This is a genomic window from Streptomyces lateritius, from assembly GCF_014649715.1.
GTDB lineage: Bacteria > Actinomycetota > Actinomycetes > Streptomycetales > Streptomycetaceae > Streptomyces > Streptomyces lateritius.
The window spans coordinates 92,536-207,878 of the sequence record NZ_BMTO01000007.1 but is presented as its reverse complement, the minus strand read 5'-3'; the positions used below and the strand labels follow the sequence as shown (position 1 = coordinate 207,878).

85 protein-coding genes, 1 tRNA gene and 10 pseudogenes (1 of these 96 running past the window's edge) are annotated in these 115,343 nt (G+C 70.2%); 53 read left to right on the top strand and 43 right to left on the bottom strand.

All coding sequences use genetic code 11. The features are described 5' to 3' along the window. On the bottom strand, window positions 1–8 hold the start of the coding sequence (locus IE136_RS16155; RefSeq protein ID WP_158993310.1) for a DinB family protein. 553 nt of this gene lie to the left of the window's left edge; 8 of the gene's 561 nt are visible here — the first part of the coding sequence; its start codon is at window positions 6–8; its stop codon lies off the left edge, out of view. A 175-nt stretch (window positions 9–183) separates the two neighbouring features. Then, window positions 184–591 carry a MerR family transcriptional regulator gene (locus IE136_RS16150; RefSeq protein ID WP_158993312.1) on the bottom strand — a complete coding sequence of 136 codons (408 nt, stop codon included), beginning with the start codon at window positions 589–591 and terminating at the stop codon, window positions 184–186. 48 nt (window positions 592–639) lie between these two features. Between IE136_RS16150 and IE136_RS16145 the strand changes: the two genes are divergently transcribed. The 3 genes from IE136_RS16145 (at window position 640) to IE136_RS16135 (ending at window position 3,663) form a co-directional block, all read left to right on the top strand. Beyond that, on the top strand, window positions 640–1,524 hold the full coding sequence (locus IE136_RS16145) for an NAD(P)-dependent oxidoreductase (RefSeq protein WP_158993314.1): 885 nt from the start codon (window positions 640–642) through the stop codon (window positions 1,522–1,524). 487 nt (window positions 1,525–2,011) lie between these two features. Then, a complete protein-coding gene (locus tag IE136_RS16140; protein WP_158995035.1) occupies window positions 2,012–2,602 on the top strand; it encodes an RNA polymerase sigma factor in 591 nt (196 codons plus the stop codon). 722 nt (window positions 2,603–3,324) lie between these two features. Further along, window positions 3,325–3,663 (top strand): helix-turn-helix domain-containing protein, encoded by a 339-nt coding sequence (locus IE136_RS16135; protein ID WP_158993316.1) that lies wholly within the window; start codon window positions 3,325–3,327, stop codon window positions 3,661–3,663. 253 nt (window positions 3,664–3,916) lie between these two features. Here IE136_RS16135 and IE136_RS16130 read toward each other — a convergent pair whose 3' ends face one another. Next, window positions 3,917–5,167, bottom strand: a complete 1,251-nt coding sequence (locus IE136_RS16130; protein ID WP_189600694.1) for a phospholipase D-like domain-containing protein — start codon at window positions 5,165–5,167, stop codon at window positions 3,917–3,919. Between the two features lie 290 nt (window positions 5,168–5,457). Here IE136_RS16130 and IE136_RS16125 point away from each other — a divergent pair, with 290 nt between their 5' ends. The 3 genes from IE136_RS16125 (at window position 5,458) to IE136_RS16115 (ending at window position 11,674) form a co-directional block, all read left to right on the top strand. Beyond that, window positions 5,458–6,435 carry a hypothetical protein gene (locus tag IE136_RS16125; protein WP_229818885.1) on the top strand — a complete coding sequence of 326 codons (978 nt, stop codon included), beginning with the start codon at window positions 5,458–5,460 and terminating at the stop codon, window positions 6,433–6,435. A 298-nt stretch (window positions 6,436–6,733) separates the two neighbouring features. Then, the gene (locus IE136_RS16120) at window positions 6,734–8,623 is read left to right on the top strand and encodes an HSP90 family protein (protein WP_158993320.1); all 1,890 of its coding nucleotides are present in this window, start codon (window positions 6,734–6,736) and stop codon (window positions 8,621–8,623) included. Further along, window positions 8,624–11,674 carry a tetratricopeptide repeat protein gene (locus tag IE136_RS16115; protein ID WP_189600693.1) on the top strand — a complete coding sequence of 1,017 codons (3,051 nt, stop codon included), beginning with the start codon at window positions 8,624–8,626 and terminating at the stop codon, window positions 11,672–11,674. 434 nt (window positions 11,675–12,108) lie between these two features. Here the strand turns inward: IE136_RS16115 and IE136_RS16110 are convergent, their stop codons facing one another. After that, on the bottom strand, window positions 12,109–12,861 hold the full coding sequence (locus IE136_RS16110) for an SDR family NAD(P)-dependent oxidoreductase (RefSeq protein WP_189600692.1): 753 nt from the start codon (window positions 12,859–12,861) through the stop codon (window positions 12,109–12,111). Between the two features lie 517 nt (window positions 12,862–13,378). On the opposite strand from IE136_RS16110, the gene IE136_RS16105 reads away from it, so the two are divergent. The 4 genes from IE136_RS16105 (at window position 13,379) to IE136_RS16090 (ending at window position 17,549) form a co-directional block, all read left to right on the top strand. Next, complete coding sequence (locus IE136_RS16105; protein WP_189600691.1) at window positions 13,379–14,887, top strand: glycoside hydrolase family 6 protein; 1,509 nt, start codon at window positions 13,379–13,381, stop codon at window positions 14,885–14,887. A 399-nt stretch (window positions 14,888–15,286) separates the two neighbouring features. Next, the gene (locus IE136_RS16100) at window positions 15,287–15,673 is read left to right on the top strand and encodes a VOC family protein (RefSeq protein WP_158993330.1); all 387 of its coding nucleotides are present in this window, start codon (window positions 15,287–15,289) and stop codon (window positions 15,671–15,673) included. 196 nt (window positions 15,674–15,869) lie between these two features. Next, entirely contained in the window at window positions 15,870–16,424 is a 555-nt protein-coding gene (locus tag IE136_RS16095) for a GNAT family N-acetyltransferase (RefSeq protein ID WP_189600690.1), read from the top strand. A gap of 588 nt (window positions 16,425–17,012) precedes the next feature. Further along, window positions 17,013–17,549 carry an HAD domain-containing protein gene (locus tag IE136_RS16090; RefSeq protein WP_189600689.1) on the top strand — a complete coding sequence of 179 codons (537 nt, stop codon included), beginning with the start codon at window positions 17,013–17,015 and terminating at the stop codon, window positions 17,547–17,549. 56 nt (window positions 17,550–17,605) lie between these two features. Here IE136_RS16090 and IE136_RS16085 read toward each other — a convergent pair. The 4 genes and pseudogenes from IE136_RS16085 to IE136_RS16075 form a co-directional block, all read right to left on the bottom strand. Next, window positions 17,606–17,758: pseudogene (locus IE136_RS16085) on the bottom strand (VOC family protein); the annotation flags it as partial. 8 nt (window positions 17,759–17,766) lie between these two features. Further along, a pseudogene (locus IE136_RS35660) lies at window positions 17,767–17,936 on the bottom strand (transcriptional regulator); the annotation flags it as partial. A gap of 256 nt (window positions 17,937–18,192) precedes the next feature. Beyond that, window positions 18,193–18,726 (bottom strand): hypothetical protein, encoded by a 534-nt coding sequence (locus tag IE136_RS16080; RefSeq protein ID WP_158993334.1) that lies wholly within the window; start codon window positions 18,724–18,726, stop codon window positions 18,193–18,195. Window positions 18,727–18,819: 93 nt separating this feature from the next. Next, window positions 18,820–19,074, bottom strand: coding sequence for an MBL fold metallo-hydrolase (locus IE136_RS16075; RefSeq protein WP_268247937.1), 255 nt, complete (start codon window positions 19,072–19,074; stop codon window positions 18,820–18,822). A gap of 186 nt (window positions 19,075–19,260) precedes the next feature. Here IE136_RS16075 and IE136_RS16070 point away from each other — a divergent pair, with 186 nt between their 5' ends. Beyond that, the gene (locus IE136_RS16070) at window positions 19,261–19,632 is read left to right on the top strand and encodes a DoxX family protein (protein WP_158993336.1); all 372 of its coding nucleotides are present in this window, start codon (window positions 19,261–19,263) and stop codon (window positions 19,630–19,632) included. 364 nt (window positions 19,633–19,996) lie between these two features. Here IE136_RS16070 and IE136_RS16065 read toward each other — a convergent pair whose 3' ends face one another. Continuing rightward, complete coding sequence (locus IE136_RS16065) at window positions 19,997–22,075, bottom strand: SpoIIE family protein phosphatase (RefSeq protein WP_158993338.1); 2,079 nt, start codon at window positions 22,073–22,075, stop codon at window positions 19,997–19,999. A 357-nt stretch (window positions 22,076–22,432) separates the two neighbouring features. Here IE136_RS16065 and IE136_RS16060 point away from each other — a divergent pair, with 357 nt between their 5' ends. The 3 genes from IE136_RS16060 to IE136_RS16050 are packed head-to-tail and all read left to right on the top strand — an operon-like array spanning window position 22,433 to window position 24,878. Then, window positions 22,433–23,236, top strand: a complete 804-nt coding sequence (locus tag IE136_RS16060; protein WP_189600688.1) for an alpha/beta fold hydrolase — start codon at window positions 22,433–22,435, stop codon at window positions 23,234–23,236. Then, complete coding sequence (locus IE136_RS16055; protein ID WP_189600687.1) at window positions 23,236–24,543, top strand: SpoIIE family protein phosphatase; 1,308 nt, start codon at window positions 23,236–23,238, stop codon at window positions 24,541–24,543. The genes IE136_RS16060 and IE136_RS16055 overlap by 1 nt, the downstream gene beginning before the upstream one ends. After that, entirely contained in the window at window positions 24,540–24,878 is a 339-nt protein-coding gene (locus tag IE136_RS16050) for an STAS domain-containing protein (protein WP_189600686.1), read from the top strand. Before IE136_RS16055 ends, IE136_RS16050 begins: the two co-directional genes overlap by 4 nt. Window positions 24,879–25,656: 778 nt before the next feature. On the opposite strand, the gene IE136_RS16045 is transcribed toward IE136_RS16050, so the two are convergent. Beyond that, window positions 25,657–27,729, bottom strand: a complete 2,073-nt coding sequence (locus IE136_RS16045; RefSeq protein WP_189600685.1) for a SpoIIE family protein phosphatase — start codon at window positions 27,727–27,729, stop codon at window positions 25,657–25,659. 508 nt (window positions 27,730–28,237) lie between these two features. Between IE136_RS16045 and IE136_RS16040 the strand changes: the two genes are divergently transcribed. Next, window positions 28,238–28,564: a hypothetical protein gene (locus tag IE136_RS16040; RefSeq protein WP_189600684.1), complete on the top strand. Its 327-nt coding sequence runs from the start codon at window positions 28,238–28,240 to the stop codon at window positions 28,562–28,564. Between the two features lie 297 nt (window positions 28,565–28,861). Here the strand turns inward: IE136_RS16040 and IE136_RS16035 are convergent, their stop codons facing one another. The 5 genes and pseudogenes from IE136_RS16035 to IE136_RS16015 all read right to left on the bottom strand — a co-directional run bounded on the left by IE136_RS16035 (window position 28,862) and on the right by IE136_RS16015 (window position 34,932). Further along, on the bottom strand, window positions 28,862–30,298 hold the full coding sequence (locus tag IE136_RS16035; protein WP_189600683.1) for a cellulose binding domain-containing protein: 1,437 nt from the start codon (window positions 30,296–30,298) through the stop codon (window positions 28,862–28,864). Window positions 30,299–30,398: 100 nt separating this feature from the next. Further along, a complete protein-coding gene (locus IE136_RS16030; RefSeq protein WP_189600682.1) occupies window positions 30,399–31,913 on the bottom strand; it encodes a beta-N-acetylhexosaminidase in 1,515 nt (504 codons plus the stop codon). Window positions 31,914–31,922: 9 nt separating this feature from the next. Next, a complete protein-coding gene (locus IE136_RS16025; protein WP_158993352.1) occupies window positions 31,923–32,756 on the bottom strand; it encodes a carbohydrate ABC transporter permease in 834 nt (277 codons plus the stop codon). Further along, a complete protein-coding gene (locus IE136_RS16020) occupies window positions 32,753–33,655 on the bottom strand; it encodes a carbohydrate ABC transporter permease (protein ID WP_229818883.1) in 903 nt (300 codons plus the stop codon). The genes IE136_RS16025 and IE136_RS16020 overlap by 4 nt, the downstream gene beginning before the upstream one ends. 17 nt (window positions 33,656–33,672) lie before the next feature. Beyond that, window positions 33,673–34,932: pseudogene (locus IE136_RS16015) on the bottom strand (extracellular solute-binding protein). Between the two features lie 173 nt (window positions 34,933–35,105). Here IE136_RS16015 and IE136_RS16010 point away from each other — a divergent pair. From IE136_RS16010 to IE136_RS16000, 3 genes are all read left to right on the top strand, one after another. Continuing rightward, a complete protein-coding gene (locus tag IE136_RS16010) occupies window positions 35,106–35,873 on the top strand; it encodes a GntR family transcriptional regulator (RefSeq protein WP_189600681.1) in 768 nt (255 codons plus the stop codon). Window positions 35,874–35,905: 32 nt separating this feature from the next. Continuing rightward, the gene (locus tag IE136_RS16005; RefSeq protein ID WP_189600680.1) at window positions 35,906–36,670 is read left to right on the top strand and encodes a GntR family transcriptional regulator; all 765 of its coding nucleotides are present in this window, start codon (window positions 35,906–35,908) and stop codon (window positions 36,668–36,670) included. 99 nt (window positions 36,671–36,769) lie between these two features. Next, on the top strand, window positions 36,770–38,137 hold the full coding sequence (locus IE136_RS16000; protein ID WP_189600679.1) for a pyridoxal phosphate-dependent decarboxylase family protein: 1,368 nt from the start codon (window positions 36,770–36,772) through the stop codon (window positions 38,135–38,137). 172 nt (window positions 38,138–38,309) lie between these two features. Here the strand turns inward: IE136_RS16000 and IE136_RS15995 are convergent, their stop codons facing one another. After that, window positions 38,310–39,266, bottom strand: coding sequence for a quinone oxidoreductase family protein (locus IE136_RS15995; protein WP_189600678.1), 957 nt, complete (start codon window positions 39,264–39,266; stop codon window positions 38,310–38,312). A gap of 456 nt (window positions 39,267–39,722) precedes the next feature. On the opposite strand from IE136_RS15995, the gene IE136_RS15990 reads away from it, so the two are divergent. The 3 genes from IE136_RS15990 (at window position 39,723) to IE136_RS15980 (ending at window position 43,346) form a co-directional block, all read left to right on the top strand. Further along, window positions 39,723–41,780 carry an RICIN domain-containing protein gene (locus tag IE136_RS15990; protein ID WP_229818882.1) on the top strand — a complete coding sequence of 686 codons (2,058 nt, stop codon included), beginning with the start codon at window positions 39,723–39,725 and terminating at the stop codon, window positions 41,778–41,780. A gap of 255 nt (window positions 41,781–42,035) precedes the next feature. Next, entirely contained in the window at window positions 42,036–42,500 is a 465-nt protein-coding gene (locus IE136_RS15985; protein WP_189600677.1) for a hypothetical protein, read from the top strand. Between the two features lie 501 nt (window positions 42,501–43,001). Next, a complete protein-coding gene (locus IE136_RS15980) occupies window positions 43,002–43,346 on the top strand; it encodes a hypothetical protein (RefSeq protein ID WP_189600676.1) in 345 nt (114 codons plus the stop codon). 60 nt (window positions 43,347–43,406) lie between these two features. Here the strand turns inward: IE136_RS15980 and IE136_RS15975 are convergent, their stop codons facing one another. The 3 genes from IE136_RS15975 to IE136_RS35655 form a co-directional block, all read right to left on the bottom strand. After that, window positions 43,407–43,682 carry an alpha-amylase inhibitor gene (locus tag IE136_RS15975; protein WP_189600779.1) on the bottom strand — a complete coding sequence of 92 codons (276 nt, stop codon included), beginning with the start codon at window positions 43,680–43,682 and terminating at the stop codon, window positions 43,407–43,409. 549 nt (window positions 43,683–44,231) lie between these two features. Beyond that, the gene (locus IE136_RS15970) at window positions 44,232–44,513 is read right to left on the bottom strand and encodes a CoA transferase (RefSeq protein WP_189600675.1); all 282 of its coding nucleotides are present in this window, start codon (window positions 44,511–44,513) and stop codon (window positions 44,232–44,234) included. A 36-nt stretch (window positions 44,514–44,549) separates the two neighbouring features. Beyond that, window positions 44,550–45,194 (bottom strand): acyl-CoA dehydrogenase family protein, encoded by a 645-nt coding sequence (locus tag IE136_RS35655; protein WP_229818881.1) that lies wholly within the window; start codon window positions 45,192–45,194, stop codon window positions 44,550–44,552. A 462-nt stretch (window positions 45,195–45,656) separates the two neighbouring features. On the opposite strand from IE136_RS35655, the pseudogene IE136_RS15960 reads away from it, so the two are divergent. Then, a pseudogene (locus tag IE136_RS15960) lies at window positions 45,657–45,829 on the top strand (dihydrofolate reductase family protein); the annotation flags it as partial. 103 nt (window positions 45,830–45,932) lie between these two features. Here IE136_RS15960 and IE136_RS15955 read toward each other — a convergent pair. From IE136_RS15955 to IE136_RS15935, 5 genes are all read right to left on the bottom strand, one after another. Then, the gene (locus IE136_RS15955; protein ID WP_189600674.1) at window positions 45,933–46,838 is read right to left on the bottom strand and encodes a nitroreductase/quinone reductase family protein; all 906 of its coding nucleotides are present in this window, start codon (window positions 46,836–46,838) and stop codon (window positions 45,933–45,935) included. Window positions 46,839–47,378: 540 nt separating this feature from the next. Continuing rightward, window positions 47,379–48,071, bottom strand: coding sequence for a DUF3618 domain-containing protein (locus IE136_RS15950; protein ID WP_158993372.1), 693 nt, complete (start codon window positions 48,069–48,071; stop codon window positions 47,379–47,381). Continuing rightward, window positions 48,047–48,589: a phage holin family protein gene (locus IE136_RS15945; protein WP_229818880.1), complete on the bottom strand. Its 543-nt coding sequence runs from the start codon at window positions 48,587–48,589 to the stop codon at window positions 48,047–48,049. Before IE136_RS15945 ends, IE136_RS15950 begins: the two co-directional genes overlap by 25 nt. Window positions 48,590–48,591: 2 nt before the next feature. After that, window positions 48,592–49,293, bottom strand: coding sequence for a hypothetical protein (locus IE136_RS15940; protein ID WP_189600673.1), 702 nt, complete (start codon window positions 49,291–49,293; stop codon window positions 48,592–48,594). An 817-nt stretch (window positions 49,294–50,110) separates the two neighbouring features. Continuing rightward, the gene (locus IE136_RS15935; RefSeq protein WP_158993378.1) at window positions 50,111–51,094 is read right to left on the bottom strand and encodes a LysR family transcriptional regulator; all 984 of its coding nucleotides are present in this window, start codon (window positions 51,092–51,094) and stop codon (window positions 50,111–50,113) included. Between the two features lie 190 nt (window positions 51,095–51,284). On the opposite strand from IE136_RS15935, the gene IE136_RS15930 reads away from it, so the two are divergent. From IE136_RS15930 to IE136_RS15910, 5 genes and pseudogenes are all read left to right on the top strand, one after another. After that, window positions 51,285–52,100, top strand: a complete 816-nt coding sequence (locus IE136_RS15930; RefSeq protein ID WP_158993380.1) for a trypsin-like serine protease — start codon at window positions 51,285–51,287, stop codon at window positions 52,098–52,100. A gap of 381 nt (window positions 52,101–52,481) precedes the next feature. After that, on the top strand, window positions 52,482–53,228 hold the full coding sequence (locus tag IE136_RS15925) for a hypothetical protein (RefSeq protein ID WP_189600672.1): 747 nt from the start codon (window positions 52,482–52,484) through the stop codon (window positions 53,226–53,228). Window positions 53,229–53,635: 407 nt separating this feature from the next. Further along, window positions 53,636–54,907: pseudogene (locus IE136_RS15920) on the top strand (DUF4331 domain-containing protein); the annotation flags it as partial. A 17-nt stretch (window positions 54,908–54,924) separates the two neighbouring features. Then, on the top strand, window positions 54,925–56,166 hold the full coding sequence (locus IE136_RS15915) for a tetratricopeptide repeat protein (RefSeq protein ID WP_229818878.1): 1,242 nt from the start codon (window positions 54,925–54,927) through the stop codon (window positions 56,164–56,166). Window positions 56,167–56,169: 3 nt separating this feature from the next. Beyond that, window positions 56,170–57,768: a sulfite exporter TauE/SafE family protein gene (locus tag IE136_RS15910; RefSeq protein WP_189600670.1), complete on the top strand. Its 1,599-nt coding sequence runs from the start codon at window positions 56,170–56,172 to the stop codon at window positions 57,766–57,768. A gap of 359 nt (window positions 57,769–58,127) precedes the next feature. Here the strand turns inward: IE136_RS15910 and IE136_RS15905 are convergent, their stop codons facing one another. The 4 genes from IE136_RS15905 to IE136_RS15890 form a co-directional block, all read right to left on the bottom strand. Beyond that, on the bottom strand, window positions 58,128–58,502 hold the full coding sequence (locus tag IE136_RS15905; RefSeq protein ID WP_158993390.1) for a hypothetical protein: 375 nt from the start codon (window positions 58,500–58,502) through the stop codon (window positions 58,128–58,130). 109 nt (window positions 58,503–58,611) lie between these two features. Further along, window positions 58,612–58,685 (bottom strand) — tRNA-Met (locus tag IE136_RS15900). A gap of 142 nt (window positions 58,686–58,827) precedes the next feature. After that, window positions 58,828–59,631 carry a MerR family transcriptional regulator gene (locus IE136_RS15895; RefSeq protein ID WP_189600669.1) on the bottom strand — a complete coding sequence of 268 codons (804 nt, stop codon included), beginning with the start codon at window positions 59,629–59,631 and terminating at the stop codon, window positions 58,828–58,830. Next, window positions 59,624–60,160 (bottom strand): VOC family protein, encoded by a 537-nt coding sequence (locus tag IE136_RS15890; RefSeq protein WP_189600668.1) that lies wholly within the window; start codon window positions 60,158–60,160, stop codon window positions 59,624–59,626. Before IE136_RS15890 ends, IE136_RS15895 begins: the two co-directional genes overlap by 8 nt. A 481-nt stretch (window positions 60,161–60,641) precedes the next feature. Here IE136_RS15890 and IE136_RS15885 point away from each other — a divergent pair, with 481 nt between their 5' ends. Further along, window positions 60,642–61,517, top strand: a complete 876-nt coding sequence (locus tag IE136_RS15885; protein WP_158995050.1) for an alpha/beta fold hydrolase — start codon at window positions 60,642–60,644, stop codon at window positions 61,515–61,517. A gap of 673 nt (window positions 61,518–62,190) precedes the next feature. Here IE136_RS15885 and IE136_RS15880 read toward each other — a convergent pair. After that, the gene (locus IE136_RS15880) at window positions 62,191–63,045 is read right to left on the bottom strand and encodes a helix-turn-helix domain-containing protein (protein WP_158993396.1); all 855 of its coding nucleotides are present in this window, start codon (window positions 63,043–63,045) and stop codon (window positions 62,191–62,193) included. A gap of 1,392 nt (window positions 63,046–64,437) precedes the next feature. On the opposite strand from IE136_RS15880, the gene IE136_RS15875 reads away from it, so the two are divergent. Next, the gene (locus IE136_RS15875; protein ID WP_158993400.1) at window positions 64,438–65,286 is read left to right on the top strand and encodes a phosphatase PAP2 family protein; all 849 of its coding nucleotides are present in this window, start codon (window positions 64,438–64,440) and stop codon (window positions 65,284–65,286) included. A gap of 107 nt (window positions 65,287–65,393) precedes the next feature. Here IE136_RS15875 and IE136_RS15870 read toward each other — a convergent pair whose 3' ends face one another. From IE136_RS15870 to IE136_RS15860, 3 genes and pseudogenes are all read right to left on the bottom strand, one after another. Then, window positions 65,394–66,398: a phosphotransferase family protein gene (locus IE136_RS15870; protein ID WP_189600667.1), complete on the bottom strand. Its 1,005-nt coding sequence runs from the start codon at window positions 66,396–66,398 to the stop codon at window positions 65,394–65,396. A 93-nt stretch (window positions 66,399–66,491) separates the two neighbouring features. Further along, window positions 66,492–68,774 (bottom strand): alpha-xylosidase, encoded by a 2,283-nt coding sequence (gene yicI, locus IE136_RS15865; protein WP_189600666.1) that lies wholly within the window; start codon window positions 68,772–68,774, stop codon window positions 66,492–66,494. A 19-nt stretch (window positions 68,775–68,793) separates the two neighbouring features. Then, window positions 68,794–70,164 (bottom strand): annotated as a pseudogene (locus tag IE136_RS15860) (GH1 family beta-glucosidase); the annotation flags it as partial. 616 nt (window positions 70,165–70,780) lie between these two features. Between IE136_RS15860 and IE136_RS15855 the strand changes: the two are divergent. Continuing rightward, entirely contained in the window at window positions 70,781–72,922 is a 2,142-nt protein-coding gene (locus IE136_RS15855) for a beta-galactosidase (protein WP_189600665.1), read from the top strand. 200 nt (window positions 72,923–73,122) lie between these two features. Here IE136_RS15855 and IE136_RS15850 read toward each other — a convergent pair whose 3' ends face one another. Then, window positions 73,123–75,918, bottom strand: coding sequence for a glycoside hydrolase family 3 protein (locus IE136_RS15850; protein WP_189600777.1), 2,796 nt, complete (start codon window positions 75,916–75,918; stop codon window positions 73,123–73,125). A 359-nt stretch (window positions 75,919–76,277) separates the two neighbouring features. Between IE136_RS15850 and IE136_RS15845 the strand changes: the two genes are divergently transcribed. The 7 genes and pseudogenes from IE136_RS15845 to IE136_RS15815 all read left to right on the top strand — a co-directional run bounded on the left by IE136_RS15845 (window position 76,278) and on the right by IE136_RS15815 (window position 84,334). Then, the gene (locus IE136_RS15845) at window positions 76,278–77,939 is read left to right on the top strand and encodes an extracellular solute-binding protein (RefSeq protein WP_189600664.1); all 1,662 of its coding nucleotides are present in this window, start codon (window positions 76,278–76,280) and stop codon (window positions 77,937–77,939) included. Further along, entirely contained in the window at window positions 77,939–78,991 is a 1,053-nt protein-coding gene (locus IE136_RS15840) for an ABC transporter permease (RefSeq protein WP_158993412.1), read from the top strand. Before IE136_RS15845 ends, IE136_RS15840 begins: the two co-directional genes overlap by 1 nt. Beyond that, window positions 78,988–79,914 (top strand): carbohydrate ABC transporter permease, encoded by a 927-nt coding sequence (locus tag IE136_RS15835; RefSeq protein ID WP_189600663.1) that lies wholly within the window; start codon window positions 78,988–78,990, stop codon window positions 79,912–79,914. Before IE136_RS15840 ends, IE136_RS15835 begins: the two co-directional genes overlap by 4 nt. 161 nt (window positions 79,915–80,075) lie before the next feature. Next, window positions 80,076–80,438 (top strand): annotated as a pseudogene (locus IE136_RS15830) (1,4-beta-glucanase); the annotation flags it as partial. A gap of 38 nt (window positions 80,439–80,476) precedes the next feature. Beyond that, a complete protein-coding gene (locus tag IE136_RS15825) occupies window positions 80,477–81,385 on the top strand; it encodes a beta-galactosidase (protein WP_189600661.1) in 909 nt (302 codons plus the stop codon). Next, window positions 81,382–83,580 carry a glycosyl hydrolase family 95 catalytic domain-containing protein gene (locus tag IE136_RS15820; protein WP_158993416.1) on the top strand — a complete coding sequence of 733 codons (2,199 nt, stop codon included), beginning with the start codon at window positions 81,382–81,384 and terminating at the stop codon, window positions 83,578–83,580. The genes IE136_RS15825 and IE136_RS15820 overlap by 4 nt, the downstream gene beginning before the upstream one ends. A gap of 37 nt (window positions 83,581–83,617) precedes the next feature. Then, entirely contained in the window at window positions 83,618–84,334 is a 717-nt protein-coding gene (locus IE136_RS15815; protein ID WP_158993418.1) for a glycoside hydrolase family 12 protein, read from the top strand. Between the two features lie 148 nt (window positions 84,335–84,482). Here IE136_RS15815 and IE136_RS15810 read toward each other — a convergent pair whose 3' ends face one another. The 4 genes from IE136_RS15810 to IE136_RS15795 all read right to left on the bottom strand — a co-directional run bounded on the left by IE136_RS15810 (window position 84,483) and on the right by IE136_RS15795 (window position 91,407). After that, a complete protein-coding gene (locus IE136_RS15810) occupies window positions 84,483–85,499 on the bottom strand; it encodes a LacI family DNA-binding transcriptional regulator (RefSeq protein WP_158993420.1) in 1,017 nt (338 codons plus the stop codon). Between the two features lie 200 nt (window positions 85,500–85,699). Then, window positions 85,700–87,454 carry a cellulase family glycosylhydrolase gene (locus tag IE136_RS15805; protein WP_189600660.1) on the bottom strand — a complete coding sequence of 585 codons (1,755 nt, stop codon included), beginning with the start codon at window positions 87,452–87,454 and terminating at the stop codon, window positions 85,700–85,702. A 52-nt stretch (window positions 87,455–87,506) separates the two neighbouring features. Next, entirely contained in the window at window positions 87,507–89,018 is a 1,512-nt protein-coding gene (locus IE136_RS15800; protein ID WP_229818876.1) for a glycoside hydrolase family 43 protein, read from the bottom strand. A 403-nt stretch (window positions 89,019–89,421) separates the two neighbouring features. After that, entirely contained in the window at window positions 89,422–91,407 is a 1,986-nt protein-coding gene (locus tag IE136_RS15795) for a beta-galactosidase (RefSeq protein WP_189600659.1), read from the bottom strand. Window positions 91,408–92,231: 824 nt separating this feature from the next. On the opposite strand from IE136_RS15795, the gene IE136_RS15790 reads away from it, so the two are divergent. The 4 genes and pseudogenes from IE136_RS15790 to IE136_RS15780 form a co-directional block, all read left to right on the top strand. Further along, window positions 92,232–92,735, top strand: a complete 504-nt coding sequence (locus IE136_RS15790) for a GNAT family N-acetyltransferase (RefSeq protein ID WP_189600658.1) — start codon at window positions 92,232–92,234, stop codon at window positions 92,733–92,735. Between the two features lie 161 nt (window positions 92,736–92,896). Beyond that, complete coding sequence (locus tag IE136_RS36595) at window positions 92,897–93,238, top strand: transposase (protein ID WP_308432419.1); 342 nt, start codon at window positions 92,897–92,899, stop codon at window positions 93,236–93,238. Next, the gene (locus IE136_RS15785; protein WP_308432418.1) at window positions 93,187–93,795 is read left to right on the top strand and encodes a transposase; all 609 of its coding nucleotides are present in this window, start codon (window positions 93,187–93,189) and stop codon (window positions 93,793–93,795) included. Before IE136_RS36595 ends, IE136_RS15785 begins: the two co-directional genes overlap by 52 nt. Continuing rightward, a pseudogene (locus IE136_RS15780) lies at window positions 93,765–94,244 on the top strand (phytanoyl-CoA dioxygenase family protein); the annotation flags it as partial. The gene IE136_RS15785 and the pseudogene IE136_RS15780, both read left to right, overlap by 31 nt. A gap of 90 nt (window positions 94,245–94,334) precedes the next feature. Here IE136_RS15780 and IE136_RS15775 read toward each other — a convergent pair. Together IE136_RS15775 and IE136_RS15770 are read right to left on the bottom strand one after the other, a co-directional pair. After that, window positions 94,335–96,143 carry a sensor histidine kinase gene (locus IE136_RS15775; protein WP_229818875.1) on the bottom strand — a complete coding sequence of 603 codons (1,809 nt, stop codon included), beginning with the start codon at window positions 96,141–96,143 and terminating at the stop codon, window positions 94,335–94,337. A 14-nt stretch (window positions 96,144–96,157) separates the two neighbouring features. Beyond that, on the bottom strand, window positions 96,158–96,847 hold the full coding sequence (locus IE136_RS15770; protein WP_229818874.1) for a response regulator: 690 nt from the start codon (window positions 96,845–96,847) through the stop codon (window positions 96,158–96,160). Between the two features lie 319 nt (window positions 96,848–97,166). On the opposite strand from IE136_RS15770, the gene IE136_RS15765 reads away from it, so the two are divergent. Beyond that, on the top strand, window positions 97,167–98,045 hold the full coding sequence (locus tag IE136_RS15765) for a hypothetical protein (RefSeq protein WP_229818873.1): 879 nt from the start codon (window positions 97,167–97,169) through the stop codon (window positions 98,043–98,045). A 498-nt stretch (window positions 98,046–98,543) separates the two neighbouring features. Here the strand turns inward: IE136_RS15765 and IE136_RS15760 are convergent, their stop codons facing one another. After that, complete coding sequence (locus IE136_RS15760) at window positions 98,544–99,245, bottom strand: FadR/GntR family transcriptional regulator (RefSeq protein WP_189600656.1); 702 nt, start codon at window positions 99,243–99,245, stop codon at window positions 98,544–98,546. 677 nt (window positions 99,246–99,922) lie between these two features. Between IE136_RS15760 and IE136_RS15755 the strand changes: the two genes are divergently transcribed. From IE136_RS15755 to IE136_RS15725, 7 genes are all read left to right on the top strand, one after another. Beyond that, complete coding sequence (locus IE136_RS15755; RefSeq protein WP_189600655.1) at window positions 99,923–100,774, top strand: fumarylacetoacetate hydrolase family protein; 852 nt, start codon at window positions 99,923–99,925, stop codon at window positions 100,772–100,774. Between the two features lie 14 nt (window positions 100,775–100,788). Continuing rightward, window positions 100,789–102,126 (top strand): L-fuconate dehydratase, encoded by a 1,338-nt coding sequence (locus tag IE136_RS15750; RefSeq protein ID WP_158993433.1) that lies wholly within the window; start codon window positions 100,789–100,791, stop codon window positions 102,124–102,126. Then, on the top strand, window positions 102,123–102,881 hold the full coding sequence (locus tag IE136_RS15745; protein ID WP_189600654.1) for an SDR family NAD(P)-dependent oxidoreductase: 759 nt from the start codon (window positions 102,123–102,125) through the stop codon (window positions 102,879–102,881). Before IE136_RS15750 ends, IE136_RS15745 begins: the two co-directional genes overlap by 4 nt. Further along, window positions 102,878–103,906 carry an aldo/keto reductase gene (locus tag IE136_RS15740; RefSeq protein WP_189600653.1) on the top strand — a complete coding sequence of 343 codons (1,029 nt, stop codon included), beginning with the start codon at window positions 102,878–102,880 and terminating at the stop codon, window positions 103,904–103,906. The genes IE136_RS15745 and IE136_RS15740 overlap by 4 nt, the downstream gene beginning before the upstream one ends. Continuing rightward, the gene (locus tag IE136_RS15735; protein WP_189600652.1) at window positions 103,903–104,214 is read left to right on the top strand and encodes an L-rhamnose mutarotase; all 312 of its coding nucleotides are present in this window, start codon (window positions 103,903–103,905) and stop codon (window positions 104,212–104,214) included. Before IE136_RS15740 ends, IE136_RS15735 begins: the two co-directional genes overlap by 4 nt. Then, on the top strand, window positions 104,211–105,119 hold the full coding sequence (locus IE136_RS15730; RefSeq protein WP_158993439.1) for an amidohydrolase family protein: 909 nt from the start codon (window positions 104,211–104,213) through the stop codon (window positions 105,117–105,119). Before IE136_RS15735 ends, IE136_RS15730 begins: the two co-directional genes overlap by 4 nt. Window positions 105,120–105,872: 753 nt before the next feature. Further along, complete coding sequence (locus IE136_RS15725; RefSeq protein WP_189600651.1) at window positions 105,873–106,856, top strand: acetylxylan esterase; 984 nt, start codon at window positions 105,873–105,875, stop codon at window positions 106,854–106,856. A 241-nt stretch (window positions 106,857–107,097) separates the two neighbouring features. On the opposite strand, the gene IE136_RS15720 is transcribed toward IE136_RS15725, so the two are convergent. From IE136_RS15720 to IE136_RS15710, 3 genes are all read right to left on the bottom strand, one after another. Further along, window positions 107,098–108,438, bottom strand: a complete 1,341-nt coding sequence (locus IE136_RS15720; protein ID WP_189600650.1) for a jacalin-like lectin — start codon at window positions 108,436–108,438, stop codon at window positions 107,098–107,100. 93 nt (window positions 108,439–108,531) lie between these two features. Then, the gene (locus tag IE136_RS15715; protein ID WP_189600773.1) at window positions 108,532–110,691 is read right to left on the bottom strand and encodes a glycoside hydrolase family 9 protein; all 2,160 of its coding nucleotides are present in this window, start codon (window positions 110,689–110,691) and stop codon (window positions 108,532–108,534) included. A 26-nt stretch (window positions 110,692–110,717) separates the two neighbouring features. Beyond that, complete coding sequence (locus IE136_RS15710) at window positions 110,718–112,250, bottom strand: non-reducing end alpha-L-arabinofuranosidase family hydrolase (protein ID WP_189600649.1); 1,533 nt, start codon at window positions 112,248–112,250, stop codon at window positions 110,718–110,720. Window positions 112,251–112,424: 174 nt separating this feature from the next. Between IE136_RS15710 and IE136_RS15705 the strand changes: the two are divergent. The 4 genes and pseudogenes from IE136_RS15705 to IE136_RS15690 form a co-directional block, all read left to right on the top strand. Continuing rightward, a pseudogene (locus tag IE136_RS15705) lies at window positions 112,425–112,726 on the top strand (universal stress protein); the annotation flags it as partial. A gap of 75 nt (window positions 112,727–112,801) precedes the next feature. Then, a pseudogene (locus tag IE136_RS15700) lies at window positions 112,802–113,053 on the top strand (substrate-binding domain-containing protein); the annotation flags it as partial. Window positions 113,054–113,738: 685 nt separating this feature from the next. Beyond that, window positions 113,739–114,032, top strand: coding sequence for a hypothetical protein (locus IE136_RS15695; RefSeq protein WP_189600648.1), 294 nt, complete (start codon window positions 113,739–113,741; stop codon window positions 114,030–114,032). Window positions 114,033–114,345: 313 nt separating this feature from the next. After that, window positions 114,346–114,909 (top strand): dihydrofolate reductase family protein, encoded by a 564-nt coding sequence (locus tag IE136_RS15690; RefSeq protein ID WP_158993449.1) that lies wholly within the window; start codon window positions 114,346–114,348, stop codon window positions 114,907–114,909. Window positions 114,910–115,343 lie beyond the last annotated feature (434 nt).

Here is a 115,343-nt window from a genome sequence, read left to right as displayed (position 1 = left end):
TCATTCATCCGCCCATGATCGACTGTGACGACCCAGGCTCGCCACTGAGTTCTTCCATCGAGGTGACGTCCTGCCGGCGCCGGTACGAGGTGTCACACCGGCCGCCTCCGGTCTCGGCCGAGGCGCCTGCTCGTCGTGCGATCGGTCCGGGGCCGGCCCACGCAGCGCCTTGCGGGCCCCCGCTCAGGCGGGGACGGGCTCCCGGTCGGCCCCGTCGAACGGGCCATAGTTCTCCTTGCCCATTCGCTCGGCCGCGTCGATGTAGTCGGCGAGAGCGTCGCGGGACTGGGCCAGCCTGTCCATCTGTTCGTTCAGCCGCCGCATCCGTGACCGCATCGCGGCCAGCAACTCGGGGCACCCGAGGAGCTCCGGGGCCTCTCCGCTCGCACAGGGCAGCAGATACGCGATGTCCTCGGAGGACAGCCCGGCACCGAGCAGATGCCGGATCTGCCTCACCCGAAGCACGGCGTTCTCGTCGTACTCGCGGTACCCGTTCGCGCCGCGGTCCGCCTCCAGCAGGCCCTGGGCCTCGTAATAGCGCAACTGGTGGGCGTTGACGCCCGCCCGGCGACTCAGTTCCCCGATCCGCATCGAACCTCACTTGACCTTCACACCGGTATCAACGTTGACGATGCTGCCATGAACATCGAACACAGAACACCTGTGACCGTGATCGGACTCGGACTGATGGGCCAGGCCCTCGCCGGTGCGTTCCTGAAAGCCGGGCATCCCACAACCGTGTGGAACCGTACGGCCTCCAAGGCCGACCAGTTGGTGGGGCAGGGGGCGACGCCGGCCCCGACGATCGGCGACGCGTTCAAGGCGAGCTCCCTGGCGATCATCTGCCTCACCGACTACCAGGCCATGTACGAAGCGTTCGGCGCGAGCGATGTCGAGCTGGACGGTACGACGTTGATCAACCTGACCTCGGGCGACTCGGCCCAGGCCCGGGAGGCCGCTCGATGGGCCGAGCAGCGAGGCGCCCGCTACCTGGACGGCGCCATCATGGCCATCCCGCCGACGATCGGGACGGCCGAGGCGATGATCCTGCACAGTGGCCCGCAGTCGGACTTCGAGGCACACAGGTCAACACTCGACACGCTCGGCACCGTCGCCTACCTCGGTGCGGACCATGGGCTGGCGGCACTGTACGACGTGGCCGGCCTGGCCATGATGTGGAGCGTCCTGAACGCCTGGCTCCAGGGCACCGCCCTGCTCAGGACCGCGGGAGTCGATGCGGCGACCTACGCGCCGTTCGCACAGCAGATCGCTGCCGGTGTGGCCGAATGGCTGCCCGGGTACGCCGAGCAGATCGACAGGGGGTCCTTCCCGGCCGAGGTGTCGGCCCTGGAGACCGACGCGCGGTCGATGGCGCACTTGATCGAGGAGAGCGAGGCGGTGGGCGTCAACGCCGAACTGCCCAAGCTGTTCAAGGCGATGGCCGACCGCGCGATCGCCGCCGGACACGGGGGAGAGCAGTACCCGGTGCTGATCGAGGAGTTCGGCAAACCCCGCGCCGACTGACCGATCGGGACGACGTCGGAACCCCGGCGCCCTCCACGGAGGCGCCGCCGAGGGTTCGGCGCAACTCCCTGAAGAGACGACCAAGCGGACCGGTCCGCCCCTTGAGGTCGCGATGCCGAGCCTGGGCCCCACAGGATTCCGAAGCGGCCCAGGTGCAGGAGCGGGTGGACGCGACCCGTATCGCGTACCCGCGGGCCTGTGCGAGCAGGCCGGTCACGGCCGGCCGGACCAGGGGACCAGGATGCTCGATCCGATGTGATCGGTGCGGGAAGACCCGGAAGGCCAACGCCGGCTGACTCGGCCTCGGACGACGGGTGCGGGGAATCCCTCGAATCCTTTCGGCGGCCCCGCGCCTCTTATGTGCGTGCCGGCCGGACGCCGGCACACGAACTGGAGGTTGCCGTGATCGTTGGAATCGCCGTCGCCTGTGGAGTGGTGCTGCTCTGCACGTGCGGTTTCGTCGTACTGCGCAAACGGGGGCGAGCACGTGGCTGAGCGGTCGTGGCCCGGTGAACAGCTGATCGGCGCCGCACAGCGAGGTGATGCCGAGGCGATCAGCGCGTTGGTGTCGGGCTCGCATCCGAACGTCGTGCGGTTCGCCCGGTCTCTCTGCGCCACTCCCGAGGACGCCGAGGACGCGGCACAGGAAGCGTTGATCATCCTGTACCGAAAGATCGGGATGCTGCGGGCGTCCGGCGCCCTGGCGTCGTGGATGTTCCGCATCGTGCGGAACGAGTGTCTGCGGCGCGCCCGTACGACCCTGCCGTCCAGTACGACGCCGGGATCCCGTACCCCGCTGCGAGAGGTCCCCGTGCCTTCGGCCGAGGACGAGGCCCTGCACCAGCTGGAAGCGGGCAGAGTGGCGGCAGCCGTCGCCTCTCTGCCCGCCGATCAGCGACGCGTGCTGATCATGCGAGACGTCCAGGGCTACAGCGGGCGGATGGTTGCCGATGCGCTGGGGCTCAGTACGGCCGCGATGAAGTCGCGTCTGCACAGGGCCCGCGCTGCCGTTCGGCACAGGGTGCGTCTCACGGCGGATTCGGCTTCTGGAGGGGATGCTGGTGGTAACGAAGGCTGAGAATCCCGATTTCGCGAGTTCGTCCCTGCCCCGTCACCTCGTCCGAGGTGCGGTGGGATTCGCGGCGCTGATCGGCTCCTTCGCGCTGATTCCCGTCCTCGGATGGCCCAGCCTGCTGTTGCTGCCGGCCGGCGCGGTGGCACTACGCGGGTGCCCGATGTGCTGGGCGATCGGACTCGTGCAGACCGCTTCGAGAGGGCGCCTGCAACGCTCGTGCGCGGAGGGGAGATGCACGCTGACAGCTGCCGGTCACGTTACTTCTGACACCGGCGAACGAAAATCTACTCTGACGAGAGTAGACATTGGACTGTGATGTGGTTATGGTTTCTCTCGTAGTCGAGATCGATCGAGCCCGGCAGAGATGAACTGCCGGGCAGTATCACACGCAGTTCGCAGAACGGTGCGGTGGTGGAGTTTCGAAGCCAGGATTGGTGCTGGACGGCGACGGGACTGACGACCGGGCCGGGGGGCCCGCAGTGATCAGGGGCCGCCACGAGCAGTCAGCAGTGCGGTGACAGGTGGTACCTCGGTAAAGGCGTCGGGCTGCGGGCGCGCGTGCCGGGAAGCTCGGCAGTGGGGTTCCAAGCCGGTTCGGACGCAGGACGGGCGACGGGGTCGGCTGCCGAGGAGTGGTTCGCAGTATTGCAAGTGGTGTTGCAGGTCCTTGGGGGCCCTGGTGTCGTACGGCACCAGGGCCCCCCGGCCGTTCCCAGAGAGGTGAGATGACAGCGGACGATTCGTTCGGCCGTCTCGAAGACGATGACTACCCCGCCTACACGATGGGCCGGGCGGCGGAGATGCTCGGCACCACGCCCGGCTTCCTCCGCGCCATCGGCGAAGCGCGGCTGATCACGCCGCTCCGCTCGGAAGGGGGACATCGTCGCTACTCGCGGTATCAGCTGCGGATCGCGGCCCGCGCCCGGGAACTCGTCGACCAGGGCACGCCCGTCGAGGCAGCCTGTCGCATCGTCATCCTCGAGGACCAGCTCGAGGAGGCTCGCCGCATCAACGCCGAACACCGCCGCGCGGGTGCCGAACCGCATCCGCCGACCGCAGCCTGATGGGCGTGCGCCGGCTGGGGGAGCCGAGGGCGCGACGCCGGACTCCGATCACGCCGGCCATGCCGGAGCCGGGAGTCACTGCTTCCGCGGTCCAGGGGTGAACGGGCCGGTCGCCTGGCCACGCAGCCATCCACGACGGCTCTCTCGCCGGCCACCGAGCCGTTCACGCAGAACCGCCCGTCCTTGTCGGCCAACAGTTCCCGGGCCGCTGGCCGGGGGCCCGCGGCGGGAACGCGTGCCCCCGGCCGCTGCCTCAGCGGCAGGCGGCTGTGTCGTCCGCCGTGCCGGGGAATGCGGCGGTCCGTGTCTGACCGAAGTTGGCCACGAACGCGTCGTACACCGAAGGCGTCGTGATCCGCAGCATCGCCTCGTCGTTGTCGCGCAGCGCCGGTCCGCTCCAGTTGTGGCTGCCGGTGAAGACCAGCTTTTCCCTCGCCCCCGCGTACATCCCGTCGATCATCAGATTCTTCGAGTGCACGATGCGGTTCGGGGTGCCGGCATCGCCGTCATGGTTGTGCTGGTAGCAGCGGGTGGTGAGCCGTGTCTGGCCGTGCAGGGCGGCCCAGGTTCCACTGTCGGTCTCGCTGTAGACGACGTCGACCGTGCATCCGGCCGCCGCGAGCGCCCGCAGCTTGTCGGCGACCGCTTGGCGGGTGATCTTCAGCATCGCCACGCGGATCGCGGTGCGGTGGGTCCCGGCGGAGTCGCTCCACGTACAGCCCACGTTGTCGAGGGCGTTGACGACGGTGTCGGTGTCGTCCGTGGTCCCGGCCCGCGGGAAGAAGTACACCTTGTAGTCGCCCGCGCCGGCATACGTGTAGTCCCAGTTGGCCCGGTCCTGTCGCGCCAGCTTGGCGAAGTAGGAGGTGTAGGCGGAGTACAGCGTGGAGTTGCCGGCGAAGCCGACGGAACTGTTCCAGAAGCGGGAGTAGTTCGACGGCGTCAGATTGGACGTCATCTGCAGCACCGCCTGCGTCACCGCACCGCCGCCGAGGCTGCTGAACAGCAGGAACTTGTTGTGGTTGATCCCGCTCGTGCTCGAGGCCAGGCACGACCGGCCCTTGGCGCACAGAGTGACGTACGAACTCTTGGTGATGTCCGTCCCGAGCGCTGCCTTGAGCGTGTTGTACGAGTCAGGGCTCCCGGCGGGGTCACTGACGCTCGTCTCGTCGAGGACGACCTGAACGTTGACCCCGCGGGCGTTTCGGGCGTTCGCCAGGTCCTGGGCGACGGCGTTGTCCCACAGGTGGTAAATCGCCATCTGGATGGTCGAACCGGTGTCAGCGGCCGCGATGAACTCGCGCACGCGGTCCTTGATGGCGTTCTGCCGTGCCGGGTCGGCGGAGGTCGGGTCGTTGAACAACGGCCCCATCGCGGGCACAGCGGCGACCTCGGCCGGCAGCACCTCCTCGGCGGTCGCACTCTGCGCGGAACCGAGCACGCCCGCCGCCAATATCAGTGCTGTCCCGGCCGCGTACACGCGTCTGCGGATGCTGGAAAGCATGAATTCCCCTCGCCGATCACTGGTTGAGCCCATGACCCTATGCCAGCAGTCGCCGCAACCACCCAACGGCCGTGGCCGGCCCCGGAGCGCGAGGCGTCGATGTGAGTCCTCCGCCGCCCCGGGCAGGGCGGTCGGCCGCCCGTCGACCCGAGGCCGGAAGTGGTCCCCTTGCGCCCGTGGACGCCTGAGGGAAACGGGTGTGCGATTGTCAGTCGCGCGTGATAGTCACTACACCCACGGGGTGAGCTGATCATCTGCTTCCCCGTTCGAACATGGCAAGGGGTGGGGACATGGCGTTGCTCCGTGACTGGGGGCTCACGCTGGGGAGGCTGGCGGGCAGACCCGCCGCTCAGGTGCAGAAGGATTCCGGTGATCCCGACGTGGGGCGCGTGCGGGCGGCCGCCGCGGCGGCGGACTGGAGCACGGTGCGGGCGGTGCTCGAAGGGCGCCCCGAGGGCGAGGACCGGACGGAACTGCTGTGGGCCGTCGGCGACACCGCCGGTGTGGAGCGATGGATCGCCGGGGTTCTCGAAGCGGAACCCGAGGCAGCGCTGCCCCGGCTCGTGGCGGGGATCCGCCACATCAGCTGGGGATGGGAGGCTCGCACGGGCGCCCGGGCGAAGGACGTCTCACGCGATCAGTTCGAGGTCTTCCACGCGCGGTTGCGCCAGGCCGAGCAGTGGCTGTACGAGGTGGCGGAGCGCGAGCCGCAGTGGACCTCGCCCTGGTACGCCCTCCAGATCACCGGCCGCGGCCTCCAGGTCGGTCAGACCGTCGCGCGACGCCGGTTCGACGCGACGGTGCGGCGCGACCGGCATCACCTGGGCGCGCACCAGCAGCAGCTGCAACAGGTCTGCGACAAATGGGGCGGGTCTCATGAGGAGATGCACGCCTTCGCCCGCGAGTCCGCCTTCGGCGCTCCGGGTGGCACGCTCCTGGGTCAACTCGTCGCGATCGCCCACATCGAGGAGTGGCTCTCCCTCGACGACGGACCGGACGCCGTCCACATGCGCCGGGCCGACGTGAAGACGTCGCTACGGGAGGCTGCCGAGCACTCGATCCGACACCCCGACTTCGTCCGCCGGGGAGCCTGGAACCAGGTCTTCAACACCTTCGCCATGGCCTTCTCACTGGCCGGGGACCGCGCGGCCGCGCGGGAGTGCTTCCAGGCCACCGATGGCCGCGTCACCGACTTCCCCTGGTACTACCTCAACGGTTCCGACCCCGCCGCGGCCTATCGGCAGCAGCGTTCGTCAACCGGGCGCTGAGCCGGGGCGTCACGAAGACCGATGCGTGGGGCTGCTGTCCCACCGTCACCTCGTCGCACTGTAGGTGTCGTCGGGCTCCGGTCCATCGCGAGCCGGGGCTTGTCTCCGCGCGAGTGTCCTGACGGAGGATCCGGCCCGACAGGAGACGCGCCCGGGCGCAGCCTCCGCCCGCCCCGCCCCGCCTCGCCTCGCCTCGCCTCGACCTCACGTCGTCGGCCCCCTTGCTCGTACTCCTTCCGTCCACTCTCCCGCCCGCGCCGCTCACGCCTCGGGCGCGCACACCGAAAGACTCCGCCAGGTGCCTCACTCCGAGACCGCTCACACCTTCCAGGTCGACTTGCGCGGTCTGGTCGACCTGCTCTCCCACCACCTCTACTCCAGCCCCCGCGTCTACCTGCGCGAGCTGCTGCAGAACGCCGCCGACGCCATCACCGCACGCCAGGCGGTCGCGCCGGGCGCCCCGGGCGTCCCGGGCGTCCCTGCCACGCCCGGCACCATCACCGTGCGCACCGGTGACACCCTCACCGTCACGGACACCGGCATCGGTCTGACCGAGGCCGACGTCCACCGGTTCCTCGCCACCATCGGCCGCAGCTCCAAGCGGACCGCCGAAGGCGCCCTCGACGGCGCGGGGTTCGAAGCAGACCGCGGTGACTTCATCGGCCAGTTCGGCATCGGTCTGCTCGCCTGCTTCGTCGTGGCCGACGAGATCACGTTGCTCAGCCGCTCCGCCGCCGACCCGTCGGCGCCCGCCGTCGAGTGGCGCGGCCACTCCGACGGCCGCTACACCATCCGTACCCTGCCCGCCTCGGCCGTGCCCGAGCCCGGTACCACCGTCCGGCTCGTCCCGCGCGCCGACAACGCCGAGTGGACGAGCCCGGAGCAGGTCGTCTCCCTGGCCCGCCACTACGGCGGCCTCCTTCGGCACGAGGTCACCGTCGTCGGACCGCGAGGCGAGCTGCACCGGGTCAACGAGACACCCCCGTGGGAGCAGCACCATCGCTCCCCACTGGCCCGCCGAGAGGCGATGACCGCGTACTGCCGCGGCCTCTTCGACTTCACTCCTCTCGACGCCATCGAGCTCGACCTCCCGGCGGCCGGTCTGCGCGGCGTCGCCTACGTCCTCCCCACAGCCGTGAGTCCCGCCCAGCGCGCCGGGCACCGGGTCCACCTCAAGGGCATGCTGCTCACCGACCAGGCCCCCGAACTGCTGCCGGACTGGGCCTTCTTCGTACGCTGCGTGGTCGACACCACCAGCCTGCGGCCCACGGCGTCGCGGGAGTCGCTGTACGAAGACGGCACCCTGTCCGCCGTACGGGACGCGCTGGGCGACCGGATACGCGACTGGCTCACTGGCCTCGCCGCAAGCGACCCGTCCCTGCTGCACCGCTTCATCGACACGCACCACCTCGCGGTCAAGGCGCTCGCCCGCTACGACGACGAGCTGCTGCGCATCGTCCTCCCGTGGCTGCCGTTCGAGACCACCGACGGCAATGTCACCCTTGAGGAGTTCGCGCGGACGCACCCGACCCTCCTGGTCACGCGCAGTGTCGAGGAGTTCCGCCAGGTCGCCCCCATCGCGGCGGCCGCCGGCCTGGGCGTCGTCAACGGCGGTTACACCTACGACCGCGACCTCGTGCTCCGGCTCCCCGAGATCCGGCCCGGCACGTCCGTCACCGACCTCGACCCCGCCACCGTCACCGCCCATCTCGACGCCGTCGACCCGACCGCCGAACTGCGCGCGGCGGCCTTCCTCGCCGTCGCACGGGAGACCATCGGCGTCCACGACTGTGACGTCGTCCTCCGCGACTTCCAGCCCGTCACCGCCCCCGCGCTCCTCCTCGACAACCGGGACGCCCGCCACGAACGGACCAGGTCGAGTCTGGCCGCCGACAGCGACGGGCTGTGGGCCGACATCCTCGGCTCCCTGCGTCACGAGACACCGCGTGCCCAGCTCGTCCTGAACCACCTCAACCCGCTGGTACGCCAGGCGATCACGATCACCGAGCGCGGCCTGGCCGTCACGACCGCAGAGGCCCTCTACGGCCAGGCCCTGCTGCTCAGCCGCCGCCCCCTCCGGGCAAGCGAGAGCGCCCTGCTCAACCGGGCCTTCATCGGCCTGCTCACCCACGCCATGCACCAACCCGGCACGGCGGCACCCGGCTCAGAGCCCCGGAAGGAAATGTAGATGCTGGACACCCCCGAGGCCGTGGTCGAGGCGCTGCGCGAGAACAACGAACGCCCCCACGGCCTGCAGCGCACCATCACCGCCGAGGAACTCGTCGAGGCCGCCGAACCCTTCGACAAGCCGGACGTCCTCGTCACGGCCCTGCTCGAGCTGATGTCGGCGTACGAGTTCACCGGCGAGCACCGCAAGTCCCCCGTCACCTTCGCCCGCCTCCTCAAGCTGTGGGACACCGCCCCCGAATCCTTCAGCCAGTGGGAGGCCCACCAGATCTTCTGGCGCTTCAAGTGGGTGACGACGTCCCTGTTGCAGGTGCCCGAGGTGCCCCTGGCCACCGTCCAGGGCTGGATCGACCAGATGCGCACCCGCTACGAGAAGGCGGACCACGGCATGCAGCCGGTGGCGGCGATGCGCTACCACGTCGCCTCCCACACCGGTGACGGCGTCGCCGACGCCTACGACCTGTGGGCCACCCGGCCCCGTACCGAACTGAGTGACTGCGAAGCATGCGAAACCCGGCACTTCGCCTGGCACCAGGTGACGTCGGGCGACGACGCCGCGGCTCTCGAGAGCTGGCGACCGGTCCTCGACGGGACCATCGGTTGCAGCGAGGAGCCGCAGATGAGCCAGGCGCGCGCCCTGCTGCCGCTGCTGCGCGCCGGTCGTGCGGACGAGGCCCGCTCCCACCACCTCACCGGCTACCGGCGGGTCCGTGGCAACACGGGCATGCAGGACGAGGTCGGTCTGCACCTGGAATTCTGCGCCCTGTCCCGCAACGAGGGGCGAGGACTGGAGATCCTGGCGGAGAACCGCCCGCTGTTCGAGGCGACCGGCGCTCCGCTGGCCCGCCTCGGCTTCCTCACCGGCGCCGAGGTGCTGCTCCACCGTCTCGTCGACGACGGACACGCCGACACCGCCGTCGCCGGCCCGCCCGGGCGGAACTGGACCGCAACCGAACTCCTCGGCCATGTCCGTTCGGAGGCGGACCGGCTCTCCACCGCCTTCGACGCGCGCAACGGCACGTCGGCCGTCGGAGACCGCCGACGGCTGCGCCTCGCCCAGCCCCCGCTGCTCGACGAGCCGCTGCCGCTCGGCCTGCGGACCTCCGTCACACACTCTTCCGTGGCCGGGAGGCGGACGGCGGTCGTCCCCACGGCCGCCGGTGCGGCCGCCGCCGTGCCGGACGTTCCCGAGGATTTCGTCTCCCTGGTACGCCAGGCACGGCGCCTGGCCGCCCAGGGGCATCCCGGCAGCAACAGGCTGTGGGCCCGTGTCGCCGAACGGTTGGCGGACGCGAACACCACCCACGACCCCCGGCTCGGCCCCGAGGACCTGCTGCACGCGGAGCTCGCCGAACACCGCGCGTACCTGCTCTCGCAGGAGGACTTCAACGCGGAGAGCATCACCGAGCTGCGGCGGGCCGAGGTGCTGTTCGAGCGGCTCGGGATGCCCTGGCACGCCCTCTCCGCCCGGACGCGCGTCTTCGCCTGGACGACCGCCCCCGACGAGAGCACGGACGGCGGTACGGACGATGGCCGGTCCCCGCAGGCGGACGAGGCACCGGACTCCCGTACCGACCGGCCCGACACGGAGGCGGTCCAGGCCGGCCTCGACGAGGCCCGGCGCGAAGTGGAGCGCCTCAAGACCGAGGCCCCTCTGACCGGCGAGGCCCCGGGGGAGGGGGAGCCCGAGTCCGAAGCCGAGAGGAAGGCGGAGCGCGTACTGGAGTACCTCGGTGTGCTCTACTCCTGCACCTTCGCCGCCTATCAGGAGGTGCTGCGGCAGCTGCCGGAGCCCACCGCCCCCGCCGTCGAGCTGTTCGAGGAACACGCCCGGACACTGCACATGGAGGCGGAGCGCCTGGCCGTCCCCCACCAGGTCGCCAACGCGCGGCAGTTCGTGGCCGACATGGCCGGCCGCCGGGGTGACATCGTGCGCGCGGAGGCGGAGCTGCGCGCGGCGCTGAAGAACGTCGAGGACTCCGGCCGGCCCTGGCGCGGATCGCGCCCGCGCGCCCTGCTGGCCCAGATCCTGCTGGCCAAGGAGGAGCCGGCGGAGGCGGTGGAACTGCTGCACCAGGCCATCGCCGACGCGGTCCGCTACGACGACACGGATTTCCAGCTGGCACCGACGTACGGGCTGCTCGGCCACGCCGCCTCGCGTCTCGGGGACCACGGCGGCGCCGTGCGGCACCTCTCGGAGGCCGCCGCGCGGTTCGACCAGGACGGTGCGTACAACGAGGCCACCGACATGCGGCTCCAGCTCGCCGATGTCCTCGCGCGCACCGGGCAGCGGGCCGATGCCGTCGCCGTACTGGAATCCGTCCTCTCCGACGAGGCCGCCTCCGCCCTCGACGAACGTCTGCTCGCCCAGGCGCGGCTGACGCTGGCGCGGGGACTGCGGGAGTTGGAGGAGTACCTGCCCGCGGCTGAGGAGTTCCTCCGGCTGGCCGACACCGTCGCCGGGTGGGAGGAGGACGACCGCGCGGTGCACACCCTGGTGGCGGCGGAAGCGGCCACCGCGCTGGCGATGGCCGACCGCTGGGACGCGGCGGGCACGGCGTACGCGCGCGCCGTCGCGTCCCACGCCGAGGCACCGAACCCGTCCTTGATCATCAACATGATGTGCGAGTTCGCGCGCCTCACCATGCTGTCCCAGGGAAGCGAAGGCCTGGACACGGCACTGGGCCACTTGGCGCAGGCCGACGAGGTCCGGGCCGCTGTGCCGGAAGGCACCGAGAACTTCGTTCCCTGGTACGAGAGCGGCACCGTGCACTACCGCCGCGCCCGCGTCCTGGCGGAGGCCGAACGCTTCCCGGAGGCACTGAGGGAGGCGGAAACCGCCATCGCCGCCCACGAACAGGGGGATGAGCACGGCGAGGTGCCGCGTGCGGAAGCCGTCCGGATCGCGGCCCTGATCGAGGGCAACGGCCTCGGCCTGTTCAAGGAGGCCGTCGTCCGTCTGACGGCGGCAGCGGCGCGCTGCAGAAAGGCGGAACTCCCCGAGGCCGCCGAAATCCTCAACGCCCTGCGGCAGGACTACCTGGCGCGGTAGCGGCGCTGTCGGCCCTCGGCCCCTGCGGGACAGCCCGTAGGCCGTGTCCGTGAAGTCCCGCCTGGCCCGCGACGCCTGGTCCGCACGCTCGCCGCGTTGCCGGGATCACCCGAGTACGCCCCGTACGAAGGGCGACCCTCCGCCTTGCGATCGCACGCACCAGACGCCGCGGGCCCTGCCCTGCGGGCAGACGGCGCTACCTTCCGGACACGGCCCAGGGGCCGGGACGCCCTGACACAACGACGCCTCTGCGGCCCGCCCGGTCGACGTGCGAAGGGCTCCCGGGCGGGCTCCACGCTCAGGATGGGCCCGCTCGCGGGTTCGCGCGCGCCGAGCCGCTGAGGGGCACCGTGCGGCGGCGTGCCGGGCCCGCCTTCTGCCGTTTGCCGTGCGGAGGGAGGACGAAGGACTGGAAGCGGGACGGTCAGGTCAGGTCATCGGGTCAGGTTCAGGCCTCCGTCGAGCACGACGACCTCGCCGGTGAGGTAGTCACTGGAGACCATCGAAGCCACCAGGTCGGCGACGTCGGCCGGCTGAGCCGGACGCCGCATGGGCGCGCTCTCGCGCCACAACTCCTGTGCCTGGCTCCAGCTTTTGGTCATGGGTGTGTCCACCAGCCCGGGAGCGACCGCGTTGACCCGCACCTCCGGCCCGAGCGCGGCCGCGAGCAGCCGCGTCACATGGTTCAGCGCGGCCTTGCTCGCCGCGTACGGCACGGAGGAGCCCTTGGGACGCACCCCGGCGTGACTGGTGATGTTCACGATGCTGCCGCCCGCGGGGGACCGGCGCAGCGCCGGAAGTGCCTCCGTGCACAGCACCCACGGCGCGATCAGATTGACTTCCAGCAGCTGCCGCCAGTCCACGGGCGTCGCCGCGGCCAAGTCGTCGTGAGGGATCGGCCAACTGATGCCGGCGTTGTTCACCAGCACGTCCAGCCGCCCGAACCGGTCGAGTGCCGCCTCGACCAGCCCGCGAGTCTCGTCCTCCACCGCCAGATCCGCCCGCAGGTACGCCCCGTCGAGCTCCGCTGCCAGAGCCTCCCCGGCCTCCGCACTGCGCCGCGAGTGCACGACGACCCGCATCCCGTCCTTCGCCAGCCTGCGCGCGACGGCCTCCCCGATCCCCGACGTGGAACCGGTGACCAGGGCGACGGGCCGATCCGCCGGTTCAGTTCGTTCAGTCCTCATGCCGGTGGATCTTGTCACGGCCCCGAGGAGAGGCATCAGCAGTGCCTCAGAGTCAGTGGGCCGCATGCACCACGTCGTGCCCCTATCCGCGTACGGGCACGCTTACCGCGCCCGGTCGGCTCGCGCACGCCCGCTCGGTGGAAGAGAGGGGAAACGGACTCGTTCGCAGCCCGCGCCTGTCACACTGAGAGCGCCCCGCCGTCTCCCCCGTCGGCGGGGCGCCCTTGTCCTCGGTGTCGCTCCGCCGGCCCGCAAACGGGCCGCGAGCCGAGGAGGAGCACCCCCGCCGAAGATGGACACGTGTTCACCTCTCCTCTTGAATGAGCCGACCTGACCAAGAGGACCGCATGTTCGAACAACGGGGACGGGCAGCTGGGTTGGAACACACACGAAGACTTTCTCTCGGCGGTGCGTCACACCGGTTGAAGAAGGACCCCCTCGCTCAGGGAACGCTTCCGCCCGCCGGGACGCAGGCAGTGCCATCCAAGAAGACCAAGAAGTTCATAGAAGGCCGAGCATGAGAAACACCTCCATAGCACTCACCACCGTCAGCGCATGCGCGCTCGCCGCAGCCCTGCTCACCGTCCCCGCCGCGGCGGCCGAGGCGGCACCGGAGCAGGCTGTCTACGGCGAACTGGCGCGCAACGGCACCTTCACCACGGACACCGCGTACTGGTGGGGGAGTTCGGGCGTCACGGTGAACTCCGTGGACGGCGCGCTGCGGGCCACGGTGGAACCGGCTCCCGCGAACCAGGTCGGTCAGTGGTATCGCGCGGTCGTGGGGCAGAACGACATCAAGCTGCGTCCAGGCGTCACGTACACCCTGTCATTCGACGCCAAGGCCTCCAGGACCACGAAGATCAAGTCGACGGTCCAGCTGGGGACCGCGCCGTACCCCACGTCCCTGGAGAACGAACTCGGCCTGACCACCACGGCCAAGCGGTTCAGCTGGACCTTCACGTCCACGCTGGATTCGAACGACGGGCACATCGACTTCCAGGTCGGCGGCCAGAACGTCAGGACGGACATCGTCCTGGACAACGTCTCGCTGACCACGTCGACGGCGCGCGAAGGCTTCCACACCGACCCCGACAGCACCGCGATGAGGTGGGTGCGGGGCACGACGGACCCCCGCGCCTCGAAGATCAAGGCGGCCATCGCCGACCACAACACCGTGAAGTGGTTCGGCAATTGGGATGCCGACGGCAACGCCGCCACCGGCATCCGGGCCGAGGTGAGCAACTATGTGGGCGCGGCGGCCGCCAAGGGGAAGCTCCCCGTGCTCGTCGCCTACAACATCCCCGGCCGTGACTGCGGCGGCGCGTCCTCGGGCGGCTCCGCCGACGCCGACCGCTACAAGGAGTGGATCGACGCCTTCGCCCAGGGCATCGAAGGCCGCCCGGCCGTCGTGATCCTGGAGCCGGACGCGGTCGCCCAGTCCTCCGACCCGGGGTGCATCTCGGGAGCGGCCCTCGAAGCGCGCTTCGACATGCTCTGGTACGCCAACCAGCACCTCAGGGCGCAGGGCGGCTTCGTCCAGACATACCTCGACGGAGGCAACGCCACCTGGACCCTCGGGCACGACCTCAGCGGCAACGGAGGCATCGGCCTGAAGCGGATGGCCTATCTGCTCAACCGCTCCGGCGTCTCGATGGCCCGCGGGGTCTCCATCGGCGTCTCGAACTTCGACTCCACGGAGATCTCCAACCAGTACGGCAGCAAACTGGCGACCCAGCTCAAGGCCGACTTCGGCGTCGACGCCCGGTGGGTCGTGGACACCGCCCGCAACGGCAACGGCGCCTACGTGACGCCCGGCGTCCCGAGCAGCGGGCACGTCGGCTTCTGCAACCCGGCAGGGCGCAAGCTGGGTGTGACCTCTCGGGCCGGCACGGGCGGCGCCGAGTACCTCCTGTGGATCAAGAACCCGGGTGACTCGGACGGCGACTCCGCCGAATGCCCGGCGGGCTCCCCGCCGGCCGGCTCCTTCTCCCCGGACCTCGCCGACGCACTCATCGACGGCCGCTGAGCACGTTCCCCGGGACCAGGGTCCTCCTCCCCTCGGAGAGGAGGGCCCCCATCCGCCGCTTCTCGCACCGCCCCCTGCACGAGCAGGTCCTGTTGCCGGGCTGCGCCCCGCACCGCCGCCCACTTCACGAGTCTCCACGGGAGAGCGTTCATGGGCAGCGGACCGATGCTGGAGTCAGCGGGTGACCGATGTTCACTGCCGACCTCACGCGTCGCGAGCGTCCGTTGCGCGAGCAGCACGGGCTTGCTTGCGAGGGCGAAGCCGACGTGGCCGTCCCTGCTGCCCGGCACGACAAGGTAAAACGTTTCCTGGCTGCGACGGATCCACCGCAGGGCCCGTCGTCGCCGACCCCGATCTCGCCGAGCTGACGAGAAATCAAGAAGACTTGGAGACCTCACCATGCGAGTCAAAGCCTTCGACCACCTGGTGCTCAACGTGACCGACGTCGACAAGGCGCTGGAGTTCTACACCGGCCCTCTCGGCCTCGCGCCCGAGCGGGTCGAGGAGTGGCGGGCCGGCAAGGTGCCCTTCCCGTCCGTGCGTATCGACGAGAGCACCGTCATCGACCTCTTCTCCCGTCCGCGAGGTGAGTCCAATGTCGACCACATCTGTCTGGTCGTCGACCCGCTCGACTGGCAGGAGGTCATCGACGGCGGGACGTTCGACGTCATCGAGGGCCCCGTCCCGCGCTGGGGCGCGCGCGGCTCGGCACAGTCGGTCTACGTCAAGGACCCGGACGGCAACACGGTCGAACTGCGCTGGTACCCGCAGGACGCCGACAGCTGAGCAGCTTGAGCAGGGTCGTGCGGGCGGACCGGCTCGAGGCTGCCGCCGCCCGCCCAGGCGCCACGGGCGCCGAGCCCAGCACGTCCTCACGTTCGTCGGCAATCGCCGGCGTCCTCATCCCCTACCAGCCTGCGCCAAAACGAGACGACCGCATATCGGTTTGCCGCCGGCCGGCCCGGTCGGATAGGAAGCTTGCATGCTCAGAGGTGACAAGGTCGGGCTCAGGGCCCGGCACGAGGACGACATACCGATCCTGCGGGCCGAGCTCTACGACGACGTGGTCAACGCGTCGCGGGCCGAAGGCGGGCCGTGGCGGCCGATCACGCCCGGATCGAAGGATCCGCGGCTCGTGGTGGACGACAAGGAGCAGGGGAGCGTCCAGTTCTCCGTGGTGGAGCTGGGCGGCGGCACCCTGGTCGGGACCGCGGTGCTGTGGGGGATCGACAACCACAATCGGTCCGCGCACATCGGCCTTGGACTGTTGCCGTCCTCCCGCGGCAAGGGCTACGGCACGGACGTGGTCGCGGTGCTGTGCCACTACGGGTTCGTCGTGCGGGGCCTGCAGCGGCTGCAGATCGAGACGCTGTCGGACAACTTCGCGATGCTTCGCTCCGCCGAGCGCAACGGCTTCGTCCGCGAGGGCGTGCTGCGCTCCTCGGCCTGGGTCATGGGCGCGTTCCTGGACGAGGTGCTCCTCGGGCTCCTTGTCAAGGACTGGAAGCCGGAATCGAAGGGCTGGTCCGCGGCCTGACGGTTCCGTGGGCAGGATGGTGATCACGTGGATGACCTCCACGGGCAGGCCGGCCCGGCGGGCCGCTGGGCGAATCGCCTCCAGGACGTGACGTCCGCCCGTTCCAGCAGGTCCATGGTCCCGGCGTTGCCACAGGACACCAGGGGCGGCGCATCGGCAGATCCCGATGCGCGCCGGCGTCCGTCACCGGCCTCGCCTTCGCCGCACAGTCTCCGCTTCGACCGCAACTTCAACCTCAGCATGGTCATGGGCATGAGCCCCGGACTCGGCTTCGGCACCGGCCCCGGACCGGGATCCGGCCTCGGTCCTGGCCGGGCGTTGCCGCGGAGGTGCCGGGCCGACCTTGCGGCCGTACCCCGAGGTGCTCTCGCGGGCGAGGGTATGGATGAGGCGGATCAGGGCGAGAGGCGCGGCGTGGCAGCTTCCCCGTTCGATGACCTCGAAGGGCACTCCGTACGCCCCGCTCGTCACGTAGAGCATCTCGGTCGCGAACTTCCAGGCGCAGTGAAGGGCAGGCGGCCGACCCCGCGCATGGTCATCGTCGAGCCACGCCCCGTGGCCACCGGAACCAGCCGCTATCGTGCTGCTGTGACCAGTTCTGTGCGACATCCGCTGCTCTTCCTGGATGTCGACGGACCACTCATCCCGTTCGGCGCGTCGCCGGAGCGGTATCGGACGTATCCGCCCGGCCCCGAAGCGCGGGAGGGCGGCTCGAATCCGCTGCTGGCGAGGATCGACCCTGAGCACGGGCCCCGGCTGGCAGCATTGCCGTGCGATCTGGTGTGGGCCACGAGCTGGATGGATGACGCGAACGAGTGTGTCGCTCCTCGAATCGGCCTGTCGCCGTTGCCCGTGGTGACGTGGCCGGAGCCGTCCGACGTCGATGAGCGGGACGAGCGGAACGGGCTGCACTGGAAGACCCGCGCTCTTGTCGGCTGGGCGGCAGGGCGTTCATTCGCCTGGGTCGACGACGAGATCACCGGCATCGATCGAACCTGGGTCTCCGCGCACCATCGAGGACATGCCCTGCTCCACCGTGTCGATCCGCGCCGGGGTCTCATGGGTCGTGACTTCGCAGCTCTCCGGGCATGGCTGCAACGGGCGGCCGGGCTCATCGGCGCCTGATCCGGATCCTGGCCCCGGTCCCGATCGGCGGTCGTCGGGCGCCTGACGCCCGTTTCCTACTCGCTGTGCACGATCTGGATCAGGTTGCCGCAGGTGTCGTCCAGCACCGCAGTGGTGATCGGGCTCATCTCCAGCGGATCCTGAGTGAAGCGCACTCCGAGTTCGCGCAGCCGGCTGTACTCCGCGTGTACGTCGTCCACGGCGATGGATCCTCATGGGATGTCTCCGATGTACGGGGCCTGAGCCATCGGGTGACGATGAACTCAAGGGCTCGGTGGGAAGCGGGTCATGGAACTTCCAGCGTCCCTGGCGCCGGGAAACGACCAGACCCGCCGATGCCACTACGGCCGGATGCGGGCTGGCCGCGTGGCGGGACAGCCCCAGCCCCGCTTGGTCACCAGCCGTGTGCCGGGCAGGATGAACGGATGACGCACGAACTGACGGGGCCGGCGCTGGACTGGCCGGACCCGGCTACAACCGGTCGGTCGCGGACGGGATTCTGATCAGGCTGCTCGCTGTCGCACCCCGTTTCCTGTGGCGGAAGGATCTGTCCTCGGCCGTGCTCGAGGTGGCAGCCGACCATCCGGCGGCGACCGGATCGGCGGCCGGCCGCGGGGGCGGAGCTCCGCGTGCCGCGTCGTGATCAGAGCTTCCCCGCGACCGTACGGATCCGGTGGCCGAGGACCCGGCCGAACTCGGCCACGAACTCCGGGCGGGGCCGGGCCGCGTTCCATATCTCGAAGCCGAGGTGGGCGAATGCGAAACGGTCGCCCTCCCACGTCCACTCGGGCAGGGGGACCATACGGTCGCACACCGGGCACGGCAGCTCGGCGGTGCCGGTCCTGTGCCAGATTTCTGCGGCCTCCGGCCAGGGCGCGGCGGTGGCCCGCGCCGAGCAGTGCGGGCAGACGGCGGAGCCGTCGGAGCCGAGGGATCCCCGGAAGACGGTGGGGTCGGTGATGACGGCCAGCCCGTCGCAGCCGCCCTCGTTCGTCCACTCTGTGACGTCGTCCCACCGCGGCCCCGGCGAGTACACCGGCCTGCCCAGCATCTCGTACCTCCGCTCGGCTCGCACGATGCCCTCGGTCACCAGCCACGTCACCACGCGCGCCCCGAGCGCCCCGGCCTCCTCGGCGGTCGCGTCGATGTCGGCGATCGTCTGGAAGCAGTCGCCCATCGGCCCTCATCCCGCCGGCGGCTACGCGCCTTCGTCGTCCCGGCCGCCACCGCGTCCGACCGCGCCTGATGGTCATTCATGGGGCGGACCCTGTCAGACGGCACTGACAGCGGCCGCGCGAGACCACGGCGGGGGCGTGGACGAACCGACGGCGTGGCGCACTTCCTCGGTGCCGGGCGCAAAACCATGGGAGCCGAAGTGGTCGCCGTGCGAGTGGGTGTGGATCAGGCCCGTGACCGGCCGGTCACCCCGGTGCTCGCGGGAGAGGGCGAGTGCGGCTGCCGCTGTCCGGGCGGAGATGAGGGGGTCGATGACGATCACACCGCGCTCACCCTCTCGCCGATCCAGGGGTGCGGAAGTCGCCGTTGCTCGTGAGGTGCCGCCTCGGCGTACGCGTCGATCACCGCTCCCGATCGGCTTGCGGGCACGAGCAGACAGGACGGCCGCGATCACGGCGTACTTACTGCCTGGTAACTCCTCCTGGCCTGGACTCTTCTTGACGTCAGGCTGCCCTCCTCGCCCGCAAGGAAGCCGATGTCCCGGTCCGCACGTTCCGCACTCCTGCTCGCCGGGCTTCTCGCTTCCGCGGGCGTCGCCCATTTCGCCGCACCGAAGCAGTTCGACGCCATCGTGCCGCGCGCCCTGCCGGGCAGCCCCCGGGCTTGGACCGCCGCCAGCGGCGCGGTCGAACTCGCCCTCGCCGCAGGTCTCGCGCTCCCGGCCACCCGCCGGGTGAGCGCCCGCGCCACGGCCCTGTTCTTCGCGGGGGTCTTCCCGGCCAACGTGAAGATGGCCTACGACTGGCGGAACCGTCCGACGGCCGCCAAGACCGTCGCCTACGCAAGGCTCCCACTCCAGATCCCGCTGATCCTCTGGGCTCGTCACGTCGGTCGCGACGAGCCGTAGAACCGGACAGCGCCGCGCCCCTGCCGGCACTCCAGGAGAACCGGAACCGTAACAGGCCCGCCACGTTCGCGTGGCGTCGACGTCGGCGCCACGCGGGAGAGAAGTATCAGCAGCACGAAGCGGCGGAAACGGCGCCTGTACGGGCGTAGTTGCGCGCCTCCCACCGGCCCAGGATCTCCGCGTGATCGACGGGTGGATGGGCGGCCGCCCACTGCTTGTCACGGCCGTTGACTGGGTCGTTGCCGAGCGGATGATCAGGAAGGACGCGACAGCGAGAAGCCCGGCCCCTGCTGCCGGCCACCGCCGGGTGCCGCGCGTCATGGCGGCGAGCGGGGAGAGCCGCGCAGTTCGGTGTCGGGCGAGGTCAGCGTCGGACGCGGGCGATCAGCAGGGCCACGTCGTCGTGGTCGCCGGGATGGCGCAGAGCGGCCAGCAGGTGGTCACAGGTGTATTCGAGGCTGCGATGCGGGCCGTCGAGGAGCGTGAGGAGTACCTGAAGGCGGGTGTCGATGTCCTCGTCGCGGGTCTCGACCAGGCCGTCGGTGTAGAGGAGCAGCTGGTCGCCCGGGTCCAGGTCGACGGCGGTGGTGCGGAAGGGGACGCCGCCGACGCCCAGCGGGGCGCCCGTAGGCAGGTCGAGGAGTTCGGGCGGGTGCCCCGGCCGCATGTGGACGGGAGGCAAATGTCCGGCGGTGGAGATACGGCACTGGGCGCTGTGGGGGTCGTAGAGGACGTAGGTGCAGGTGGCGATGGAGGGGTCCAGGCCGGCGATGATCCTGTCCAGGTTGCGCAGCACCTCCGCTGGTGCCAGGTCCAGCCCGGCCAGGGTCTGGGTGGCGGTGCGCAGCCGTCCCATGGTGGTTGCGGCGTTGATACCGCTGCCCATGACGTCGCCGACGACGAGCGCGGTCCGGTCGGCGGTCAGGGGGAGGATGTCGTACCAGTCGCCTCCCACCTCGATGGCGGCGCTGGCCGGCTGGTAGCGAGAGGCGACCTCGAGGCCGTACAGGCGGCGCGGAGGGTCGGGCAGAAGACTGCGCTGGAGGGTGAGCGCGGTGTCGCGCTGCCGTTGGTACCAGCGTGCGTTGTCGATGCACACGGCGGCCCGGGCAGCCAGCTCGCCGGCCAGGGTGGCGTCGTCGTGGGTGAACGGCAACGGGTTGCGGGCGCGTACGAGGTCGAGCGCGCCGAGGACTTCACCGCGCGCGATCAGCGGGACGGCCAGGTAGGAGTGGACGCCTGCCCGGGCCAGCAGGGCGGCGGCCCGGGGGTCGCGGGCGATGAGAGAAAGATCCGCCTCCTCCACGTGGGGGACCATGACGGGCCGACTGGTGTTCACGCACCGCGTGACCAGGCGATCGGCGTCGTAGTGGGCCAGCCGGCCGGGCGGGTCGGCGGCCCCGGCCGCTTCGGTGGGGTAGGCGGCCGCGACCGCCAGGGCCCTGAAAACCGCTGGTCCCTCGTGAGAGGCCGGAGTGCGGTGGCCGGACAGCGCGGAGTCGAGGACGTCCACGGCTGCCATGTCGGCGAGGGCGGGCACGGCGACGTCGGCCAGCTCGCGGGCGGTCTGTTCCAGGTCCAGGGTGGTGCCGATGCGCACCGAGGCGTCGGCGACGAGGGCGAGCCGGTGGCGGGCCCGGTCCGCGTCCGTGGCCGCGCGGTGCCGGTCGGTGACATCCACGACCGACGTGGCCACCCCCAGCACTTTTCCGCCAGGGGCTTCGAGGCGGTAGAAGGACACCGACCAGGCGTGCTCGGTGTCGGGGTCGGCGCGCGTGTGGCCGAGGGTGTACTGGTCCAGCAGCGGGGCGCCGGTGGTGAGGACCCGGCGCATCGCCGACTCGACACTGTCGGTGTCCAGGAACGGCAGCACGTCCCCCACGCGGCGGCCGAGATGATCCTCGGCGGGCAGGCCGTTGATCCGCTCGAGCGCCGGGTTGACCATCACGTACCGCAGATCGGTGTCCAGCACGGCCAGCCCGATCGGGGACTGGTCCACCAGCCGCACCGACAGCGCCAGGTCCCGCTCCACCCGCCGCAAAAGAGCCTGGTCGGTGGCCAGTCCCAGAGCGTAGAGATCGCCGAGGTCGTCCTCCAGCCGCATGTTGCGGAACTCGAGCAGCCGTGTCCGGCCGTCCTTGTGCCGGACGGGGAAGGTGCCCGCCCAGCTCCCCTCGCCCGCCATCACCTCGGCGAACAACCGGAGCACGAGATCGACGTGCTCGTCCGCCACCAGCAGCTGGGCGGCGTGCCGCCCGAGCGCCTCCCCGGCGCTGTAGCCGATCAGAGCCTCGGCCTGGGGACTCCAGAAAACGATCCGCCCCTCCGCATCCAGGACGATCGCCGCCACACCCAGGACGTCCAGCAACCCGCCCCGTGGCGCCCCGCTCAGCTCCGCCCGCCCCGCGTCACCCAGATCGGCCTGAAACCCGTCCGTGTCCATGGCCAGCCGCTCCTCCCACCCACCCCCACAGGGTCACGATCAGCACTCCGCGAGCAGACGAGACCGTGACATCATCGTCTCCCCCAACCATGGCTCCCGCAGCCGCTGCGCAAGCGGCAGGCCGGCTACGCCTGCGACCAGGCGGGGGAGTACGCGGCAGCAGCACGGTTCCTGCGACCCGGTCGTCATCCCCGCTCCCGTCTCGCGGAGCCCGCCTGTGGGCGCGACGTGGACAGGGAGCCGCCCTGTTCGCCGTACGCGGTGCCAGAGGGAGCCGCGCATCTCGACACCGGGTCGCTGGAGGCGCCCGAGCCCGCAGCGTTCGTGAACCACGCCGAACTTGCGATACTGACGGGTATGGATATCGAACGCAGGAACAACATCACCGTCACCGGCAATCCCGAGGGACCGACGGTGGTGCTGGCTCACGGGTTCGGTTGCGATCAGAACATGTGGCGCCTGACCGTCCCCGCCCTGGTCGAGGACTACAGGGTGGTGCTGTTCGACTACGTGGGTTCGGGCCGCTCGGACCTTTCCGCGTTCACCCGGGACCGTTATGCCTCGCTGGACGGCTACGCCCAGGACGTGGTGGAGGTGTGCGAGGCGCTCGACCTGAAAGACGCGGCGTTCGTGGGCCACTCGGTCAGCGCGATGATCGGGGTACTGGCCGCCCAGGCGGCACCGGCGCGTATCGGGGCGCTGGTCATGGTCGCTCCCTCGCCGCGGTACATCGACGACGTCGACTACCGAGGCGGTTTCAGCGCCGAGGACATCGACGAGCTGCTGCTGTCACTGGAGTCGAACTACCTCGGATGGTCCTCCGCGATGGCACCGTTGATCATGGGGAATCCGGACCGGCCCGAACTGGGCGAGGAGCTGACCAACAGCTTCTGCGCCACGGACCCGGAGATGGCCCGGGTCTTCGCCCGTACGACGTTCCTCTCGGACTCCCGCGACGACCTGAAGGCGGTCGGCGTGCCGACGCTGGTGCTGGACTGCGCCCAGGACGTCATCGCGCCCCGGGAGGTCGGCGCCTTCGTCCAGCGGGCGGTCCCCGGCTCGAAGCTGATCACGCTGGACGCCACCGGGCACTGCCCCCACCTGTCCGCGCCGGAGGCCACCAACGAGGCCCTGACCACCTTCCTTTCGGGCCTGCGGTGATGTGCCGCACCGGGCAGCAGCCCGGCCCGCCCGGCGCAGGCGGCGAAAAGACGTCGAAGGCGGCGTTCGCCGCACTGCTGGAGGACAGCGCCGAGGAACTGTACGAGAGCGCGCCGTGCGGATATCTGTCCACGCTTATGGACGGCACCATCGCGAAGATCAACGCCACTCTGCTGGGCTGGCTCGGTCTGGAGCCGGAGGCGGTGGTGGGCCGCATGCGGTTCACGGACCTGCTGACCGTGGGCGGAAAGCTGTATCACGAGACACACTTCGCGCCCCTGCTGCGGATGCAGGGCGAGGTCGGCGGCATAGCCCTGGAGATCAAACAGGCCGACGGCGGGCGGATTCCGGTGCTGGTCTCCTCCGTGATCAAGTACGCCGGTACCGGCGAGCCGCTGCTGATCCGCACCACCGTCTTCGATGCCAGGGACCGTCGCGCCTACGAGGAAGAACTCCTGCGAGGCCGCGAAGCGGCGGAGGCGGCGCGCAAGCAGGCGGAGGCGGCGCGCAAGCAGGCGGAGGCCGACCGGGCCCGGCTGCAGGACGCACTCACAGTGCTGCAGAAGTCCCTCCTCCCGGACTCCCTGCCGACGATGCCCGGAATGGAAGCCGCCGCGTACTACCACACCGCGTCCGTCGACCGGCTCGGCGGCGACTTCTACGACGTTTTCGCCATCGACGGCAAACGCTGGGCGTTCTTCCTGGGCGACGTGTGCGGCAAAGGCCCCCAGGCCGCCGCGGTCACCTCCCTGACCCGGTACACCCTGCGCGCCGCCGCCCTGCACGACCCCGACCCCGTGACCGCCCTGAACACCCTCAACAAGGTGCTCCACGAGCGTTACAGCGGCGGCGACCCGCGCTACTGCACTGCCGTCTTCGGCATCCTCGAACCCGATTCCGCGACCGGACAAGTCACCGTCCGCCTCGCCTCGGGCGGCCACCCGCCGGTCCTCGTCCTGCGTGCCGACGGCACGGCCGACTTCCTGCCCACCCCCGGCGGCATCCTCGTCGGCATCCTGCCCGACCCGTGCTTCGCCGCCGCCACGACCGTCCTCACCCCCGGCGACACCCTCCTGCTCTACACCGACGGCATCACCGAGGCCCGCACCGGCGAGGACCGCACCACGCTGTACGGGGACGACGCCCTGCGAGCCTTCGCCACCCACTACGCCGGCAAGCCCCCGCAAGCCGTCATCAAGGCCCTGACCGAGCTGCTGGACGACTTCGGCGACGGCCTTGACGACGACACCGCACTGCTCGCCCTCGGCGTCCCCGCCGAAGACCCACCGACGAAGAACACACGATGACCCCACTGAAGATCACCACCAGAGACACCACCACCGGCCCCGTCCTGGAGATCATCGGCGCCCTCGACTACCCCAGCGCCCCAGAGCTGCGCGACCTGCTCACCACGCTCACCCTCCAGCCTGGCCAACGCCTCATCCTGGACCTTGCCAGCATGGAATTCTGCGACTCCAGCGGCATCACCGCCCTGATCGCCGCCCGCAACCATGCCCAAGCCGCCAAGGCCGACATCGCGCTGGCCGCAGTCCCCGCCAACACCCTGCGCATCCTGACCATCGTCGGCCTCGACCGGGTATTCGCCCTTTACCCCGACAGCGACACCGCCGCCCGGGCCTGACATACGACGCGGGGCGCCTTGCCCTGGTGCACGATCGCCGTAGCCGTAGCGGTCTGTAACGCCCCGGCGGGGTGACGACCGCGACGTGCCAGGCCTTGACCTCGCGCCCGGCGCCGACAGGGCGCAGGACGGTGAGCGCCGGACGTCGGCGTGGCGTCCGGCCACAGGCCCGTCGGCTGCGGGCTGCCTGCATCCGGTACGGCGGGTGTGATGCGCATGCTCGCCGCCCTCGACCCGGCCGGCGGCGATATCCACCACGGCTCCGCGATCGCGAGCGGTGGCGTCGCGAGTTCCTCAGCCTGCTCACGGCACTGCGAGAGCGCCGGCCTGGGAGAAGCTGTCCGCAGACCGGCTTCGCACTACTGTCGCGAGCACGCTCCAGGCGGCGACTTGCGGCGAGGGCTCCCCCGCTCGAGTTTCCTTACGCATCGCCGTCATCGCCGTCATCGCCGCCTCGTCCGTCGGCGAACCCGCGCCGACCCGCGGCCCGGGCCTTCCGCGTTCGTTCCACCTCAGCGCACCGTGCTTTCGCGCACTGCGGATGTCGAACGCCGGGGTGAGCCTCAGCTCTTCGCCGTCCTGGCCGGCCGCGGTTGCGTAGGGGGCGACGTCCACGGTGCCCCGTCCATGCTCCGGTTGGCGATCCTGGACCGTGAAGAAGTCGTCCGAGCGAGGCTGGCCGCCATGGCCTCCCGCGATGGCTCCCGCGCGGGGTCCAAAAGCGGCAAGGTGCCGGGGTGGCCGAAGACCGTCATGCCGCCACGTCCCACATGGCGTCCTACTGGGGTCCTTTCGGCGGGCTGACCTGGGCGAGGACGAGCACGGTGTCGTCAGTAGGGGCGGCCGACAGCAAATGCGCGAGGATGTCGTCCGCAGTCTCCTCCAAAGTGCCCGTAGCCACGGCCAGTTGGGTGCGGAGGGCCCCGATGCCCTCCTCGATGTCCTTGCCACGTGCCTCGATGAGGCCGTCGGTGTAGAGGGCCAGGGTGTCGCCCTCCTGGAGCTCGATCTCGAGTGTGTCGAAGGGAAGGCCGCCGACACCGAGAGGAACCCCCAACACGTTGTCGATGACCCTCACCGTGCCGTTCGGCTCACGTACGAGAGGCGGGGGGTGGCCGGCGTTCGCGATGCGGGCTCTGCCCGTCCCGGGGTTGTAGTGGACGTAGAGGCAGGTCGCCAGCTCGATGCCTGCCTCCTGTACGCAGGCGTCGAGCTCCATGAGGAGGTCGTCGGGTTCCAGGTTCTGGCGGGCCAGCGCCTTGGTGGTGATCCGCAGCCTGCCCATCGCCGCGGCCGCCGGGACGCCGTGTCCCATGACGTCGCCGACAACGAGGGCCACCCGGCCGCCCTGCAGGTCGATCACGTCGTACCAGTCACCCCCGACCTCCGTGAGGTGGCTGCCGGGGAGGTAGCGGTGGGCGATGCGCAGAGACGGGCTGGTCGCCAGGGCGGTGGGCAGCAGCGCGCGCTGGAAGGTGAGGGCGATCTCCTGGACCTGGCTGTAGAGGCGGGCGTTGTCCAGGCACAGAGCGGCGCGTGAGGCGAGTTCGCCGGCCAGGCTGAGGTCCTGCTCGGTGAAGACCGGGCGGGCGGCGGAGCGGCCGAACATGGTGATTCCCTGGACCGTGCCCCGGGCGATGAGGGGAGCGATGAGGAGGCTGGTCAGGCCGCTGTCGATCAGCAACTGGCTGCGGGCCTGGTGGATCACGGTCCGTGTCATGAACTCCTCGTTCACCGGGACGCAGACGGGCAGGCCCGTCGACACCATGTCGTGGATCGTGGAGCCCGGCGGGTACGTCACGCGCTCCAGTCCGCCGACGAGTTCGGGAGCCGGAGGCGGCAGGCTGGTGCCGGACGCGATCCGGCGCGTGACCAGGGGCATGTCCGGGTCGAACAGCCCGGGCTCGTCCATCCACTCCACGATCTCCACGACGGAGGCGTCGGCGAACTCCGGAACAGCCGCTTCGACCAGCTCACGGGCGGTGACGTCCACGTCCAGTGTGGTGCCGATGCGGGCTGCGGCCCGGTCCAGCAGAGCCAGCCGTTGCCGCCCGGCCGCCGCTTCCACGATGGCCTGCTCGCGGTCGGTGACGTCCACGAGGAGACCACCCAATCCCGGCCGCGTATCGCCTGCCTGGCTCAAGGGGAAGAAACTCACCGAGCGCACCTGGTCCCGGTCGGGACGCCCCGGCGTGCGAAGAACGATCAGCGCGCTCACGACGGGCCGTCCCTCGGCGGCGACGGTGCGCAGCATGCGCTGATACTCGCCCCCGTCGGACGTGATCATGAAGTCTTCCATGCGGCGCCCGATGTGGTCCTCGATCGGGATCCCGTCCATGTCGGCGAGGGCCTGGTTGAGGTGCACGTAGCGCAGGTTTTCGTCGAGCATGACGAGGCCGATCGGGCACGTCTCGAAAAGCGCGTCGAGGAACGTGAGGTTGGTCTTCACGCGGTCGAGTTCGTCACCCCTGCTGGCCAGGCCGACGATGACGGAGCGGCCCTTGTGGTCCGTCACCGGGAAGACCCGGAATCCGCAGTCGAAGATCGTGCCGTCCTGGTGGAGGGCCGGCATTCTTACTCGCCAGTAGCCAAGGGTCCGACCTCGTTCCGCGAGTCGCTCTGCCGCACTGGTCCCGTCCACGGGGGCGGCGGGGAAGAGGGTCGCGGCGGGCCTGGACAGAACGTCCCCGGCCTCGTATCCGAAAAGCCGCCGCGCACCGGGCCCCCAGTAGCAGATCCGGTCCTCGTCATCCATTCCCAGCACGGCAACGGCCACGTGCTCCAGCAGGGTTCCCGGCTCCGACCAGAGCGGCCCGGGACCCTGCTCTTCCCCCGGTGGTTTCGACGACACCAGGTGCCCTTTCCGCGCGCGCACGACAGCCGAGTGCGCCACCTGCGGCGGACAGGGCTCTCACGTCCATTCTGCTCGCCGAGGTGCTTCACGGCCATGCGGCCGGCTGAGTCGGACCAGTTCGGAAGCGGCCACTGCTGTCGAGGCAGGTCCTTCACGGCCGGATGAAGGGAGGGGGCTCAGGTCTTGCCGCCGGTCGTCCGGCACCCGGTCTTGCCGCCCCCTCCATCGCTGTTCGAGGTCGATTACCTCCCTGCCGAGGGTGGCTCGCGGTGATCAGGGGCCGCCGTGAGCAGGACCGTGATTGACGCGGTGGCAGTACCCAGCAGTGTGCGTAATCAGTGGTTCCTCGGTAAAGGTGTCGGCTGCGGGCGCGCGTACCGGGAAGTTCGGCAGTGGGGTTCCAAGTCAGAGCAGACGCAGGACGGGCGACGGGGCCGGCTGCCGAAGGGTGGAGCTGTCACAGGCCACTGAGCAGTTCGTATCACCGGCAGTACGCAGCCCCCCTTTGGGTAAGCAGTTGTACGGTCGTCTCGACGACGACTACCCCGCCTACACCATGGGCGGGCTTGTACCCACCTGGGTTCCCAAGTGGGGAGGCAGACGCATCCCGCCCTTCGCGGCGACCCTCCCCGCGACGATCGCCGGCCTCTTCTTCACCGCCCTGATGGTCCACTGGGCGTTCGGGGCCTTCCGCCTCGGCGGTGCTGACGGCTTCCCGTACACCGAGGGCTGGGACGTGCTGGCGATGACGGTCAGCGGTCTGTTCACCCTGTGGGGCCCCCTGCTGCTGGCCCTGACGTTCGCGTATCACCGCCGCCGTCGCCCCCGCTGATCTGGTCCCAACGAGAAACCCGCTCGGTCAGAAACTGGAAGACGAGTGCCGCGCCGCAGCGGTCGAGTTCCATGCGCGCCCGCACGGGAGGAAGAGACCAGCGTGGCGATCGCCTCGGACGAGTCGTTCTCCGGCTCAGCCGCCCGTTCGCGGGGGCAGGGGAATTCCGGCGCCCGCGACGCGGGCACGGGCCGACAGCCCCCGGTTCCTCGCGGCCACGCGGAGATCCGGACCCCGGGCGGGGGATGCCGTGCCCGGGATCCGGATCTCCCGCCGTGGGAGGCGGAAACGAGCGGGCTACCGCGCGGCCGGTACGGAGTCCTCGAAGGTCGTGCCCGCCGACCGGTACGCCCCGACCTTGGCGGCCACCTGCGCCGGCGTCAGGACCTGGTCCTTGACGTGCAGGACGTAGTCGACCTTCTGGTCGTACGCGCGCGGCGTCGTCGAGGTCTGGCCGGCGAGGTCGATCAGCCACTGGTTGAAGTTGATGGACATGGGGCGTTCGGGGAGGTAGCGCGCGTCGTGCCGGCCGAACTCCTGGCCGTCGACGTAGTAGACGATCGCGTGGTCGTCGACGGTCAGCACCAGGTCGTGCCAGCCGGCGTAGCTCGCCCGGACCTCGGAGTGCTGGTTGACGGCCTCCCACGGGTCGGGCCGATAGGTCTCCCACGACGTGGTGTAAAGGATGTTGCCGGGCTCACCCCAGCCCCCGTTGGGGAGGTACTCGAAGTCGTACTCGGCGTAGTCGTCGGCCATCGGCGCCTTGAGGTCGTTGATGGTGAAGAACGTCTGGACGATGCGGTCGCCGTCCGGGCCGGACAGCGGTGCGTCGGAGAACCGCACGCGCGCCGCGTAGGTGCCGTTCTTGAACTTCGTCGCGCGCGTGAGGATCTCGGTGTGCCGGGTGGACTCGCCGGTTCCGGCGGTCGAGGTCCGCAGGTTCATGATCGAGTTCGTACCCTCCTTCGCGAAGGTGACGTTCTCGGGAGCCCATGTGGCTCCGGGCACCCCTGGGCCGCCGGAGTTGGAGCGAACGCTCCAGCCGTGGTTGGCGATCGCGGGGTCCGTGTGGCCGGTGTAGTCGAAGTCGTCGAAGAGCGCGGCCCCGGTGGCCGGCGGGGTGGTCGGGTCGGTCGGAGTCGGTGTCGGTTCGTTGCCCGCGGGGGCGGTGCCCCAGACCGCCACGCCGCCCACGGTCGCCGTGACCTTGGACCAGTTGGCGTACGTCGTCTGGCTCGGACCGAAGGAGTAGTCGTCGTTCTGGTTGAGCGGCTGCCAGTTGGAGCGGTGGAAGCGAAGCTGCATGTCACCGGTGTTCGCGCCGGGCGCGAGGGAACCCGCGCCGGCGGTGAAGCCGATCTCGAGATAGCGGTCGGCGGTCGCGGTGGGCGCGGCCAGGGTGCCGAAGGCGCCGGTGAGGTTCGCGCAGCCCTTCACGGCCCACGAGCAGGCGTAGGTGTAAGACGCTCCCGCCTCGGCCTTGAAGTAGTAGCGGACCTTGACCTGGTTCAACGGGACGCTCGACGTGCCGGTGTTGACCACCTTGAGCCAGGGCTCGGCCTGGTCGCTGCCGCCGGCGCTCTGCCGGTACTGGACGGCGACGGCCTCACCGGCCGCCGCCGCGGGGAGCGCGGTGAGCGCAGTGGCTCCCAGCCCGGTCACCGCGGCGACGGCGAGCGCGGCACGGAGCCGCAGGTTCCTGTTGATGTTCCTGTTCCTGGTCGGGTCACTCATGGGGATTCCTCTCCTTGATCGGGGTGGTGCGGGGGGTCAGGGATGGCACAGGGAGGCCGGGGTCGGGACCGGCCACGCGTCGGGACCGGCATGGGCGGGCTTACGGGGGCGCGGAGGAGACGGGCGCCAGGGACGAGGACGTCGCGGAAAGACGGCGCGGCACCCCCAGGGCGTCGAGCCGGGTCCTGTGGTGGCGGAGGCGTTCTTGGAAGCCGGCCCAGTCGTGCCGGCCGGTCCAGACGACCTCCGCGAGGGCGCAGAGCCGGGGGAAGGCGAGGTACTCGGCGTGTGCGGCGGTGGGCACGTACTCGGTCCACAACTGCGCCTGTGCGCCGAGGACCTGGGCGGACTCCTCCGCGCTCCACTCCGTCGGCGCCGGGTCGGTTTTGTGGACGGCGCGCAGGTCGACGATTCCGCCTCTCTGGCCGGGCGGCTCCCCGGGGTCCGCGGACTGTGGGTAGTCGAGGTAGGTGGTGCGGTGAGGTGTCATGACGACCTGCTGTCCGCGGCGGGCGGCCGTGCGGCCGTGGCCGGCGTCGCGCCACGGCATGACGGTGAAGTACGGCGGAAGATCGGCGCCGTTCTCGGTCCAGCCGAGCGGCCGGCGGCCGGCGTCGAGAAGGTGGCGTCCGATCCGTTCCATGAACCAGCCGTGCAGGGCCTGGGGACCGGCCAGCCCCTCGTCGGCGGCCCGTCGGCGCGCACTGGGGGAGGCGTGCCACTCGGTGGTGGGGCACTCCTCGCCGCCGACGTGGACGTACGAGGAGGGAAAGACGTCCGCCACCTCGTCCAGGACGGTACGGCAGAAGTCGAGGGCTTCGTCATGGACGCCGAGGACGGTGTCGCACACGCCCCATCGATCCCAGACGTCGTACGTGCGGCCCGGCTGATTGCCCAGCTCGGGATAGGCGGCGAGGGCGGCGCGGACATGGCCGGGCATCTCGATCTCGGGCACGACGGTGACACCGCGCTCCGCCGCGTACGTGACCAGTCCGGTGAGCTCGGCGCGTGTGTAGGCGCCGCCGTGCGGCAGCCCGCCCACCTCGGTGAGCCGGGGGAGTGCGGCGACCGGCATGCGCCAGCCCTGGTCGTCGGTGAGGTGGAGGTGGAGAACGTTGAGTTTGTGGAAGGCGAGGAGGTCGACGTAGCGCCGCAGGAAGGACACGGGGCGGAAGTGGCGGGCGACGTCGAGCATGGAGCCGCGCCAGGGGAAGCGGGGCGTGTCGGTGATCTGCGCGCAGGGGACCGACCACTCGATGCCGGCCGCGGGTTCCGCGCGGAGCGCTTCGACGGGCAGGAGTTGGCGGAGTGTCTGAACTCCGGCGAGGAGGCCCCGGGCGCGGGCCGCTCGCAGCAGCACCCCTTCGGTGCCGATGGTGAGACCGTAGCCCTCCTCGCCGAGGCCGGTGAGGGCGCGGTCGAGGGCCAGGACGACGGAGCCGTCCGGACGCGCGGGGAGCGGCAGGCCGGCGGCCGGGCCGAGCAGGGTGCGCAGCAGTCCGGCGGCGGCCTCGGCGCCGGGCGAGACCCTGAGCGCGGTCGTGTCGTCGAAGGTGAACCTGCCGGGCAGGAGCGCGAGATGAGTGGGTTCGGGAACGAGTCGGGGCTGGGGCATCGCGATGCGTTATCCCTTCACGGCTCCGCCGGTCATGCCGGCGGCGACCCGGCCCTGCAGGACCAGGAAGAGGAGGAGGACGGGCAGGGCGAAGAGGGTGGAGGCGGCCATGGTGGCGCCCCAGTCGGTGCCGAAGACGTTGGAGAAGGACGAGAGCCATACGGGGAGCGTGCGGTCGTCCTGGTTCTTGATGATCAGCATGTTGGCGAAGGCGAACTCGTTCCAGGCGGTGATGAACCCGAACAGCGAGGTGGCCAGCAGCCCGGGGGCGAGCAGGGGGAGGGTCACCCGGCGGAAGGCGGCCGCCCGAGTGCAGCCGTCCACCTGCGCGGCCTCTTCGAGCTCGGCCGGGACGGCCGCCAGGAAGGAGCGGAGGGTGACGATGGTGAAGGGAAGGGTGACCATGAAGTAGATGAGGCTGAGGGTCACCAGCCGGTCGAGCAGGTCGGCGTCCCGGACGATGACGTACATCGGGATCAGCAGCGCTTCCCAGGGCGCCATCTGGGCGATGAAGACCATGAGGATGAAGCCGCGCCGGCCGCGCCATCGCATGCGGGCGACGGCGAACGCGGCGGCGAGCGCCACCACCAGCGCGAGCAGGACGGACCCGGCGGTCACGAGGAGACTGTTGCGCCAGAAGATCCAGAAGCCGTCGGCCGCGACGGCGTTGCGGAAGTGCTCCAAGGTGACGGAGACGGGCAGGAAGTGGGGCGTCTCGGACTGGATGCCGCGGGTGGGCCGGAAGGCGGTGAGGACCATCCAGTACACCGGGAAGACGGCCAGGACGAAGACGAGTGCCGCCGCGGTGTTCAGGGGGAGTCGGCGCAGGGCGCGCGGTTTCACCGGTCGGCCTCCTGTCGGAGCATCTGGCGGAAGTAGGCGATCAGCGCGGTCACGAGGATGAGGACGGTGAGGGTGGAGACGGCCGCTCCGAGGTCGTACCGGTGCAGGGACTGCGCGACCCGGTAGGCGTAGACGGGCAGCGTGGTCGTCGCCTCGCCCGGTCCGCCCTTGGTGACCGCCCAGATCTGGGCGAAGCAGCGGAAGACCCAGATGACTTCGAGGCAGAGGACGAGTCCGAAGAGCGGCCGCAGGAGCGGCAGCGTGACCGAGCGGAAGATCCGCCAACCCCCGGCTCCGTCCAGCCGGGCGGACTCGTACAGTTCGGAGGGGACGGTCAGCAGCGCGGAGTGGAGCGTGATGGCGGCGAAGGGTACGGACTGCCAGACCACGAGCAGGACGAGGACGGTGAACGCGGCCGGGCCGTCGGCGAGCCAGGAGTAGCCCGCGAAGGACTCGAACCCGAGCCGTACGAGTACCCAGTTGACCACTCCCAGGCGGGAGGCGAAGAGCCACTGGAAGACCGTCGTGGTGGCGATCACCGGGCTGGCCCACGCGAGGACGAGCCCGCTCGTCACCACGATCCGCATACGCCGGCCGAGTCGCCGCATCATCAGCGCGACCAGCGTGCCGATCACCATGATCAGTACGACGTTGACCAGGGTCCACCAGAAGGTGCGCCGGACGACCTCCCAGAACGCGGGGTCGGCCAGGACGGTCCGGTAGTTGCGGAACCCCACGAAGTCGGCGTCGCCGCGGATGAGTTCGCCCATGCCGTACTGCTGGAACGAGATCAGCAGGTTGCGGACGAAGGGGTATCCGAGGAGGAGCACCCCGCCGAGGACGGTTGGGGCGACCAGGAGACAGGGCCAGATGGCCGGCCCGTTCGGCTGCCGCGTCACGGGTCGTGCGTCCCGTCTCACGAGCCGAGGGTCTTGGTGATGCTCCGGGACGCGTTCGCGGCCGCCCGCGCGGGGTCGGTGCCGGTGAGCACGGCCGTCATGTACTGCTTGATCGGGTTGGTGGCTTCGACGGCCGCCCACTGCGGGGAGTTCGGTGTGGCCCGGCCCCGCGCCGCGCCCGCCGCCATGGCGGCGGTGCCCTCGTCGTCCTGGATGACGCCCGCGAGTGTGGTGCGGTTGGGGACGTAACTCATGGTTCTGGCCATGTCCGTCTGCCACTTGTCGCCGGCCAGCGCCTTGACGACCTCGTAGGCGGCCTCGGGATGGGCCGAGGCCGCCGGCACGATGAGGTCGGAGCCGCCGGTGAAGACGGCGCCGGGCTTCTCCGCCGTCCTGCCCGGGACAGGGAAGAAGCCGAGCTTTCCCTTCAATGCGGGGTTGATCTCCTCGACGATTTTCGCGCCGCCGGGTACGGCGATGATCTGGGCGACGTCGCCCCTGGCGAAGACCTCGGCCTGCGGGGGCTTGGCCTCGTCGGAGTCCTTGGGCCCCTTGCCCAGGGCCTGCAGCTGTCGGTAGAAGTCCATGCCGGCGAGGGCCTGTGGCGTGTCGAGCGTCCCCTTCCAGGCCGTGCCGTCCTTGACCGCGAGGTCCCCGCCCTCCTCCCAGATGAAGCCGGACAGGGTGTACCAGTTCTGGCCGGGAAGGTAGATGCCCTGCGTCTTGCCCCGGTTCAGCTTCGTGGTGACGGCGAGCCACTCGGCCTAAGTCTTCGGCGGCGCGGTGACGCCCGCGCGGGAGAAAAGGTCCTTGTGGTAGATCACGACGCGGTTGGCCGCGTACCAGGGGATGCCGTACTGCTTGCCGTCGACCTTCCCGGGTTCTGCGAGTCCGGGAAGCCAGTCGGCGCCGTTCAGCTCAGCCGTTCTGTCGGTGAGGTCCCGAACGCCACCGCTCGCCGCGTACTGCGCGACCTGGGTGTTGCCGACCTCGATGACGTCCGGGGCGTCCTTGCTGGCGAGGGCGGCTGTGACCTTCTCGCCGATGCCGTCCCATTCCTGGATCTGGACGTCGAGCTCGATGTCCTTGTGCTCCGCCTGGAAGCCGGCGCGGAAGCGGCTGAGGAAGGCGTCGGTGACGCTGTCCTTCATGATCCATACGGTGACCTTCTCGGGCCCGCCGGAGGCCGCGGGATCGCCCGATCCGCTACAGGCCGTGGCGGCGGTCGCGACGGCCGCCGCGAGGGCGACGGGGGCGACGAGGGGACGAGTGTTCACGGGCACCTCGATGCATGGTTGACCAATTGGTCAGGTTGTCAGCTGTGTGACCAGAAGGTGGCATGGTGCGCTTCGGTCGTCAATCCCTTGAAAAAGATGGGCTGTTCACTCAGTGACACGTCAACCGAGGACGCTAGTATCCGACTTACCAGTTGACCAGTCAGGAGAGCGGCATGAAGGACGGCTCCTTTAGCGGAGTGCTGAAGCGGGAGCGGGTACGAGAACACCTGCTGGGCCTCATCGAAGGAGGCGGCCCGGGGGACCCGATCCCGTCCGAGCGCACCCTGTGCGCCGCCCTCGGGGTCTCCCGCCCGACCCTGCGTGCCGCCGTCGACGAGCTCGTCGCCACGGGCGCGCTGGTACGGGAGCACGGCCGCGGCATGTTCGTCGCGCCCGCCAAGATCACCCAGCAACTCGCCCCGGACGACGTGCCTTTCGCCGTGCCCCGCGCATCGGGCAGTTGGTCCAGCACCGTCCTGGAGTCCGCCACGATCCGGGCGGGCGCCCGCATCGGCCGCCGGCTCCGCCTCTCACCCGCGGCCGAACTGCTCTACGTCGCACGCCTCCGCCTCGTCGACGGCTCTCCCATGGCCATCGAGCACCTGCACATCCCGGCCGACCTGGTCGGCACCGTCCTCACCCCGGAGGAACTCGAGGCGGGCGACCTCTACGACCACCTGCGCGAGCACCACCGGGTCCACGTCCGGGAAGCCACCCAGTCGATCGAACCCACCGTCGTCAGCGAGAACGAGGCCGCACTCCTGGACGTCCCCGTCCTCTCGCCCGCCCTGCTCATCGAACGCCTCACCCTCGACACCGCCGGCCGTCCCGTCGAGTACGTCCACTCCGTCTACCGCGGTGACCGTTACCGCATCGTCTCCCGCCTCGACTTCACCCGCGACGGCCACGTGACGTCCTCGACCGAGGGAGATGCATACTGACCCCAGCCGACGGCGCACCGGGGAGGGGCAGGATGGAGCTCAAGCGGGAGCGCGTCCGTGAGCATCTGCTGACCATGATCGACAGTCGCCGTCCGGGTGACGCCATCCCGTCCGAGCGCACCCTCTGCGCCGCCCTCGGGGTCTCCCGCCCGACCCTGCGTGCCGCCGTCGACGAACTCGTCGCCACGGGCCTGCTGGTACGGGAGCACGGCCGCGGCATGTTCGTCGCGCCCGACAAGATCACCCAGGAGCTGGTCGCCGAGAACCACGTGGCCGACGCCCCCCGGAGCCGGGGCAGTTGGACGAGCACGGTGCTCGACCTGCGCACCGTACACGCCGGCGCCCGGATCGGCCGCCGACTCGCGATCTCCCCGGCGTCGGAGCTGGTGCACGTGACCCGTCTCCGACATGTCGACGGCGCCCCGATCGCCCTGGAACACCTCCACGTCCCGGCCGACCTCGTCCCCGGACTCACCGCCGCCGACCTGGAAGGCGGCTTCTACGCCCACTTGCGCAGGCGACGCGGCATCCGACCGGCCCACGCGGTCCAGTCGATCGAGCCGACCGTGCTGAACGAGGAGGAGGCCGCCCTCCTGGAGGTGCCGGTCCTGTCACCCGCACTGCTCTTCGACCGGACCACTTCGGACACGGGCGGCAGGCCGGTCGAGTACGTCCGCTCCCTCTACCGGGGCGACCGTTACCGCATCGTCTCCCGCCTCACCCTCGGCGAGGGCCGGGCCGACCTCGCAGCGGCGGACGTGGGGCGGGGCGGGGCGTGGTGGGGGACGGTCGAGTGACGGCTGCGTCTCTCCGCCCCTCCGCCCGGTGAGCAGCGCAAGGGCAAGGGCGCGGGCCACGGCTTGCGCGTCGGTGGCCACCGTCGCATAGTCCCAAGTATGGACGCGCGCGAGGCGGCGCTCCGACGGGCGCATGACCATGCCGTCCGGTGGCTGGCGAGTCTGTCCGACCGCCGGGTTCCCGCACGCGCCTCGGTCGACGAGATCGTCCGCGCGCTCGGTGCCGAACTGCCCGACGACCCCAGCACCCCCGCCGACGTCGTCGACCTGCTGGCCACGGCCTGCGAGCCGGGCCTCACGGCGTTCCCCAGCGGCCGCTTCTACGGGTTCGTGGTCGGCGGCACCGAACCGGCCGCCCTGGCCGCTGACTGGCTGGTCAGCGCCTGGGACCAGAACTGCGTGATGCGCGCGGTCTCGCCCGCGTACTCGGCGGCGGAGGACGTCGCCGGAGCGTGGCTGCTCGATCTGCTCGGCCTGCCGAGCACCGGCTCCGTCGGCTTCACCACAGGCGCGACGATGGCGAACTTCACATGCCTCGCCGCGGGCCGCGACACGGTGCTGCGGCGCACGGGCTGGAACGTCGGCCGCGACGGCCTCACCGGTGGCCCCGCCGTACACGTCATCGCCGGAGAGTCCCGGCACATGGCCATCGGCATGGCGCTGCGCTACCTCGGGCTCGGCAAGCCCGACCTGGTGGAGGCGGACGATCAAGGACGCATCGAGCCAGACGCCCTGCGACACGCGCTGACGGCCGGAGGGCAGAGCCCCACGATCGTGATCCTCCAGGCCGGCGACGTCCACTCCGGCGCCTTCGATCCCTTCGTCGAGAGCATCCGGGCCGCGCGCGAGGCGGACGCGTGGGTGCATGTCGACGGCGCCTTCGGACTGTGGGCGGCTGTCTCGCCGCGGTACGCCCGTCTGACGGCGGGCTGCGCGGACGCGGACTCCTGGGCGACGGACGCCCACAAGACCCTGAACGTCCCCTACGACTGCGGACTCGCGATCGTGCGTGACCCCTCCGCGGTCCGGGCGGCGATGGGCGAACGCGGCGACTACCTCATCCAGCACGAACAGGGGGACCCCATCGACAAGGTTCCCGAACTCTCACGGCGTGGCAGGGCCTTCACCGCGTGGGCCGCCCTCAGGTCCCTGGGCCGCTCAGGTGTGACCGACCTCGTCGAGCGGCTGTGCGCCCACGCCCGTACGTTCGCGACCGGCATCGCGGAGATCGACGGTGCGACAGTGCTCAACGACGTCGTGTTCACCCAGGTCTGCGCCGAGTTCGGCAGCGACGAACGTACGGACCGCGTACTCGCCAGGCTGCTCGAGGACGGCACGGCGTGGATCAGCGGCTCCACCTGGCACGGCCGGCGCGTCATGCGTATCTCGGTGAGCAACTGGTCCACCACGGACGACGACGTGAGGCGCACGCTCGACGCCATCCGGCGCGCGGCCGTGAACGCCTGACACGGAGTCCGCCGTTCGGCGCCCGTCCGCGCCATGGACGCGCTCCGTCGGGCAGAGAGGCATCCGCCGGGTGTCCGAACCGTCCGGCGGGTTGCCGATGTGCCGCCGGACGGAACCCGCTTTCCGCGCCCAACGAGTCGCGCGCTCCCGGACGGGCCCGCGAAGCCCAGGATCAGCGGGACGTGTCGAGGATCAGCTTGCCGACGGTCCTGCGGGCTCGGAGGTCCTCGTGCGCGCGTGCCGCCTCGGTCAGGGGATAGACGCAGCCGACCTGTGGCTTCAGGCGCCCGTCACCGACCATCTCGAGCAGTTCCGACATCGGTTCGCGGTACATGCCGGGACGCCCGACCGCGTGCATCAGCCAGAAGCCGACGACCGCCCGGGAGCGGCCCATCAGTTGCGCCGCGTGGACGGGACGCGGGGTCTGCCGGCTCGCCATGCCGTACGTGACCAGTCGGCCGAAGGGCGCGAGGGCGGCGAGGGACTCGTCGAAGACCGGCCCACCTGTCATCTCGAGGACGACGTCGACCTTCTTGCCCTCGTTGGCCTCTGTCAGCCGGTCCTTGAGGCCCTCCGCGTCGGCGTCGACGGCGACGTCGGCACCGAGGGAGAGGGCGAGATCGCGCTTCTGGGGGGTGGAGGCGGTGGCGATGACGCGTCCGGCCCCGAACATCCTGGCGAGCTGCACGGCGAGGGATCCGGTGCCACCCGCAGCGGCGTGCACCACGAGCGACTCGCCCGGGGCCACGCGCCCCACGGTGCGCAGCAGGTGCCAGGCGGTGAGGCCCTGGACGATCAAGGCCAGGGCCTCGCCGTCGCTCACCGAATCAGGGACGTCGATTGCCAAGTCCTCCTGCACGGAAGTCATTTCGGCGTAACCGCCGTAGCGGTCCGCGAGGGCGACGACCCGGCGCCCGTCCTCCGTGCGGCCGACCACCTCACCGCCCGGGACCATCGGCAGGGCGGAACGGGACAGATACGAATCCTCCACCGCGTGCGTGTCGGCGTAATTGACGCCGGCTGCCGAGACGTCGATCAGCAGGCGGCCGGGTTCTGGCCGGGGATCGGGCACCTCCACCAGCCGCAACACCTCGGGCCCGCCGAATTCGGTGACGTGTATGGCACGCACAGTCGCTCCTCACACCCTGCCATGTCCTGCGGAACCCTCCAGCGGAGTCCGCCGACATCACGTTCCCATCAGGCGCGAGGCATTACCAACTGCTCAGTATGTGAGCTGCGCCACGCCCTCGACCTCGGGACCCCTTATGGATTCCCCAAGCAATTGTTTCGGACTTGCACCATGCGTGATGGCGGAAATTGTTTGGAGTGAGGCATTCCGTTGACGGCGAGTCAAATAGCGATCCAGATTATCTCAATCGGATAACGAGAAGATCGTCAAGGGCTAAACCATTCCTGCGGTTTCAGGTCAACTCGCATGCCTCATAAGGGATTTGATGAATCGTCATTTCGTACCACCAGGTAACGGAACGCACATATTCGTTCGGCCCCTCTATGTCTGAATTTTCCGTCCCGACGTTCTGGCAGGCTTCCGCGCACTGTTCCCCGATCAAGGAAGAGGTGCCACTTGTCAGGACGTCGAAGACTGAAGCCGCGCCGCCGTAGGGCGCCCGGTCTCATACTCGCCGCGGCCGTCGCCGCCATGGCGGTCGTCGCAGGCGTGACATACGAGGCCGCCGACCCGGCAGCCGGGACCGACCGCCCCCTGCAGCTCGCCCAGCCCGCCGGCACACCCACGACGGCGCCCGTGCCGGCCGCCGGGCCCGCGCGGGACGAGAAGCCGGAACCCCTGGTCAAGAAGCCGAAGAGCGAGCCGGAACGCGGTCTCGTCTACGAGGGTCTGACGCCTGCGCCCGCGGGGGATCCGTGCGCCGGCGTCTACCGCACGACGGTCGGCCACTGCACGCATGGCCCGGACGCCCCTCCGAAGGGCGTCGACATCAAGAAGGACACGCCTCCGGCCGTCGCGGCGGTCGTCCCCGCAGAGGACCCTGCCAAGCAGGTGCCCGACCGGTCCGACGACAAGGCGTCAGGTGCCGAACTGCCCAGGACCTCCACTCCCGCGCTCGACGCCGCCGCACCGGAAAAGGGCGACCCGCCGACGGGGGCGGCCGCCGGCACCCGCAAGGCCCCGGTGACCGCCCCGACCGGGCAGACCGTGCAGTGCGACGGTGACGGCACGACTGGCAACCGCGTCCAGGTGGTCTACGTCCACTCCCCGGGAACGGACCGGTACGCCACGTACCTGGCGTCCTTCCGCAAGTGGGCGGCGGACGCCGACCTGATCTTCTCCGCGAGCGCCGAGGACACCGGCGGCGTGCGGCACATCCGCTACGTCACGGGCTCCGACTGCGTGCCGACGGTGCTCAACATCGAGCTCCCCGCCGCGGCGCTCGCCGAGTTCAGCGCCATGAACCGGGCGCTCGCCGCCCGGGGTCTGGACCGCCGTGACCGCAAGTACATGATCTTCGCCGATGCCCAGGTGTACTGCGGCATAGGCACCTTCGCCGGTGACGAGCGGCCCGCCCAGAACAACCTCAGCAACTTCGGCCCCTCCTACGGCCGTACGGACACAGGCTGCTGGGGCGGCCACACCGCCGCCCACGAGCTGGGCCACAATCTCGGCGCGGTGAACAACAGCGCACCCAATACCAGCCGGGGCGCCCACTGCACCGACGAGTGGGACGTGATGTGCTACTCGGACAGCCCGTACTACCCGCGGATGCGTTCGATCTGTCAGGACGGCGCCTACGAGAACCGGCTGGACTGCAACCACGACGACTACTTCCACACCAACCCCCGGCCCGGCAGCTATCTGGCCACGCACTGGAACATGGCCGACAGTCAGTTCCTCATGCGTACCAGGGGAACCACCCAGCCCGATCCGACACCCACCCCCACGCGCACACCCACCCCGACACCGACAGGCGGTCCGTCCACGGCACCCACGGTCACCATCGGGCAGATCGCGCCGGACTCCGTCGTGGCCACCTGGCCGGCCGTCGGCAACGCCGCCTGGTACCAGCTCATCCTTGACGGCCAGGCCATCGGCTGGGTGAAGGGGAACAGCGCGCGCGTCTACAACCTGAAGCCCAGCAGCGACCACACCCTCGCCGTCTCCGTGCGGGACCTGTCCGGGAAGGACAGCGGTCCGGGCAAGGCCACGTCCTTCCGCACCGCCGACGCCGGCGGCGGCACGACACCGAACACGCGCCACGTTCTCACCAACGGCGCCACCGGCACGGCCGCGGAAGTGTGGGGCGGCAGGACCGCGGACGGAACCGTCCTGGTCGGGTCGCCACGCAATGGCTACGCCCATCAGCAGTGGTACATCGACGACGCGGGCAACGGTCACAGCCGTATCCGCTCTGCCGCGTCGGGCAAGTGTCTCCAGACAGGCGGTACGGCCGGCCCGGGCATGTGGGTGTCCCAGCAGCCCTGTGGCAACGCCGCCGCGCAGCTGTGGAAGCTTGCTCCCACCGGCAACGGCGTGATGATCACCGCGGGTGCGGGCCGTTTCGCGCTGGGCGTCAGCAACCGGCCGTACTACGGATCCTGGCTGATCGAACTCCAGCACGCGGGCGGGGCACCGGCTCAGATCTGGACGATGCAGAAGTCGGCCTGACCCCCCATGACCGGCTTCGGCCGGCGCCCGCCCCGATGACGGCCGGCGGACGGTGCCTGACCGTCCGCCGGCCGTCCACCCCTTCGGCCCTTCGGCCCTTCGGCCTCTCCGCCCTTCGGCTCCGTACACCGCCCCGTCCTTTTGGAGGACCCTGTGCACTCCCTGCGTTCAGCGATCGCGGCCACCGCCTCGGCAGCGGCCGTCGTGACCCTCCTCGTGGCCGCCCCAGGGACCGCCCGAGCCCACGGAGGCACCTTGGCGGTCGACATCACCGGTCACGACCACGGACGGGTGACGACACGGGTCACCTGGGAGAACGACAAGGACTTCGTCGACGAACGGGTCGCCGCCACCGTGAACGCCGTCAGCGCGGACGGCAGGCGCACGGAGGGGCCGTGGATGCTGGTGCGAGACCCCTCCGACAAGAAGCGCTTCACCACCGCGGAGGCGCTGCCTCCCGGCCGCTGGAAGGTCTCGGTCGAGGTGGGCCATCCCGCCCTCGGTCGCGACGAGGAGGACATCACCGTGGCCGCCACCGAACGGACGAAGACGCCGCCCCCTCCACCCGCGCCCGCGTCCCACCCGCCCACGGCCACGACAGCGGCTGCCGAGGCTCCTCCACGGCTCCCCGGCACCGCGGTGGCGGCCGGGGGAGTCCTCCTGGCCGGCGGCGCGGCTGCCGTGCTCATCGTGCGGAACAAGCGCCGAGGCAGAACGTGACACCGACGCCGTCTCGCGGCCTGTGGTGCCGCTCGCCCGGCCCGGGGTCACGTCTCGGCCCCCTTGTCACCACCATTGGACGTCGGTGTCACCGGTAGTCGACGTGGCCGGGCTTGTGGGGGCGTTCCTCCTCTTCGAAGGCGCTGCTCACGGGCGGCCCTTCCTCTTCGCACGGAGCTTCTTCGCGCGCAGCTTCTGCTCCTGACCACCAGCCCTGGGTCATCTCGGCGAACCACCACGTACCCGCTATGACACACGACCACAACAGCCCGCTCCGGGCTGCTGCGGACCAAGGCGCGTGCTCCGCCCACCGCTCCATGGCCGTCAGCGCCGCCCACCCGATGAGCAGTACGCACGCAAGCCGTACACGTCGATGCTTGAACATGGGCACCCGGCTACCCGAGGCAGGAGGGATCACACACTCGGCGCGCGCTTCGATGCCCTTCCGGTGCGGACGTCCTGGCCCTCCCCGAACCCGACGCGGTTTGAGAAACTACTTCCGTGGCATACGAACCACCTGATGACGCAGCGGTCGCGACCATGGCCGTCCTCTTCGATCCCGAGCCGGCCAGGTGGGGTCTGCGCGGCGACCCCCACGTGTGGCGGGCCTTGCGCGACCACCTGTCCGGCACGGCCGTCCCGCCCTCGGCGAATGGCGTCACCGCCCTGCTGCGGGCGGCGTTCAGTGAGGTCGTGGGTCTCGACCTCGCCGAAGCCGAAGCTTCGGCCGTCTACCGGGAGCAGTACGCCCACGGCGGGATGTCCAGCGGCATGGTCCACCTCGAAACATGGCGTGAAAACCTGATGCCCCTGCTTGCGGAGCGTGCCGGGGCCCTGCGGGGCTGACCCCCGGGCTGCGCCGCGGACCTGCGAGTCAGCGTCACGGCCCACGGTGAGGGGTCACGCCTACGCGGACGGAGTGGCGCAGAGGATCACCGCACGGACGCGGTTGTCCCCGGTGCCGTCGCCGGGGAATGTCACCGTGTCGCCCGGCGCGGCCGTCCGGCAAGGGACGGTGCTGCCGTCCCGGTATTCGACCGTGACGTGCTGGGAGGCTGCGCACGTGTTGGTGACGAAGGTGTAGCGCCAACTCGTCGAGTATTGAACACAAGAGGGCGCAGGGTCACCCCATGCGGCCGCCTCTGCTCCAGAGGTCTGAGTGAGAAGAGCTGCGGCGGCCATAAACGCTCCTGCGGTGACGCGGAAAGTTGAACGCATGAGCCCCTGCATCTGTGATCATCCCTTCACTTCTCGAACGTTACGGGAGCAAGGATAGGGAAGGGAGTCGCTCGACTGAAAGAAATTGCGCCAACTTGCGCAAGCTCTCTGCCGCGCCCGTGAGCGCCGTGCGTGAGGGGGTGGTGTGCAGGGCTGAAGCGCAGCTCGGCGACGTCATGGCCTCCTCGGCTCCCCGCCGCGCGGTGGGGCGGCGACCGGCGGGCGCGCGACGGCCTGCGGGTGGTGCCCGGAGAAGAAGGGCCTGGCCCCAGCGCATCACCCGGGGGCGCCGGGGGCGAGAATGCGGGGAAATCGCTGTCGCGCCGCCGGGGACCCACGCGGCCGCTGTACGGTGAACGCCCTCGGGCATGACGTTCCGGCCACCCCGAGCTGCCCTCGAGCCCTCGCCCGAACAGCCGTGGCCCGGCTCAGCGTTCGCCCTGATCTGCTGTGAGTGCGTCGAGTACTTCCCTGTCGTGCTCACCCAGGGCGGGTGGGGGCTGCGGAAGGTCTTCAGACCTGGCTCCGAAGATGACGCAGAAAGGTCTCCCGGTCGTGCTTCTCGCGCAGGTCGAGGGTGCCGGAGCGCTTGTTGCGGTTGAGGGCGGCGAACAAGCCGGGGGTGAAGCGTACGAGGTCGCCCCCGGCCGGGTCCTCGATCTTGATCACATCGGCGCCGCGGTCGGCGAGCATGGAGGTGGCGTAGGGGCCGGGCTGGAGCCGGGACAGGTCGAGGACGCGCTTGCCGGTCAGTGCGGACCAGGACGGAGCGGTGGGCGGCTGGTGGGGGTGCATCGGGTCTCCCTCTGGGGCGATGGCGGAAGGCAGGACTCAGGCCGGGAAGGCGAGGCCCCGGGCCATGCCGTTGCGCTGGATCTCGGAGGTGCCGGTCAGGATGCGGAACATGCGGATCTTCCGGAAGAGGAACTCGATCTCGTTGCCTTGGGTGAGTCCTTCCTTGCCGTGGATCTGGACGGCCTGGTCGAGGATGCGGAAGGCGGATTCGGCGACGAGGAGCTTGCCCATGAACGCCTCGGTGCGCACATCGGCTCCCTGGTCGAGCGCGGCGAGCGCCGCGTACGTCATGGAGCGGGCGGCGTAGAGCTCGGTGGCCCCGTCGGCGACCTTGTGCTGGATGGCCTGGAGCATGAGGAGGGGCTGTCCGCCGGCGACCTTGCGGTGCCGTGTGCGTTCCAGGGTCAGGCCGAGGGCCCGGCGGGTGGCGCCGATGACCGTGGGCCAGTGCAGGAGACGGTTGGTGGTGACCCGCCCCAGGGCGATCCGCATGCCCTTGCCCTCCTCGCCGAGGAGGGCAAGGGCCGGGACGAAGCAGTCCTCCAGGATGATGTCGCTCTCGATGTGTTCGCCCGACATCGGTGTGGCGCCTGCCTCGACACGGCAGCCAGGGCTGTCCAGGTCGACGAGGAACGCTGAGTAGGTGGGCTTGTCGCCCTCGCTCTCGCCGGTGCCGGCCATGCTGGCGACGACGATGGCGAAGTCGGCGAGGGACCGGCGGAGCTGAAGGCCTTGTGGCCGGTGAGCCGGTATCCCTCGCGCTCGGCGGTGGTACGCATGGCGCGGACGTCGGAGCCGGCGTCCGTCTCGGTGAGGGAGAAGCAGCAGACGCGCTCGCCGCGGATGAGCGGCAGCAGGTTCTCCTCCAACTGGTGTTCGGTGGCGTACCGGAGGATGTCGCCGGCACGCCGGGGGGCCGCCCATGTCGCCGAGGAGACTGCGTCCCAGCACGCGTCCGCTGGCGCCGGCCTCCTCCTTCAGCGCCGCGAGTGCGGTGATACGAGAGGTTCCGGCCGCCGTACTCCCCGGGCAGGTGGATGCCGCAGCGGCGAGGAGAGTCCCACCACCATGACCGCCTCATCACAGGAGGAACGCGTGGCTCAGCTGCTGCGAGTCCAGTACTTCAGTGTCTCCAGTGACGGAATCGGCGCCGGTGAGGACCAGACCCTCGAGAGGCCGTTCGGTCATGTCGAGCCCGAGGGTTGTTCGCATGGGCCGGCGCCACGGCGAGCTGGCCCATGCGAACCGACCCCGGGGGGAGTCGGGGCCTGGACGACTACCTCACGCGGGACCACGCACGGAACATCGGCGCCGAGAACCAGGCGTGAGCGAGGTGAGGCCGCAGACCCTCCTGAATGCGGTACGAACTCTCCGTCCGGCCGGGAGGAGAGCTCGTTCCGTCTTCAGGAGGGCGGCCTGTCAGGAGGGCGGTCCGGGAGGGAAGGGGATCTCCGCGAGCAAGGGAATCAGCTGCTCCTCCTCATAGTCGAGGTGTGCTGACAGTTCCTTGGTCATCCGCTCCAGTTCTGACCGGAACTTCTCGGGATCCGCCTGCGCTAGGCCGTTGAGCAGCGTGGCAAGGTCCTGCTGGAGCTGCGCGACGATCTGGTGCTCGGAACGCAGCCTCTCGAACGCATCGCGCAGGTGAGGGTGCGCAGCTTCCATCGCGGGGAACATGTGTGCGTCCTCGCTCACGTGGTGGAATTCCAGCGTCTGGCAGAAAGCCAGGCAGTGCTGCCGGATCTGCAGCCCGAGCCCGGGTGCCTCCTCGGCAGTGCTCCCCTCGGAAGCTCGTGCCGCGAAGTATGCGTCCACCTCGGCGCTGACATGCCGTAGCTGCCCACGAAGCCAGACATGCACTTCCACCAGCTTGTCGGCGAGATTCCTGACCTGGCCGGGCCCCTCGCCCGGCGCAGGGTCGCTGCGTTCCAGCACCACCACGGGCAGGAGCCGGTCAGTGTTCTCCTGATACTCGCCGTAACCGGGTTCACTCTCTACGACATGTGCGAACAACTGGTCGCGATCATTCCGCTCAGCGGGCACCGCGACGGCTTCGTACTCCTCTGTTCCGGTCTCCACCTGCACCAGAGGATTGGCCAAGAGGTTGTGGTACCAGTCCGGGTGGCGGGGCCCACCGAGGTTGGATCCGACGACGAGCAGCCCACGCTCGTGTCGGACGTAACCCAGCGGGGTGGTTCGCTCTTCACCGGACTTGGCGCCGGTTGTAGTGAGCAGCAGCAGATCGCTGCCCTCGAAGGGGCCGCCGACCTTTCCTTCGTTGGTTCGAAACTCCTCGATGACCCATTGATTGAAGGATGTGGACATGCGTAGGTGGATCTCCTTGGAACGTGGGGCGCGCATTGCGCATGCGTGATGACGTGGAGAGGTGACGATGCGTCAGCCTGCTCGAAGCGCGCCGAGCCTCAGCCTCGGGCTGGAAGGGCACCGCGTCGCCGCCCGGGCCATGAGCACAGCAACCGGGCGCTACAAGGACGCGGGGTACGCGAGAACGCAGAGGTGACGCAAAGGCGTCAGATCAGGTTTCGCCTGTGATGAGTGAACACATGGGAATCATTCCCTGGTAACAGGTGGTCACCCGATCGTCGACCGGCCCACTTCTCTTTGGCCGACGCCACGCGCCACGCGCCAATTGAAACCAATACCGCGCGGCGTTGTCAACGCGCCCAGGCGGCAGGGAGGATAACGTGAGTCATCGTCATGGCGCGCCCGCGCCGGGAGCGCCCCCCGAACCGGTCGGCTGCTGACGGCCTGGGTAAGCCGGAGGCACCGGACAGCGACAGGGGCGCCCGCGCCTTCACGCGGGCGCCCCTGTCGCGTAGGGGAGAGGACGCAGACGCTCCTGCCTCAGGTGGCCGGCGGGCCGGGACGGCCGGTCTGGCCCTGGACCTCATCGGTGGCGTCCTTGCCCACCTGGCGCAGGCCCTCGGCCGTCTCCTGTCCGGCCGTTCGGGTCTCTTCCATGGTGGTCCGAGCCGCGCCCTGCGCCGTGGACTTCACAGCGTCCACCGCTTCGGCGGCCGGCTCGCGCAGCTCCTCCTTGATCTCCTGCGCTGCCTGGACAGCCTGTTGCTTCACGGGCTCCAGCAGCTCCTCGGAGTGCTCCCGCAGTTGCCGCCCGGCACGCTCCTCCGCCTCGGTCGTCGGCAGCAAAGCGGCCGTCAGCATGCCCGCGCCGAAGGCGATGAGACCGGCGGCGAGAGGGCTGCCCTGGGTCTGCTGCCTGATCTGGTCGGGCGCCTGAGAGACGACGTCGCCGAGCCGATCGGTCGTTTCCTTTGCCGTCTCGGCGATGCTCGCCGAGGTCTGCCCGGCGGAGTCTGCGACGCCCTGCGTGGTCTCGGCCATCCTTCCGGTGGTCTCGCGGGCGGTGCCCATCACACGCTCCCTCACTCCGCTCAGCCGGCCCCGGGCCGCGCCGACCTTGCGGCGCGCCACCTTGCGAGGGGTGACCTTGTCGGTCAGCAGGTCGACGTTGCGGGCCAGATGGGCGCGCCGGTGCTCCACGTCCGTCCTCAGCTCGTCGGGTGTCGGACCCATCGGGCATCCTCCTTCACTGTTTCCATGGTCTGCTCCGGCTTGAGATTGACGGTACGCAGGCGCTTACGTCCGGTGGTGTAGAGCACCGCGCCGACGACGGCCCACAGGGCGGTGACGATCAGTGCGGCCCAGGCCGGGTCCATGACGTTGGCGAGGGCGAAGATCACGGTCAGGCTGCCGAGCAACAGGACGAGGTGGCCGGCGTAGCCGGCTCCGCCGAGCATGCCGACGGCCTTGCCCGCCTTGGTCGACTCCTGCTTGATCTCTGCTTTGGCCAGTTCGATCTCGTCGCGTACCAGCTGCGACAGGTCCGCACCGATCGCGCCGATCAGGTCCCCGATCGACTGCTCGTCCTCCCGGCCTTCTAGAGACGAGGACGTTCGCGGTGGAGTGCCGTACGGGCTCCGGGGGGCCGTTCCCGGGGAGGTTCCGGGATACGTCCCGGTCGGTGCTCCCGGGGGACTCGCCGGACGGCCCGTGTTCGTCGCCGTGGTGCGTTGCTTGTACGGGGTAACCACGCTCAGCTCCCTTGTGTCGGTCGCTGGGGGCCTGCCGGGGGCGGCGGAGCAGGAGGTGCCGCTGCGGTCGGCCGTGTCTGAGCCGTGGACGGCTGCCCGTAGGACGGCGTGACGTGAGGCGGCTGGGACTGCCCGTAGGTGTCCAGCGGATCTTCATAGCTCGTCTGCGGAACGCCCGGGCCGCTGCTCGGTGCCTGGTGGCGGGGCGGGTTCGTCGGGCGCGGTGGCACGCCACCTTGACCCGTACCGCCTTGCCGGGTCCCGGTGCTTGGGGAGGCGGACCCGCTGATGCCCTTGCCGACCCGTGCGACAGCGAATCCCGCCAGGGCCGCTCCCGCCAGGAACACACCCGGCCTGCGCCTCGCGAAATCCTGCAGATCGCCGACCAGGCCGTCAGGCCCTCGCTGTTCCAGGCGGGAGGCCACCTGATGTCCTCCGTCCGCCAGTTGCCGCACCACTCCAGCCGCGCTGGACTCCGGCTTGCCGCTCTCACTCATCTCCCGCAACTCGTCCGCCAGTCGACGCACGTTCTGCGCAAGGTTCTGGGTCTGGGAGTGAGCCTGCCCCTGAAGCTGATCCCGCAGCTCCCCGACCAGGTCGCGGGCCTGGCTCGTGGCCTCGCCGACGACATTGGCGCCCTGTTCCTTGGCGGTGCCTGTGACGTCGGTGGCCTTGGCGCCGACCAACCCGGCGCCCTCGCTCACCTTCTCCTGAGCCGTTTTCGCCACCGCCTCCGACCTGCTCCGGTCCGGACGGCTCCTGTCCTGGAAGTCGCTCAAGGCTCCTCCTGGTCCATCGAAACGATCAGCTTTCTGGTTGCTTTCGCACGCCTCGCGTACCCCTTTTTCGTAGATGTACGTCTATGTCCGGAAATAATCCTCAATGAACCTCGCCTTCTGCTCGTGTGCTCGTCCGCTCACGTACAGTGCCGAGCGGCGATGCCTCCGCCCGAAGCGCTGTCCTCGCCACGGCATGGTCGTTCGACTGACCGGCCGCCGTGAAGTACGGCACGGCACGCGTCAAGCAGTGCGCCGTCGCCGCTTTCGGGCAGTGGGCGGGCGAGGAGGAAGGCAGGCGTCGGCTGCCCGCCGTACCGCCCCGGGCCATCCACCTCGCCGGGGGAGAGGTGTGCGCCTGGAAGCCGGGCATGCCCCAGATCTGTGCGGCCTGTCCTTCAGCCGCTGCCAGCCCGCACGCTTCCCCCGCATCGCCTGGGCGGACACCTTCCCGGTGCCCGGCGGCGTCGCGGCGGAGGGCGTCCGGCTGCCATGTCCGCGCTGCGTCTCCGCCGCCGGGCGTCGAGGCGGCGATGCCCGCCCTCGGCGGCACACCGCACCGACGCCCGGCTTCGACGTGCTTCCTCCCGCATAGGTACGGGGCGGCAGGAACGCGTACCGGCTGTACGCGGACCGCCTCGCCACCACATCGACCGCCTGGGGAGGGAAGAGCCGCGCCGTGCGAAGGGAGCACCCCTTGCGTCCCCGGCCGGGGCCACACCCTTGGAGGGGTCCGCTCGCGTTCCTACGCCGAGTGCGGCGACGAGTCGGGAACCGGGGGACCGGCCGGGGGGCCGGGGCGCACGGTGGGCAGCGCCATCGCGCGGTAGGCCGGCACCTGCTCGACTGCCTCCCGGTAGGCGGCGACCAAGTCGTCGTAAACTGCTTCCAGTTCGGCTTCGGTACGCGCCGCCAGCAGCCAGCGCCACCCGATCGGATCGCCTTCCAGGCGGCGCGGCACCACGCCGTCCCAACCCGTCGAGGTGGCCTGGCACACCGTGACGGCCTCACCGGTGGCGACCAGCAGGGCGGTGGCGGAGTAGTCGCCGTGCAGCAGCCGCGGTGTCAGACCGACCGCGAGGAACGCGCGGTACAGGCTCTCCCACTCCCCGTCGGCTGTCCGGTCCATCATCCACCGCTCGTCCGCCAGGTCCTCCAGGCGTACCACCTGGCGGCCGGCGGCCGGGTGGTGCTCGGCGACGGCCAAGAACCCCGGCTCACGTTCCAGCACGACGCGCTGCCGCAGCCCGGGCGGGAAGCGTAGACGGGTGCCTTCCATCTCGTGCACGAAAGCGACATCGAGCTGGCCGGCGGCCACCATCCGCAGCAGTGCGTTCGAGGACACGTCGGTCTGGAGGGCCGGTACGGATTCTGGATATCGGCCACGTAGTCGGCGCGCCCAGCCGGGCAGGGTTCGGCTGGGTGTGGAGCCGATGCGCAGCTGTGGCGCCTGAGCGGCGCGGGCCGCCGCGGCCCGCATCTCGGCCGTCAGACCCTTCATCTCGGCCAGCAGGGGGCGGGCCCGGGTGAGGAGCTGGTGTCCGAACGCGGTGGGGCGGCAGCCGTCCGACTGCCGGGTGAACAACTGCCCGCCGAGCGCCCGCTCGATTCGGCGCAACTGCGCGGTCAACGACGGCTGCGCCATCCCGAGCACGCGTGCCGCCTTGTGCACGCTGCCGGCATCGGCGATGGCGCACACCACCCGCAGATGCCGCACCTCGAGTTCCATGGCGGGAGCGTAAAGCCGCGGGGTGCGTGGGCCAAGCCGCTGCGGACGGGCAACCCAGGCCCCAGATAGGGCAGTTGGCACCGATAGCACCGGGCTATCAGGCGATAACAGTCTTCACGCTGCCGCCACGGTCAGCTCACACTCATCCCCTACCGCGCCGCTTCCTGCGACCGAACAGCGAGGAGCCCCCATGAAGGTCCCCAGCGTGTCCCTGCGCACGACCGCCTGCGTCCTCGGCCTTGCCACCGCCGCAGCCCTCGGCGCCGTGGGTCAGGCCAGTGCTGACCCGGCACCGGCCGACACCCCCACGCGCAGCACCATCGCGTCCCCGAAGGCCGTCGGCGACGCCGACACCGGCACGGCGGCCTTCTCGCCGAAGACGAGCAAGGCCAGGCCCGTCATCGGCGGAGGTGAGGTCCAGGCACAGCCGTACCACGCCCGCGTGTTCCAGAACGGGCGGGGGATGTGCACCTCCACGCTGGTCACCTCCCGCCACATCCTGACCGCCCGGCACTGCGTCGATCAGCCCGGTCAGTACGCATTCCGTATCGGCAGCCCCTACGCGGAGAGCGGTGGGACCACGGCCGCGGCCTCCCGGATCACCCTGCATCCGTCGGCGGACCTCGCGATGGTCCGGCTCGACCGGAGCGTCGCCCACACGCCCGCCCCCATCGCCACCCACTACCCGCAGATCGGCTCCTACGTGTCCGTCTACGGGTGGGGCGCCACGTGCGGTCCCGTCCAGAACGAGGCCTACTGCCAGTCGCCCGTCCTGAAGACCGCCACCATGCGCATGACCGGCCTGGCCACCGACCTCCACGGTGGGACCGCACTCCACCTGGAAGCGGTCGACGGTGTCGGAGCCGGTGGCGACTCCGGTGGTCCCGCCATGACCGGCGGCACCGTGGTCGGGGTGGCCTCCACCAGCGACCGGCAGACCTTCACCCGGTACACGGCCACCGCCCCGTACATCAACTGGATCAAGTCGGTAGCGGCCGGCGGCTGACCCACTCGCGGGGGCATGGGAGCTCTGCCGGCCGGGGGCGGGCCGAACGGTTCGACGCCGACCGGCTCGCGGTCACGCCGCTGTGTGGCCCTGCCGGGTCGGCCCCCGGCCCGGCGGCGGCGAGGTCGTGAACCGAGGGTTCGGGGGAGCGGGCGGGTGATTCCGTGCGCAGGCACCCCGACTGCCTGGGCCGGCCCGCACCGGCAGTCACGAAGGCTGGCGCCGGGCCGATCGGCGGGACCGGTAGGGTCGCTTCTGGCCCGTGCCGGAGTGCAGGCGCGGGTGAGGTCCGGCGCCCGGTTCCGGGGGGGGCAGTACCGCCGGGCTGCCCGAACCTCGTAAGCACCGCTTCCGAATCCGCACCTCACATGCGAGGCCCTGATGACCGTGCCCCGGCGCGCCGCCCGCCCTTCCCTCGCCGCCCGCGCGTCCGCGTTCCGTGAGCGGGTCGACCCCGCTCGCATCGGCCGGCGCTCGGTGCGCCGCCGTGCGAGGGGAATGGCGGCGGCCGACGTCGCGGCGGCCCTCGAGGATGCCCGGTGCTTCGCCCGGCAGGAGGACTCGGCCGAGGACGAGCGTGGCCGGGCGGAGCTCGTGGAGTGGGAGCGCATCGACCGGCTGCTCGCGGCCGCGGCCTCGGGCACCGTCTACGACCCGGACAGCGACGTCGTCGTCCAGGCTGAACTCGCTGCCGAAGCCGAGGCCGCCGCCCAGGAAGCCGAGCTGCGTGAAACCGCTCGGATCGCGGCCCGCGCCGATGAACTCCAAGTGCTGCGCGACCTCGGCACGTTGGAGCAGACCGACCCGGCAGAGGGCGACGAAGCAGTCCGGGACGAACTCACCCGCCGCGCCGATTCGTACGTACAGGCCGACATCGACGCGTGGCTCGCCTACGCCTTGGCCGCGCACCTGGGGCACTACGCGGATCCGGCCGCACGCGAGGCCGCCGCCGGCCTCCTGCCGCCGCCGGTCCTCACTCATGCGGCGCTGCTCGCCGAACTCGCCCGCCTTGTTCCGGGTACGGGCATCGACCAGCTGGCCTTCGCGGCCCGGATCGCCACGAGTGACCCCGAAGCCGCCGGCGCCCTCGCCGCGTTCCTCTCCCGTGCCCGATCCGGCACCAGCTGACCTCCCCGCCCTACTGACCGCGAGCGCTCCGAAGGCGTGTCGCAGTCCGCGCCCCTGCTCCACCGACATGTCGAGACGCCGGCTTGTGCGGCCTGGGCGGATTGAGGTGGGGGTGGTCAGGCCGAGGCGGCTGCAGCGCGAGGCGACCTGTTCACGTGGCGCCTCCCGAAGACTGACCACCTCAGCCTCGTCGTCGGCCCACCGGCCGGCCGGACCCGACGGATGACGGGCTACAGCTGAGGTACGGCGAGGTTGTCGATCAGGGGCCCTCGACGCTGAGCCTCTTGCGCCCCGCCGAGCGACTCGGCGGGGCGAAAGTCTCACGGCCCGGAACAACCGGGAGCCGGGGCACGTCACCTGGCGGCGGCTTGACCTTCCGCTGACGCGCGGCCGTTACGGACAACGCGGACATGGTCACGCTCATCGCGAACGTCCGCCCCTTCCAGGTGCCCGGCACCGCGGCCAACGCGCTGGTGGACTTCCCGTTCGCCACCGGTGCGCGCTACGAGATCCACGCGGACGCCGATGGTGACGGGGCGCCCGACACCACCTACCGCTGGACCTTCCGGGACGAGGACCGCAGGCCCTTCGGGACAGGGCCGAAAGTCGGGCCCCTGCCGGTGAACTCGCTCGACGACCGGTCGCTCGGGGTACGCCAGAAGTACACCCTGGAGAAGGTCAAGGCGGGCGGCGCCGTCCAGACGCTGCTGAAGGACGCCATCGCCTCCCCCACCCACACCGGCCGGGCCCTGATGCCCGACTACGGCAAGTTGCGGAGGGAGGCGATCCGTCAACTGCCCGGCGGCGGCCAGACCGTGGCCACGCAGGCGGCGGAATCGTTCAAGGCCGACACCCAGGTCTTCGGCCTGTACACGGTCGGCACCCGCGGCCCCGTACCGGGATGGCTGCCCGATGCCCAGCCGCTGTCGGCGCTGAACGTGAACAGTCTGGTCCTGCAAGTACCCAAGAGCGAGGTCGCCCTGAAGGGAGATCCGAAGCGCAACCCGGTTATCGGCGTGTGGGCGTCCGTCTCCCGGCAGGGCGCGAACCTGGAGCGCGGTCTCTCGGAGCAGGCCCCCACCTTCCGGCAGGTCTCCCGGCACGGCACCCCGCACGTCGCGTTCGCACTGTTCGGCTCCACCATCGGGCTGGCCAGGCCCGGCGGCCCCGAGGACCGGCTCCAGGCCCGCATGCCACAGGACGACCACCTGGAGAGCGACTTCCTGGCCGCCACCCTCGACCCCGTACCGCCGCACCGGATCGAGAGGGCACAGGGCCGCAAAGCACCGGCGACCCCGCGCCACGACATCCAGGCCCTGTTCATGAAGGGCATCGGCAAGGACAACGGATCCACGTTCGGCTTCGACCTCAACACCCACACGATGAACGCCGACGCCGACCCGAAGCGCATCGTGCTCTCCGAGCAACTGCGCCTGAACCTCACAACCCCTGTCACCGCCAGCCCGAAGGCGCACGGTGTCCTCGACGGGGATCTCCAGGGCTTCCCGAACGGGCGGCGGCTCAACGACAACATCGACGGGCCGCTGATCCGGATGCTGGAGGGCGAACCCGCCGGGCCGTCCGCCGCGGGGCTGCTCCCGCAGCCGGTCGTCAGCCTGGAGCCCGCTGACGCCCAGACCGTCTTCCCGTACCTCAACCTCCCGCACGCGGGCCCGTGAGGCGTCTGATCACCGCTGTGGGCGCGGCGGTGGCCGTGGCCGGGTGTGTGGCGGGACTTCTGCATCTCGGTCCTGACACCTCCCGGCCGCAGGCCCCCGCGGCGCCTGCGGGCGCCCACGGCGCCGGCATCAGCCCGGTCGACGCCGCCCGCAAGACGGTAGAGGCATACCCCGACGACCCGGCCGCATGGGCCGGCCTGGCACGCGCCGAGATCGAACAGGCCCGCCACACCCTCGACGCGAGCCGACTCGACACCGCCGACAGCGCGCTGCGCCGCTCCCTCGCCCTCGACAGCACGGACAACTACGCGGCCGTGACCGGTCAGGGGCTGCTCGCCAACGCCCGGCACGACTTCGTGCAGGGGCGCGAGTACGGGCTGCGGGCCACCCGGATGGCACCCGACCGGCCGGACGGCTACGCCGTACTGGCGGACGCCGAGATCCAACTCGGGAACTACCCGCAGGCGCGTGCGGCCGTACAGCGGATGCTCGACATCGCCCCGGCCACAGCCGCCTACAGCAGAGCCGCCTACGACCTGGAGACCAACGGCAGGCCCGAGGACGCCGCCATCGCGCTCCACCGAGCCCTGGACAGCGCGGTCACGCCGGACGAACGAGGCTTCGCCGAGGCCCGCCTGGGCGACCTCGCCTGGTCCCAGGGCAAGCTGTCCCAAGCGGAACTGCACTACCGGCGCGCTCTGGCCGCCGTACCGGACCATCCGTACGGGCAGGCCGGAATCGCCCGGGTGACCGCCGCGCGCGGACAGACCGGTAAGGCACTCGAGCTGTACGCGCGACTCGTCGAACGGACACCGCTGCCACAGTTCCTGCTGGAAACACTGGAGCTCCGACGCGCGACCGGCGATCCCCGCCCGGGGAGTGAACGGGCCGCCTTGTCGGCGCAGGTACAGATGGTCCGCGCGGACGGCGGTCCCGTCGACCCGCATCTCATCCTCTACACAGCCGACCACGGCGACCCGAGGGTCGCGGTGGAGCTCGCGCGCAGAGAGTGGAAGCACACCCGGAGCGTCATCGTCGCCGACGCGCTCGGGTGGGCACTGCACCGCGCGGGACAGGACGCCGACGCCCTCACCTACGCCCGCCGGGCAGCCGCAACCGGCTGGAAGAACGCGCTGTTCCTCCACCACCGGGGCGCGATCGAGCGGGCACTCGCCATGCCCGAGGGATCCCGTCATCTACGCGAGGCCGTCGCCCTGAACCCGCACCTCTCCTTTTACCGTCCCGACCGAGACAGGTAGTCGATGAAGCTTCCACGCCGTGCGGCGGTCGTCGCGGCGCCCCTGCTGGTGTCGATCGGACTGACCGCGGTACCGACGGCTGCCGCCCACCCGCTGGGCAACTTCAGCGTCAACCACTACGACGGACTGCGCTTGTCGCACGACCGGATCGAGGACATCGCTGTCGTCGACAGTGCGGAGATTCCCACCGCGCAGGACGAGGAAGCAACGGACACCGACCGCGACGGGACGATCTCACCAGCCGAAGCGGCGGACAGGTCAGCCGAGCGGTGCGCCCGACTCGCCGGTCGCAGCAGGATTTCGGTGGACGGGGAGCGCATCGCCTGGAAGGTGGGCCGCTCCGCCCTGACGTACGGGAAAGGGGCCGCGGGAGTTCCCGTCGCCCGGCTGACCTGCACCCTGCGGGCTGAGGCCGATCTCTCCCGGCCCGCCGCCGTCTCCTTCGTCTCGGGGGCGGATGTGACACGGACCGGCTGGAAGGAGATCACGGCTGTACCCGGCGACCGGGTACGGCTGACGGAGTCGTCGGTTCCGTCGAAGAGTCCGAGCGATGTGCTGCGCCACTACCCGCGGGACGAGGACGAACAGCCCCTCGATGTGGCCAAGGCGGAGCTGCGTACGCAACCGGGGGCGGGCGGGGCGGCTCCCGGTGACCCCGCGCCGGGGCCACCGGGAGCGGCGGTTCAGGCTGCGGCCCGGGGCACTGTGCTCTTTCCGGCGCTGGAGCACCGGCTCACCGGCCTGACGGCGGGCCGGGACCTCACCCTGCCGGTGGGTCTCCTCGCCGTCCTGCTGACCCTGCTCCTGGGTGCGGGCCACGCGGCACTGCCCGGGCACGCCAAACTCGCCGTCGCCGCCTGCCTGGCCCGCCGGGAAGGCGGCGTCCGCGCCGCTCTCGCGGTCGGGACGACGGTCACGGTCACCCACACCGCCGGGGTCCTGACCATGGGCCTGATCCTTACCGCAGGCGCCGGATTCGTCGGTGAGCAACTACTGGGATGGCTGGGGGCGATCAGCGGTGCGGTGATCGCGGTGCTGGGGATGGTCCTGGCGGTGACGGCGGTACGAGCCTTGCGGTCGGGGCGGCCTCCCGCCCATTGGCACCACGGACACAGCCATGGGCACACAGACAGCGAGACACCGGAACGCACTCACACGCATGGCGACAGTCATGACCACCACCCTGGCCCTGAACACCGGCACGCGACCGGCCTCTCACGCCGCCACGGCGCCCACGCGCACGAGACCCACGCCCGCGAGAGGAAGACACCGCGCCGCACCGGTCTCCCCGTGCTCGTCGGCGTAGGACTCGCGGGTGGTCTGGTGCCCAGCCCGTCGGCCCTCGTCGTCCTGCTGGGCGCCATCGCACTGAGCCGGACATTCTTCGGCGTCCTGCTCGTCGTCGGCTACGGCCTCGGCATGGCCCTCACTCTGACCGCCGCCGGTCTGCTGCTCTCCGGCGGCGGAAGCCGATTCGCCGCGCTGAGCGAACGCCGCCTGCCCTCGCTGCGCCGTTACACCCGCTACGCGACGGTGCTCACCGCTCTCGCCGTCCTCACCGTAGGCATCAGCCTCACGTTGCGAAGCCTTCTCACCCTCTGAACCCCACCCCGGCCGTCGCGTTGTCCACCGACGGCCGATGCCGCAGGCCCCCAAGCTGTGGCCCTCACACTCGTCCCGAACGGCCCCGGGGCCACATCCCAAGCACCTTTCGGCACCCCCAGTAACTCGTGCGAGCAGTCGAGGGCGTTGGCGTTGCCGTTGCCGTTGCCGTTGCCGTTGCCGTTGCCGTTGCCGTTGCCGTTGGCAGGGAAGGCGGCTGCGCGGGCTGGTGACACCAGACAAGCCTTCTGGTCTGCCGTGACCGGTGGAGGGGGGCGCCGACGGACTCGTTGCTCATGCTGCGGCGATGGGGCCGGCCGCGTCAGTGTGGATGCCGTTGTCGACGAACTGGTCGACGTTCACCGCGCCTTGCCGGTAATGCCGCGCGCGGGGCGCCTTCTGCGCCTCCACCACCCCTCGGTGGAGGCGGGCAGGGCGCACTCCCCGCCTGGAGGAGCCGGGGGAGGAGCGCGCGGATCGCGGCGGGCGAGGTGCGGCGGGGGGTGGGCTGCGGCTCCCACAGGCGGCGCCGGGATCCAGTCGCCCTCGATCGGACCGTACTGCCGGCCGGTGACCGAGTCCCAGCGCAGGGCGACGCAATCGGGCCAGGCGTCCGCTGACACGACCGGCTCCGAGACCGTCGGCTGGCCGCAGGCGTCGGTGCCCGGCCTCGGCTTGGTGTGCCGGTCGTAGAAGTGGGCGTACAGGTGGTCGCCCTCGCGGTCGGGGCACACCCCAAGGCGCGGCGCGCACTCCGCCGCCCGCCCGCCCGCGTTCAGGTATCCCCGGTCGCGCGTAGAAAGAAGGGCCCGGATCGTTGAGGATCCGGGCCCTTCTGGGTAGTAGCGGGGACAGGATTTGAACCTGCGACCTCTGGGTTATGAGCCCAGCGAGCTACCGAGCTGCTCCACCCCGCGTCGGTGAACACCACCCTACGCTACTGCCGGACTGCCTTTGACCAGCTCTCACGATCGTCCACCCGCGCGGGGACGCTCGAGAGCACCTCCGGGTTCGTGAAGGCGTGGCGCCCCCACGGGCGCAGGCTTGCGGCCTCGCGCTCTACTCCCAGGTCGCGGTGTCGGGGTCGATGCCATGGGCGCGCGCACTGGAGTCGATGATTCGACGGAACCACGTGGCAAGGCCGGCTCGGATGCCGTCGTAGTGGGCGGCAAATCCCGGATCGGCCTCAAACATGCGGCCGAGACAGACCTGCATCTGCCTGGTGAGGGGAAAGTACGAAGCGAAGACTTCGCGGTGCAACTCGACGAGTTGATTCGCTTCTGGACTGCCAGGCGTGACGCCGGCGTCCATCGCATCCCCCAAGGCCCGGTCGAGGCCGGCCGTGGCGTCGGCGATGGCCTGCCATTCCTCCGGACCACGAGAGGCTGAGCGCTCGGCGTACTGCCGCCATTGCGTCGTGTCTCCGTAGTGCTGACGGGCTTGAGCGAGCCAGTCCGGATTCCACTGCGGGCCGAAGATCGCGGCCTGCTGCTCGACGGTCAGCAGCAGGCCGCGCTCGTGGGCGTCGATCATCCGGTCCAGTCCGGCGCTGAGCTGCTGGAGGCGGTCGATCCGTTCAGCAACCTGGGTGCGCTGCGCGCGCAATGCGCCGGGCACGTCTGCGGTCGAGTCGTCCAAGATGGCGCGAATCCTGTCCAGGCCGAGACCGATCTCACGGTAGACGACGATGCGGTGCAGGCGTTCCAGATCACCAGCGGTGTAGAGCCGGTATCCGGCAGCCGTGCGCAGCGACGGTCTTGCCAGACCGATGTCGTCCCAGTGGTGCAGCGCGCGGACTGTCACGCCAAGGCGTGTCGAGACCTGGCCGACGGTCGGGCCATCGGTGGCCGTGGCGTCAGGCATGCTCTTCACGGTCGGCGTGGGTGACGCCCGGTGGGGTGATCCCGATGGCTTCAAGGTTCCGCGCCTCCTGACTGGCCGGATCGAAGGGTTTGGCCGCAGTGAACACGATCCGTGCGTTCTCGGGGGTGGTCACCGCGACGTCGCGGGTGTTCCAGGGCGTGTCCCGTGGACCGTCGACCGAGTCCGGGCGCAACGTGCGACAGGCCTCGACAAGGGTGTCGACCTGGCTGAGTACGCACGCGAAACTGAAGCTCATCGCGGGTGTCTGCTCCGGAACGCTTCCCGCGGAGACGAGGAGTACGTCCTGGAACGCCCACCGGCGCAGATGCACAAGCCTGCCGGGGATGCCGAACAGCTCGAAGAACCCGAGTCCACGGACCCAGAAGTCCACCGACGCCGTCAGATCGCTCGTGGGGATCGTCGCGAACGCGGGCATTCCGTAGATGCCGCGGAACGGTTCCGGGGGAACCGCGTCCGGGCCGGGAGCGGGCACGGGACTCAACTCGAACGCGTTGTAGTAGTCGCTCATGCACCCCACCCTCCAGCCTCACACAACGTGAGGGTCAAGCCGGATCCCCACATCGCGCCGTACCCGAGGATGTGACCGACGTGGTGGCCGGGTACATCGAGCCTGTCCCGCAGGGTGGTGACGTCGATGGGGGTGTCGCGTGGCGGCAGTTCGAAGTAGTGGGCGCGGGAGCTGTTCGGGGGTGGTGTCCGTGTGCGCGTAGGAGGCGTGGGCCTGGAGTCCGTCCCAGAGACGGCGAACCAGGCGGCTTCGGTTTCGGGGTTCGGGGTCCGGCTCGGCCCTTGCCGGGCTCGGCCGACGCGTGCCGCAGGACAGTCAGTTCTGCAACACCTCGACTGGGCATCTGGTGGTCGCCACCAGGCGATCCCTGCTTCTCGTTCTCCGCCGCGCGCGTGGCCGTGGTCAGCTGGGGCAGGAGGGAAAACGGAGGCCGCGTTGGTTGTAGGAGGCGGGGCCTGAGCCGAGGTTGCAGGAGGTCGGGGTGTTCGAAGGTTTTCAGGAGGCCCAGGTCGACGTCGGTGAGGCGTCCGTCTTCGTCCGCTTCGGCGGGGAAGGCGCGCCAGTGGTGCTGCTGCATGGTCATCCCCGCACGTCGGCGACGTGGCACCGGGTTGCTCCGCGGCTAGTCGAAGCCGGTCACACCGTGGTCTGCCCGGACCTGCGGGGGTACGGGCGTTCCAGAGGACCGCGGTTCACGGCAGACCACGTGGGCTATTCGAAGCGGGCGGTCGCCGCGGACGTGGTGTCGGTGATGCGCCACCTCGGGCATCACCGGTTCGCGGTCGCCGGGCACGACCGCGGAGGCAGCGTGGCACTGCGTCTCACGCTCGACCATCCTGACACCGTCTCCCGCGTGGCATTCATGGACTGCCTGCCGTTGACGGAGCATCTGTCACGGATCACGACCGAGTTCGCCACCCAGTGGTGGCACTGGTTCTTCTTCGCGCAGCCGGGCATTCCCGAGCGCGTCATCACCGCCGATCCCGACAGCTGGTACCGCGGCGATCCCGACGCCATGGGGCCGGAGAACTACGCCGAGTGGCGGCAGGCCACCCGCAACCCCGAGGTGGTGCGGGCGATGCTTGAGGACTACCGCGCAGGCCTCACTGTCGACCGGCAGCACGAAGAGGCCGACCGGGACGCGGGCGTGCGCATCACTTGCCCGACGCTGGTCCTCTGGTCACTCCAGGACGATCTGGAAGCCCTCCACGGCGATCCCGTCGCGATCTGGCGCCGGTGGGCCGTAGACGTCCGCGGGCACGGTCTCGACTCCGGGCATCATGTCGCCGAACAGGCACCTGCTGCTCTGGCTCGCGCACTCACCGACTTCATTCAGGAGCCCACCAGCTCGTGTTGAGGGCCACCCGCAGGGGCCGGGGCATGTCTGCCTTGCTGCCAGCGCCTGTCGAGCGTGGCCTGGATCCGCTATGCCGACGATCCCGAGATCTGGCCGGTGCGGGCCTGGACTGCCTACCGCACCCGTCTGGTCGCCGAGCACGGCCAGAGTGGGCCGACCCGTCGACGCCGGCGTTCGTCGGCATTGACCAGTGCAGCCACATCACCGGCGGCATGGGACCGGACTCCGTCACCCGCGCCATCAATCTCCAGGGCTGGGCAGACCCTTGGCCGACGGGCCCGCGGTCGGAATCCTCGCCGATGCGGCTAGCAGAGGCCGAGCGGGCTGAGCGGGCAGACAGACGGCCAGGTGGTTACATCTACCTCTCAAGAGCTGGCGGGCCGTGGCCGGCCAGGTCGGCCGCCGCGAGCACACGAGCGCCACTGTTCAGGCTGTCGTCGGCCTGCTGTCCCACCAGCAAACCGTGGACCTGAGAGCTCCGCACGGCAGATGTGAATACGGGCCACACCGAAGTTCACGACGTCTCCATGCTTACCGTGCGAGCTCGTATGGACTGTTCCGTAGCGAGGTTGGCCGGGATTCGGCCACGGAGGCTTCCCCGAGCTGCACTCACTGGTTCGGGTGACCTCTGGCCAGGGCGGGTGATCGCAGCTCGACTCGTAAGCGCAGGTGCTCATGATGTGTAGACCTTGATGGTGTCGGTGATGAAGTGCCGGGTGTGGCCTGGGCTGAGGGCCTGGGTCTGCAGGTGGGCGTACATCGCGTTGTACTGCTGCACGTCGGCCGGCCTTTCCAGGCAGAGGCCGCTGGTGAACTTCTCCAGGTACACCACTGCCTCGCGGCTGTCGGGGAACCGCAGGAGGGAGAACTGTCCCGAGAGCCCGGGGTGTGCGCCTGCGGTGTGGGGGAGGATCTGCACCGTGATGTGCGGTTCGGTGCTCAGCGTGTGCAGGTGCTCCAGTTGCTCGCGCATGATCTCCCGGCTGCCGACGACGCGCCGCAGGGCTGACTCGTCCAGGACGACCCACAGACGAAGACGGCGGGAGGGGTCGTAGATCCGGTGCTGACGGCGAAGCCGCACCCTCAGACGTGCGGCGGCCTGCTCGACGGTGACCAGGGGGATCGTTTCCTCGATGACCGCGGCCGCGTAGGCGGGAGTCTGCAGCAGACCGGGAATCACCATGGCCTCGAAGGTGTGGATGGAGGCGGCCTCCGTCTCCAGGCCGACATACACGCTGTGGGGGATGTCGCCGTAGGAGTGCCACCAGCCCTGCCGGCTCGATTCTCTGGCGAGCTCCAGCAGGGAGCCGACGACGTTCTGGTCGGTGACGCCGTAGAGCCGGCACAGATCGCGTACATCGCGAGGGCTGACGGCACGGCGGCCGGTCTCCATGTGACTGACCTTGGCCTGGGAAACCAGCAGATGCGCCGCCACCTGCGTACCGGTCAGGCCGCTGGCCGTACGAAGCCGGCGCAGCTCCGCTCCCAGTCGTCGTCCCCTGACGGTGGGGTTGTTGTTCGCCGCCACGGGCGGTGTACCTCCAGCTCCAAGCCACTGCGTGTGCCAGCACCTTGGCACGGAGCAACGGCAGTTGATCACCCGCCGTGCCGCCGGTATCGACGGCGGAAAGAATGGATTGTGACCGTGTAATTTGCCGATCATTATCGCCCTGGACAGCGCAGTACTCTGGACAGCCGATTACCTGCTTCTCAGGCGATAGGTGCTTCGGGGGCGTCGGTCGACCCCGGTCCCCACGCCCGGTGCTGGGGCCACCGCACCAGCCGCCTTGTGCAGCGGAAATGTCGTGTTCGCTGCTTCACGCCCCTTCACACGCCCTTGAAGCCGGTCGGCACCGGGCGGACGGTTCAGGTCGCGTTCTGGACTCTGAGCTGAATGGGGGCGATGTTCGTCGGCCAGTGGAGCCCCACGGTCACCTTCCAGTGCATCGCGCTATCTGCGCGGACGGTGGCCGGCGCTCCGGGTGGTTGGGGTCGACGCATTCGGCTCGGTCATCTTCGGCGGGCCGTCGGCGCCCCGCAGGCTACCCGGCCACGGCATCGAGCCGAGTCTCGAGGCTGACGGCCACGCTCGCCCGCGCCGTACTTCCCGTTCGGCCCACCTGTAAGCGCGTGGTGAAGACAGCCCTTCTAGGGTCGAAGTGACCGACTCGGGGATCGTGAGGAGGTTCAAGTGAATCGCCGTACTGTCGTGGCCGGGATAGCCCTGGCCTTCGCTTCCGCCGTTCCGCTCTCTGAGGCAGCGCATGCTCAAGAAGATCTTGACTGCCGCCATTTTCGCTTCCAGGAAGACGCCCAAGCCGTCTTCGAGATGGACCGCAGTGACCCGAACCGGCTCGACGAGGACCAGGGGCCGGACGACGGAATCGCCTGCGAGGTGCTGCCGCGTAGGGGTAGCAACACCGCTACCGCTACCGCTACCCCTACCACTCCCGCGCCGGTGACTCCGACCGTGATGCCGACGCGCGGCGCCCAGGTTGGGGTGGGCGGGGCAGTAGGCCCCAGTGGCCTTGAGACCGGGGCCGGCATTGCCCTCGCGGCATGCGCCACCCTCGGTGTTGCTTACACCGTCCTCCGACGCCGGCGCCGCGCCTGAGTAGAAAAGCACCGGTCTGCGCAGGCCGCCGTGAACGGCGGCCTGCTCGAACGCGCCCACGTGCTGCGGCGCGTGGGCGGACACCAGGCCTATGGACCGCGGCGGGAATCATGTGATTCGTGTGTCGGGCATGGCGAGTCGTCGCCCGGTTGCGTAGGACCGTAGGCGGTGACGTCTGCTTCGAAGGCTGCGACTGTGGCGATGGCGGCTCTACGCTTTGACCTCACCCTGATGCCCGGAACTGCTGGATGCGTCTCCCTGATCCGCAGCACGCATCGCATCACACCCTCGGGGTAACAAGGGCCCATGATGACGGGAGACGGCGCGGCTGCGAGAGGGTTCCGCCCACTTTTCTTGCTGCTCCTGCCGGTACAGGCGGCGCTGATGGCCGGCATGGGTGTTCTGGTGACCGGACCAATGGCAGACCTTTGGCCTCTGTCTGTGGAAGAGAGCATCAACCGGGACCTGGCTGCTCGCCGCAGTGCTGCCGCCTCGACTGCTTCGGCGTGGCTGTCGGTGGTTGCCAGCACGGAGGGCGTGATCGCGATTACCGCTGGTGCCCTGATCATCCTCTTGGCCCTGCCGCGTGCACCTCTATGGGCGGACGGCCTGTTCCTGAGCGGATCGGTTCTCGCCCAGTCAAGCATCTTCCTGCTGGTTACCCTCCTGATAGATCGTCCCCGCCCTGATGTGCCACAGCTGGAACCATCACCGCCCACTTCCAGCTTTCCCTCGGGGCATGTCGGTGCCTCCACCGCGCTGTTCGGAGGGCTGGCCGCCCTGGCAGTCGTCCGCCTGCGCGGCCCTTGGGGGCACACCGCGGCCGTGGCCTTCGCTCTCGTCCCATTCGCCGTAGCTGCGTCCCGGCTGTACGCCGGCATGCACCACCCGACCGACGTGGCTGCCGGCCTCCTCAACGGCGGCTGCACGCTCCTCGTGATGTTCCAGGCGCTGGCGTACCCCAAAGAGCCCACCCGGATGCGCCCGCTGCCCGAGGCGCGGGGCCGGCGCGCAGGGCACAAGTCGAGCCACCCAGCGTGCGGCGATGCCGCCGAGCGGGCGTCGAGGGGTGCCGTGGGCTTCGACGCCTGGCTCGCTGACCGAGGGGAGCGGGAACCGGCACGTCGGCTTCAGGGGCGGCTTCCGCACCCATGACTGCAACGCGTCCAGGGCCCGGAGGAGCGGGTACTGCCCCGGCCGTGGTACCGCTCGCCGCCTTGCGCCCGCTCATGGGCTCGCCGGTCACGGCACCGGCGGGGCCGTTACGGAGCCGTCCCAGGAGCGGTGCGGAGGCGGGTGACGGCGTCGGCGAGCATGCGGCGGCAGAACGCGAGGTGCGCGGGGCCGAAGCCGCGGGGACCGCACTCGACGACCAGCAGCAGGCCCAGGTAGAGCTGGTAGAGGGCCAGCCGGTGTTGGAAGGCCGGGCCGAAGTCGAGGCTACCGCCCGCCTCGGTGTAACCGGCGATGAGGTCGCTGTCCGGGCCGGCGTCGCCGCCGAAGGCGAGCGAGACCAGTTCGGCGGCCGGATCGCCCCAGAAGGCCCGTTCGTGGTCGATGAGTCCGGTGATCCGTGCGTGGCTCCCGTCGTCGGCGGAGTCGACGAAGATGTTGCCCGGCCACAGGTCGAAGTGGACCAGCCTGGGCTCCGTGACCTCTTCGAGGGCGTCGCCGCCCTCGGCGACGAGCCTGCGGATCTCGGCAGGCGGCACGTCCAGCGGGGAATGCCAGCGCTCGGCATCCTCCAGGAGAGCCTCGACCATCGCGGTGAACGCCGTCCGCCAGTCGGTGGCCAAGAGCCCGGACAGCGCGGCCGGGTAGCCGAAACGGCCGTCCTCGGGTGCCAGGGTGTGCAGGCGTGCGGTGATCGCGCCCAGTTCGCGGCGTGCCGCCGCCTCGGCCGGAGGGGTCAGGCGGCCGGCGGCCTTGTCCCACGCGGTGCCCTCCACTACAGAGAGGACGAGGAACTCCGCTTCCGCGTACAGCAGTTCAGGAGCAGGCACCCCTCCGCCGGGAAGACCTGCGATCCGCCGGTAGACCATGGCCTCCGTCCCGAGGATGCCGCGTTCGTACCGCAGTACGGCTGCGCCGTCCGGCGGGGCGAGTTTGACGACGGCGGGTCGGCCGTCGTCGAGCCGGACTCGGTAGACGGCGCTGAACCAACCGTCGGACAGTTCGCTCTCCACCCGGCATCCGACGCCGGCGCCGGCGCGTAGCAGGTCGTCCAGTTGGCCGGGGGCCAGGTGTCGCTTGGTCTGGCTACGCATGGCGGCATGCTTTCGGGTTGTGGGCATCGATGGTGTCGGCGAGGAACCGCGCCGAGGGCGGGGCCCCGCAGGGGCCCGCCCTGGCTGTCGGGTTCAGGCCGGGTACGGCAGGTCGGCCTCCGAGGTGTCGGCCGGCCGGGTGTGCACGGTTGCGTTCGGGCTGCCGATCCGGAGCTGCCACGGGTGCGGGCTGTCGGTGCTCACGTGCAGGCGGCCGCCCCGGCGACGCAGGTGGAAGCGGGCGGACTCCCCGGGGCCGTCGGTGCTGGGGATCACCACGGTGTGCTCGGCGCCGTCCGCGAAGGCGTGCACCCGCAGCTCGACTCCGTCCGCCCAGGCGGTGACCGGGTGCTGGTCGTCGGCGGCCAGCGCGATGACCGAGTCAGGGCGGGCCAGTAGCGGCAGGGTGTGGAAGCCGTGCCGCTCACGGACCCAGCGAGGACCGGTTAGCTGAGTGCCTGTCAGCACATTGGTCCAGACGCCTTCCGGTACGTAGTACTCGACCGTGCCGTCGTCGGTGAAGACCGGGGCGACGAGCAGGTCGTCGCCGAGCATGTACTGCCGGTCGAGGGTGGCGGCGGCCGGGTCGTCGGGGAACTCGAGCACCATGGCGCGCATCACCGGGACGCCGGTGGTGTGCGCCTGCTGGGCGGCGCGCTGGAGGTACGGGGCGAGGCGGTGCTTCAGCAGGGTGAACTCGCGGGTGACCTCGACGGCCTCCTCGCCGTAGTCCCACGGCACGCGGTACGACTTGCTGCCGTGCAGGCGGCTGTGCGAGGAGAGCAGCCCGAACTGCACCCAGCGCTTGAACACGGCCGGGGTCGGGGTGCCCTCGAAACCACCGATGTCATGGCTCCAGAAACCGAACCCGGACAGGCCGAGGGAGAGTCCGCCGCGCAGCGACTCGGCCATGGCGTTGAAGTGGGACTCGCAGTCGCCGCCCCAGTGGACCGGGTACTGCTGGCCGCCCGCCGTGGCGGAGCGGGCGAACAACAGCGCCTCGCCCTCGCCGCGTTCCGCCCGCAGCAGGTCGAAAACGGCCTGGTTGTAGAGGTGTGTGTAGTAGTTGTGCATCCGTTCGGGGTCGGAGCCGTCGTGCCAGACGACGTCGGTGGGGATGCGCTCGCCGAAGTCGGTCTTGAAGCAGTCCACGCCCTGGTCGATCAGTGTCCTCAGTTTGCCGGTGTACCAGTCGCGGGCGGCGGGATTGGTGAAGTCCACCAGGGCCATGCCCGGCTGCCACAGGTCCCACTGCCACACACTGCCGTCCGGGCGCCGCACGAGGTAGCCGTCCCGCATGCCTTCCTCGAACATCGCCGACTTCTGCGCGATGTACGGGTTGATCCAGGCGGAGATCCGCAGCCCCTGCTCCTTGAGGCGGGTGAGCATGCCGGCCGGGTCGGGGAAGGTGTCGGAATCCCAGGTGAAGTCGCACCACTGGTAGCCGCGCATCCAGAAGCAGTCGAAGTGGAAGACGCTCAGCGGGATGCCGCGTTCGGCCATGCCGTCGACGAAGCGGTTGACGGTGGCCTCGTCGTAGTCGGTGGTGAAGGACGTGGTGAGCCACAGGCCGAGCGCCCAGGCCGGCGGCAGGGCGGGGCGGCCGGTGAGTGAGGTGTAGCGCTGAAGGATCTGCTTCGGGGTCGGGCCGTGGACGACGAAGAACTCCAGCGACTGGTCCTCGACGCTGAACTGGACCTGGCCGACCGACTCGGAGCCGACCTCGTAACTGACCTTGCCGGGGTGGTTGACGAAGACGCCGTAGCCGCGGTTGGTCAGGTGGAAGGGGACGTTCTTGTACGCCTGCTCGCTGCTGGTGCCGCCGTCCGCCTGCCAGATGTCCACCACCTGCCCGTTCTTGACGAACGGGGTGAACCGCTCACCCAGCCCGTAGACCAGCTCGCCGACTCCCAGGGACAGTTGTCCGAGCATGTGGTGCCGACCCTCGGCGTCGGTGGCGAAGCCGGTCCCGCGCTCGCCCACGGAGGTCAGCGTCCGCCCGTCGGCGGTGAACTCCAGGCGCCACGGCTGGGAGGTGTCCACCCGCAGCGACAGCTCACCCGCACTGAGTTCGACCACCGTGCCGTCCCGGTGGACCTTTCCGGCATCCGCTTGCGCGCCGGGCAGCGCGAACTCCGGCCCCCGGGGCACCGAGCCGGCGTGGTGGGTGGCACGCACCCCGATCACGCCCTCGGCCGGGGACCAGCACTCGATCGTCAGCAGCGGACTGTTGAGTATGCCGCCACGGCTGCGCACGTGCTTCACGGGCGCATAGAGGGTCATCCGGTGCTCGTCGGCCCGGACGTCCGCGACCTCGGTGGCGTAGTGGGCGGTGACGCCCGGCCGCATCAGCCAGTAGCCGTCGGTGAACTTCATCGGCAGGTTCCTCCGTCCGCGCGCGGTGCGCGGTGATCAGGCCCCGGTACCAGTGGTAGCTGTCCTTGGGCGTTCGTGTCAGCGTGTCGTGGTCGACGTGGACGAGATCGAAGCGCCGGGCATAACCGCGCGCCCACTCGAAGTTGTCCAGCAGCGACCACACGTAGAAGCCGCGTACGTCCACCCCGGCCGCGATGGCGTCGGCGACGGCGGCCAGGTGGTCGGTCAGGTAGGCAATCCGGTCCGGGTCGTGGACCCGGCCGTCGGGGCCGACGGTGTCGTCCTCGGCGGAGCCGTTCTCGGTGATCCAGATTGGTGGGAGCCGCGGGTGACGGGCGTGGAGGTCGAGGAGGAGCTCCCTGAGCGCCTCCGGAACGACGGGCCAGCCCATGGTGGTGTGCCGGGTCCCGTACGGGTCCAGCTCGGTGACGCCGATGTCCACGGCGGTGCGGAGTTCGGGGTCGTCCGTACGGTGGGGTGCGGCGGCGACGGTCACGGGGCGGTAGAAGTTGACGCCGAGGAAGTCCAGCGGGGCTCCGATCACCTCCAGGTCGCCGGGCCGCCGCCACGGGCCGGCGGCGAGGCCGGCCCACGTCTGGTCCTCGTGCGCGGGGTAGCGCCCGGCGAGGAGCGGCTCGGTCCAGACCTCGTTGTGGAGGACCTCGGCCCGGCGCAGGCCGGCGAGGTCATCGGGGTGGTCGGAGGCGGCGTGGATGCGGTCGAGGTTGAGGGTGATCCCGACCTCCCGGGCGCCCGCGGCGCGCAGCGCACGTACCGCGAGGCCGTGCCCGACCAGCAGGTGGTGGGCGGCCGCCAGCGCGCCGCGGCCCTCCTCGGCGCCGGGCGCGTGTCGGCCTTCGGCGTAGCCGACGAAGGCGGAGCAGTACGGCTCGTTGAGGGTGATCCAGCGCTCCACCCGGTCCCCGTAGCGCTCGGCCGCGAGGGCCGCGTACCGCGCGAACGCCTCGGCGGTCTCCCTGGCGCGCCAGCCGCCGCGGTCCTCCAGGGCCTGGGGGAGGTCCCAGTGGTAGAGGGTGACGGCGGGCGCGATCCCGGCGTCCAGCAGATCGTCGATCAGGCGGTCGTAGAAGTCCAGGCCCTTCGGGTTGACGCGCCCGGTGCCCTGGGGCAGCAGGCGAGGCCAGGCAATCGAGAACCGGTAGCCGTCGACGCCCAGTCCGCGCAGCAGGGCGACATCCTCGCGGTGGCGGTGGTAGTGGTCGCAGGCGGTGTCTCCCGTGGCGCCGCCGAGCGTGCGACCAGGGGTGTGGCTGAAGGTGTCCCAGATGGAGGGGCCGCGGCCGTCCTGGTCGTGGGCACCCTCGATCTGGTAGGCGGCGGTCGCGGCTCCGAAGCGGAACCGGGCGGGCAGTTCGGGGAACGGGCGCACAGGGGGCCCGGATGCGTCGGACACGGTGCTCAGAGCTCCCGCGCCTGGCCGGGGCCCGCGGGGCGACCGGACTCGTGGCGATCCCACTCGGGATCGCGGAACGTCCGCCGGCCGAGGCCGGGGAGGAGAGCAGAACCCACGGGAGGGACACCTCGATGAGCGGGAGAGAGCATCGGATGGTGAAGCGCTTCGACGCTGTCACCGCCTGGGATGTGATGTCAATGCCTGGCGTGCAGTAGGTCTAATCGCCTGCAGCCTCTTGTTTCGCCAGAAGGTACTCATTAACTTGCTTCAGCAAGTGAAGCGCTTCGACGATCTGGGGGGCTACTGCTGCCATGAGTCACCAGACGAACCGTTGGTGCCGTCCGTAGGCTCCACTGTGAGCCGAATCCCGGATGGCACGCCTTCGGCCGCGAGTCCTTCCTCGCCCCGGTCACCTGGGACGAGGGCGACGACTTCGACCGCAGCGAACCACATCCCTCCTCGATCTCCGTGCACGACCGGTCCGCCGGTCAACGCACCACGAAGGAGCGCCCCGGCAACCTCCCGTCCCGGCCGCCTGGATCCACGACCGGATCCCGGCGGCCGGGACCCCTACGTCTCTCGAGGGCCTCGCATGCCTGATCTGCCCGCGCGCGTGCTGTTCGGCGCCGCCTACTATCACGAGTACCAGCCGTACGAGCGGCTCAGGACCGACCTCGATCTCATGGCGGAGGCGAAGTTCACCGTCATCCGCGTCGGTGAGTCGGTCTGGTCCACCTGGGAACCTTCGAGCGGCCGGTTCGAGCTCGACTGGCTGCAACCCGTCCTCGACGGCGCCCACGAGCGCGGCATCTTCGTCGTGCTCGGAACTCCCACCTACGCGGTGCCGCCGTGGCTGGCGCGGCAGTACCCGGAGATCGCCGCCGAGGACGCAACCGGGCGCCGCGCCGCGTGGGGTGGCCGGCAGGAGGTCGACATCACGCACCCGGCCTTCCGTTTCCACGCGGAGCGGGTGATCCGCGCGATCACGGCCCGTTACGCCGACCATCCCGCGGTCATCGGTTTCCAGGTGGACAACGAGCCCGGCCCGCGGCTGCCGCACAACCACGGTGTCTTCCAGCGGTTCGTGGACGACCTGCGGCAGCGGTACGGCGATGTGGAGACCCTCAACCGCGAGTGGGGGCTTGTGCACTGGTCGCACCGACTGTCCACCTGGGCCGACCTGTGGAAGCCGGAGGGCAACGCACAGCCGCAGTACGACCTGGCCTGGCGGGCGTTCCAGGCCCGGCAGACCACCGAGTTCATCGCCTGGCAGGCCGGCATCGTGCGTGAGTACGCGAGGCCGAGTCAGTTCGTCACCACGTGCCTGGCCTACTGGTCTCCCGGCCTGGAGGACGACGAACTCACTGACAGCCTGGACGTCACCGCGGGCAACCCGTACTACGACATGCAGGACAGCCTCACCATGCCGGAGCCGCCGCACGAGAAGCTGCCGGGGCAATGGATGGCGTACGGGGCATGGGCGCTGCACCAGAGCGCCGACAGGGTCTACTCCTCGCGCCAGGAGTCGTTCCTGATCACGGAGACCAACGCCCAGGCCATCGGCGGCACCTCGGACAACCGTCCCGCTTTCGACGGGCAGTGGCGGCAGGCCGCGTGGGCGCTGGTTGCGCGCGGGGCCCGCATGATCGAGTACTGGCACTGGCACACGCTGCATTTCGGCGCCGAGACGTACTGGGGCGGTATCCTCCCGCACAGCGGACGGCCGGGCCGCGCCTACGGTGAACTCGCGCGCTTGGGAGCGGAGTTCGAGCGGGCAGGAGCCCTGGTCGCCGGGATCACGCCGGCCGCCGACATCGCGATGGCGTACTCGGCGCCGAGCAAGTGGCTGATGAACAAGTACCCGCCGCTCGCGGGTCCCGACGGCGGTCCGGACGAGGGTGCGTACGAAGGTATCTTCGACCCGTTCTACCGAGGCGCGTTCGAGGCGGGACGTCAGGTACGGATCCTGCACGCCCGTCAGTTGCACGACCCGCGTGGCGAACGCCCCGGCCTGGCACCGGAGTCGGCGGCCGAGCTGCACCCTGTGCTCGTCGCTCCCGCGCTGTACGTGGCGGACGACGGGATGCTCGACTGGCTCGGCGCCTACGCGGAGACGGGCGGCCACCTCGTCCTCGGTCCCCGCACCGGCTGCGGCGACCACGAGGCGCGGGCCCGCCATGAGGTCGCACCAGCACGACTGGTGAAGGCCGCGGGCGTCCGGTACGACGAGTTCAGCAACCTGCGCGCCGACCTGCCGCTGCGCGCCGCACCGGACAGCCCGCTCCAGCTGCCGGGCGACGCGATGGCCACCCGTTGGGTGGAGGGCCTGGCGGTCGAGGACGCAGACGTCCTGGCCGAGTACGACCACCCGCACTTCGGGCGCTGGCCCGCGGTCACCACCCGCCGCCACGGGGCCGGCCGCGTCACGTGCGTGGGCACCGTGCCCGGCCGCGATCTGGCCCGCGCGCTCGCCGCGTGGCTCGCGCCCACCCCGTGCAGCGGCTGGCAGGGCCTGCCGGACTCGGTCACCGTCGCCACCGGCACCGCCCCCGACGGCCGGCGCGTCCATGTCGTCAACAACTGGAGCTGGCAGCCGGCCACGGCTCAGGCGCCGGTGGACCTGACCGACGCCCTGGGCGGCAGCGTGGTCCCGGCCGGTACGCCGGTGCGGCTCGGTGCCTGGGACGTCCGCGTCCTTGCCGCCGCGCCGGGGGCTGCCGCGGAGGACCGGTGACGTCCGCCACCGCGGACCTTCTGGTCCCACCGCGTCTCGGACCGGTCGGACCCGTGGACCCCGGACGGTAGCCGCGCCCGAACGGTCCGGGCGTCGAAGACCCTGCCGAACGCAGCCCTGAAGAAGCCGAGTCCGGCACCGAAGCCTTCCGGTGCCGGACTCGTGCGTGGCGTCTCCCGTGCGTACAGGGTCGGCGGGCCTCAGGCGGAGAAGGCTACGCGCGCGAGCCGCACCGGGCCGCGCAGTCCGAGACGGACGTCGTGCACACCGGCCGTCACGACGGCCGGGGCGCTCACCGTGGCGTAGTCGTATGGCCCGGCCGTACCCGGGGAAAGCGTGAGCACCGCCAGGACCGGACCGTCACCCAGCGAGAGTTCGACCGTACCCTCACCCGAGGCCTCCACCGTGATCCCGGCAGCCCCCTTTCCGAAGTCACAGTCGCGGAACACCAGCTCGCCCCTCCGGCCGGCCACAGGGGCGACGGAGTCACCCGACGTTTTCGTGCGGTCCACGATCTCCGTGTCGCTCTGGTCGTCGAAGTCCACCACTTCCAGGCCGCCGACCATGACCGGCCGGGGTACGGACGGCTCGCCGTCGAGGTCGACGGTCTGGACCAGGCGGATGTCCTCGCTGGACGCTCCGACGAGGATCTCGTAGAGCCCCGGTGCCACCCGGTGACGTCCCTGCGCCACGTCCCAGAACGCGAAGGCCGAGATCGGCACCCGGAAGGTGATCTCCGTGACCTCGCCGGGCGCGAGCGTCACGCGCTCGTGCGCGGCCAGTTCCCGGCGAGGCCGTGGCACCGACGGCTCCACGGCCCGGGTGTAGAGCTGGGCGACCTCGTCCGAGGCCACGTCACCGGTGTTGCCGACGGTGAAGGACACGTGCAGTGTCCCGTCCTCGACGCGGGTCGTGAGGCCTTCGTAGGAGAAGGACGCGTACGACAGGCCGTGGCCGAACGGGAAGAGAGGCGTGCCCTCGAAGTAGAGGTACGTCTGGCGGCCGCCGATCACGTCGTAGTCGAGGAGGTCGGGCAGGTCGGAGTCGTCCGCGTACCACGTCTGCGGGAGCCGGGCGGCGGGGGAGACGTCGCCGGCCAGGAGCCGGGCCAGGGCGGTGCCGGCCGCCTGGCCGCCGTGGGCCGTCCACAGCAGCGCCGGCACCTCCGTGTGATCGACCGCGTACGGGTACGCCGAGACCAGCGCCAGTACCGTGTTCGGGTTGGCCGTGCGGGCCGCGCGCAGGAGGCGCTCCTGGTGGGCGGGGAGCGCCAGCGTCGTACGGTCCTCGGTCTCGCGTCCGTTGATGTGCGGATCGTTACCCGCGACCACCAGGACCACGTCCGCCTGCGCGGCGGCCCTGGTCACCGCGTCCTCGCCGCTCTCGACGACGACGACTTCGAAGATCTCACCGTTCTTCTCGGCAACCTTGAGGCCGTCGGCGGCGACAGAGAGCGGGCTACCCGTACCGATGTGCCGAAGGAGGTGCCCGTTCTCGTGCGGTTCCAGGCGGAACGTCTCCTGGACGACCCAGCCTCCGGGCTGGTCGGCGGAGGCTCGGACGAAGCCGTCCTCGGCGACGGAGAGGAAGCGGCCGTCGGGGGCGCGCAGGGTCAGCACGCCCTCGCCCCAGTCGATGAGGGAGAGTTCGGTGCCGGTCGCGTCGGTGGTGAGCGGGGGAAGGTCCGTCCGGCCGGTGAGCAGAGCCGGGTCGAGGGCGCCTTCGGCGCCCCGCACCTCGTCGTCGGCGTCCGCCTCGGGGACGTGCAGGTAGGTTCCGGCCGAGGTCTTCAGCAGGATCCGGTCCACGCCCTCCGCGAACTGCACGCGCTCCGAGCCGAGCCGTTCGCACAGGCCCGCCAGCGGCGTGCTGCGGTGCAGGAGCGTGCCGCTGTACCAGTCGCACTTGCACTCGTCGGCGAGCAGGCCGACCACCGCGAGCCGGGTGCCGGGCGCGAGCGGCAGCAGGTCACCGCTGTTCTTGAGCAGCACGACCGCCTGCTCGGCCGCTTCCTGGGCGAGCGCCTGATGGGCCGGGGTGTCGAAGTCCGTGGTGAGCGCGTGCGGGTCGTACTCCGAGTCGAACTCGCCGAGGCGGAAACGGACCGAGAGCTGGCGGCGGACCGCCGCCTCGACGTCCGACTCGGTCAGCAGGCCCCGCTCCAGGGCGCCGCGGACCCGTGCGGTGATCTTCGAGCTGTCGGTGCCGTGGTCGGTGAAGCTGTCGACGCCGGCCAGCAGTGCGGCGGCCGTCGCCTCCTCGTGGGTGTCGAAGTAGTGCTCGGAGTCGACCAGGTTGGAGGGCGCGCCCGCGTCCGAGCAGACCAGCAGTTCCTCGTCGGTCCAGGTGCGCAGGTGCTCGCGCAGATACGGCGAGACATGGTTCGGGCGGCCGTTGACCAGGTTGTACGCCGGCATCACACCGGACACGGCGCCCGCCTCGACCGTCTCGCGGAAGGCGCGCAGATCGTATTCATGCAGGACGCGCGGGCGGACCGAGGAGGACGTGACGTCGCGGCCTGTCTCGTTGTTGTGGGCCAGCCAGTGCTTGAGGACGGGCGCGGTGCGCCAGTATGTCGGGTGCTCGCCGCGCAGGCCGTGCGTGTAGGCGGTGGCGATGGCGGAGGTGAGCTTCGGGTCCTCCGAGTAGCCCTCCTCGTTGCGGCCCCACAGAGGGTGGCGCAGCAGGTTCACGGTCGGGGACCAGACGTTGAGTCCCACGCGGTCGTCGCTGGCGCGCATCGCCCGGACCTCCTTGGACACCGCCTCGCCGACCCTTCGGACGAGATCCGTGTTCCAGGTCGCGCCCAGGCCCACCGCCTGCGGGAAGACGGTGGCCGGACCCATCCAGGCCACGCCGTGCAGGGCCTCCTGGCCGGTGCGGAACGCGGCGACGCCGAGCCGCTCCACGGCGGGTGCGAACTGATGCAGGAAGCCGATCTTCTCGTCGAGGGTGAGCCGCGACAGAAGGTCGTCGATGCGCTTGGCGAAAGGCAGTTGCGGATCGCGGAAAGGTGAGGGTGTGTGCGGACACGTGGGATCCCCTTGAGATGGAGCGACGAATGCTTCGAAGCGCTTCGATGCTCATCAAGCATCAGAGTGAGTGTCAAGAGATCAGCACTTCTAACGTCCAGCAGGACTACGAAGAGCACTTCTTGCATTCCGGAGGAATCTTGGAAGTGGCCCTTGTGCGCCCATAGGTGTTCACTTAACCTCACTGCAACATCGAAGCGCTTCGACATTGCATCGTGTCGCAGTGATCGGATGTCCGTTTTCAGCTCAGCCAGTTCCAGTCACGACACCGCGGCCGACGGTCCATCGCCGGGTCTCCAGGTGTGCCATGAAGGGTTGACGCAATGACTCCGAAATCCGCATCCACCGGTCCGAGCAGGAGGAGCTTCCTCGCCTCCACGGCGGTCGCCACCGCGGCGGTGGCCGGGGGAATGCCGCTACTCGCCGCCTGTGGCGGTTCGGACGACGGGTCGCGAGAGGGCGCCACGTCGGGCAAGGCCGCGGACAAGCTGCTCCCGGCCTACGTCCCCAGCAAGGTGGCCGATCCTGACATCCCCTCGAAGAACGGTTCGGCGGCCGGCTATACCAGCAAGGTCGAACTCGCGGCCCTCACCGCCTCGGTCCCGAATAGGCTCGGCACCGGCGCACCCGTCCGGATCATGTCCCCGTTCTGGGGCACCCCGCCGAAGGCCGGGTGCGCTTACTACCAGGGGGTCGACGAGGCGGCAGGTACGAAGATCACCTGGCAGAACCAGAACGGCAACACCTACGGCGAGAAGCTCGGTGCCGTCCTCGCCTCCAGCTCCATTCCCGACATGGTGGTCCTGCCGAGCTGGGAGAACGTCGGCAAGACCGCGCACGCGGTCACCGCGAAGTTCATGGACCTCGGCCCCTACCTGGCGGGCGACAAGGTCAAGAAGTACCCCAACCTGGCCGCGATACCGTCCGACGCCTGGCGCATGGGCATCTTCGGCGGCGCGCTGCGCGGCATTCCGATCCCCGCCCCTGCCACGACCTTCATCGTGCCCTACTACCGCAAGGACATCTTCGACAAGAAGGGCTACAGCCTCCCCAAGTCGGCCGATGAGTTCCTGAGTTGGGCCAAGGACGTCACCAGCGCCAAGGCCAAGGTGTACGCCTGCGGTGACCTGGCCTGGATCTCGGGGAACATCTTCGGCGCCATGCCCGGCTGGAACCTCGACCCGGACGGCAAGGTGAGGTTCGGCATCGAGCGGCCCGAATACCTCGAAGCCCTGGAGTGGACCCGCAAGCTGTACGACGCCGGCGTGGTCCACCCCGACGACAAGGCGAGCGCCGGCGACCCGGTCCAGCGTTTCACCGCCGGACAGATCCTGGTCTGGACCAGCGACATGTCCGCCTGGTACGCCAGGGCGGCCGAACAGGCCCAGGCGAACCCGGAGTTCGAGATCGACGCCATGGACCTCTTCGGCGCCGACGGTGGCAACCCGTCGATGTACGCGTCCAACCCCGCCAACATCTGGTCGCTGATCCGTAAGGGCGCCTCGAAGGAAACGGTCGAGAACGCGCTGGCCGCCGCCAACTTCGCGGCAGCGCCCTATGGCACCAAGGAGCGGATGCTCGTCGACTACGGCGTCGAGGGCACCCACTTCACGGTCAGGGACGGCGTCCCGGCCAAGACCGACCAGGGCAACTCCGAGGTGATCAACGCCTGGGCGATGCTGGCCGGCCCGGCTCCCTACGTAGCCCACCCCGACCTCCCCGACATCGCCCGCAAGCAGGTCGAGTGGCAGCAGCGGATGGGCGCCTTCATGAAGAAGACGTCCACGTACGGCCTGAACATCGTCGAGCCGACCCGCTACGCCAACATCCACACCCCGTTCGATCAGCTGCAGCGGGACTACGTGCGGGGCCACAAGAAGCTGGCCGACGTGCAGGCGGCCATCTCCACCTGGAAGTCCTCCGGCGGGGAAAAGCTGCGCGACTGGTACAAGGAGCTCTTCGACAAGAACGGCAGCGGCAACTGATGTCTCTCACGGCCGGGAGCAGGGCCGGCGGGACGCGTCCACCCGCGGCCGTCGAGGAACCGACGGCCGCGGTCACCACCGCCGCGAGGAAGACACGTGCACCGCGCGGGGCGCGCAAGGCCGGCAAGGTTCCCTGGCGGATCCGGCTGCGCCGGGACCGCGCGCTCATCCTGATGATCTTCCCTGTCATCCTCCTGCTCCTTCTCTTCAACTACGTCCCACTGCTCGGCAACGTCGTTGCCTTCCAGGACTACGACCCGTACTCCTCCAGCAACGGCATCGCGGCGATCTTCCACAGCCCCTGGGTCGGCGTGGAACAGTTCTCGCGGATGTTCGAGGACCCGCTGTTCTGGGATGCCACGCAGAACACCCTCGTGCTGTTCGTACTCCAACTGGTGCTGTTCTTCCCGGTCCCGATCGTTCTCGCGCTGGTCATCAACAGCGTGGTCCGGCCCCGGGTACGGGCCGTGGCGCAGGCGATCATGTATCTGCCGCACTTCTTCTCGTGGGTCCTCGTGATCACCGTGTTCCAGCAGATCCTCGGCGGTGCGGGCATCCTCGCGCAGACCCTGGAGGCGCACGGGTGGAGCGGCTTCGACCTGATGACCGACGCGGACCTCTTCAAGTGTCTGGTCACCGCGCAGGCCGTCTGGAAGGACGCCGGCTGGGGGATCATCGTCTTCCTCGCGGCCCTGTCCGCCGTCAGTACCGACCTTTACGAGGCCGCCGCCATGGACGGCGCGGGGCGCTGGCGACGTATGTGGCATGTGACGCTGCCCGCGCTGCGCCCGGTCATCGCGCTGCTCCTCGTGCTCAGGGTGGGTGACGCGCTGAGCGTCGGATTCGAGCAGTACCTGCTCCAGCGGAACGCCGTCGGCGCGGGGGCGGCTGAGGTCCTCGACACGTACGTGTGGAACATGGGTATCCAGAACGGCGACTTCAGCTACGCGGCCGCGGTCGGTCTGGCCAAGGGCCTCATCGCAGTCGGTCTCGTCCTGGGCGCGAACAAGTTCGCTCACCTGCTGGGCGAGCAGGGGGTGTACAAGAAGTGAGCCTCAACACGCAGCTCATCCGCAGCCTCAGGGCTCCCGCCCGCCCTGTGTGGGAGGAGCCGCCGAGCAAGGCAGGACTCACCGCCAAGGGCGGTTTCCTCCTGCTCGCCTGCCTCGGGGTGCTCGGTCCGCTCTGGATCGTGATCGTCACCAGCCTCTCTCCCAAACCCGTGATCGACCGGGTCGGCGGACTCGTCGTGATCCCCCAGGGCATCACCTTCGTCAACTACACGGAACTGCTCAGCGGTGGCCAGGTCAGCCGGGCGATCATGGTCTCGATCGGTGTCACGCTCTTCGGCACGCTGTTCTCGATGGCGGTGTCGGTGCTGGCGGCCTACGGCCTGTCGCGGCCGGGGAGTCTGGGCCATCGGTTCTTCCTGATGACCATGATGGCGACCATGTTCTTCGGGGCCGGGCTCATTCCGACATACCTTCTGGTGCAGTCGCTGGGCCTCACCGACACCTATCTGTCGCTGGTTCTGCCGAGCGCGGTCAGTGTCTTCAACATCCTCGTCCTGCGGGCCTTCTTCATGGGGATCTCACCCGAACTCACCGAGTCCGCCCGCATCGACGGGGCCAGCGACCTGCGCATCCTGCTGACCATTATCATGCCGCTGTCACGCGCGGTGCTGGCCGTCATCTCGCTGTTCTACGCGGTCGGCTACTGGAGTGCCTGGTTCAACGCCTCCATCTACCTCACCGACCAGGAGATGATGCCGCTGCAGAACGTGCTCATCCAACTGGTCCAGAAGAACACCGAGGCGCCGACCGGCCTCCAGCAGGCGGTTCGCACCGGACAACTCTCCTCGCTGGGGCTGCAGATGGCCGTCATGGTCCTCGCGCTGATCCCCGTCGCCGTCGCCTCCCCCTTCGTCCAGCGGCACTTCAAGAAGGGCATGCTCACCGGAGCCGTCAAGGGCTGAAGCCCTGTGGGCCGAGTCCCGACGCAGTGCCTTCCGTCGTATGCCGTCCGCGGCTCCGCCTGGCTGGTCGCGCCGCGCCCGCCCCGCGGAGCCGCGGGTCGATGCGGTTCCGCGGCCCCGATCCCCGCTCGACTTCCCCTTCGTGAAGACCGAGGTATGTCATGAGCACGTCTCGCCTGAGCAGGCGCTCCGTTCCTGCCGGTTCTGCTGCCGCCGTGGTCGTCTCCCTGCCGACGGGTTCGGGGCAGGTTCGGACCGCCTCTCCCGCTGCCGTCGCGAAGAGCGGCTACCGGTGTCGCAACGCCTTCATGGGCGGCACCGGGTTCATCACCGGGATGCTGTTCCACCCGTCGATGCGGGGGCTCGCCTACGCCCGGACCGACATCGGGGGCGTCTACCGCTTGGACGACGGGAGTGACCGCTGGATCCCGCTGACCGGCCATCTCGGCTGGGACGGATCGAACCTCCCAGGCGTCGAAGCCATGGCCGTCGACCCCGCCCGGCCCGGCCGGGTCCATCTCGCCACCAACGGGCGCGGCGTGCAGTACGGGGAGCCCGTCTGATGCCCGGCCTGAGTGACGCGACACGAGGCCGCCTGCTCTTCGGCGCCGACTACAACCCGGAGCAGTGGCCCGAGGAGACCTGGCACGAGGACGTACGGCTGATGAAGGCGGCCGGGGTCAACTCGGTCACCCTGGGTGTCTTCACCTGGTCGACGCTGGAACCGGAACCGGGAGCACGGGAGTTCGGCCGACTGGACACGCTGATGGACCTGATGCACGAGAACGGCATCGGCGTCGCCCTCGCCACCCCCACCTCCTCACCACCGCCCTGGATGGGCCGGCTGCACCCCGACACCCTGCCCGTCACCGAGGACGGCCGCACCGAGTGGTGGGGCGGCCGTCAGCACTTCTCGCACTCCAGCGCCACCTACCGGCGTTACGACGCCGCCATCACCGAGGACCTGGCCGCCCGTTACGGCGGCCACCCGGCCCTGACTTGGCACATCAACAACGAATACTGCACCTTCGACTACGGCGACGAGGCCGCGGCCGCCTTCCGCCGCTGGCTGCGCGAGAAGTACGGCACCCTCGACGCCCTCAACGAGGCCTGGGGCACCGCCTTCTGGAGCCAGGGCTACGACACCTGGGACGGCATCCTGCCGCCGCGCATGCCGCACTACATGCGCAACCCCGGTCAGGTTCTGGACTTCCGGCGCTTCACCTCCGACATGCTCCTGGAGTGCTACGCCGCGGAGCGGGACATCGTCCGCCGCCACACGCCGGTGCTCGACGGCCTTCCCGAGCAGGTCGAGGCCGTACGCCGGGGCGAGGTGCTGTTCGTCCTCAACCACAGCCTCGATCCGGTGACCGTCGAGGTGCCCGGCACCCACCGCGACCTGCTGACGGGGACGGCCGTCACCGACCGGGTGACCCTCGGCCGCTACGGGGCGGCGGTGCTCCGGTCATGACCGAGCTCACCGGTCCCGTCCACGGCACCTGGGAGCCGCAGCCGGCCGCCCGCTGGGAGGACGCCTTCCTGAGCGGCAACGGCCGGCACGGCGCCCTCGTGTTCGGTGACCCGAACGTCGAGCGGGTCGTGGTCACGCACCACACCCTGGTACGGCCCCATGGCAGCAACCCCAGGCCCCCGCAGCTCGCCGGCGAGCTCCCCGCCCTCCAGGACCGCCTCCTGGCGGGCGACGTGACCGCCGCCGAGAGCTTCACGGACGGCCGCCCGCTCCAGTGGGTGCGGCCCTTCCACCCCGCCTTCCAGGTCAGGCTGGACCGGCCCGCCGGCGACTGTCACGACTACCGCCGCGAGGTCGACTTCACCACCGGTGTGGTGAGTGCGACCTGTGCCGGCTGGACCGGCCGCGTCTTCGTCTCCCGCGCCGACGACGTGATCGTCCAGCACGTCACCGCCCCCGGCCTCACCCTGGACATCTCCTTGGACCACCGGCTCCCCGGCGCCCCTGACGGACTGGGCGTCGGCCACGGAGCCGTCCTCACCGCAGAGGGCGCCCTGCTGAGCCTGCTTGCCCGCTACCCGCAGGACGACCGCGCCTTCACCGGCGTCACCCTCGTCGTCGTCACCGGCGGCACGACGACCCTCGCACCGCCCCGCGCGCGCGTCGAGGAAGCCCGGTCCGTGCTGCTCCTCACCCGCGTCCGCCGGCACACCGGCGAACTGGACGTGACCGCGGAGGGCCGCGCTCTGCGCGACCTGCCCATGGACCACGACGAGCTCCTCGACCGCCACGCCGCCCTCCACCGCCGCGCCTACGCGCGCGTCACCCTCGACCTCGCCGCCGCCCCGGCCGGACGGGCCCTGCCGGGCTCGGAGCTGCTGAAGCGCCCGCGTGACCCCGCCCTGACCGAGCGGCTGTTCGCGGCCGGCCGCTACCACCTGCTGTCCTCCGCCGGCCTCTTCCCGCCCCGCCTGACCGGCCTGTGGACCGGCGACTGGAACACCGCCTGGTCGGGGGCGTTCACCAACGATGCCAACCTCAACCTCCAGACCGCCTCCGCCGCGGCTGCCGGCCTGCCCGAGGTCACCGAGGCCCACGCCGCCCTGATCCACCGCCAGCTGCCCGACTGGCGCGACAACGCCCGCGCGGTCTTCGGGACCCGGGGCGTGGTGGCCCCCGCCCACACCGACGGCGAGTCCGGCCACTCGTACCACTTCAGCCGCGAGTACCCACTGCACCTGTGGACCGCGGGCGCCGACTGGCTGCTCAAACCCCTCGTCGACCACGACGAGACCCACGGCGTCCGCGACCCGCGCACCGCCGCCGCCCTCGCCGAAGTCGCCCTGTTCTACGCGGACTTTCTCACCCGCACGGATGACAACGGCCAGCTCGTCGTCGTCCCCTCCTACTCACCCGAGAACCGCCCCGCAGACGCGAGCTGGGTGACGGTCAACGCTGCCATGGACCTCTCGGCGGCCCGCCACGCCCTGCGCACCGCGGCCGACTACCACCCGGACACCCCGGACGCCGACCGCTGGCGCGCCCTCGCCGACCGGCTCCCACCGCACCGGATCAACGAGGACGGGGCCCTGGCCGAATGGGCGTGGCCGGGCCTGGCGGACTCCTACGACCACCGTCACCTCAGCCACCTCTACGCCGTCTGGCCGCTCGAGGAGATCACCCCCTACGACGCCCCCGGCCTGGCGGCCGCCGCCCACCGCGCCCTCGAACTGCGCGGCGCCGAGAACGACTCCGCCCACGGCCACCTCCACCACGCGCTCGTCGCGGCCCGGCTCCGGGACGGCGAACGCGTCGCCCACGCCCTCGGCCAGGTCCTGGACGGCGACTTCTTCCACGCCTCCCTGATGAGCGCCCACTACCCGGACCGCCACGTCTACAACGCCGACGCCGCCCACACCCTGCCCGCCGTGCTGATCGAGATGCTTCTCCAGTCGACCCCCCACCGACTGGTCCTCCTGCCCGCGCTGCCGCCCTCCCTCCCGGCGGGCCGGCTCACGGGCGTACGCACGCGGTTCGGCGCCGAGGTCGAACTGACCTGGGCGCCAGGCCGGGCGACGGCGGTTCTGAAGCCGACTCGCTCGGTCCGTATCGAAGTCAGGACTTCTTCCGGTGACGCGGAGCCGATCGATCTCGTCGCCGGAGAGGACCACGTCCTCACTCAGGGGGCGTGGTAGCACCTCCGCAATTCCTCCCACCCGTGGAAGGGACACCATGGTCAACAGCACGATACGCAAGATCACCATGGCGGTGCTGGCGCCGGCGATGGCTCTCGGTGCCACCGTTGGCCTCGCCTCCGCCCCCGCTTCGGCAGCGGTCTGGAACTCCTGCGACCGATGGGGCAGCACCAGCCTGGACGGCTACATGCTCTACAACAACATCTGGGGATCCGGCGCCGGCAGCCAGTGCGTCTGGGCCAACTCCGGCACCAGTTGGGGTGTCTGGGCCAACCACCCCAACACCGGGGGGATCAAGTCCTACCCCAACTCGACGAAAACGATCAACAAGACGATCGACTCGCTCGGCCGGCTCACCAGCAACTACAACGTCAGCATCCCGTCGTCCGGCGCGTACAACACGTCGTACGACATCTGGGACACCGACCACCAGTACGAGATCATGCTCTGGGTCAACTACAACGGAGCCGTCGGCCCGATCGGCACCTGGCAGGCCAACGTCACGCTCGGCGGCCACAACTGGAACGTCTACAAGGGCACCAACGGGTCGAACCAGGTGTTCTCGTTCCTGCGGACGTCCGACTCCAACTCCGGCACCGTGGACATCAAGCCGGTCCTCAACTGGATCGCCCACACCAAGGGCTGGATGCCCGGCAACGAGACCATCGGCGACGTCCAGTTCGGCTATGAGATCACCTCGTCGTCCGGCGGACTCAACTTCAACACCAACAACCTGACCATCACCGGCGGCTGACCGGACATCAGAGCCGAGGTCGGTCCGCGTCCTGTCCAGGCGCGGTCGACCTCGGCCCGCAGTTCATGGCGTCGGGGAACGCCGTGCAGCGCGTCCGGGTACTCGGGGATACGGGCCTGGAAGAACGGCATCATGGTGAACAAAAAGGTCAGGAGGCGGCGGTGGGCGCGGGCCCTGTACTCGTCCGTACCGTCAACTCGGGTGCGATGAGCACGACGTCGTCGGTGCCGCGGCCGTCGAGCTTGGCGACCAGACGCTCCACCGCGTGCCGGCCCATCTCCTGCGCGGGGATGGCGACCGACGTCAGCCGCACCGAGGCCTGGACGGCCACCTGGTCCGGGCAGACCGCGACCACCGACACGTCCTCGGGCACGGCGAGGCCCTGCTGGCGCAGCAGGGCGAGCAGCGGCTCGACCGCCTGCTCGTTCTGCACGACGAACCCGGAGGTGCCCGGGCGCTCGTCGAGGATGCGCGCGAGGGTGACGCTCATCGCGTCGTAGCCGCCCCCGCACGGCCGGTGCAACACCCTGACGCCCGACTTCCGTGCCCGGGAACGAAGTCCGTCGAGAGTGCGCTCGGCGAAGCCGGTGTGCCGTTCGTAGACCGCGGGGGCCTCGCCGATGACGGCGATGTCGCGGTGGCCGAGCATCGCCAGATGCTCGACGCACAACGCGCCGGTCGCCTCGAAGTCGAGGTCGACGCAGGTCAGCCCTGAGGTGTCGGCGGGCAGTCCGATCAGCACGGACGGCTGGTCGGTACCGCGCAGCAAGGGCAGGCGTTCGTCGTCGAGTTCGACATCCATCAGAATCATCGCGTCGGCGAGCCCGCTGCCGGTGACGCGGCGGACGGCGTCGGGACCCTCCTCGCCGGTCAGCAGCAGCACGTCGTACCCGTGCGTCCGGGCCGTCGTGGCGACAGCGACAGCGATCTCCATCATCACCGGCACGTACATGTCGGTGCGCAACGGAACCATCAGCGCGATGATGTTCGACCTGCTGCTGGCCAGGGCACGCGCGCCCGCGTTCGGGTGGTATCCCAGCTCGCGGATGCTCTGTTCCACCCGCAGCCGGGTGGCCGTGGAGATGGTCCGCTTGCCGCTGAGGACATAGCTCACTGTGCTCGCCGACACTCCGGCGTGCTGGGCGACCTCGGCGAGGGTTGCCATTCAGTTCTCCCGACTCTGTGAAGCGCTTCGCTAGTCCGCGCGTGATGTTTACGCATGTAATGCGCGTCGGCCTGAGTGTCGGCCTCAGTGTGTCCACTGTACATCGAAGCGCTTCGATGCTTCCGAAGGAAGAGCGGGCCACGAGGGACTCGCTCTGGCCGCCCGGGGGAGCGGGCGGCCAGAGCGAGCACAGCGACAGGTCAGGAGACCGTACCGGTGACTGAGGTGCCGGACTTGGTGACGTGGTAAGTGACGGTGGCACCGCTGTAGAAGTGGAAGACCAGCTTCGCCGGTTCCCCGTCGCGGAGCGCGTTGAGGAAGTCGGGGGTCAGGATGATCGTGCCGTTCGGGTAGTCGGGCGAGAAGGCCTTGTTGAACTCCTGGAACGGGGTCCAGTCGGTCTGGCCGGCGTTGGTGCCGTCGGCGTACGTGGCGTGCATTGTCGCCAGGTCGTTGCCCCGGTACTGGGTGGGGATGGTGAACGAGCTGGTGGTGCCGGTGGCGTTTGTCAGCACCGGAACGTCGTTGGTGACGATGCCGATGTTCCAGGGCAGCCCACTGGTGAACCGGGCCTGGAGCGTGGCGTTGACGCCGTAGGCGCGGTTGCCGACCAGGTGAGTCAGCGCCCTGGCGGTAAACGTCAGCTGGTTGCCGGAGACGGTGTAGTCCCGTCCCGCGACCAGCTTGGTGCCGCCTTGCCACACCCCTCGGAACTTGGTGCCGTTGAGGTTCAGGGTGAGCGACTTGGCGGTGATCGGGCTGGACTTCGGCACGAAGACCTTGTCGAAGGAGGCCGTGCCCGAGCGGGTGGTCCAGCTCGACTTGATCCAGGCGAACAGGGCCGCGTCACGCCACTGGAGGGTGTCGCGGTTCAGGTAGGCGAACGGGTCCCACAGGGCGGTGGTGATGCCGTACCTGCGCGCCGCGTAGCCCACATGCTCGAAGTACTTCAGCGCCTCGCCCCGCTCGACGCGGGAGGGGTGGAAGTGGTTGGGATAGTCGAGCAGACCGTACTCGCCGAGATAGAGCGGGACCCCCTTGGCGACGAAGGTGTTGTGCAGGTTGGCGAAGGTGTCCTCCAGGTGCTTCCGCGCGACGTCGTCGTAGTGGGTGCCGCCCGCGATGTTCACGCTGAACGGGTACCAGCTGTAGAAGTGCACCTGCGCCACGAGCTGACGGTCGTTCAGCGAGATGATCGTCTTGTGCAAATCGTCCAGGTGGGCCTGGTCGCCGCTGCCGAACTGCGTGGTCAGCGACAACAGGCGGTTCGTGTTGGCGCCGCCCGAGGAGCGGACGATCGAGTGGAAGGAGACCTGAAGCTCATTCAGGTATTCGGTCTTCTGCGCTGCCGTGGCGTTCTCGAACTGCGGCTCGTTGATGCCCTCGAAGAGCAGGGAGCGCGGCTCGTCCCGGAACGCCGCCGCGATCTGCTTCCAGGTGGAGTTGAAGCGGGCGACCACGTTGTCGTGGTCGGTGGACATTTTCGAGACCCACTGCCACGAGTCGTGGTGGACATTGAGCACGACGTACAGGCCGCTGTCCTGCGCCCAGTCGACGAGCTGCTTGACGCGGGCCATGTAGGTGGCGTCGATGGTGTACGGCGCGGTGGCGGACTGGTGGTCGCTCCAGGTCACCGGGATACGGACGCTGCGGAACCCTTTCGCGGCGATTTTCTCGAACGTCGCCTTGGTGGTCTGCCCGTTGCCCCAGGAATCCTCGTGGGGAATGGCGTCCAGTGTGTTGCCCAGGTTCCAGCTGGGCTGCATCGCCGCGACCGCGTCCATGGCGGAAGCCGGAACACTGACCGTCGACGGTGACGACTTCTTCGTGCCGTCGGGCGCGGCCAGCGCGCTGCCGCCGGTCAGCCCCAGCATGACGACCAGCGTCAGCAGCAGGGCGGCCAGGCCGCCGGGGCCGCGACTGCGGTGGTACGAGTGTTGCCGTATGTCCTTCATGGTGTCCCTTTCGGTCGGTCGTGCGGATGTGGTCGGAGCGGTGGTCAGGGGGTCAGCCGACGAGGGGCTCGTAGTCGAACCAGTCGAAGTGGACGGTGCCTTCCGCGGCGTACATGCCGATGACGCGGCCGGTGAAGCCGCCGGCGACCTCGGTCGACAGGTAGCGGCCGTCGAGGGTCGCGAGCTCGGTGAACGTGCCGTCGGGCCACTCGACGCCGAGGGACACGACGTCGGGTCCGGTGCACGGTCCGTGCGGGGGCGGCGGTTCCGTGATCGTGACGGCGAGGACCACCGGCCCGGCGGGCACGGACCGTGCGGCCACGACCGTGCGCAGGGATCCGACGCGCGCGACGACCCGTACCTCCGTGCCGGACACCTCGATCGCGTAGTGGTGCCGCTCGTCGAGCCTGACGGCGAGTCCGCCGCGCCCTTCCGACGGGTCGGCCAGGGTCCGTGCCCGGCACGCGAGGTGCTGCTGGCGTCGGCCGGTGAACACCACGTCGGGTTCGTCCAGGGAGCTGCCCCGCGCCCGGAGGGTCAGCCAACCGGGGCGCTCCTTGATGGTGCAGTGTCCGGCGGGCCGGTCGCGCAGGGAGATCCAGGAAGGTCGCAGTTCGGCGAGCTCGAAGTCGTCCCGCTGCTCCTCGACGGGGCTGGGGGAGAGCGGCCACGGGAGCACGGGCAGGTCCAGGGCGACCTCGCCGACGACCGGCCAGCCGTCCACCCACGTCACGGGGGCCAGGAAGGTCTCCCGGCCGAGCACGTGCCAGCCCGGCGTGCCGCCGCCGGGTCGGACGCCGAGCAGCACCATCCACCAGGAGCCGTCGGGGCCCTGCACCAGGTCGGCGTGCCCGGTGTTCTGAACGGGGTGGTCGGTGCCGCGGTGGGTGAGGATCGGGTTGGCCGGGCACGGCTCGAACGGGCCGGCCGGCGTAGGGCCGCGGGCGATCGAGACGCCGTGGCCGCGTTCGGTGCCGCCCTCGGCGATGAGCAGGTACCAGTAGTCGCCGATCCGGTACAGGTGGGGCGCCTCCGGGGCCTTGGCGCCGGGCCCGCCGGACCAAAGCCTGTACGGTGTTCCGTACGTCTGCCCGGTGGACGGGTCGATACGGACCTGCGAGACCCCGGCGACCGTGCACCAGCAGGTGCCGTGCTCGTCCCAGACCAGGTCGGGATCGATGCCCGGGACACCCGGCGCCCAGATGGGATCCGACCACGGTCCGGCGGGGTCGGTGGCCGTGACGACCAGGTTGCCGCCGCCTTCGCTGCAGTTGGTGACGATCAGCCAGAAGCGGCCGTCGTGGTGGCGCAGGGTGGGCGCGTAGACGCCGCCGGAGGACCACGCGTCCGACAGCCGCAGTTGTTCCGGCCGGTCCAGGGCGTTGCCGATCTGGGTCCAGTGCACCAGGTCACGGCTGTGGAAGAGGGGGACCCCGGGGAAGTATTCGAAGCTGGAGCAGGCCAGGTAGTAGTCGTCGCCGACGCGGCAGACGCTGGGGTCGGGGTGGAAGCCGGGAATCACGGGGTTGGTGAAGCGTCCGTCCGGCTGGGGCACAGGGGGCACCCGATGGTCCTCTCGTCAATTGGTGATTCGGGCGTGGGGCGGTTCAGGGAGTGCCGGGATCCGTGGGGGTGATGCGGAGCGGGACGGCGGACGGCGCGGTGGGCAGGGGCAGGCTCAGCTCGGCGGTTGTCGGGCGTTCAGCCGGAAACGGCCCGACTGACCGAGAGGTGGAGCAGGTCGACACTCCCGATCAGGCGGTTGCCCGACCAGCTGCGGCCGTGACCCGTGGCCGTCACCTCCACCAGGGGCAGGGACGCACCGGAGAGCCGCTGCGCTTCGCCGGGCGGTCCGAGGTGCGTGAGGCGAGGGCTGCCCTCGTCATCGAGGACGATCGTGAGGTGAAGGGCCTCGTGCCCCCAGTGGAAGGTCCCCTCGTTCCGTGGCCATGGCGGCCCTTTCTAGATCAGTGCCCGCGCAGAACCGCGCAAGCGCCGGGCGGCAGTTCGTGGGCGAGGGCATCGGTGAGCAGGTCGTGGGCGGGGTCCGGCAGGGGCACGGCCTCGGGGGTGTGGTTGAGCAGGACCTGCCAGCGGCGGCCGTCGGGTGCGTGTCGGCTGACGGCTTCCACACCGGCCGGCAGACCCGGTACGTCCGGTTCGACGCCGGCCTCCTTCAGCAGGCGGGCGACCAGGGCGGCGTAGTCGGTGTCGTCCAGGCGGGTGGAGAGATACCAGCCCTGTCCGGTGCCGTAGTGGTGCCGGGTGAAGGCCGGGCTGCCCGTGAGCATGCCGTGGGTGTAGGTGGCGAGCGTCTCCGCGCCTTCGGTACGCAGCGACTCGCTCCAGACAATGCCGTGCGACCCGTCCGACAGGGTGATCCGCTCGTCCTGCCGCAGCGGCCGGTACTCCTCGACGCGGATGCCCAGCGCCTCGCGCAGGGGGGCGGCCGGGTAGCCGCCGAGGCGGGCGTGGAGGCGCCCGTCGGCGTAGCCGCTCGCGTGATGGACGAGGAGCGTCCCGCCGTCGGCGACGTAGCGGCGCAGATTCTCGGCCGCCCGGTCGGAGAGGAGGAACAAGGCCGGTGCGACGACGAGCGGGTAGTGGCTCAACTCATGTTCGGGGTGGGCGAAGTCGACCGTGACGCCGGCGTCCCACAGCGGGCGATGCGCCCGGGCGAGTGCCGTGTGGTAGTCGAGCTCAGGGGAGGGCAGACCGTCCACGCCGAGTGCCCACCACGCGTCCGGGTCGTGCAGGACGGCCACCGACGCGGACACCGTCGATCCCGCCAGCTCGCCGAGGCGGGCGACCACCTCGCCGGTCTGCGTGACCTCGCGGAAGATCCGGCTGTCGGGTCCGGCGTGCGGCACCATCGCCGAGTGCCATGTCTCGGCGCCGGCACGGGACTGCCGCCACTGGAAGAAGAGGGCGCCTTCCGAGCCCCGCGCGATGTGACCGAGGGTGTGGCGCAGGATGTCACCGGGGTCCTTGGCGAGGACCCGGTCGCCGTCGTACACCGTATTGGTGCCCTGCTCCATCAGCAGCCAGGGACGGCCGCCGCCCAGGGAGCGGGCGCGGTCCGCGTGGAAGGCGACGTCGGCGGCGGCCGCCAGGCCGGGTGCGCTCGGGTACTGGTCGCAGGTGACCACGTCGAGCTCCCGGGCGAAGGCCCACAGGTCGATGTTCTGGTACGCGGGCAGCATCAGGTTGGTCGTCACCGGCCGGTCGCTGTGCGCGCGGATCGCGTCCCGCTGCTCGCGGTAGGCGGCGATGATCTCGTCGGACCAGAAGCGGTGGAAGTCCAGTGCCTGGCCTGGGTTCTTGTGCCACTGCGTCGCGCGCGGCGGCAGCACCTGCTCCCACGACGTGTAGCGCTGGCTCCAGAAGGCCGTTCCCCAGGCCTCGTTGAGGGCGTCCAGCGAGCCGTGGCGGGCACGCAGCCACACCCGGAAGGCTGCGGCCGTGTGGTCGCACCAGCAGAGGGTGCCGTACTCGTTGTGCACGTGCCACAGCGCGAGGGCGGGATGGTCGCCGTATCGCTCAGCGAGCGCGGAGGCGATCCGGCGGGCCGCGCTGCGGTAGGCGGGGGCGGCGAGGCAGTACGTGTCGCGGCTGCCGTGGACGAGGCGGGTGCCGTCGGGCCGGACCGCCAGCGCGTCGGGGTGGGCCAGAGTGAACCAGGGCGGGGGAGAGGCCGTCGGGGTGGCGAGGTCGACAGCCACGCCGTTCGCGTGGAGGCGGTCGATGTGGGCGTCGAGCCACGCGAAGTCGTAGCGTGCCTCCTCCGGTTCGAGCAAGGCCCACGAGAAGACTCCCAGAGTGGCGAGGTTGACCCGGGCCCGGCGCATGAGCTCGTCGTCCTCCTTCCAGACCGGCTCGTCCCACTGCTCGGGGTTGTAGTCCCCGCCGAAGGCCAGGCCGCCCAGGCGGTCGGTGATGCTGCGAGTCGTCATGACGGTTCCTCGGGTACGGAGAGTCGAGTTGTGCTCTGCCGGGCCGTCAGGTCGGTGCCGGCAGTACTTGTTCCTCCTCGGGCTGCTCGCCCCGCAGGGCGGCGGTCAGCCGGCCGATCATCTGCTCGACCGCCGGAGAGCGGCGGGTGTCGGTGGGACCGCTCACGCGAGCGAGGCTGCCGCGCCGACGGCGCTTCTGCGGTTCAACTCATGGCTCATGGCGGCGGCCTTCCTGCGCCCGATGTCGAAGCGCTTCACTTCCGGACGTAAGTTAACGGACAAGTTTCGCGGGGAACAAGACCCTTGCCGTGAGGCACTTTTCTTCGTATTGGCCCCTTGGCGGCTCACCCGCACGATGGCATCGTCGAAGCGCTTCGAAGTCAATGCGTGATTCAGCTCCACGCTCGGCCGCCGAGGGGTGAGCGGTGTGGGCTCGGCGTCCTTTCCGCCACTGCCTGGCTTTCCTTCTGCGGCCCAGGATCGCTGGGCGCGGAGCGTCGCCGGCCTGCTCGAACGGCTCACGTGACGAGCGGTTCACGATGCGCACCAGTACGGTCCGGGCGTCGCCGCGCCTGGGGGACACGCAGTGGGTCCGCCGCCGACGAGGCGCCGCACTGGCGCGGGATGTCCCCAACACGTCCCCCCGTCGCCCGGCCGAGTAGGGAGCCTGAGAGGTCGTTGCCATACCGATCATGGAGTCTGTCGATCGAACGGGAGTCTCGATCGGGTGATCGCGGGCACTGCCCGGCATGAGAGCAGGGCCTGGCGGTATACGGGGAAAATCCAGGGGAGCGGACGGCCGCGCGCTGCTACGGTCGGGCGCTATGAGCTGGCTCCCCGATGACTTCGTCCATCCCGTCCTGGTACCGCTGCCGGGCAGTGGTCATCACCTGCGGCCGATCCGGGAGGCGGACACCCCGCTCGACTATCCGGCCGTGATGGGTTCGCGCGAGCGGCTGTGGACCATCTTCGGCCCAGCCTGGGGCTGGCCCGCGGCCACCATGACATACGAGGCCGACCAGGCCGACCTGTTGCGGCACGAGAAGGAGATCGCCGCACACCAGTCTTTCAACTACGCGCTGTTCGACGCGGCGGAGACAGCTCTGCTCGGCTGCGTCTACATCGACCCACCGGAGAGGGCTGGCGCGGACGGCGAGATCTCCTGGTGGGTGGTGGACGAGCTGGTGGGCAGCAAGGTCGAGCAGGCCCTCGACGAGCTGGTGCCGCAGTGGATCTCCGCCGATTGGCCGTTCGAGCAGCCGCGCTTCCTCGGCCGCGAGATCTCCTGGTCGGACTGGCTCGCCCTGCCGGAGCACCCCGACGCGTAAGTAGCTTTTGTCGTAATGCTCTGGGGACTTGGTGCTCGAACGGCCGTCTCGATTGGGTGATCGTCGGGTGCTCGGCGCATGCGAGGAGGGCTTCCTGAACGGCTCGCTGGTGTCGAATCACCGAGCATCAGGAGGCCCTGGTGCCGCAGTCTTGCGTGCCGATGCCCGTGCAGTCCACCGCGGGTACTCGGGAGTGTGACTGTCTGGCTCACCGGTTCGGAAACGCTGCCGACAATCGCCTGCGAGAGCGTCGGTATCCGAGCGACATGACGGACGCGGAGTGGGTGGTGGTGCGGCCGCTGCTGCCGGTGCCGGGTTGGATGCAGGGCCAGGGCGGGCAGCCGGAAGCGTACTGCCACCGGGCGGTGCTGGACGCGATCGGCTATCTCGTGGACAACGGCATCAAGTGGCGGGCGATGCCGGCCGACTTCCCCGCCGTGGGACCGGGTCCATGCGTTCTTCCGCCGCTGGCGCGATCGCGGCCTGGTCCGGGAGTTCCATGACCGGCTGCGGGCAGGTCCGGGAGAGGTCAGGGCACGATGCCCTGCCCTCGGCTGGGGTGATTGATTCGCAGTCGGTCAAGGCGGATGCCGTGGTCGGCGCCGGCACCCGTGGCTTCGACGGCGGCAAGCTGGTCAACGGACGCAAGCGGCACGTCGTGGTCGACACCCTCGGCCTGCTGCTGGGCGTGATGGTCACCGCTGCGGATGTGGGCGATCGCGCCGCTGCCCACATCCTGCTGGAACAGGTGGCTGCCGCTCACCATCGCTTGGCCCTGGTCTGGGCCGATGGCGGCTACACCGGCAGTCTGATCGAGCACTGCCTGGCCGCGTTCACCCTGGTCCTGGCGATCGTCAAGCGCAGCGACAATATGAAGGGATTCGTGCCCAAGCAGTGGATCGTCGAGCGTCTCTTCGCGCACCTCATGCGAAGCCGCCGCCTGGCCCGTGACTTCGAGCGTCGTATCGCCAGTGCCGAGGCGATGATCTACTGGTCGATGGCCGCCCTCATGACCCGTCGCCTGGCCCGGCCCGAAGGTTGCTGGAACTGCCCCAGGTGACAGGGGCACTGCACAGCCTGGTCGGCCCGGAGCCGTGGGTGGACCACCAGTTCGTGCATACGCGCGCGCCTCACGGCGGGGCCGCGCAGGCGTTGCACGGGGACGCCATCATCGACGTCCGACCGGACGCCTTCGATGTCCAGTTGATGTACTACCCGCAGACCGTGACGCTGGAGATGGACGGAACGCTCAGCGTGCCGGGCAGCCATGTGCGACGGACCAACGAATCGGACACCGGCCGCCACCAGAACCTGCGCGGTCAGGACCGGTTGGTCTGCCCGGCCGGCACGGTGGTGTTTCTGCACCACGGCATCTGGCACGGGGGTCGGCGCAACGACAGCGACACCCGCCGCCACATGTTCAAGACCCGCTTTAGTCCCAGGGTGCGTCAACGATGTCTGTGGGACACCTCGGATCTCCACGACGCGCAGGTGAGCGCGGAGCTGGACGTGCCATCCCGCGCGAGGCGGAGACGTGAACCCTCTCGTCCGGAGGCCCGTCGCGTGCACATCCGTCGGCTGTGCCGCGCGCTGCGCACGTCATGGGGTTCGTCGGTCCGCGTGGTGCGCCCGGGGGAGCCTGATGGTGAACACACAACCCTTGCCGGGCTCACTGTCGACGGTGACGGTTCCCTCGTGTGCCTCGACGAACTGGCGGACGATGGACAGGCCCAGGCCACTGCCGCCGGTGCTTCTGCTGCGGGACTTCTCGGCCCGCCAGAAGCGCTCGAAGACGTGGGGGAGGTCTTCGGCAGTGATGCCGCTGCCGGTGTCCTCCACGGTGAGGACGGCCAGCTCGCCGGCTTGTCGGGCGGTGAGTGTGACAGTGCCGCCCGCCGGGGTGTGCCGGAGCGCGTTGGAGGTCAGGTTGCCCAGGACCTGCCGCATCCTCACCGGGTCGGCGTCCAGGCTGAGGCCGGGATCGGTGCTGGTGCGCAGGCGGATGTCCGAGGACGCCGCCCGGGTACGGTGGGCCGACACCGTCTGGGCGACGAGGTCATCCGCGCGTACGCATTCGCGGTGCAGTGCCAGGGTGCCGGCGTCGGCGGCGGCGAGGTCCTGCAGATCGTCGATGATGTGCTGCAGGAGCAGTGCCTCGTCGTGCAGGGAGGCGATGAGGTCCGGATCCGGCTCGAGCAGCCCGTCGCGGGTGACCTCCAGCCAGCCGCGGATATTGGTCAGCGGGGTCCGCAGCTCGTGGGCGATGTCGCTGACCATGGCCTTGCGCTGTGCCTCCAGTTGTTGGCGACGTGCGGTGAGGTCATTGAAGGCGGCGGCAAGGTAGCCGGTCTCGTCCTTGGTGGTGACGGCGACGCGTGTGTGCCGTTGCGGTGGCTGCTGGGCCGCGGCTGTCAGGGCCCGCAGGGGACGGACGAGGCGGATCGCGACGACTGTGGTCATGGCGACGGTGACGACGAGGACCAGCCCAGCGACACCGACGATTCTGGCCTTGTTCGCGGGGGAGAGGTCGAAGCCCGAGGGCTGTTGGCCGAGGGCGCCCAGATAGAGCCTCGCTCTGGGGGCGACGTACGGGTCGAGTTGCGTGCGGCGCGCGTCGTCGAGACACTTCTGTGTCTGCCGGCTGCCACTGGGACGGCGGCCGGGGGCGTCGGTCGCGGTGGTCGAGCCGGGTATGAAATCGCTTCCGAATCCGGTGGGCGGGGTGGCTGCCCGCTCCTTCTCGCCGTCCAGGCTGAGGCAGGGGGCGGTCAGGGAGCTGAGTTCGTCCAGTGCCTTCTGCTCGGTGCGGGTGGGGGTGCTGAGCGCTCCGTCCGCGCATTCCGAGGGGACGGACGCCTCTCCCCCGTCAAGGATGACTACGGAGCGGCCGCTGGGAAGCTGCCGGACGCTGCCGCCGCTCAGGTACGCGCGCACACAGGTCAGACGCTTGTGGGCGAGGGCCTTCACCTGTGCCCGTTCCGCCGCTGGGAGGAGATACGGCCCCACCGCCCGCGGGTCGATCCCGGCGAGCTGGGCGCCCGGTTCGGTGTAGGTGTCGGTGTTCAGCGGGTCGACGGTGGCTGAGGCGCGCGCGGGCAGGGCGGTGCCGGGGGCGGCGGAGTCGGCGATGGTGCGGCCGTCCTCCGCCACCAGGGCGATGCGCCGTCCCATGGTGTGGGAGAGGGCGCGCACCGGGGACTGCACGCCGCTCCAGTCGGCGTGGGTCGCGGCGAAGCCACTGAGCTGCCGCAGGATGTCGGTGTCGTCGGAGAGCACCTGACCGCGCTCCTCCTGGATGGCCCGCGTGGTGGTCTGCACGGCCAGCCAGGCGGTGGCTCCCACGGAGACCACGGCGATGGCGATGGTGGTGAGGAGCAGTCGTACCAGCAGGCTCTTGTGCCAGGGCATGCGTGGACCAGGCGTCATGACGGCTGTCCGGTGAGCTTGTAGCCGATGCCGAAGACGGTCAGCAGCCGGACGGGCCTGCGCGGGTCGGTCTCGATCTTCTTGCGCAGGTTCATGATGTGTACGTCGATGGCACGCTCGGTGGAGGCGCGGTCGTGGCCCTGGGTGTGCTGTAGCAGTTGACGGCGCGAGAAGACCCGGTCGGGCGCCTCGGTCATGGCGTGGAGGATGGCGAACTCGCCCGGTGTGCACGAGACGGGTACGCCGTCGCAGGTGACCTCGTGCCGTGCGGGGTCGACGGTGATGCCGCCCGCGCGGAGCACGGGGGAGTCGTCGGCGGGGCGGAGAGTGCGGCGCAGCACGGTGCGTATGCGGGCCATCAGTTCCCGTGGGCTGTACGGCTTGGTCATGTAGTCGTCCGCACCGATCTCGAGGCCGAGCAGTACGTCGTCCTCGGTGGAGCGGGCGGTGAGCATGAGAACGGGTACGTTCCCGTTCTGCCGCAGCACTCGGCACACGCCGAGACCATCGATCTTGGGCAGCATGAGGTCCAGGACGACCAGGTCGGGTCTGCGGCTTGTGGCCTCGTCGATCGCGGCCCGCCCGTCGGAGACCACGACGGAGGTGTGACCCTCCCGAAGCAGCAGCCGCCGTATGAGCTCAGCCTGCATGGTGTCGTCTTCCGCGACCAGAATATGTGCGCACACGCAGCTGACTCTAAGCGGGTGTGATCGGTGTCCAGGACCGGTTGAGGGGCTTCCCACACCCTCACAACTTCCTGATATCCGCACCTCAGGATGTCGGAGCGCGTCGACTCACCGTGCCGCGCGCACCGTGGTCTGCCTTCCCACGGCCCGGTGACCCGCCTCACGTACGCACGCCGGAGACCTCGAGGACCGCAGCAACCTCGCCGCCTCGCGGATCCCGGCAGGTCTGTCGGCCGGCCGCAGCCCAGGCCGGCCGCAGCTCAGAGCGGGGGGCATGGGCCTGACGAGTTCCTCATATGTCTCCTTCAGTCTGACGACCATGACTTCATCAACTCGTCGTCCGCCCGGGCTCCGGTGCCTTCGTGACTGGGCCGGCAACGGACAAGCGACCACCTCTACAAGACGCGGCGCGAGCCGTCTCGGGATATCGGCCGCCGGCCTGGCCCTGCTCGTTACGCTCACCGGATGCGGCGGAACGGGGACGGGTGTCCGGGCGGCGCACGACGGCCGGCCGGCAGCCGCCGGAGCGCATGACGTACCGGCCACGGCGTCCGCCGCCCCCGGCACGACCCTGACCAGGCCCACGCAGGAGTCCTCGAACAACACCAGCCCCGCGCGGCTGCCGGGCCTGGGGCCCCGTACGCTGGCCGGCATCCCCGGGAAGGCCCGCCAGGTCGTCCTGGTCAAGGGCCGGGACAAGAACTCCTCGACGTCGCAGATGGTGCTGTACCGGCGCACGGGCGCGGGCTGGGAGCCGGGGGCCACCTGGCCGGCCCACAACGCTCTCAAAGGCTGGACGGACGACCACCACGTCGGCGACCTCCGCTCACCCATCGGCGTGTTCACCCTGACTGACGCCGGCGGGCTGCTCGCCGATCCCGGCACCGAGCTGCCGTACGACCAAGGGCGCGGTTTCACCATCAACGGCACGGGATTCGAAGGCGAGCCGCTCGCAGGCTCCTTCGACTACGTCGTGGCGATCAACTACAACCGCAAGCCCGGCACCTCGCCCCTCGACTGGACCCGCCCGCTCGGCGCGGACAAGGGCGGCGGCATCTGGCTGCACGTCGACCACGGTGGGCCCACACAGGCGTGCGTGAGCGTGGCGAAGCAGCACATGAAGGAACTGCTGCGCGCCCTCGATCCCGATCAGCATCCGGTGGTCGTGATGGGGGACGCCGCGTCTCTCGAACGCTGACGCGGGCGGTGGAGGTGACGGAGAGGGATGCCGAGGAATCGCCGACGTGCCCGGCCACGTACCGAGCAGGGAAGGACCATTGAGACGTACCTTGCGCATGCTCGCCGCCGACGCGGCGGTTTTCCCGATGGCGGTGGGATTGCCAGGGCTGCCGGCTGCCCCCCATGACGCTGCCGATCCCCGACCGTCCACCTCGCAGGGCGGCCGCCACGGCCCACTCCCATACCGGAAAAGCAGCCGCCCACCACTCCCTCGACCCCGGCGAAGCAGGCCGGTACGGGGCGGTCACCGGCGAACACGCACTGCCTTCGGTGCGGTTGCCGGCGCCTTTCCGCCCCATGGAGATGCGGGCGGTCGTGGGGACACCCAGCGGCGCCACCGACCGGCCGCAGGCCGGTGGCGCTGTTCCTGCACCCGGCCGCCACGACAGACCCGCGGCCACCGGGGCGCCGGGTGGCAGGGGGGCCTGGGCCCGCGGGGGCGGTGGGGAGACGGCGGTCAGTCGTCGATCGCTCGCAGCGGGTCGTCGCTCAGGCTGGCGGCCAGCCACTGCTCCACGGCCGTGATGTGGACGGTCGCGGCGGAGACGGCCAGCAGGGCGTCGCGCGACTGGAGTGCGCCGAGGATCTGCTCGTGGTCCTGGTGGGCGTTGTCCAAAGCGTGCCGGGTCCGGCTGCCGCGGACGATGCGGACACGCTGGGTGCGCGTGGAGAGTACCCGCAGAAGCATCGACAGGACGGGGTTGCCGACGGCTTCGACGATCCTGAGATGGAAGGCGATGTCGTGCGCGACGAACTCCTCCACGGTGGTGGCGGCCCGGGACCTGTCGAGGATGTCGCGCAGTTCCTGGAGGTCCTCAGGCATCAGCAGCGCAGCGGCCAGCCCGGTCGCCTGCGGTTCCAGCAGTCGACGTACCTGGAGCAGTTGCAGTGCCGTGCGGCCCTGGGAGACGTCGGCGGCGAAGGAGAGACTCTCCAGCAGGAGATGAGGCTCCAGGCTTGAAACGTACGTGCCGTCACCCTGACGAGTGATCAGAATCCGCATGGCTGTCAGCGCCCGGACGGCCTCGCGCAGCGAATTCCGGGACAAGCCGAGTTGCCCGGCGAGGATCTCCTCCTTCGGCAGACGGGAGCCGGGCGTGAGTTCGCCGTCGAGGATCATCGCCTTGATCTTGTCGATCGCCTCGTCCGTCAGTGCCACCAACGTGCCTCTCAGTGCCGGGTATGTGCGGGGCGGTGGCTCCGCCGGACCCGGATCGGGGCCTCGGAGCCGCTTGTGCGATACGGCTGTTCCTGCTTCTCGCCGGACGCGAATCGGGAGATGATCAGGGCGACAACGATGATGACGCCATTGAGGAACGGGTTCCACAGGGCGCACGCCATGATCCGGCCATTCCTCCGATGTATGTCGAACGCCGAGGACGTTACGGTGACGTCGCCGACGTTGACAAGAGTCCACCATCAGCGATGTGCCGGGCCGTCGCGCCGTGAGGCCGCCGAGATCCCCGGGCACCGTTCGCCCCCGCCCGATGTCCGACTACGCGGGCAACGGCGCTCCGGGGGACGTGCTCCGAGCGGCTCCGGACTCATCGGATGGCTGGGCATGGGTCGTTCCCGTGTCCACGCGCGAACACGGGAGGAAGCGCCCTTCGAGAGCGTCCACGGGCAACGGCGAGGAGATACATCCGAGGAATCCGTTGTCAGCTGCGATCTCCGCGTCTAGTGTCGCTGTGTCTCGCGATACATCCGATGACTGACGATGCGGATGACCGAAGTCCTGACGAACGGCCCGGACCGGCGCACCTCAACTCGCCGGTCCAGGACGGCCGACCGCCCCCACAGACGAAACCGAAACCCGCTCGGCAAGGGAGCTGCCCGGTGAAACTGCTACGAGTCGGATCCCCAGGTGAAGAGCGGCCCGCGGTACGCATCGACGACGGTCGGCTGCTGGACCTGTCCTCCGTGACCCGGGACATCGACGGTGGCTTCCTCGCCTCCCGGGGGATCGACCGGGCCCGTGCGGCGGTCTCGGCGGGGGAGCTGCCCGAACTGGACCGGGAGGGGCTGCGCATCGGGGCGCCCGTCACCCGGCCCGGCAAGGTCGTCTGCGTCGGCCTGAACTACCGCGATCACGCCGCCGAGACCGGCGCGGCGATTCCCCCGCGTCCGGTGGTGTTCATGAAGGACCCCGGCACGGTCGTCGGTCCGTACGACGAGGTGCTGATCCCCCGTGGATCGGTGAAGACCGACTGGGAGGTCGAACTCGCGGTCGTCATCGGCCGCCGGGCGAACTACCTGGACGGACCGGATGCCGCGCGGGCCGTGATCGCGGCGTACGCGATCAGCCACGACGTGTCGGAGCGGGAATTCCAGCTGGAGTACTCGCCGCAGTGGGACCTGGGCAAGTCCTGCGAGACCTTCAACCCGCTCGGCCCGTGGCTGGTCACCGCCGACGAGGCCGGCGACCCGCAGAACCTCGGCCTGCACCTGAGCGTCAACGGGGTGAAGCGGCAGGACGGTCACACCAGCGACATGATCTTCACGGTCGACCATCTCGTGTGGTACCTGAGCCAGTACATGGTCCTGGAGCCGGGCGACGTGATCAACACCGGTACGCCCGCGGGCGTGGCTCTGGGTCTTCCCGGCACTCCCTTCCTGCGCCCCGGCGACACGGTCGAGCTCTCCGTCGACGGCCTCGGCAGCCAGCGCCAGACCTTCACCCGAGCGTGAAAGGCAGCCCCACCGTGACCACAGCCTCCGCCCGGATCACCGCCGCCGACACCTACGACGTCCGCTTCCCCACCTCGCGGGAACTGGACGGATCCGACGCGATGAACCCGGACCCCGACTACTCCGCCGCCTACGTCGTGCTGCGCACCGACGCCGGCGACGGGCACGAAGGACACGGCTTCACCTTCACCATCGGACGCGGCAACGACGTCCAGGTGGCCGCCATCGACGCACTGCGGCCACACGTCGTGGGCCGCTCCGTCGAAGAACTCTGCGCCGACCCGGGCATGCTCAGCCGCGACCTGATCGGCGACAGCCAGCTGCGCTGGCTCGGCCCCGAGAAGGGCGTGATGCACATGGCGATCGGCGCCGTGGTCAACGCCGTGTGGGACCTGGCGGCCAAGCGGGAGGGCAAGCCACTGTGGCGGCTGCTCGCCCACGCCTCGCCGGAGTGGCTGGTCTCCCAGGTCGACTTCCGCTACATCGCCGACGCCCTCACCCCCGAGGACGCCCTCACGCTCCTCCACGAGGGCCGCGAGGGGCTCGCGGAACGCGAGGCAACCCTGCTGGAGCGCGGATACCCCGGCTACACCACCTCCCCGGGCTGGCTCGGCTACACCGACGACAAGCTCACCCGGCTGGCCAAGCAGGCCGTAGCCGACGGCTTCACGCAGATCAAGCTCAAGGTCGGCGCCGACATGAGCGACGACATCCGGCGGCTGCGCACCGCCCGTGCCGCCGTCGGTGACGGCATCCGCATCGCCGTCGACGCCAATCAGCGGTGGAACGTGGGCGAGGCGATCAAGTGGACCAACGCGCTCGCCGACTTCGACCCGTACTGGATCGAGGAGCCGACCAGCCCCGACGACGTCCTCGGCCACGCGGCCGTACGGCAGGCCGTCGCTCCCGTGAAGGTGGCCACCGGCGAGCATGTGCAGAACCGGATCGTCTTCAAGCAGCTCCTCCAGGCCGGCGCCATCGATGTCCTCCAGATCGACGCGGCGCGGGTCGGCGGGGTCAACGAGAATCTCGCGATCCTGCTGCTCGCCGCGGAGTTCGGGGTGCCGGTGTGCCCGCACGCCGGCGGAGTGGGGCTCTGCGAGCTGGTGCAGCACCTGTCGATGTTCGACTACCTGGTCCTCTCCGGTACCACCGAGAACCGCGTCATCGAGTACGTCGATCACCTCCACCAGCACTTCATCGAGCCGGTGGTGATCCGAGACGGCCACTACACCGCGCCGCTCGCCCCCGGCTTCTCCGCCACCATGCGTGAGGAGTCCATCGCCGAGTACCTCTACCCGGACGGCACGTTCTGGGTGGCCGACCGCGCCGCGCAGGAGGAAGTGGCATGACCGAACTGACCGGACTCAGGGCTCTCGTCACCGGCGGCGCGTCCGGCATCGGCCTCGCCACGGCCCACGCGCTGGCGACGCGGGGCGCGGCCGTCGCCGTACTCGACCTCGATCCGGGCGGCTTACGCGAACCGCTGCTCGGGCTCAAGGCCGACGTCGGCGACGACGCCTCCGTACGCGCCGCGGTGGAGGAGGCGGCCACGCGGCTCGGCGGCATCGACATCCTCGTCAACAACGCGGGGATCGGTGCCGTCGGCACCGTCGCGGACAACCCCGACGAGCAGTGGCACCGCGTCCTGGACCTCAACGTCCTCGGCATGGTCCGCACCACCCGGGCCGCACTGCCCCACCTGCGCCGGTCCGCGCACGCGTCCGTGGTCAACACCTGCTCGATCGCGGCCACCGCCGGACTGCCGCAGCGCGCCCTGTACTCCGCCAGCAAGGGCGCCGTGCTGGCCCTCACCCTGGCCATGGCCGCCGACCACGTCAGTGAGGGCATTCGCGTCAACTGCGTCAACCCCGGCACCGCCGACACCCCGTGGGTGGCCCGGTTGCTCAGCGCCACCGATGACGCCGAGGCCGAACGCGCCGCCCTGGGCGCCCGCCAGCCCATGGGTCGTCTGGTGACCGCCGACGAGGTGGCGGCTGCCATCGTCTACCTGGCCGGTCCGGCCGCGGCGTCCGTCACCGGCACCGCGCTCGCGGTGGACGGCGGCATGCAGGGCCTGCGGGTGCGTCCGGCGGCCCAGGCGTGAAGACCACCAGGCTGGGCGGCAGCGCGGTACCGGTCTCGGAGCTGGCCCTGGGCTGCGCGGCCCTCGGCAACCTCTGCCAACCGGTCACCGACGAGGCCGCCCGCGCCACGGTGGACGCGGCCTGGGACGCCGGCGTCCGCACCTTCGACACCGCCCCGCATTACGGACTGGGCCTGTCGGAACGGCGGCTCGGTGCCGCCCTGCGCGACCGCCCCCGCGACACGTACACCCTCTCCACCAAAGTGGGCCGACTCCTCGCGCCCGGCCCGCAGGGCGGCCTCGGGGACGATCTCGGCCACGGCTTCGCCGTCCCGGCCACCCACCGCCGGGTCTGGGACTTCAGTGCCGACGGAGTGCTGCGCTCCCTCGAGGCGAGCCTGGAACGCCTCGGCCTCGACCGCGTCGACATCGCCCTGCTGCACGACCCGGACGACCACGCCGAGCAGGCGCTGCGCGAGGCGTACCCGGCGCTGGAGCGGCTGCGCGCCGAGGGCGTGGTCGGGGCGATCGGCGTCGGGATGAACCAGTCCGCCCTGCCCGCCCGCTTCCTGCGCGAGACCGACATCGACGTGGTGCTCCTGGCCGGCCGCTACACCCTGCTGGAACAGGACGGGCTCACCGAACTGCTCCCGGAGGCGGCCGCCCGCGGCCGCAGGGTCATCATCGGCGGAGTGTTCAACTCCGGGCTGCTGACCGCCCCCCGGCCGGGCGCCACCTACGACTACGCGACGGCCCCGCAGCCGGTGCTCGACCGGGCACTGCGACTCCTTGCGGTCACCGAGCGCCACGGCGTGCCGTTGCGGGCCGCCGCGCTGCGCTTTCCGCTCGGCCACCCGTCCGTGGCGAGCGTCCTGACCGGTGCCCGTTCCCCCGGCGAGGTGCGCGACACCGTGGAGCAACTGCGGCGCCCGATCCCATACGCCCTGTGGGACGAGCTTCGCGCCGAGGGTCTGCTCGACCCGGACACCCCCGTACCCGTCCCCGCGCCCAGCGGGGAAGCCCCGGCGCCGAAGGAATTGTCATGAAGGTGCCCCCGCACACCAAGGTCCGCGCCGACCGCATCGAGGAGTACGACGCCGCGCACCGGCAGGTGCCCGAGGAACTGACCGTCGCCATCCGCGCCGCGGGCGTGAGCGAGTGGACGATCCGGCGCGGCGGCACCGACCTGTTCCACGTACTGGAGGTCCTGGACTACCAGGCGATGATCGCCGCACTCGAGAGGCGGCCGGCCGACATCGCCTGGCAGGCGCGGACGGCCGAGCCGCTGGACGTCGTCCACGACTACTCCGCGCAGGGTGCGGAGGCCTCGCTGCCGGCGGTGCGGGAGCTGTGACCGGCGCGGACGATGGGCCGGGAATCGTGGACGCCCACCACCACGTGTGGGACCTGTCCGTCCGCGACCAGGACTGGATCACCGGGCCCGAACTCGCCCCGCTGCGCAGGGACTTCTCCCTCGCCGACCTGACACCGGAGGCCCGCGCGGCCGGCGTCAGCGGCACCGTGCTGGTGCAGACGATCACCATGCCGGAAGAGACCCCTGAGCTCCTGGCCATGGCCGCGCGCAGCGACCTGGTCACCGGGGTCGTCGGCTGGACCGACCTGACCGCACCCGACGTCGCCGACACCCTCGCCGGGATGTGCGCCGGCCCCGGCGGGGAGCACCTGGTGGGGATGCGCCACCAGGTGCAGGGCGAGCCGGACCCCCGCTGGCTCGTGCGCCCGGAGGCCCTGCGCGGCCTGACCGCGATCGCCGAGGCGGGACTCGTCTACGACCTCGTGGTGAAGCCCCACCAACTCGCGTCCGCCGTCGAGGCCGCGCAGTGCCTGCCCGGCCTCACCTTCGTCCTCGACCACCTCGGTAAGCCGCCCGTCGCGTCCGGCGAACTCTCTCCCTGGGCGGAGCAGACCAGGCGCCTCGCCGCCCTCCCCAACACCGTCTGCAAACTCTCGGGCATGGTCACCGAGGCCGACTGGGCATCCTGGACGGTCGATGACCTGAGGCCGTACGCCGGCACCGTCCTGGACGCCTTCGGCCCCGGGCGGCTGATGTTCGGCTCCGACTGGCCCGTCTGCCGGCTCGCCGCCACCTACGCCGAAGTCGTCGCGGCTGCCCGCGACGTGACGGCCGAACTCAGCCCGGCGGAGCGCCGCGACGTCTTCACCGGCACGGCTGTGCGGACCTACGGTCTGACCATCACGGCACCCCCGGTCCCGCCCCAGGAAACCCCATGCGCGTAGCCCTCTTCCTCACTTGCTTCTGGTCGCCGTCAAGCGCTCCCAACTGTGCTTCGAAGCGCTTGACTTGGCGCGAGAAGGTAGCAAAGTCGTACCGCTGCCGAACGAGAGGGGTGGCAGGCGCGAACTTTCTCTGTGGCCTTTATTGACAGGTCGTCAATGCAAATGGGACTGTCGATGCGCTTCGATGATCGCCATCGTACCCAGCCCGCCTTGAGGGGTTTCCACGTGAGTTCCGTGCCCGCGTCCGCCTCCGAGCTGCCCGATTTCCGTGATCCCGCGCCGCCACTGCGGAAGCGCGGCGACGACCTGCTCTCACGGCTCACGCCCGACGAGCGGATCGCGATGCCGCACCGTTACGTGCCGGCCCGGACGCGGTGGTCCAGCTCTACGCCCGGACGCTGGACGCCCGTCACGACGCGCCCGGGCTACGGGGCAGACCGTCGCCGGCGAACTGGACGCCCCGCCCGAGGACGTCCGCGACCTGCGTCTGACCCGGCACGTTGACTTCCGCCTCACCGCCTCACCGCCTCACCGCCTCACCGCCTCACCGCCTCACCGCCTTCCGCTTCGGCAGATCTGGCAGGGGCGACCGAACGCTTACCCCCGCCCCGTATCCCGGCGGCCCGTCCGACGGAGGGGGGCGGGCCGCCGCCCTTGCCCAGCCGTGCGTCGGACCCGCGACGCACGCGGTCCACATGCCACTCGAACCACCCTCCCCGCCACCTCGTCCACACTCCGACCGGAGGAAGCACCATGCCGCTCACCGACCTCGGGCCTGACGACCTCGTCGGTTACCAGCCGCAGTTGACCGCTCCGAACGACTTCGACGCGTTCTGGCGCCGTACCCTCGCCGAAGCCCGGTCCTACGACGCGATCATCAAGTCCGAACGGGTCACTTCCGCGCACCTGCTGCACACCGTCGAAGTCGACGACGTGCGCTTCCCCGGCTGGAACGGCGAGCCGGTGGCCGCCTGGCTCCTGCGCCCACGCGGTGCGGACGGACCGCTGCCCGTCGTGGTCACCTACATGGGCTACAAGGGCGGCCGCGGGCTGCCCACCGACCATCTCTTCTGGTCCGCCGCCGGGTACGCCCAGCTCGTCGTCGACAGCCGGGGCCAGGGCCACGACACGCCGGACCGGGACGCGGGCGACGGCACGCAGTGGGCCGGCGGGTTCATGACCCGCGGCATCGACTCCCCCGAGAACTACTACTACCGGCGTCTGATCACCGACTGCGTGCGCGCCGTGGACGCGGCCGCGGAACTGCCCGGGCTCGACAGTCAGAGGATCGTCGTGGCCGGGGGCAGCCAGGGCGGCGGTCTGGCCCTCGCGGTCGCCGCTCTCGCCGGCGACCGCGTGGCGGCGGCGCTGCCGGACGTCCCCTTCCTGTGCCACTTCCGCCGCGCTGTTCAGATCACCGGGGAGGGCCCGTACCCGGAGCTCGTCGAGTACCTGCGCTGGCACAGCCGCGATCGTGTGGAGCCGACCTTCGCCACCCTTGACTACTTCGACGGCGTCCACTTCGCCCAGCGCGCCATCGCGCCCGCGCTGTTCAGCGTCGGCCTGATGGACCCGGTCTGCCCGCCCTCCACGGTCTACGCCGCCTACAACCACTACCGGGGGCAGGACCGCACCATGGTCGTCTGGCCCTTCGGAGACCATGGCGGCGGCTACGGCTCCAACCCGCCGGTCCAGCTGACCTGGCTGCGCGAGCGCGGTCTCACGCCGGAGCGCTGACCGCCGCACGAGCACCAGCACCTCGGCCGTCCCGGCCCTGCCCGCCGGGTTCCGCAGCCCGGCAGGGCCCTGGTGGACTTCACCCACCCCGCCGCCCGCGACCGGTACACCGGCAAAGACGGGAATCTCCTCTCGACGTTCTCGAATGCCGTAGCGGTCCGTCAATGGCCTGGATCATGACCGCTGCGGCCCTCAGACGCAGGCGTGACCGAAGTTGCGGGGCGGTTGGCGATCACGGGCGTCAGCGCCGGGTCTGAATGAAGCCGATCTTGTCGACCTCGTCGCCCGAGCGGCCGTGGAAGCCGGTGAGCTGCCGGTCTGGGGGAGCGGTGCGGGTCACGCAGTCGGAGGTCGGCGTGCCGCCGGCGAGGGTGCGTCCGAGGTTGGTGGTGAACCTGGCGTGAAAGATCCGAGTGCGGCCGTCCTTCTGTCCCCGGCACAGGTGGGCGGCGCTCACGTATTCGCCGCTGCCGAGCGTGAGCGCGGTCGCGGTGCCGCCGGTGCCGCCGTGGGCGAGTTCCGTGCCGTTGTCCAGGATGATGCTCAGCCGGTCGATTCTGGAACCGGCGCGCAGGGCGATGGTGGTGGCGCGGGCGCCGGCGGGGACGCTGCCGATGTCGTTGAAGTGGTCGCCGTGCGGTCCGCCGAACTGGTCGCTCAGCCGGAAGGCCGGGTTGCGCGACCAGGAGAGGCCGACCGCGATGGGGTCGTGGTCGGAGAGCATGAGCCCGTCGCCGGTGAGGAAGGCGGCGTGTTCGTTGTTGTAGGAGGTGGCGTCGAGCGAGATGAGCGTGCTGCCGCGGTAGAGGACCTTGTCGACGACCTCGCAGGTGTCGGGCACGGTCGGCTTGGACTGGTCGCAGATCAAGGGGGCGCTGCCTTTGGCGGGCGGGGTACCGTCGCGGATCAGCTCGACCCAGGCGTCGGTGAGGCCGTTGGCGGCGGCGAACTCGGCGACGGTGTCGCCGGTGCGGGTGTAGCGGGTGTTGGTGTCGCCCATGACGACGACCGCGTTGCCCGCCGAGTGGGTCTGTATGAAGGCGGTGAGCTGGTTCAGATTGTCCGCTCGGGCCGAAAGGTCCCCGGCGCTCGTACCGGCGTTGGTGTGCAGGTTGTAGAAGTCGACGTACGCGCCCTCGGCGAGGCGCTTCCGGGCGAAGGTGAAGCCCTTGGGGGTCAGGCAGTCGCCCGAGTCGTACTGGCACGACCTCCAGCGCACCCGCTCGAAGTCGTCCTCGTCGTAGGGAGTCTTCGACAGGGTGTTGAGCCCGCTGCCGATGCCGGCTCCGCCGCTGGTGGAAGCGCGGTGGGCATGGGCGGTGTCGGCGGCGTACAGGTGGGCGTGGTGGTTGAAGTCCTCTTGGTCGTGGACGATGTCGTACGGCGCGATCCGCCGACCGATCTCCTTCGTGCTGGACTCGCGGGGCGTCGGGGCGCTGGAGATGCTCTCCGGAAGGCCGGCCACGTTGTACGTGAGCACGCTGAAGGTGCCCGAGTCGGCGGCCGTCGCCTGTGGCGCCATCGCGGTGAGTGCGGTGAGTGCGGCTGCCGTCGCTGTCAGGCAGGCGAGGAGTCGGCGCATGGGTGTCTCCTGGCGGGGGGATTCGGCGGTGGTGCGGCGCCGGCCAGGCCGGGGCGGAGTCGTCCCCCCGGGCCTGGCCGACAGCGGATCAGATCAGGCGCAGGCGCTGCCGTTGAACGCGAAGGCTGTGGGGGAGGGATTCGCGCCGGTGTGTGTCCCCTGGACTCCGAAGCTCACGGTCGCACCGGGGGCGATCGCCCGGTTCCAGTCGGCGTTACGGGCGCTGACAGCGGTGCCGTTCTGGGTGACGGTCGCGTTCCAGGCGCTCGTGATGCGCTGGCTGCCCGCGTAGGTCCAGCTCAGCTGCCATCCTTCTACCGCCGTGGGGCCGGTGTTCTTGACGGTGAGGGTCGCGGTGAAGCCGGTGCTCCAGACGTTGTTCACCGTGTACGACACCGCGCAGGCCGCGGTGGGCGGTCCGCCGGTGGAGGTCCGCTCGGCGGCGTAGGCGGCGAGCCAGGCCAGCGGGGCGTTCCAGTTGACCGCGACTTCGTTGGTGGAGTACGAGTCGATGTGGTCGATGTAGCAGGCGGCAGGAGCGCAGCCGGCGAGCTTCTCCTGTGCCACCGGGTCCTGGAGGGCGCTGTTGGGGCCACCCGCGAGCGACCCGGCCGGCGGGTGGGGCAGGGAGGCATCCAGCTGGTGTGCCCAGAAGCGGTGGTGCTGGTTGCGCGAGAACGTCTCGCCGTAGCCGGTCACGTAGGAGAGTCCCAGGGCGTTACGGCCCAGCAGGTAGTCCAGCGTCTCCAGAGCGCCGGCGCGGTAGCGGGCGTCGCCCGTCAGTTCCCCGGCGACGGCCATGACGACCGCGTCGTTGGCGACCTCGCCGTTGGAGCCCCAGAAGTAGCCGTCCGCCGGGACGGGCACCGCGTATCCCTGGGTGGCCATCCTGGACAGGTAGCCGTCGGCCGCAGCGGTCACCGAGGAACGGACGCGAGCCAGGTCGGTGGCGGGCAGCCTGTTGGGGACGGTGGCCAGGACGAGCCGGCCGAGCGCGGCCGTGTCCGCCCAGCCGAAGCCGTACGGGCTGAACGCGTCGGCGGCGGTGTGCCAGGACGAGGAGGCGACCGCGTCCCGGTAGGCGCTCTCTCCGGTCGTCGCGTACAACTCGGCCGCTGCCCAGTAGAACTCGTCGGTGACCTGCGTGTCCCCATAGGCCCCGCCGCCCGTACTGTCGGAATCCGGCGCGTACAGGGCCGGGTTGGCCTGCGCTGAAGTCCAGGCACGGCGGGCGGCCGACAGGCAGCGGTCGGCGTACGCGGCGTCGTACGGACGGAAGACCCGGGCGCATTGCGCGGCGGCCGCCGCGAGGTTGAGGGTCGCCGCCGTGGACGGGCGGTGCAGCTCGCGGGGCTGGGCGTCCTGGTCGGGGAGGGTCGGTATGCCGGTCCAGGCCGCGTCATGGATCTTGTGGAACGCCATGCCCGCGTACGGCTTGCCCTCGGGCACCTGCATGCGCATCAGGAAATCGAGCTCCCACCGCGCCTCGTCCAGGACGTCGGGGATGCCGTTGCCGCGCTCGGGAACGCGCAGGGTCGAATCGCCGAGCGCCGCTTCCTTCCCCGCTCGCTTGGCCCGCTCGAAGGAGTTGACGACGAGCCAGGTGGAGATGCCGCCGTTGACCACGTACTTGCCGTGGTCGCCCGCGTCGTACCAGCCGCCCCTGACGTCCTGGGTGTAGTCGCACGCGGTGGCCTGGCAGGGGACGGAGGTGTCGCCCTTGTTGGGTGCGATGCCGAGGTGCCCGGCCCGCCGGGCGTAGGAGGGGCCGACCAGGGCGGCGTCGATGGCGATGCCGCTGCGCTGGTGGTGGAAGAACGCCATCGAGTCGGAGCGCAGTGAGTCGTAGAGGTCCGCGCGGATCTCGAACGGCACGCTGCTGCTGCCGTCCACCGTCAGGACGTATCCGGCGCCCGCCTGTTGGTACGACGAGAAGTCGGCCACCTGGACCGACTGCCCGGACGGGGTGTCCGCGCCGCGCGGGACGGTCGCACCGGAGGCGACCAGCGTCCCGGACGCGTTGCGCAGCTGCCAGGTGAGCGGCTGTGCCGCCGTGGTGACGACGGTGGCGCGCTTGGGACCGTCCGGCAGGTAGCCGACCTGGTTGACGCGTACGGCCGTGGTCGCCGTGGCGGCGGTCGGAAGGCTCGCCGCGGCGGGTGCGGCCAGGAGGCCGCCGACGAGCAGGGAACCTGTCAGCAGGACGGCGGCGACGCCTCTGATCTGCCGTAACGACGAGATGGGGCGGGGCATGAGCGGCTCCTCGGTGTCGATGCTGGTCAGCACGTGGAGTTGGTCTGGGTGAGCAGACCCATCCGCCGGGGCAGGCGTAGGTAGTCGCCCCCGGCGCCGGGGTCCATGCCCTGGTAGACGTACTGGAGACGGCACGGATCGATGGTCAGGGTCTGGTCGTTGCCGGCGCGGACCAGCTCGCCGTGGCTGATGTCCTGGGTCCAGGCGCCGCCCGGGATGGTGACGTTGGCGCGGCCCGTGAAGGGCTCGTTCTCCGTGGCCGCGAGTGGAGTCCAGTCACCGGTGAGGCTGGTGGAGGTGAAGGAGCGGAAGTAGCGCCGGCCGGTGGAGCCGATGGCCTCCTGGAGGAGCAGGTACCGGTTGCTGCCGGCGACCTTGTACACGTTGGTGGCCTCGAACAGGTTGAACTTGGTGTCCGACAGAACGATCTGCGTGTTCCCGAAGCCGTTGGGGAAGTTCGTCAGGCTGGTCTGGGCGCGGTAGACGTGACCGTTGTCGTCGCTGAAGAACAGGTGGCAGTTGGTGGTGTCGCAGATGACCCAGAAGTCGATCCAGGTCCCGTCGCCCTTGTTCTGCGTGACGATCGGCGGCTCCTGGGAGAGGAAGGTGCGCGGTGCGGACCACGAGCGTGGGTCCGCGGGGTTGGTGCTGGTGGAGTAGGTGGGCGGACCGGTCTGGTACACCATGTACCAGAGGTTCTGCGGCGCGAAGTAGAACACCTGGGGCGCGGCCCGGTAGCCCGGTCCCATGGGTGACGTGTCGAGGTAGGTGTGCGGCGCGGAGGCGGCCTGGGACCAGTCGGCGAAGGTGAACTGAGCCAGACCCCAGCCGGAGGGGCTGGCGGTCGTGGCGTAGGTCAGCCACTGGTTGTTGTGCCGCACGATCGAGAAGTCCTTGATCGCCGGCGTCTGTGGGTGCTGGGCGTCCGGCTTCGGACCGGCCAGGATGCCGCTGGAGGACCACCGGAACGTCGACGGCAGCGAGCCGCCGCCGTCGCTTCCGATGCGGACGAGTCGCCACTGCTGGTTGGTCCCGCCCCAGTCGGTGTACTGCACGACCTTGGCGCCGTCCGCGGTGGAGCCGCCCTGTACCTCGACGGCCTTGCCGCTGTTGCGGTTGATCAGCCGGACGTAACCGTCCGACGAATCCGCCGGCCGGAACTGCTGGTTGGTGCCGCCCAGATCGCTCCACTGCACGATGTCCGCCCCGTCGGCGGCGGAGTAGTCGTACACGTCCAGGGCCTTGCCGGAGTGCTGTGCCTTGAGCCGGTAGTAGTCGCCGCCCGAGTCGACGAACTGGAACCGCTGGTTGGAGCTGTCGGTACGGGTCCACTGCTGGACGGCCGCACCGTTGCCGGTGGCCGTGCCGGAGACGTCGACTGCCTTGCCACTGGCCCGGTTGACCAGGACGTACCATACGGACGGATCCACGGCGGCCGCCTGCGCCGTGCCGGCGGCGCCCAGGCCTGTCAGGAGCGCGGCCAGCAGGCAGATCACCGCGGTGAGCACCGTCCCCGACCTGCTGGGCCTTCGCCTGGCGAATTCGAATGCGGGATACATGTCAATCACGTCTCCTTCTTCGCTCTCGCGATGTCTGACCGGGAGGTCTCTGGGAGCGCTCCCAGAGACGAAATATCGAAAGCTGGTCGACGGGTCGGAGATCTGCAGCGCAGAGTAGTGACGCCCGCCATCACCGTCAACGGCTCGACCACATCGGCGACAAGAGAAGGGGGCCCTGGCACGCGGCTGGAACACCTCGCCGCCGCCACCGCGCGGCAACTGCTCCAGGACGCCGCCGACCGCATGGACCGCCCCTGCACCCGTACCGACGCCACCGGGCGCGTCGAGTGCGAGGTCGTCGCCGCGGTCGATGGATGCGACCTGCTGATCCCGGCCCGTGACGGCGACCGCATCCACCTCGATCCGCACAGCCCCGGCCCCGCCGCACGCTTCGACGTCGACCACGCCCCTGCCCGGTGCTGCTCGTCCGGCCCGAGCCGCCGCCGACGCTCCCGCCAAGTCGCAGCTCCTCCCCGTCGCATCACCTGACGGGCGACGGAGACGCGCACGTCCCAGGCGCGGCGGGAGGGCGATTCCCCGGCGCGGACCGTGAGGACCTGTCCGTCGTCGGGTACGACGACGTGATGGTCGCGCGATGGTCGAGCCCACCGCTCACCTCGATCCACCAGCCGCTGCGCGAGATGGGTGAGGAAGCAGTCCAGATGCTGTTGCGCCTGCGCGCCGGGGAGCCCTCGGTGACGCGCATGGAGCTCGCGACCACCCTCGTCGTCTGGAAGAGCACCGCCCCACCGCCTGCGCGGACCGCGACGGTGTCACCCCCGCCCGAACGCAGCGCTCTGTGAGACAGCGGGGACACCCCTCGGCCGAAGGAGCATCGGCCACTGCTCCAGTTGGAAGCAGGAGCCGGCACCGCCTGGGGCGAGATCCTCGATGTCTCCTCTGGGGTGATCCGTGACGAGGACCTGCGACCCGGGGGACCTCCGCAACGTCCGCCGATCCTACGCAGTCGCGTAACCCCCTCCAAGAGCCTGAAGATCGCCCGTGGGCGCGAGCGTTCCGGCGACGACGGCGGCGGCCCGGCCGCGTTCACCTCCCCGGCCTGCGGCACGGAACCGCGAGGGAATGCGGCCGTTGATCCGGTGGACAGCGTCGGCGGCCCCGCACGGCGGCCCGCACCGAGGGTTCGGGACCGTACGGCAGGATGCTCCGGACAGATCAGGGGGTGGGAGCCGTGCCGGATAGGGGCGACGCATGCACGATCAGCGCGACCAGGATCAGGGCGGCGGCAAGCCGGAGCACATGCAGGCTGCCCTGCCCGCTGGCATCCCCGACAGGGCTCCAGAGGCTGAAGCGGTGGTGTTCGTGTGTACGACATGTGGCCTCCCCCTTACGGGACCACTCACGCGGCTACCCGCAGTGCCCGAAGCTCCGCACTACGCGTGGTGGGACGCCGATGAACCGGGTCCGTCACCGTCGACCGTGCCGTCAGGCTGCTATGCGATCGAGACGGAGCCGTACGGTGCGCCCTTGGTCGTTGCCGAGGTACCCGGGCCGGTGATGCCCCGTCACGGGGAACACTGGAACACGGATGGCAAGCCGTTGGTGTCGCAGGGCCCGCGAGGCAACATCGTCATCAACCCGGGCGAGGCCCACGGGCTGGAGCTGCGGCACGCATCCCCCGCCTGCTGCGGAGCGACCCCGTACGGCGGAATGAACCAGCTGTGCGGCTGCGGAACGCTCGTCGCGACCCTCTCTTCCGACTGCTGCCTGCCGTACGAGCTCCATCTCTCAGCCGTCCACGTCCGCGCGGTTCGCCCGTGAGTGAGTAGGTGTGAGCCGCTGCCACTTCTCCTCGACATTCCCACGCCAGCCAGACATCGGCTGATGACGACGGCCCCCGACAGCGGTGCCAGATCTCATCTACGCAGCCGCCAGGGTTCAGCCCGCGCTCCACACCAGGGCCTAGCTGTATTAATCACGAGCGTCCGGCGTCCTACCCGGGCCGTTTCTGTGAGAGCACCGTCCCTCGCGATGATCTTCTCGCGGGCAGATCTGCGGGGATCCCGCGAGCGGCGATGAGTCCTGCGGCGTCCGGCTGTCGTACTGTCGAACCCGTTCCCGAGGAGGGTTTCTGATGCGCAGCGTGACCTATTCGATGAGCGTCTCACTTGACGGCTACATCGTCGGGCCGGACGGCGACTTCGACTGGACGGGGCCCGACGAGGAGGTCTTTCGCTTCTGGATCGACGAGATTCGAGAGGTCGGCGTCCATGTGCTGGGACGACGGCTGTACGAGACGATGCTGTACTGGGAGACCGCTGACCAGGATCCATCGCTCGACGACTCCATGCTCGAGTGGGCCGCGCTCTGGAAGCCGCTGCCCAAGGTGGTGTTCTCCACCACGCTGTCGGCGGTGCAGGGCCATGCCCGCCTGGCCTCCCGCGGCCTGGCGGAGGAGATCGAGCAGTTGCGAGCCGAGCCGGGGGAGGGCGACATCGCGATCGGCGGCGCGACTCTCGCGGCCGAGGCGGCCGCGTCGGGTCTGATCGACGAGTACCGGGCCATGGTCTACCCGGTGCTGGTCGGCGGCGGCATTCCGTTCTTTCCCCAGCACGAGCGCCGGGTGGATCTCGACCTTGTCGAGACCCGCACTTTCAGCTCGAGAGTCGTCTACCTCCGCTACCGCGTGGCGCGTTAGGCCTTGCTTTCCGCATCTCCCACTCCGGAAGGATCGCTGCCGACGCGGGGCTGGTGATATTGCCTCCGTCGGCAGGGGCAAGAGTGGTCAAGCCCGTGATCAGCGACAGGGCGCTTTGCGTGGAGCACCAACTTCGAGCGCAGCGTCGATGGCGCCGATCCTCGCGCAGGGATGCGACGGTCAGGGCGGGGCGCGTCGTCAGCGAGGAGGCGGCACCCGCAGGCATGTGTGGTGGAGCTGAGTCCGGAAGCGGCGACACGATCTCCTGGTGACCGGGGCACAGGGAGGGCGCCGGTCTGTGACAGCTACGGAGCGCGGTACCCGAGGGAATCACCGTGACCGGCGGACAAGAGCTCGGCCGGTGAGGTCGGCCATAGCTCAGGAGGCGATGCGCTCCCCAAGGAGCGGCCCCCGATGCCCCGGCGTAAGCCGTC

Bases quoted from the DNA above. Each gene is read 5' to 3' on its own strand.
- IE136_RS16060 (WP_189600688.1), top strand. From the start codon at position 22,433: ATGGATATCGAACGCAGGAACAACATCACCGTCACCGGCAATCCCGAG.
- IE136_RS16095 (WP_189600690.1), top strand. From the start codon at position 15,870: ATGCTCAGAGGTGACAAGGTCGGGCTCAGGGCCCGGCACGAGGACGAC.
- IE136_RS16135 (WP_158993316.1), top strand. From the start codon at position 3,325: ATGACAGCGGACGATTCGTTCGGCCGTCTCGAAGACGATGACTACCCC.
- IE136_RS15735 (WP_189600652.1), top strand. From the start codon at position 103,903: ATGAAGGTGCCCCCGCACACCAAGGTCCGCGCCGACCGCATCGAGGAG.
- IE136_RS15910 (WP_189600670.1), top strand. From the start codon at position 56,170: ATGAAGCTTCCACGCCGTGCGGCGGTCGTCGCGGCGCCCCTGCTGGTG.
- IE136_RS16105 (WP_189600691.1), top strand. From the start codon at position 13,379: ATGAGAAACACCTCCATAGCACTCACCACCGTCAGCGCATGCGCGCTC.
- IE136_RS15805 (WP_189600660.1), bottom strand. From the start codon at position 87,454: ATGAAGGACATACGGCAACACTCGTACCACCGCAGTCGCGGCCCCGGC.
- IE136_RS15895 (WP_189600669.1), bottom strand. From the start codon at position 59,631: ATGCCTGACGCCACGGCCACCGATGGCCCGACCGTCGGCCAGGTCTCG.
- IE136_RS16100 (WP_158993330.1), top strand. From the start codon at position 15,287: ATGCGAGTCAAAGCCTTCGACCACCTGGTGCTCAACGTGACCGACGTC.
- IE136_RS15825 (WP_189600661.1), top strand. From the start codon at position 80,477: ATGCCCGGCCTGAGTGACGCGACACGAGGCCGCCTGCTCTTCGGCGCC.
- IE136_RS15820 (WP_158993416.1), top strand. From the start codon at position 81,382: ATGACCGAGCTCACCGGTCCCGTCCACGGCACCTGGGAGCCGCAGCCG.
- IE136_RS15890 (WP_189600668.1), bottom strand. From the start codon at position 60,160: ATGAGCGACTACTACAACGCGTTCGAGTTGAGTCCCGTGCCCGCTCCC.
- IE136_RS15725 (WP_189600651.1), top strand. From the start codon at position 105,873: ATGCCGCTCACCGACCTCGGGCCTGACGACCTCGTCGGTTACCAGCCG.
- IE136_RS15955 (WP_189600674.1), bottom strand. From the start codon at position 46,838: ATGTCCACATCCTTCAATCAATGGGTCATCGAGGAGTTTCGAACCAAC.
- IE136_RS15845 (WP_189600664.1), top strand. From the start codon at position 76,278: ATGACTCCGAAATCCGCATCCACCGGTCCGAGCAGGAGGAGCTTCCTC.
- IE136_RS15720 (WP_189600650.1), bottom strand. From the start codon at position 108,438: ATGCGCCGACTCCTCGCCTGCCTGACAGCGACGGCAGCCGCACTCACC.
- IE136_RS15715 (WP_189600773.1), bottom strand. From the start codon at position 110,691: ATGCCCCGCCCCATCTCGTCGTTACGGCAGATCAGAGGCGTCGCCGCC.
- IE136_RS15870 (WP_189600667.1), bottom strand. From the start codon at position 66,398: ATGCGTAGCCAGACCAAGCGACACCTGGCCCCCGGCCAACTGGACGAC.
- IE136_RS16035 (WP_189600683.1), bottom strand. From the start codon at position 30,298: ATGAGTGACCCGACCAGGAACAGGAACATCAACAGGAACCTGCGGCTC.
- IE136_RS15975 (WP_189600779.1), bottom strand. From the start codon at position 43,682: ATGGCCGCCGCAGCTCTTCTCACTCAGACCTCTGGAGCAGAGGCGGCC.
- IE136_RS15785 (WP_308432418.1), top strand. From the start codon at position 93,187: ATGCGTTCTTCCGCCGCTGGCGCGATCGCGGCCTGGTCCGGGAGTTCC.
- IE136_RS15710 (WP_189600649.1), bottom strand. From the start codon at position 112,250: ATGTATCCCGCATTCGAATTCGCCAGGCGAAGGCCCAGCAGGTCGGGG.
- IE136_RS15855 (WP_189600665.1), top strand. From the start codon at position 70,781: ATGCCTGATCTGCCCGCGCGCGTGCTGTTCGGCGCCGCCTACTATCAC.
- IE136_RS16055 (WP_189600687.1), top strand. From the start codon at position 23,236: ATGTGCCGCACCGGGCAGCAGCCCGGCCCGCCCGGCGCAGGCGGCGAA.
- IE136_RS15790 (WP_189600658.1), top strand. From the start codon at position 92,232: ATGAGCTGGCTCCCCGATGACTTCGTCCATCCCGTCCTGGTACCGCTG.
- IE136_RS15795 (WP_189600659.1), bottom strand. From the start codon at position 91,407: ATGACGACTCGCAGCATCACCGACCGCCTGGGCGGCCTGGCCTTCGGC.
- IE136_RS16065 (WP_158993338.1), bottom strand. From the start codon at position 22,075: ATGGACACGGACGGGTTTCAGGCCGATCTGGGTGACGCGGGGCGGGCG.
- IE136_RS16130 (WP_189600694.1), bottom strand. From the start codon at position 5,167: ATGCTTTCCAGCATCCGCAGACGCGTGTACGCGGCCGGGACAGCACTG.
- IE136_RS15875 (WP_158993400.1), top strand. From the start codon at position 64,438: ATGATGACGGGAGACGGCGCGGCTGCGAGAGGGTTCCGCCCACTTTTC.
- IE136_RS15925 (WP_189600672.1), top strand. From the start codon at position 52,482: ATGACCGTGCCCCGGCGCGCCGCCCGCCCTTCCCTCGCCGCCCGCGCG.
- IE136_RS15775 (WP_229818875.1), bottom strand. From the start codon at position 96,143: ATGCCCTGGCACAAGAGCCTGCTGGTACGACTGCTCCTCACCACCATC.
- IE136_RS15810 (WP_158993420.1), bottom strand. From the start codon at position 85,499: ATGGCAACCCTCGCCGAGGTCGCCCAGCACGCCGGAGTGTCGGCGAGC.
- IE136_RS15930 (WP_158993380.1), top strand. From the start codon at position 51,285: ATGAAGGTCCCCAGCGTGTCCCTGCGCACGACCGCCTGCGTCCTCGGC.
- IE136_RS16010 (WP_189600681.1), top strand. From the start codon at position 35,106: ATGAAGGACGGCTCCTTTAGCGGAGTGCTGAAGCGGGAGCGGGTACGA.
- IE136_RS35655 (WP_229818881.1), bottom strand. From the start codon at position 45,194: ATGGCCGGCACCGGCGAGAGCGAGGGCGACAAGCCCACCTACTCAGCG.
- IE136_RS16115 (WP_189600693.1), top strand. From the start codon at position 8,624: ATGCTGGACACCCCCGAGGCCGTGGTCGAGGCGCTGCGCGAGAACAAC.
- IE136_RS16125 (WP_229818885.1), top strand. From the start codon at position 5,458: ATGGCGTTGCTCCGTGACTGGGGGCTCACGCTGGGGAGGCTGGCGGGC.
- IE136_RS16150 (WP_158993312.1), bottom strand. From the start codon at position 591: ATGCGGATCGGGGAACTGAGTCGCCGGGCGGGCGTCAACGCCCACCAG.
- IE136_RS15950 (WP_158993372.1), bottom strand. From the start codon at position 48,071: ATGGGTCCGACACCCGACGAGCTGAGGACGGACGTGGAGCACCGGCGC.
- IE136_RS15840 (WP_158993412.1), top strand. From the start codon at position 77,939: ATGTCTCTCACGGCCGGGAGCAGGGCCGGCGGGACGCGTCCACCCGCG.
- IE136_RS16000 (WP_189600679.1), top strand. From the start codon at position 36,770: ATGGACGCGCGCGAGGCGGCGCTCCGACGGGCGCATGACCATGCCGTC.
- IE136_RS16030 (WP_189600682.1), bottom strand. From the start codon at position 31,913: ATGCCCCAGCCCCGACTCGTTCCCGAACCCACTCATCTCGCGCTCCTG.
- IE136_RS16110 (WP_189600692.1), bottom strand. From the start codon at position 12,861: ATGAGGACTGAACGAACTGAACCGGCGGATCGGCCCGTCGCCCTGGTC.
- IE136_RS16005 (WP_189600680.1), top strand. From the start codon at position 35,906: ATGGAGCTCAAGCGGGAGCGCGTCCGTGAGCATCTGCTGACCATGATC.
- IE136_RS36595 (WP_308432419.1), top strand. From the start codon at position 92,897: ATGCCCGTGCAGTCCACCGCGGGTACTCGGGAGTGTGACTGTCTGGCT.
- IE136_RS16080 (WP_158993334.1), bottom strand. From the start codon at position 18,726: ATGGGCGACTGCTTCCAGACGATCGCCGACATCGACGCGACCGCCGAG.
- IE136_RS15935 (WP_158993378.1), bottom strand. From the start codon at position 51,094: ATGGAACTCGAGGTGCGGCATCTGCGGGTGGTGTGCGCCATCGCCGAT.
- IE136_RS15765 (WP_229818873.1), top strand. From the start codon at position 97,167: ATGACTTCATCAACTCGTCGTCCGCCCGGGCTCCGGTGCCTTCGTGAC.
- IE136_RS15970 (WP_189600675.1), bottom strand. From the start codon at position 44,513: ATGCACCCCCACCAGCCGCCCACCGCTCCGTCCTGGTCCGCACTGACC.
- IE136_RS15815 (WP_158993418.1), top strand. From the start codon at position 83,618: ATGGTCAACAGCACGATACGCAAGATCACCATGGCGGTGCTGGCGCCG.
- yicI (WP_189600666.1), bottom strand. From the start codon at position 68,774: ATGAAGTTCACCGACGGCTACTGGCTGATGCGGCCGGGCGTCACCGCC.
- IE136_RS15745 (WP_189600654.1), top strand. From the start codon at position 102,123: ATGACCGAACTGACCGGACTCAGGGCTCTCGTCACCGGCGGCGCGTCC.
- IE136_RS15690 (WP_158993449.1), top strand. From the start codon at position 114,346: ATGCGCAGCGTGACCTATTCGATGAGCGTCTCACTTGACGGCTACATC.
- IE136_RS16070 (WP_158993336.1), top strand. From the start codon at position 19,261: ATGTCCCGGTCCGCACGTTCCGCACTCCTGCTCGCCGGGCTTCTCGCT.
- IE136_RS16145 (WP_158993314.1), top strand. From the start codon at position 640: ATGAACATCGAACACAGAACACCTGTGACCGTGATCGGACTCGGACTG.
- IE136_RS16050 (WP_189600686.1), top strand. From the start codon at position 24,540: ATGACCCCACTGAAGATCACCACCAGAGACACCACCACCGGCCCCGTC.